Raw genomic sequence first — 115031 nt, 5'->3', positions numbered from 1 at the left:
GGCATCAATTTCGTGCTGGCTGCGTTCGGTGCAATCCTGTTCGGCCTCACACAAGCAGAACCACTCGTGTTCGGAGCCAATTCGTTTGGTGCGTCGATCCTTGAGAACGGAGACGGTGAGATGGCTGTGCTGTCGACAGCCATATTCTATTTCATCTTGCTCAACTTGTTCTTGGGCATGTTTAACCTGCTGCCAATTCCGCCCTTCGATGGGTCGCACATTGTCGGTGGGCTGCTTCCGGCCAAATTGCGCGTGCATTGGTTCAAGCTTCAACGGGTCGGCATGGCCTTGCTGCTGGGCTTGATCGCCGTCAGCTGGGTGTTCGGCACAGGCTGGATCGCTGCGGTGGTGATGCCGCCGGTCGCCTATGTGCTGGATTACTTCATGGCGTTGGCTGGCTTTTTTAGCGGCCTCTAGGCGCTCACAGCATCGATAAAGCGTGCTTGCGGGTGCTTGGCGAGCAAGTCGCCCAGCCATGTCTCGCGTGTGCCAGCCTCGATGCAGGCGACGATGCACCCGCCAAATCCGCCGCCAGTAAGCCGCGCACCCATCGCACCAAGCTCCACGGCGCTTTCAACCAAAGCGTCAATTTCCGGCAGAGACATTTCGAACCAATCGCGCATCGAGGCGTGGCTTTCATTCATCAGCGCGCCGACCGATTGCATATCGCCTGCCTGCATCGCGGCGAGCGTGTACTTCACGCGGGCATGCTCGGTCAGGCAATGCAACGTGCGGCGCTTTGGCATGACTTCGAGGTCCGCCGCCTCAACATGTGCTTGATCGAGCAGGCACAGATCTTCGGTGCCGAAAAAACGTTTGGCCGCGTCGCACTCTTCTTTGCGCGCGGCATAGCGCCCGTCGGTTAGCTTTCGGGTCAGCCCCGAATGCACCACCGCCATTTCGTATCCCGCAGGTAGGGCGACCAGATTGTATTCCAGCGCCTTGGTATCGAGGGCCATGGCCGTGCCTGGCGTCGCGAGCGCAACAGCCATCTGGTCCATGATCCCGCACGGCACTCCCATGTAATTGTTCTCGACGCGCCTAGCAGCCACAGCAAGCTCGACGTCGCTCTGCGTGCCACCGCCGGCCTCTCGTGCCGCCTTCAAGATAGCAACGATCAAAGCAGCTGAAGACGAGAGGCCCGAGCCTTCGGGAATGGTGGAGGTGACATCCAGTGAAGCCCCTCCATCCAGCAATCCCAGCGCATTCGCCTCCCGTATGGCGCCTACACAGGTGTCTGCCCATTCGCCCACGGCATCATCGGTCAGATCGCGGATCGCAGGTGCATCGTAGTTGTTCGACGTGACGGCCACGGTCGTGTCACCGCGCGGGGAGAGGGTAACCTCCAGCCCGACCGATAGTGCCGCCGGCAAAACCATACCGCCGTTGTAGTCGGTGTGTTCGCCAATCAGGTTGACGCGGCCCGGTGCGCGGGCAGTGAACTGACTAGACATCGGCGACCCCGCGCAGAGCGGTCACAGCGCTTTCAGGCATCACATCGACGGTGAAGACTCCGGTGTGTTGCTCGACCGAGGCAAGATACTTGACCCGCCCCGGCGCGCGAAGCAGCGGGTAGAACTGGACAGTAAAGTGGTAGTTTTCCGCGCCGCCACTCGGGGCGGCATGGAATGCCATCATCGTCGCCGCTGGTTGCTGGAAAAGGGCGTCATAACGGCGCGTCACTTCTCCCAGCCAATAGGCAAGGCCTTCAAGCTCTTCATCAGTGCAGTCCCATGGTCCTTCGCGGCGGATACGCGGGGCGATCCAGACTTCGTACGGGAAGCGGGCAAAGCGCGGGACGAAAGCTGCAACAGTGCCATGTTCGCCGAGGCCATAATCGGGGAGGGCGGCAGAGATTTCCGCGCCGAGATCATAGCCTTCCGCAAAAGCACCAATAGCGCGCTGCTGAACAAGTGGAGTGCGCGCGAATCCATAAATCTGGCCGTGCGGATGATGCAGGGTGACACCCACCTCGTCACCGCGATTTTCAAACGGCAAGACATATTCGCAGCCCTGCGCGAACAGTGTTTCGTACCGGTCGATCAGAGCGGACAAATAGACCAGACGGCGATCCTGTCCGATTGTGTCCAAGCTGCCCTGCGCATCGGGCGCATAAACAACCACATCGCAGGCGCCTTTGGCTGGTTCGCTGATGATGCCATTCAAGTCGACTGCGTTGCTGGCACTGGGGTGGAACGCGGCAAACTTGTTCTCGAACACCGCTAACTCGAAGTCTTCGAACGGCATCTCTGTCTCGGGACCATCAGGACGAGTGGGCGCAAGCGGATCTTCGGCGGCACTGGGCTTGAAAGTCCGGTTTTGACGATGCGCGGCGTAGACATTCCATTCGTCGCGCAAGGGATGGTAACGCAGCTCTCCGCCTTGCGCGATGTCGTCAGCCGTTTCCTTGACGACCGGTAGTGCATGGGCGCTCCGACCATAAAGGTGCAACATCCGCCCGTCGGCCTTGCGATGATCGCGGCGATAGACCTGTCCGCCAAGCGAACGGGGTAGGACAAGTGGATCGCTCACGCCGCGACCTTGAGGCTCGCGAACCAGCCTTCGATTTTGGCCTGTGCCTCAGAATCAAGATGCAGCTTCAGCTTGCTGCGTCGCCACAGCACATCATCGGCGGTTGTCGCGAATTCGTTATCGACGAGATACTCAAGTTCGCGCGCATAGATGCCGCCACCCATGTTCTCGCCTAGATCATTGAGCCCCTGCGCGTCCCCCATCATATCCAGCATCCGCGTGCCATAGGCGCGGGCCATGCGCAGCACCGTCTCGCCGTTGAGCCAAGGGAACATCGCCGCCATGTCCACCACAAAGCGGTCAAAATGGGCGGGGTCAATATCACCGCCGGGAAGCGGGGCATCAGCCGTCCAGCTTTTTCCTGAAATGCCAAGTTTCTCAATCGCATGCTCGGCGAGCTTGCGATAGGTTGTTATCTTCCCGCCGAAGATTGAAAGCAGTGCTGGCTCACCCTCGTTTGCGCCACGATCCAGCTCGAACACATAGTCTCGGGTCACAGTGGAATTGGAGGCCGAGCTGTCATCATAGAGCGGCCGCACGCCGGCGTAGCTCGATACGGCTTGTTCGGGCGCGATGTCCGTTTTCAGATATTCGTTTGCGGCATCGCAGATATAGCGCGCTTCCTCTTCCGAGATATCAATACCTGTCGGGTCGCCTTCAAAGCTCTGATCGGTGGTCCCAACCAGTGTGAAGTCACGCTCATAAGGTATTGCAAAGATGATACGATCATCCTTGTTCTGGAAGATATAGCAGTGATCGCCTTCGAACAGTTTCGGGAAGATCAGGTGGCTGCCTTTGACGAGCCTGAGGTTTTCGTGCGCCTCGCCCTGAATGGCGCGGCCCAGCACTTTATCGACCCATGGACCGGCAGCGTTGACCACCTGCTTGGCGGTGACTTTCGTTTCATTGCCATCGCTGCGTAAAGTCGCTGTCCAAACCTTTTGACCTCGCTCCAGGCCAATGCACTCTGTCCGTACACGGATGTCCGCTCCGCGCTCTTTCGCATCCAGGCAATTGAGGACAACGAGGCGGGAATCTTCGACCCAGCAATCCGAATATTCGAAGCCCTTAACCAGCCGGTCTTCCAGAATATCGCCGTGCGGCGCAGCGCGCAGATCAACGGTTTCGGTCCCAGGCAACAGCTTGCGGCCGCCCAGATTGTCATAGAGGAACAACCCCAAACGCAGCATCCATTTCGGGCGTAGTCCCTTGTCGTGCGGAAGAACAAAGCGCAGCGGCCAGATGATGTGCGGCGCGATGTTGAGCAGCCGTTCGCGTTCAATCAGGCTTTCGCGCACCAAGCGGAACTCGAGATGTTCGAGATAGCGCAGACCGCCATGCACCAGTTTGGTCGAGGCGCTCGAGGTCGCTTGCGCCAGATCATCCTTCTCGACCAGACACACTGACAGCCCGCGTCCCGCAGCATCGCGCGCAATGCCGGCGCCATTAATGCCGCCGCCGATAATCAGCAGATCGAATTTCTCGCTCATGATGAGGCGTTATTGCTCCGCTTTGCAGTGATAGAAAAGACAGGTGTCTGGGAACGTTAGAGGGGGCTGTATCCCATGTCCCAACAATGCGGCACCCGAAAACACTGCGCCATCACCCATAAGGCGTGCTTCATCCACGATTGAAGGCGTGCTGATGGACGGATTGTGGAGGGGCCAGACCATGCGCAGGCGGTATCTCTTTTGGGGATCAAGCCCACCGAGAATGATACGCGCAGGCTGCGTCGCCAGCTCACTGTCCAGTTTCGCAAATGAGAACAACGCTTCGTTTTTGTCATCAGCAACACAGCCAATCAGGCTCGTATCCTTTGATGACGCAAGACGGAGGAATCGGCCTGAGTGAATTAGATCACGATGCTCCTTGTGAAGAGCTATGCCCTGTCGCAGCACTTCGAGATCGGCGCTTTTTTCAGTCCGAAGATCGAGTTCCATCCCCATGTGGCCAAACACGGCGCTTGCGACGCGGAATGGCATCGAGAATTTCCGGCCGGTTATATGACACGTCTTTGGCCCGATATGATTGCCGAGCACGCGCAGCGGGAAGAAGTATGAAGCCCCGCGCATGATGTGATGCCTCTGCCTGGCATCGTTGTTGTCGCTGGTCCAAATACGGTCGGTGTGACGCAGGATCCCAAAGTCGGCACGCGCCCCACCTGAAGAGCAGCTTTCGATCTCGAGGTCGGGGTGTGCATTGCGAAGCTTTTCTAGCAATCGATAGACGGCCAGTGTCTGGCGATGCATTGCGCCGCGCCCGCTGCTTCCCGGGTGATTGGTGTCGCGGTTCATGTCCCACTTGATGTACGCAATGCCATACTCGGTCACGAGATCGGTGATCTTGCTAAACAAATAGTCGAAGACTTCGGATTTCGTCAGGTCGAGCGTAAGTTGGCCACGAAAAGGAACTGCCTCCACTCCCTCGGCCTGCAAAACCCAATCCGGATGCGCGCGATACAAATCGCTGTCTGGGTTCACCATCTCAGGTTCGAACCAAAGACCAAATTCCATGCCCAGAGATTTTACTCGATCGACAATTGGATGCAGACCATCGGGATAGACGTCTTTCGACACCCACCAATCGCCCAGACCGGCTCCATCGTGCCTGCGTCCGCCGAACCAGCCGTCGTCAAGGACGAAACGTTCAGCGCCAACCGATGCAGCGGCTTCGGCGAGCTCGATCAGCGCCTCTTCATTGTGGTTGAAGTAAACCGCTTCCCAAGTGTTGTAGTGCACGGGGCGAGGTTTCTTGAACGCGCGCCGATCAAGAACATCGTTGGCAAGATGATTGTGGAACTTGTCCGAGGCCCCATTCAGACCGTTTTCCGACCATACCGCAAGCAGGTCTGGGGTCTGGTAACTCTCTCCGTTTGCCAATCGAATTTCGCCGGGAAAGGTCATCTCACCCATCTGAACCTGGGAACGACCATCATTGTGCCGATCAATGCGCCAACGATGATTGCCACTCCAGGCCAGGTGGAAGCCCATGACCAAGCCGCTCGTTTCGTTCGTATCAGCGGTGACCGCAAATCCGCCAGGGAAGACATCGTGACTGGTCCGTCCAGCTTTGCTTTCGCGCACGATACTGCCTTGAAAACTGTCAACGCTTTCAACTTCAAATTCGCCAGACCAGCGCCCGGTAAAGCTGAGCACGCGATCCAGCCGGTGATCGAGAGGCAAGCAAAGTGAAGCGCACCAATCGACCTCTAGAGTTTCCTGCGCGAGGTTTTCGAGGCGCGTGCTGCATCGCACGACACCCGTGGTCGGGTCGATCGCTAAGCTGTGCTCACAGGCGATGGCCAGATTACGATCACGGCAGTGGATGGAGATCGCATTGTCACTGAGACGCTCGACCCGCTCAATTCTCAAGTCAACGGCCCAGTCCTGACCCGCGCGATGGGCTATCAGTCCTGATGGACCCGAGATACCTGTTCCGATCTCGTTCAGCATCGAACCGCGCAAAGGCACGGAGGCGCTGCCCGGAGCATGTTGCCGCGTTGCCAATAGGGCTAGTTCTCTTGAGGACGCGCCGGGCAGATCAGGTCCAGCGTAAAGAATGATGGGCCGGGTAGATGGGGTGGCCTCGATGGCGAGAAGCGTGCCGCCAGCTCTTAGCTCGATATAGGAATGCTCAATGCTGGAGCGGTCCGCGGGATCACGAACAGGTACAGGCCCATGTTGAGTGACAGATGCGTCATCAGCCCCCGATTGGCCATTGCTGGCAGTCTCCGTCGCGAAATCGCGCCCAGTTTCGGCGTTCTCAGCCATCCAACAAATCCATCCGCTCTCGCACCGCACCGATTCTGTGCGGTCTCTCCCGTCCGGTCCCCCGGATTCTGGTAGGTTTCACGCGAAAGTTTGCGCGTTGTGAAGAGACGTTTTGGTGCTGCATGAATATTTTGGTATCAATCTTCGATTGCGTTGAGAGGTTGGCAGAATGTGGGAAGAAAAAGTCTATAAGCAAAATCTTCACCTGTCTCCAATTGGCGGCATTAAGATTGCCTGTTTTCTGAACAAGGGTGTTGGGGTCCTGACGGCCAGGCGCACTCTCCCTCATTTTACGCTCGTCTACGTGACAAGAGGTTACGGGCGATATCGTGATGAACGTGGTGCCGATCTGCCTGTGAATGCCGGCGATGCTATTCTTGTCCATCCGGGCGTTGAGCACTGGTATGGCCCTCCTCGTGGAGAGAGCTGGGACGAGTTCTATCTGGTTTTTGAGGGGCCAGTCTTTGATCTATGGCGTTCCTCCGGTTGCCTTGATCATGATCGACCTGTCATTTCCTTGAGGCCGATGGATTTCTGGAGAGATCGAATTCTTGGCCTCATTGGCGGTCAAAAGGCGACCGGCGAAAGCGATCTGATGCGAGAGACGGTGCGGCTCCAGGAGCTGCTCGCGGATATTGTTCAGGCAGGCGATAAAGATCTGGGAGATGATATTGCGTGGTTAGAGCAAGCCAAGTCGGCCATCGCCAAGACCATGGATGTAAAAGCGGCTGCAAGCTTGATGGACCACTCTTACGAGGCATTTCGCAAGCGGTTTCGAAAGTTGTCTGGGCGTTCGCCGGGCAAGTACCGGACGAGCTTAGTTATGGAACGGGCTTGCGACATGCTGAGCGAACCGGGTGTCCTGTTGCGAGATATCTCCGACGAACTGGGGTTCTGTGATGAATACCATTTCAGCCGTCAATTCAGCAAAACAGTGGGATGGTCTCCGTCCGAGTACCGAAGCAGAATTGGGAGAGACCCAGCCCGATTTGATAATTTGGGTTAAGTCAAAGCTGCGTTCTTTGAGGTGGTATGACTCCAAGCGTTGCAAATTTCTGACAGTTGAGGCCTTAGCGGCCGTAGATTTCCCCAGATCATCCCAAAAAATACATGCGTGTCCAATCCGCCCATGGAATTGTGCAATTGTAACGGCACATTTCTTACCACGCCTCAACAAAAGGGGGCTCGGCACCATCCTGATCGTCTCGTGATCACAGCCGGATGGGCCTAACGGGAGAGAGCCATGAAGTTTTCCATGCGGGCCGCTTTGGCCCAAACGGCTGCGTTCGCAGCAATCGCTATTTCGGCACCTGCAGTTGCTCAAGATGCTGCAGACGAGCAACAGACGGTCGAAGGTGAAGAGAACACCATCGTCGTCACCGGTTTCCGCAAGAGCCTTCAGGATTCGATCAACTTGAAGCGCAACAGCCCGGCGGTTGTTGATGCCGTTTCCGCAGAAGATGTCGGCAAATTCCCGGATGCAAACGTCGCTGAATCGCTTCAGCGCATCACTGGTGTCGCGATCGACCGCTCGGGCGGTGAAGGACAGTTTATCACCGTCCGTGGCCTCGGCCCTGAGTTCAATGCCGTGCTGCTGAATGGTCGTACGCTCGCCACAGACAATGATGGACGTGAATTCTCGTTTGACGTTCTGTCGTCTGACATCATTCAGACTGCGGAAGTCTACAAATCAGCACAGCCAAGCCTGCAGTCGGGCGGCATCGGCGCTGTGGTCAATGTGACAACCGCCAAGCCGATTGATCGCCAAGGATTGAACGTATCGATCTCTGGTGCGGCCATTTACGAAGATTTGAGCCAGGATTTCGGTACCGATCTCAGCGGTGTCATTTCATGGTCGAATGGTCAGGTCGGTGCACTTTTCGGCGCTTCTTACAACAAGCGTAACGCACAGATTGATCGCAACATCACCAACGGTTTCGCTCTGCGCGAAGGGGATGCAGCGATCTTTGCTCCAGAAAGCTCTTCGGGTCTAACAGCAGGGGATATTGGAGCGCTTCCCACAGGCGCGCGCGTTCAACAGCAGGTCATTTTCAGTCGCGACATTCAAGATCGCGAACGCCTTACGTTGAATGGCGCCCTGCAGTTTCAGCCTTCGGATGGTGCGTTGATCACCATTGATGGCCTGTATTCGAAGTTCGAAATCGACTCGTTCGACACGCAGTTTTCGGGCTTCTTCAGCCCGCCATTCCTCGACCCGCAAATTGATGCCAACGGAACGGTGACGTCATTCAGCCGTCCCAGCATTGATTTCGCTAACCGGAACCCGGCGATCGCTAGTCAGGTAGGTCTGTCGCAGAACGACAACGTGCTTACGTCAAACAATCGCGAGGCGGAGACCTTCGCGATTGGCGGAAACATCGAACTCGACGTGACGGACACCTTCCAGCTTGTCGGTGATGTCTCATGGTCGCGCGCTACACGTGACGGGACAAACCCGTTTGTAGTGCTGGGTGCGCTCGCTCCGACATCGCCTTTGATTGAGTCGAACAGCACAACTGGCATCTCGACGATCACAAATATCAACACTGCTGACTTCGTCGATCCCACGATCCAGCGTCTCCACTTCGTCAACGTCAACCGCACCATGGTTGAAGACGAGGTGTTCGAAGCGCGAATGGATGCGGAATGGGACGTGGATGCAGGCCCGCTGGCAACTGTCAGTTTCGGTGGCATTTACACCGATCGCACCAAGTCACGCGATCTGTTCGATAACTTCGCTGATCCAGGTTTTGGTTCGCTTACTGCGGCGCAGATCTTCTGTGCCTATTGCGGCTATACCGTACCGTTCGACACCTCGATCCTCAGCACCTTCTCGTTCGATGGATTCCTGAACGGTGTTGACGGTGCTAACACGGTTCCGCCTGCCATTTTGAACTCCACATTCGCGCAAGCCTTTGCCGAGCTCAACAACCCGGCAAACATTAACGATCCAAATCGCACCGGTGGCAACACTGCCGATCTTCTCGCCTATCTGAACAGCGGGAATCTTGACCCCACGCTCGGTATCTACACGCCGTCCTTTAACCCGGGTGGCAGCTTTGCCGTGGATGAGCAGATCTACTCGTTGTATCTCAATACTGAGTGGGGCGGCGAGTTTGGCGGTGGCACGCCTTGGTCGGCCAATATTGGTTTCCGTGTTGCATGGACGGATGTCGTCTCCAGCGGCATCGATCAGCCGGTCATCGAATTCCGCGAAACACCCGGCGATACCCAGCTGGAAGTGGTATTCGGCAATGCGACCACGATCTCAGTGCCGAATGACTACGTAAACTTCCTGCCATCGGTTAACTTCATGGTTGAGCCGTCCGCAGACACTGTTCTGCGTCTCAGCTACGCCAAGACAGTGACTCGTCCGACGCTGACAGCGCTCGGTGTTGCTAACACTTTTGGTGGCCGTTCAAACGCTCCGTTGAGTGGTGGTGGCAACCCGCTGCTTGAGGCATTCGAAGCAGACAACTTCGACATTTCTTTCGAGTGGTACTTCGACACCCTCAGCTACTTCAGCATCGCTGGGTTCCATAAAGAGCTTGGCAACTTCATCGAGACGTCAACCCTGCCGGTGACCAACACGGTCATTTTCCCGGCGGGCAATGGTGGTCGTTTGGTAGATGAAGCAGTGCAGGTTACCTTCCAGGACACCCGTCAACGCAACGGCCTGTCGGGCTCAATCACCGGTCTTGAGGTTGCTCTCCAGAAGACGTTCGAGAACGGCTTCGGCGGCATCATCAACTACACTTATGTAAGCTCAACGCGTGACAACGCGCCTGCTGGTGATCTTGGCTTTAACGGTTTTACTCCGCACACGTTGAATATCACCGGCTTCTATGAGGACGGACCATTCGCGGCTCGTGTCTCTTACAACTACCGTGATGGCTTCCTCGTGCTCGGCCAGGCCGAGTTCAGCGAGCCTCGCCAGCGTGAAAGCTTCGGTCAGGTCGACTTTTCGACCAGCTATGAGTTTAACGACCAGTTCCAGATCTTTGCCGAAGGTCTGAACGTCCTGGGAGAGGACACGCGGGACTTCTCGCGCTTCCCGAACCGTCTGCTCACCTATGAGCGCACAGGTGCCCGGTACACGGTTGGCGTTCGCGCCAAGTTCTAAGTCAATCGGGCCGGGCCACTGAGCGGTGCCTGGTTTGATATGGGAAGGCGGGCATCTCTGGGGAGAGATGTCCGCCATTTCCTTTTAAACGGACTTGCTGTTCGCTTCTGACCTTGGAACAGTGGGATTGAGGCCGCGCCGATCGAGCGTGGCAGGAGAGGGATTTCAATGAACGCCATTCAGGTCGCGGTCTTCCTGGCCATCACCGCAGCGATTGCCTTTGCCACCTATTTGCATTGCCGGGGGCAGCGCAGCGGCAGCGATGAGGGACGGGACTACTTCCTCGCGAATGGCGGGTTGGCGTGGTATTTTGTGGCCGGCTCGATCACGCTCACAAACCTGTCGACCGATCAATTAGTCAGTATGAACGGCAATCAGATGCTGTTGATCGCTTGGTGGGAATTGGCCGCCGTCGTCGGCCTGTTCATTCTCGCCTTCGTGTTCCTACCCGTTTATTATCGGAACAACTGCACCACAACGACGGAATTGCTGCAAAAGAAGTACGGTGACAAGAACATTCGTGCGCTGATTTCATTGCTTTTTCTAGCCGGCAATCTCTTCATTTTCCTCCCGGCGATCCTGTATGGCGGGTCGCGCTTTTTCCTCTCCTTGCTGGAGCTCGATGGCGGTCTCCAGAATATCATGATGGTCTCGGTTGTCTTGGCCACAGTAGGTGCCGCCTACGCGATTTTTGGTGGTCTTCGCGCCGTTGCGGTGTCGGACACCTACTCGGGTTTTCTAATCCTTGGCCTTGCCATTTTGGTGGTGTTGTTGGCGCTCAATAAGATCGATTGGGATTTCAGCGGCATTCCTGCCGAACGATTGACGCTGATTGGAGACAATGACAGCGACATTCCGTGGCACACGCTGTTGACCGGTATGATCTTTATCCAGACATTCTACTGGTCAACCAATCAGACCATCACCCAGCGCGCGATGGCCTCGCCCACGATCAAGGAAGCCCAGAAAGGCGTTATGGCAGCTGCTGCGATCCGCTTGCTAATTGTTCCGATGATCGTGGTCGTGCCCGGTATTGTTGCGTTCAAGCTGTTCGGTGATGTGCCTCAGGATGGCGCCTACGGAGCTATCGTCGGTGCGGTTCTGCCGCCGTGGCTGTCCGGCGCATTTGCGGCGGCTTTGTTTGCAGCGGCTCTGACCACCTTCAACTCGATCCTGAACGCAAGCGCTGCATTGTATGTGTGCGACATGCATGAAGCTTATATCGGCAAGGCGAAGAGAGTCGGCCGGTTGGGTGCAATTGTCTCGATCATCATGAGCCTGCTTGCTCTGGCTCTGGTGCCATTCTTCGCCAGTCAGGAAAGCCTGATCAACACGGTGCAGCAACTCTATGGCCTGCTTTCTATGCCGATCCTTTCGGCATTTGCGGTGTGCTTGCTGTTCAAAAACGTGAAGGCAGGCGCGGCGATGATCGGCGTGGTCACGGGTGTGATTTTCTACGGAATGTGGTCGATGGTGTGGGAACCCGCACATTACATACACGGCATGTTTGTGACCTTGATCCTCTCGATTGCGACATCTTTGGTGATGAACAAGCTGGTGTTTGGCGAAACACCGGTCTTCTCGCTTGGCGGAGCCGAGTCTGAAGGCATGGAAGGTGAGGCCAGTGTGGCGCAATCCTTTACTTGAGGGCGGACGTGACTGCGTTTAGCGGGGGCGCATGAGCGACCTGAAACCCCCGCCACACGGCTGGATTATCCTCGACAAACCGCGCGGGCTTGGTTCGACGCAGGCTGTTGCGGCGGTGAAGCGAAATTTGCGCGAGGGAGGGTATACCAAGATCAAGGTCGGGCACGGCGGCACGCTCGATCCCTTGGCCGAAGGGGTTCTGCCAATTGCTTTGGGCGAAGCGACCAAGCTGGCGGGGCGTATGCTTGATGCCAGCAAGATCTACGATTTCACTATCCAGTTCGGGACCGAGACCGATACGCTTGATGCCGAAGGAGACGTGGTGAAACGCGTCAATCGTTACCCACCAATGGCGGCAATCGCCGCCGTGCTCGAGAACTTCACCGGAGAGATCGAGCAGGTGCCTCCGGCTTATTCCGCTCTAAAGGTTGATGGAAAGCGCGCTTATGATCGGGCGCGGGCTGGCGAAGAGGTAAAACTCAAATCGCGCCGAGTGACGATCCATTCGCTTGCTATGGGTTCGGGCTATGAAGGCCAGGGGGCAGGGCTGCGTTCCAGCTTCCAAACCACCGCCGGGCGGCCAGACCCCTATGACCCCTCCGCACCGCTCGAACTGGCGGATTGCGTGACCATCACCGCCCACGTTTCCAAAGGCACCTATATCCGCTCTCTGGCACGGGATATCGCGCACGCTCTTGGAACGGTTGGCCATGTTACCTATTTGCGTCGGACAAAGGCGGGACCGTTCACCGAAAGCCAAGCGATTTCGCTGGACAAGTTGAACGAAATCGCTAATGGCGCGCAATTATCTGACCTACTCCTGCCGTTAGAGGCAGGGCTGGACGACATCCCGGCCCTTTCCCTCTCTCAGACAGACGCGCAGGCGGTCCAACAGGGCCGGGTCTTGTCTGAACTGCCCCAACCATCCGGGCTCTATTGTGCGATGCTGGATGCACGTCCCATCGCGCTGGTAGAAATTCAGGATGGGACGGCGAAAGTCGTCAGGGGTTTTAACCTACCCGATGTCGCTGAGTAGAAAGAGAAAATACATGTCGGTAGCACCCGAGCGTAAAGCAGAAATCATCAAGGACAACGCAACTGTCAAAGGCGACACAGGTTCGCCGGAAGTCCAGGTCGCGATCCTTACCGAGCGTATCAAAAACCTGACCGAGCACTTCAAAGCCAACCACAAAGACAATCATTCGCGGCGTGGTCTGCTTATGATGGTCAACAAGCGTCGCAATCTGCTTGCATATCTCAAGAAGAAAGATGTGGAGCGCTACAACAGCCTGATCCAAAAACTGGGTCTGCGTAAGTAAGAGTTTTGGAGGCGGCCCCCTGCGGGCCGCTTCTTGCATATGGGACGCAGAAAATAGAGCGTCTCTCGAATAGGGGCAAAGGCTGCAATTCGGCGGCCTAGCCTTGGGGCTTGTAAACCACGCCCCACACCGGAGCGAGTCCGGTCTAACTCGCAAATGTAGGCCCCGTGCGCGCAATAAGGCCGTGCGGGTCATAAAGGAAAATCAATGTTCGACACGAAAACCGTATCGCTGGAGTGGGGCGGAAAGACCCTCACTCTGGAAACAGGTCGTATTGCCCGTCAGGCTGACGGTGCTGTTCTGGCCACCTATGGCGAAACCGTGGTGCTGTGCGCCGTGACCGCCGCAAAGAGCGTCAAGGAAGGACAAGACTTCTTCCCGCTGACCGTTCACTACCAAGAGAAATTCTCCGCAGCCGGCCGTATCCCGGGCGGCTTCTTCAAGCGCGAAGGCCGCGCCACGGAAAAAGAAACGCTGACTTCGCGTCTCATCGACCGTCCGTGCCGCCCGCTCTTCCCTGAAGGCTTCTACAACGAGATCAACGTTATCGCTCAGGTACTGAGCTATGATGGTGAGACTGAGCCAGACATCGTTGCGATGATCGCGGCATCGGCCGCTCTGACCATTTCAGGCGTTCCGTTTATGGGCCCGATCGGCGCAGCGCGCGTCGGCTTCACCAATGATGGCGAATATGTTCTTAACCCGACCGTCGCTGACGCGCTGGGCGAAGACGGCCGTCTCGACCTCGTCGTTGCCGCAACACAAGACGCGGTGATGATGGTTGAATCCGAAGCGAAAGAACTGACCGAGGAAGAAATGCTCGGCGCGGTAATGTTTGCTCACGAGGAAAGCCGCAAGGTTATCGGTGCAATCATTGATCTCGCTGAACAGGCCGCAAAGGATCCTTGGGCTCTCGACCCGGTTGAAGACAAAACCGAAAAGATGGACAAGCTGCGCGCTGCCATCGGCGCGGACCTCGAAGCCGCTTACAAGCTCACCAACAAGGCCGAGCGTCAGGATGCGGTCAACGCTGCCCGTGAAAAGGCGCGCGAAGCTTTCGCTGATCTGGCTGAAAGCGATCCGGCTGAATATCTCGGCACGCTCAAGCTGGTGAAGAAGCTCGAAAGCGACATCGTTCGCGGTTCCATCCTTAAAGACGGCACCCGCATTGACGGTCGTAAGCTCGATCAGGTTCGCCCGATCGAAGCCATGGTTGGCCTGCTGCCACGCACGCACGGTTCGGCGCTGTTCACCCGCGGTGAAACGCAGGCGATCTGCACCACCACGCTCGGCACCAAAGACGCTGAGCAGATGATCGATGGTCTCGAAGGTCTCAGCTACAGCAACTTCATGCTGCACTATAACTTCCCGCCCTACTCGGTCGGTGAAGTGGGCCGCTTTGGCTTTACCAGCCGCCGCGAAACTGGTCACGGCAAGCTCGCATTCCGCGCGCTGCGTCCGGTTCTGCCCACAGTTGAGGACTTCCCGTACACGATCCGTGTTCTGTCGGACATCACCGAGTCCAACGGTTCGTCCTCGATGGCGACCGTTTGTGGCGGCGCGCTGTCGATGATGGATGCGGGCGTTCCGCTCGCGCGTCCAGTTTCGGGCATCGCGATGGGCCTGATCCTTGAAGGCAAGGACTTCGCAGTTCTTTCCGACATTCTGGGTGATGAAGACCACCTCGGTGACATGGACTTTAAAGTGGCCGGTTCGGAAGAAGGCATCACCAGCCTTCAGATGGACATCAAGGTTGCCGGCATCACCAAGGACATCATGGAGAAAGCTCTCGAGCAGGCGAAAGCCGGCCGTGCGCACATCCTTGGTGAAATGGCCAAGGCACTTACCGGTGCCCGCACTGAAGTCAGCAAGCATGCTCCGCGTATCGAAACGATGCAGATCGACAAATCGAAGATCCGCGACGTTATCGGCACGGGCGGCAAGGTGATCCGCGAGATCGTTGCTGAAACCGGCGCCAAGGTCGATATCGACGACGAAGGCACGATCAAGATCAGCTCATCGAACGCCGATGAAATCGAAGCCGCGAAGAAGTGGATCGAAGGCATCGTCGAGGAAGCCGAAGTTGGCAAGATCTACAACGGCAAGGTCGTGAACATCGTCGATTTCGGCGCGTTCGTGAACTTCATGGGTGGCAAGGACGGTCTCGTCCACGTTTCCGAAATGAAGAACGAGCGGGTCGAGAAAGTCACCGACGTTGTCAGCGAAGGCGACGAAGTGAAGGTCAAGGTCCTCGAGATCGACAATCGCGGCAAAGTCCGCTTGTCGATGCGTGTTGTTGACCAGGAAACCGGCGAAGAGCTCGAAGACACCCGTCCGCCGCGCGAACCGCGCGGTGACAAGGGTGGTCGTGGCGGCCGTGGCGGTGATCGCCGTGGTGGCCGAGGCGGTCGCGGCCCGCGCCGTGATGGCGGCGGCGACAAGGGTGGTGATGGCCCGGCGTCGATGCCCGACTTCCTGAAGGACTAAGTCTTTCAATACTGCAATTTGAGAAGGGCCGCTCGACAGGGCGGCCCTTTTCGTTTCTAGGACCAGCTATGCTTCCTCGCGAAACCATTGCTACTGCGCAGATCCCGGACGGCGACACGCTTACGCTTGTCAGCCATGGGCGCGATTTCATCATTATGCTTGGGCGTGACGAACTGATGGGCACGCGCATGCAGTATTCCGAGGAGCAGCTGGCCGAGCTGACCCTAGCGCAGCTAAAGGCCAAGGCACCGCGGGTGCTTATTGGCGGCTATGGAATGGGTTTCACCTTCCGCAAGGCACTGCAAAAGGCGCCCGACCGCGGCAAGGTCGTGGTGGCCGAGATTGTACCGGAAATCCTTGAATGGGCGAAGGGGCCGCTGGCGCATCTGACCGGCGACACGCTCGGCGACCAGCGTGGCACGGTGGCTCTGCGCGATGTTGCCGAGCTGATCAACGAAGCAGGGAAGGGCGCGAAGTACGACGCGATCCTGCTCGACGTCGACAATGGCCCCGACGGGATCGTGCGCGGTCCCAATGATTTGCTCTACACGCCTACTGGCCTCGCCAAAGCACGCGATGCCTTGAACCAAGGGGGCATCCTCGCCGTTTGGTCGGCGGCGCCCGATCCAGCCTTCACCCGCCGCTTGAAAGATGCTGGCTTCGCGGTCGAGGCGCGGGAGGTGCGTGCGCGGCCCAATAACAAAGGGCCTCGTCACACAATCTGGTTTGGCACGAGACGCTGATTTAAAAGTCGTAGATCAGCGTGATCCGCGACAAGGTGTCCGTCTGCACAGCGCCCGAAGGTGGATTGCTGTCATACTCAATCGCGTAGGAAACGCGGGCGCTAATGCGGTCGCTGATCTTGGCGTTCAGGCCGGTGACGAAGTTGAGACTGGTGTTGCTTGAATCGATGATAGCTTGTGCGCTACCGCCCCCTTCGGCCACGGCATTGGTGTCATGCGTTAGCTTCAGCCGGTCTGAGATATCCCAGTCGAAATCCAGCCCAAGTAGCGCGGCGATGCGGCTTTCGCTGGTGCCGTCATTAAACTCTGTGATGCGATAGGCTGGGCCAGCTTTGACGGACAGCTTGATGTTGTCTTCGTCCAGCACGCGATAGCCGATCCCGCCCGAGACCGCATATCGACCGGAGAAGCCTTGAAACCGATCGCGCTCATATTGCGCCAGGGCATAGGCGAATAGGCGGTCACTGATCTGAAGGTTCGGCTCATATGCAGCGAAGTACTGCTCGCGCGTCACGACGCCGTTTGTCTCTTGGTAATCTGCACGCCCGGTCAGCTTGTGGCGCCAGTTGATCCCTTCTCGAGTAAGCGAGATACCTGCTGTCAGCCCGGTGTTGCTGGAGTTACCGGTGGCTCTGAATGCGCCCAATTCGCCCTTGCCGGTCCAGTTTTCGAAGATCCCGGCATTGCGGATTTCCTGTTCTTTGGCCTCTGCAGCTGCCGCCGCATTGGCAGCCATATCCGCCTCGAACCCAGACAGAATGCCGTCCAATTCCGCCACATCATCAGGATTGGTTTGCTTGGCCAGTTCAATCACGGTTTTGACCTTGGCCTCGTCACCGCTTTCAATCGCGGCGTCGATCATAGCACGCACCGGGGCAGGCACATCGGCGAGCGCCGCGCTTGGCAAGGCGAGAGCAACAACTGCTGAGAAGACAGAAAATGGCAGCGTTTTCATAGAGGTCCTAGTCTCCAAGTACGGGGACTGGCCCCATGTAATCCATCTTCGAAAGCGATACATTTTTTGACCGCAGGATGTCGTAAAAGGTTGTTGCGTGGAAAAAGAAGTTGGGTTGATTGAAGCCGAGCAAGAAGTTTTGCGCAGTCAGTTCCATCAGCCGCTTGCCGCCTAGAACGAAGCCGGTCGCGTTGTCAGCGATCGTCTCGAGCTTATCGGCTGACACCGCAGCCAGTTTCGCTTGAGCGTCATCGACCATGGCGCGCATGCTGTCCCAATCCTTGGGCACATCGGTGAAGTCGGGTGTGAACTCGCCCGTCTGCACCTGCTCGAGCGCGTATCCCGAGTGAACCCAGCAGGCACGCACATGCCACGGCAGCGTCCACATCCCTTCGACAAGACATGCCTCGATCAGCTCCGCGTCTTTGAGGCAGTTGTCTTTCACGTGGGCCTCGCCCTTGTCGATCAGGCCGCGCAGGCCGCCAAGGATCTGCTGGCATTGCGGGACGAAGGCTTGGTGAAGAGTAAACGCCATGGTGATTGTCTCCGGTCAAATGAAAAAAAGGCCCGGCAGCGCGAAGCAACCGGGCCCTGATTGTGTGGGTGATTAACGAACGCGCGGTCCGCCAAAGGGCAGCGGCGGTGGCGGTCTGCGTGCACCACGCGGCAGCTGTGCCTGATAGGCACGGCCGCAGTGCTCGACGCAATAGGGGAAGCCTGGGTTCACCGCTTCACCACAGAAGTGAAAGTCCGGCTCGCCCGGGTGGCCCATTGGCCAGCGGCACACTTTGTCCGAAAGATCGAGCAAACTGGTCTTGTCGGCAATTTCGGGACTTGGCTTGGCCGGAACAAGGCGGCGTGGCGGAGCGGGCGGGATTGGTGCCTGCTGGTCACCGGGCCCTTGACGCAGGAAGCCACCCGGACCGACCGAAACGATCTTGGGAAGATCAGGGGTCGGGTTAGGGATCGGCTGCGATGGCGTGGCGTTTGCGCTCGAGGATGGTGCCTTCGGCTCGGCCTTTGCCGTCGTTGCCGCAGTAGGCTTTGCCGCAGGCTTGGCTGTAGCTGGCTTCGCCTTGGGCGCGGCTTTCTTCGCCGGAGGCTTGGCCGGGGCCTTTTTGGCGGCCGCCTTTTTGGTCTGGTTGGCTTTCACCGGGGAGGGGCGCGACTTGAGACCAAGCCGGTGCGCTTTACCGATCACGGCATTACGGCTGACGCCGCCCAGTTCTTCCGCGATTTGGCTGGCGGTGCTTCCACCTTCCCACATCTTTTTGAGCGTTGCGATGCGCTCGTCAGTCCAACTCATAAATCGATGCTCTTTCGTTCTATCTCTAATCCAGCACCCGTCTTGCAAGCGGCGGATCGAAGCCGTAGGCGCCATGCCATGACTGATCCAGTTTACGCCACCGATAAAACGGACGCTGCTCCCGTTGAAAATCTGGCCGGGGGGAGCACCCGGTTCCCGCCACGTGGTCAGCCGATTATCACCGGGATCAACCGCATTGGCGTGTGGAGCCTCTATATGAAGGAGGTGCGCCGGTTTCTCAAGGTGCAGACGCAGACGATTTGGGCTCCAGCGGTCACAACCTTACTGTTTTTGGTCATTTTCACGGTCGCTTTAGGCCGTGAAGGGCGCGAGGTGTTGGGCGTTCCATTCGCGACCTTTGTTGCGCCGGGCCTGATTGTCATGGGCATGATGCAAAATGCCTTCGCCAATTCCAGCTTCTCGCTGCTCGGGGGCAAGATACAGGGCACGATCATCGACTACCTGATGCCGCCGCTGTCACCCGGCGAATTGATGGGCGCTATCGTTGGCGCGGCCGTCACGCGCGCCATTATGGTGGGTGGAGCGGTTTCGCTCGCCATGCTGCTTTGGCCCGGCGTTTCCTTGGGCATTGAGCACGTATGGGCGGTTGTCTGGTTTGGGCTAATGGGCAGCGTGATGCTGGGGCTGATTGGCCTTGCGACTTCTATCTGGGCCGAGAAATTCGATCACAACGCGGCGATCAGCAACTTCATCGTTGCGCCGCTCTCACTGCTTTCGGGCACATTCTACGTGATTGAAAACCTCGCCCCAGCGTTCCAAGCCATCAGCCGCGCCAACCCGTTCTTCTATGTGATCTCAGGCTTCCGCTATGGCTTCTTAGGCGAAAGCGATATCGGGACGAGCAGCGACGTCGTGGTTGCGGCTGTTGGGCTTGGTGCGTTCAATTTGGCGATTGCTGTGCTGGTTTATCTGGTTCTTCGCTCAGGCTGGAAGCTCAAAAACTAACCAGCTGCTCAATGCGTCAGCGAACGGCGCATCCGATAACGCCCGTCCTTAAACTGTTCGAACAGTTGCGGCAGTGTCGGGTGCTCCACAGGTCCGCCATCCGCATCGGCCAGCAGATTTCCCTGGCTGACATATGCGACGTAGCTTGAGTCTTCATTCTCGGCCAGCAGGTGGTAAAACGGCTGCTCGCGATCGGGGCGGATCTCTTCGGGGATAGACTCGTACCATTCTTCGCTGTTGGCGAAGACCGGATCGATATCGAAAACCACACCGCGGAAATCGAACAAGCGGTGGCGCACCACATCGCCTATGCCAAAGCGTGTGCGGGACTGGCGCGGCGCAACAATCGTGCGGCCTGCCTGATTAGAGAAGAACTCGGCGTGCTTCATGTGTCGAAATATGGACCTTCGCATCTGCAAAACAAGCGTGAAGAGCGCAGCGGACGGAGATATGCCCGAAATTTCCGTAACGCAGGGTCTTGGCAAGGCGCAGAGGCTGCGCTAACGGGCGCGCTTCCGATGACCATTAGCGATGTTATCGCACCGCGGAGAGATGCCGGAGTGGTCGAACGGGGCGGTCTCGAAAACCGTTGTGCTCTCACGAGTACCCAGGGTTCGAATCCCTGTCTCTCCGCCACAAAATCCCGCAGACCCTAAGGTTTTGGGCTCAGATCTGTCGAGATGTGCCTAAAGGTGTCCTAGACAATGCTTGGTTGCGGTCACAGCACGGCCTGGCCTAGCTAAAGATACAGCAGCATTGCTTGCGGCCTATGCCTGTCAGCGGCTCTTGCAAATTGAAGTAGAAAAGCAGCCAGTCCGCTCACGACCTACAAACAGACTAGATATAAACCGAGCTTCAGATTCATGAGCGGTCTATCAGAAACGTCAGATGCGTGGGGCCTCATTGGAGACTCAGAACTACCCTCGCCTACTTGATGTTCACGGCGTCGTTTCGCAGACTTGCCACACGATCGACAAACAGATCGGGGCGCTGATATGGAATCAGTTCACCAGCGCCCTCCACGACTTCCAGCGATACGAGCGGATTTAGCCCGCGAATGTAGTCGAGATCTGCGGCCACAATCGAACCGATTTGCCCGGGCACAAGCCAATGCAAAGGCATCTGTAGCTTCGGCACCCAACCAGTTACATCTTTCGTCGCGCACATCTCTTGTTCGCGCCTAAAAGCCATATGACCTTGGGCGAGGACATGGCGGATAGACCCGCGGAGTAAGGCTTTCACCTCAGGATCGGCAAGCGTCTCGATGTCGACACTGGAATCGGTGTAACCGCGCGAAAGATAGAAGTCGGGGCCCCGTTGTTTCACCATCCGATAGCCAATTCGACATACGATATCGAGCACGGCTGGCGCATCTTCCGCCAGCTTCACCATTGTGAGCTGATTGCGCGGCAGACTTGAAAGGCGGCTAGGCGCGATGTTCCATGGGAGGCTGATACACAATAGTGCCGATACTAGATCCGGTCTGCGCATAGCGAGATGGATCATATAGAACTGGCCGCCCCGGCTGGTCACGATCGGTATGCGTTGAATGCCCAGCGCTTCGCAGAGCTCCTCAACGGCGTCGCCCCCATCGACCATTTGGTCCTGTGTGGTCACAGGATCGCTGTTTCCGTGCCCGGGGAGCGAAGGAGCAATCAGCTTTATGCCGCGTTTCTCCAGATCTTTGCACATTGAGTCTGGAAGGAAGGAGAATGATGTCTGCCCGGCGACGAATAGTATCGGCTCGCCATCCTCCGCACCCATCCAGCTATAGGCGAGTTTCCGGCCATCTCTGCGTGTGATGAGCTTCTCGCGTCCCAGCGGATCGGACCAAGTCAGATCCACGCGCTCACGCTGAAATGCCGCACGAGCGCACAAGAGAGCTAAAACCCTGATCAGCTCGGCCTTTGAATGCACCTCAGCCTTACCCAATATGCTCTTCACTTGAGTGCGAACTGTTGCCAGAGACGCGCCTCTTTGGTCAGCCACAAGCTGGAAATCACGATATACAAACAGCAACCGGGCGATCTCAGTTTCAGCGTTCGTGAAACCGAACACTTTTTTGAGCGCGGTCGAAACAGCCGGAAGCCATTCGAGCTCTAGCGAACGAACGACCGTATACGGCTGCGGGACTCCGCCAGATTCAAGCTGATAGACCTCGGCCAAGGCGTCGTAGCCGTCCTTAGGAACGATGCGGACAATCGCGTAGTCTGTGTTCCCTTTTCCCAGCCCGCTTGACCGCACTGCTCGAAAATCGGCCAGAGAGTCATCGCGAACCCAATCGGTTCCGGCGCTGACTCCTTGTTGGACCCCGAAATACTCAGCCGCACCGTCATTCAGCGCGGCGACCAGCCCATTGGGTGTCAGTACCATGGCAGGCGCAGGAGTTTGCGAGACGGCTTCTTCCAGCGGGTCTTCGATCCGCACTGCATTGCGGTCTTCCAGAAGAAGCTCTTCGATCGAGGCCAATTGGCGCCGCAGCACGCTGTCAATCAAAGGGATACGCGGTTCACGATTAATCGCCGAAAACTTACGTTCCCACGCATTGAGCATGGCATCATAGGCTTCGCTATCGGTTAGCGATCGCCATGATGTGGAGACAATATCCAGGTCAATATCACGTCCGTTTTCGGTCATGCTCGACGACTATATCACGGCAATTTCAGGCGCATACCCTCTGTGAGGTATGACAGCCTGAACCGCCTTGAGCCAATCCTCCCGCACAGTTTTGAAGGAGGATGATTCATGGCAAAATCTCATACACTCAATCCAGTGCGCGCGGCTCTTTTGGCCGGCACCGGTGCACTCGCTTTCGCGGCATTGATCGCAGGCGCTCCGGCAAAGGCCGATGATTGCCTGCTGGACCGCGATGATGATGGCGATGTTGATCTTACAGACAATGATGGCGGAGCGGATTCGGAGGACGCCAACGGTCAGACCGCGTGCGGCGTGGGCGCTTCGGCAACAGGCGACTTTTCAACCGCCGTTGGTACGGCATCAACCGCATCCGGCAATCGCAGCATCGCCATTGGCAATAACCCGACCGCTTCAGGAGAAGGCGCCATCGCTGTCGGCAATGTTGCGACGGCTACGCTTGAAGATTCTATCGCCATTGGCTTTCAGTCCGATGCCACAAGAGTGGGCGCGGTTGCATTGGGCGGCAACGCACAAGCGGTTGGGCTTGGAGCCATTTCTATCGGCGTAAACAGCGATGCTACGGTCAATGGCGCTGTTGCGATTGGGGACACGGCACAGGCAACCCAGAACGGAGCGATTGCCATCGGTGACCTTGCCCAATCCAGCGCCATCGGCTCAGTCGCGTTGGGTGACAGCGCGGCGGCCAGTGTTTCAGGGGCGATTGCAATTGGCCAGCTGGCCCAGTCCGACGCAACAGGTGCAATCGCGTTGGGAGACAGCACACAAGCCACAGTAGATGGCGCAATTGCGATTGGGGACACGGCGCAAGCAATCGAGGACGGAGCAATTGCGGTCGGCGACAACGCTATCGCAAATGCGGACGGGGCTGTTTCGCTTGGTGACGGAGCTGATGCATTGGCTGATGGAGCCATAGCCATCGGTGATATAGCAGCGGCTAGGTTTGATGGTGCGATCGCAATCGGTGACCTTGCAAGAGGTAATGCCGAAGGCGCGATTGGCATCGGCGATTTCGCAGATGCCGATGGCGATTATGCTATCGCTCTTGGTGCTAAATCAGACGCGTCAGGCGTGGGATCTGTGGCGATCGGCGGCGGCGACGGCCTGACCACGTTTACGCAAGGCGCCCAAGCGACAGCAGACCAATCGATAGCGATTGGAGAAAGAACAGTTGCTGATGCAATCGCGGCCACAGCAATAGGTCTGAACGCAATTGCAAGCGGCGAGTCGGCTGTAGCCTTGGGCAGATTCTCTGACGCCAGCGGTGAGGACGCGATATCAATTGGCAGAAGCACCTCCGCCTCTGCTGAACGCGCGGTGGCCATTGGTGATAACGCGGACGCCTCAGCAATCGGAACGGTTGCTATTGGTGAAGGGGCTGAAGCCACTGGAGATCAAGCGATCGCCATAGGAGGCAGAAACGATGCCAATATCTTTGGAGCTCAGGCGATAGCGGCCAATGCAATTGCGCTCGGCGCTGACACCAACGCCAGCGATTTGAGGGCCATCGCGATTGGCCTTGAAGCAAATGCTGAGGCCGAGAACTCAATTGCGGTCGGATACCTTTCTGACGCATTTGGTTACCAAGCTTCCGCGTTTGGTGCCTTTGCGAATGCCGTGGGAGACGGATCGACAGCGCTGGGAAGAGGCGCGTTAGCCAGTGGCGATCAATCTATCGCTGTTGGCGCCGGTAATGCATACGGAACCGGAGCCATCGTAATCGGCGGTGACGGCGTGGACGATGATAGTTTGGGGACCAAGTTTAGTCGGGCAATCGGTGATGGAGCGATCGTTCTGGGTGCCGATTCGAACTCCGAAGGGGCTGGCGCCATCGCCATTGGAGAAGGCGTTTCCACGCTGGGCGATAGCGCAATTGCTATCGGGGCAGATGCAGGCGATGTCGATGATTTGGGCGCTCAAGCAACCGCTGAAAGCGCAGTCGCATTGGGCGCCGACACAAACGCCTCCGCCCTTCGCGCCGTTGCCATTGGTAGTGGCGCAACTGCAGAGGAACAGGACGCGGTCGCGTTCGGGGTTGATGCTTCTGCAACGGGGGCAAACGGCATGGCCATCGGACGCAACGCCAACGTGCAGGCTGGCAATGCCTTCGCCGCAGGGGTCAACGCCCGTGCTCTGGCGCAGAACGGTTCGTCATTTGGCTCAGCTGCGCGGGTGGAGGGCAATTCTGGCACCGCAGTCGGCGCTAACTCATTGGTAACCGGTACGCGCGGTACGTCTGTGGGAAGTCAGGCCGAAGCAGGTGCTTTTGCCACATCCGTAGGCAATTTCGCGCAAGCTGGTGGCACACAATCAACCGCCGTCGGCTTTGAAGCCGTGGCCGCGCAAACTGGCTCAACCGCGATTGGTGCAGGTGCAACGACCACAGCTGCCAACCAGGTCACCATCGGCGGTGCAGGTAGCGCGGTGCGGATTGGTGATGTTGCGGCTTCCACCGCGGCGCAGGTTGGCCCGGTTGAAGCCGTGACGGTAGATGGCAATGGCGTGCTTGGCACCACAGCTGTCGCAACAGCCGCTTCAGTCGCGAATATCCGTGTCTCGATGGATGCCATGTCAGCGATTACGGACGCGCAGTTTAACGCGCTGGAGAATAGCGTCTTCGCACTCGATAGCCGTGTGACGGGGCTGGAGTTCCAACTGCAAGACCTTGATGACCGTCTGACCGGCGGCATCGCGGCCAGCATGGCTCTTGGTGGTCAGATGGTGGTGCCCGACAGCACGGTCTCGTTCAGCCTCAACGCTTCGACCTATCAGGGCGAGCAAGGCTTTGCCGGCTCCATCTCGGCCCGCGTGGCAGAGAAGGTCTACATCTCGGCAGGCATTGCAGGCTCTACTGCACCGGAAAGCACAGGTGGCCGCGTCGGCGTCGCCTTCGGGTTCTAGAACACTGGTATGTGTGAAAGTGGGCATCAAGCGCGAAAGTGATGTCAGCTTTACTCACTGAGGTTTTCGCTATCTCATCCCTTTCGGCCCCAGCCGCAGCCGGAGCTTGAGCTCTTCCTCGACATCGGCATCTGTCATCTTGGCTGGGTCAATTATGGTTCGCTCGATTGCTGTTGCCGCAATCGGGGGCGCGCCCTCATCATCGCCAACTAGGGCCTGCTTGGGCTTTCCATAGGCGCGATCGAGGATGGCATTGGCGGCGCTCACCCTTGCGGTGGCCGGCTGATCTTTGTCCTGCATAACGGCTGCGAGCGTCTCAAGGACCTCAGCTGTGTATTCCCTTGCCGCTTCCTTGATGGGCGATTGCACCTTGTTGGGCGTGCCCTTTTGCGCCCGGGAAAGGGCATTAGGCGCTTTGGCAAAGGAAAAGCCAGCCGGGAGGAGGACCCGACTGGCTTCCCTTGGCCTAAGGCAGCCCAAGTTGGAGCTACTTAGAATTCAAGGCGGACATTCAAACCACCGGCGTGCGATTGGTAACCGCTGGCAAAGCGCCCGCGATATTCTGCGCCTAGGGAGAATTTGCCTTCCTTGATGAAGTCGATGCCAGCACCGATGTCGAACCGACCTTCCGATGCATCATCTGCGACCAGTACGAAACTGTCCGCGCCGCCGTTGAAAGAGCCGGCTACTGCAAACGGATCGTTGCTGAAGTCGTAGGCGTAGTCGACGCTAACAAATGGCACAGCACCGGATTTGCCTTTGCCCGCCACACGCAATCCGACACGCGCTTCAAGGAACTCCACGCTATCGCTATCGAGCGTCAGGCCCAGACCGCCAGTTTCGGTAAAGGTGTCACGCGAGAGTTCGGCATAGCGAAGACCGCCGCTTGGCGTGATTTTTACACCTCCGGTATCGATGTCGTAGCCGACATTGAAGCTCGCATAGACACCATCGACATCGCTTTCGCCTGAGACCGGAGCACCGATCGCTGTACGACGGTTATCAACCGAGGAGGTCGAATATCCAAGTTCACCATTGAGATAAGCAGAACCTAGATTGATACCAGCATAAGCACCGATTTGCAGAGCTTCGATTTCGCTGACAGCATTTGCACCGCCATTCGCATCAACATTGATATCCGAATAGTTGAACAGAACTCCAACGGTCGCCTCCTCGCCAACTTTCCCATCAAGACCGATGGTGAAGCCAGTTGCTTCGGCATCATAGCCAAGCGAACTGAGGCTGCTTGCATCTGCGTCGACGCCGCGGGCAAAAGCTGCTCCCCACAGTCCGACACCTCTTCCGCTCAAACGATCCTCAACCTGCGAACTGGCGAAACGTTGAGTTTCGTAGATCTCGCGGGTCACACCGTCATTGATTGCGGGAAGCAAAGCCAAAGCAGTGTCTTCGAAATCGGAAGCCGACGCCGAAGCGTTCAATGCTGAGAAGACGTTTACGGGCAGGCGGTTGTTCGACACTGCCGACGTAAGCGCGGCGCCAAAGTTGCCGATGTTTGCATCGGCGGACACATTGGTAAGGTCAGTCGCGCCTACCGTCACCGAAACCGATCCGAGATTGACAAAATAGTCGACCAGGAAGTCGCTGTCGGTCACGTTTACAGCCACACCATTGTTGGTGAATGTGCCTGTCTCGGTGATGACATCGATTGTCGAACCGATGTCGGCCGCTGTGATCTGGGACGTGGCGACATTCACTATGCTGCCGTTTTCAAGGACAACATCGCCGTCCACCGCCAAGCTATCGACACCCAGTTCGAAGCTCAGAGTGCCGGCGTTGATGAGGCTTCCGTTGATCGAACGCGCACCGACAAAAGCCGTTGTGCTTCCGGCATCGGTGCTGACCCCAACCGAGTTTAGAACATCGCCTTGGATCGAATTTCCCAGGCCTGTGATTGAAAGGGTGTCATCGAAAGCGGTCCCAACGAAGTTCCCAATCAGAGTTCCGCCATTGTTCACGACATTCACTGCAGAAAGAGCATTGCCAGCGAAGAATGCGTTGACGCCGCCCGACAGAGTTCCGGAATTTGTGATCACAGCTGCGGTGTGGTCACCTGCACCAAGATAAATGCCGTGATTACCACCTGAGATCGTGCCCGAGTTGGTCAAGGCGCCTTGGAAATCGATGCCGTTTACGACACGTACGCCAGCAACGGGACCTTGGACGCTTTCAGAGTTGATCAGGCCGGAGTTGGTGATCGTTCCATCAAAAACGCCTGTGTTGCCGACATTGCCGATGCGCACGCCGTCACCAGCTTGTGCATCCATGGGTGACGCCTGCCCGCGGCCTTGAATGGTGCCGGAGTTACTCAGGTCGAAGGTGTTTGCACCGTCAACTGCTCCGCCAATTTCTGCGCCAAAGCCAGAGCCTTGATTTCCAGAACCCGCGTCAACCACACCGGCATTGTTGAAGGCGAAGTTATCGGCCGTGCCGTCGGCGTAGACGGTGCCATTACGCTGGTTGCCTGTTCCAAGGATCTGGCCGCTGGCGAGATTGTTCACCGTTAGGCCAAAGCCATCGATGTTGAGAGCTCGGCTACCAGAGCTGATCACTCCCGAGTTGTTGACTGTGGCTTGCGAGAAATCACCGCCGCCAGCAGGGGTCGGATTGCCGAAATACAGGCCGTTCTGAACTCCCGAGATCGTACCTGAGTTATCGAGTACGCCTTGGAAGCTCACACCATTGACGAACCGGATACCAGCTGCGGTGCCATTGGCAGCTTCGCTGTCAATCGTACCGGTGTTGGTGATGTCGCCGACAAACAAACCGTCAGTGGTTGCATCCAGAACACCCATGTTGCGCGAACGCTCGAAGCGCAGGCCATCACCTGCAGTTGCGGCGCCGGCAGCAGCGTTGCCGCGGCCTTGGATCACGCCATCATTGTTGATGTCAAACGCGCTACCTCCAGAACCGGCAGATGCCAGCTCAACTGAGAAAGCGGCACCTTCATTGCCCATACCAGCATCGATTGTGCCAGTGTTGTTGAGCGTGAAGCCTTGCGCGGTGCTGTCTGCGTAGACGGTTCCATTGCGCTGGTTCCCAGTGCCAAGGATGGTGCCAGCGTTGTTAACCACAAGACCGCTTCCATCAATATTGAGCGCGCGACTGTCAGAACTAATCACGCCGCCGGCAAGGTTGTTTACGACGCCTCCGGTATGGTCTGCCCCGCCAGCGGGGACTGGGTTACCGAAATAGAGGCCGTTGTTCACACCAGAGATCGTGCCGGAGTTGTTTATGACGCCCTGGAACGACACACCGTTCACGAAGCGAATGCCCGCGGTGGTGCCGGCAATCGCTTCGGAGTCGATCGTACCGGAGTTGTTGATCGTTCCTGTAAAGAGGCCGGTTGTCGAACCCTCCAGAATGCCTCCAACACGCGTGCGTTCGAAACGAAGTCCGTCGCCAGCGGCGCCAGTCCCCGCCGATGCTTGCCCGCGACCTTGGATCACGCCCGAGTTGTCGATCGTGAACTCGTTGCCCGCGGCATCCAGCTCCACAGAGAAGCCAGCGCCTTCGTTGCTCATGCCAGCATCAATGGTACCGGTGTTGTTGAGTACGAAACCCTGGGCTGTGCTGTCCGCATAGACCGTGCCGTTGCGTTGGTTGCCAGTTCCCATGATGGACCCTGTGTTGTTTACGACCAAGCCAGTCCCATCGATGTTGAACGCGCGGCTGTTGGAGCTGATCGTGCCAGCATTGTTGACCACGCCGCCTGTAAGATCTGCGTTTCCAAAGTAGACGCCGTTCCACACGCCTGAAATGGTGCCAGATGCCTCGTTAGTCAGCGTTCCGCCGAATTCGATACGGTCCGAAAAGCGGATTCCAGCGACCGGACCAACTGCGCTTTCGGAAGCGATCGTGCCACGGTTGGTGATGTCGCCGTCATAGCGATAGGTCGGTGCAAGACCAGGACCGAAGAATCGGATACCATCGCCTGCCGTTCCGGCTGGAGCAGCGGCTTGGCCGCGTCCTTGAATAATGCCGTCATTGGTAATGGAGCCTGAGCGAGGTCCCATACCACCAACTTCGATAGAGATGGCTGCACCGTCATTGCCCATGCCCGCGTCGATGACGCCTGTTGCCGAGTTGTTGATAGTGATGTTGTTGGAAGAGCGGTTGCCGTAGATCGCGCCATTGCGCTGATCGCCTGTGCCAAGAATGACGCCGCTGTTGTTAATTGTCACGTCGCTTCCATCGACGTTGATCACGCGCGATTCACCTTCGAGACGTCCGGTCGCTGCATTGTTGATCTCAGCGCCAGTCGTGCCTTGGTTCACCTGGATAGTTTGTGTGATGCCGGTGGTTGCAAGTGTACCTGAATTGTCGACCGTAACATCGTTGTTGTCGACTACGACAACAGGAGCACCGGCAACGGTGCTTGTGACACCTGCTGCGGTGGAGATTGTTTCTCCATCCGCCGTCGAAGTGACAGTCATATTGTCGCCATCAACAATGACTTGCTGCGCGTGCGCTGCACCTGTTGAAAGCAATGCGATTGAAGATGAGGTGATGAGCAGGCGACCGATAGTGGGCGCTTTGCCTTGGGGGTTTGGAGTTTTCATTGTGCTGCCTTTCAGTCCATATTTGGGTGGAAGGCGGACCAAGGGGTCGTGAGTTTGTCCGCCTTCCGAGGCAGTCAGATATGAGCAGAATGTCGGGCCGTATAATACAAGGTTTCAATGGGTCTAATAGGCATAGCCTATTACCTAAAACACTGATTTTATTATTATAAAAGGAGAATGGGCATGACAAAGGAGCCAGTGCCATCCGCACTCGCTCCGCCCGATTTTCAGTTCGATATGCTTGCTATTCGAGGCTTAAGCTAACGCGGTTACACCCGCTGGTGGTTCATCGTGGATTTGGCTGCACAGTTTGCGCAAGATATTCTCGCGAGGGCAGCCAATTCGGGAGACGAAGCCGACATCCCGGCCATAGGATTCATTCTCGACATCGATGAAGGAAACTTGAGGGTTTGCACAGCCGATGATCCCGCAAGCCAGTTTCGGGACTAGGCAACAGCCAAGGTCAGGACGCAGATAATGCGACATGGTCAGAAAGTTGGTGGCATGCATGCCATCGGGCACGTCAATGCCGATATTCTTGTCCTCACAGAGTGTGATCGTCTCCGCCCTCAGGCAATGCTCTTGTGTCAGCAAGAACATTTCTTCTCGCGGAATTTCGTGCGCATTGATGGTGCTCAGGTTTGCCAATCGATGTCCTTTCGACACCATCAGAGATAGCGGCTCCCTAAATACGGGAGAGAACTTATAGCCTGGCAGTTCAACGGGGCCGCTAATCAGAGCAACATCTATTGTGCGCGTATCCAACTCGTTTAGTAGATTGTCGGTTGGAAGCTCGCGGAAGATCAGTTTCAGCTTGTCCGTAGTCTTAGAGACCGTTCCATGAAGAAATGGCAGCACAAATGGGGCGAGAGTCGGGATGATGCCGATGCGAAGAGGTGCGGCGAGAGGGTCATGATATTCTGCAGCGGTATCGGTGATACGTTGTGCTTGTCGTAAAACTTCTTTCGCAGTGGTCACAATCCGTGATCCAGCATCAGTGATGTGGACACCGGAATTTGAGCGCGCAAACAGTTCTACGCCCAGGCGCTCCTCTAGCTTCTTCACCTGTGCTGAAAGCGAAGGCTGACTGACATGGCATGCTTCGGCAGCGCGACCAAAGTTCCGATACCGGTCAATCGCGGTAACATATTCCAAATCGCGTAAGTTCACTTGCCATCTCCTCCTTGGTGAGTGTTCGGACGAGTTTCGCGATTGGTTACAAAAACTGCTTTGGTAGAAAAGTTGGATCCCGGAATGCTCGACAGCCTTTGCCGCGGTTCGAAGAATCTAGGCTGCGTATGGAGACAGGAGCTAGTTCTGATATCGACAAGCCCTTCCGCTAATTCTCCCAAGATGGGAAGGGGACGCCTGCCAGCTCGGCTATGAATTGGCGTGGGCTGACTCCCCTATAATCCATGGCTCATCGCGAAGCTTGAGAAGGACAGCTACACGGTTCTCCACTTCAAGCTTCTGCAAAATGGCCGAGACATGATGCTCGACCGTGCGCTGCGATCGTGACATTTCGTCGGCGATTTCAGCGTTGTTGAGACCTTGAGCAAGGTGCTCAAGAACGATCATTTCCTTTGCTGTCAGGCCGAATGGGTTTTCGCGGGCGGCGCGATATGGTCCTCTTGGAAGCGTTACGTCTTCGCGCTTGATGCCGCGGCTGTTCAGCAGCTCGGTTAGACGCGCGACAGGCGCCTTCGCGTCTTGGCGTTGCAGCGCTGCGAGGCCGGCGGAGATTGTTTGCGGATTCTCTGAAAGGCCGAAACACAGATTGGCCAGATAATCCGCGCCGGTGCGGGCGAATTGCAATCCTGATGCCGCGAAATCGCCGTGAATGGCTGGCCCGAAAGCAGTGTCACTGGCTCGATCGGCTGGCTTCGGTTGTTTACCCAGCAAGAGTTTCCAGAATACGACCTCAGCGCGAGTCCAAAGGCTAAAGCAATCAGGGTCGATGCGCTCCAAACCAGCGCATGCCTCTGCAGCCAGCATTTCGGACCCTGTCAGCCAGGCACGTTCCAGCATGCCGATCAGAACCGGAATGCGATACTGGACTTCGCCGGTTGCAAGAGCATCACTGTTCGCTTTAGCAAGTGTGTGGGCGGCTTTGTCATCGCCAAGGCGGACCTGCGTTCGGGCCAGCATGATCCGGGCGGGCAGCTTCATAAGCAGGGTTTGGCCGGACGTTGCGATAACCGAGCGGCAGATATCCTCCGCTTCTCTCAATCTTCCCTGTTCCAGTCGCAGCTGTGCTTCGCGCCCCAACAGATAGAACGTCCAGCTATCGAGGTCGTGATCAGTATCGAACGCGATACCACGTTTCAGGACATCTTCAGCAAGCGCCAGCTTTCGCATGTCGACAGCGTATTCGGATAGATTGGTGAACACCCGCGCCGCGTCTTCATGCAGGTTGTGCTCCAGAGCTATCTTAAGACTGCGCTCGAGATCGGCAATGCCGTCTGGATCGCCAAGGAACATCTTGGCTGTTCCGATATTGTTGCGCGCGTGCACCTCGACTTCAGGTGCGTTCGCTCCGGCCAATTGCTCAAGCGCGCGTTTGCCCCAGTCGATCGCATTTTCCATTCGGCTGGAAAGCATCTGCATTTGCGAGCGCATGGAGTAGGCGAATGCGAGGTGACTGGCGTCCTTGATCTGCTCGAGCAGGCTTATAGCATCGTCCAAGTATCGCCTGGCTTGCACGGCTTCTCCGCGATACCAATGCAGGCGAGACAGGTGCCTCAAATTTTCAGCGATCTTTTCCTCGCGTCCCAGCGCGCGCCACATGGTCAATGCGTGTCGCCTTGCTTCGATCACGCGGTCGTCAATCCGATGCGATATGGCCGCTTCATAAGCCCAGTTCTCGTATAGATGCGCAGCCTCCTCTGGCTCCGCCTCGTCGACATACTGAAGTGCCGCCTCAAGATAGTCGGCAGCTTCCTTGTGAGCACCCAACTGCGCGGCGTTGCTCGCAGCTATTGGGGCGAAGTGCAGCACTTGTGCGGCATCCCCGGCGCCTCGTGCATGGTGCAACAACTCCCCCGCGTCATAGCGTTCAGGATGTTCCAGCATGCTGCGAAGGTGCTCGTGATGCAGGTTGCGCTTGTCGATAGAGGAACAACGATTTGAGGTGGCCATTCTCGCTAGCTCATGGCGAAATCGCAGTTGGCCGCCTGCACTTTTGTGAAGGATCGACAAATCTATCAGATCCTGGATCAGCCGTTCATGATTCTCGATCCAGGAACAGTGCAGGTTAGGGTCAATTGGGACCGGTATGATGCTGAGCGCCTCGAGCAACCCAATCTGCTGAGGCGAAAGGCGTGAAAGACGGCTGTTCACCGCGTCCTGAACCGAAACCGGCACTTGCTTTTCAACGCCATTGCCAGCGAGAATTTCAGAGAGGAAGAATGGATTTCCTCCGGTGATTTCCAGCAGGTATTCGGCATCGCGGCCGCTTTCCTCGGCAAGCCGCGCAACGGCCGCGAGCGATAGTGGCGCAAGCTCGATCCGATCCATCTGTGCGCTGGGAATATCCCCAAACACCCTTAGCAAGGGATGCGTTCGACCGAGCTCGTCATTGCGATAACTGACAATCAGTAGGGTGCGACACATTGTGATGCGGCGACCAATGAACCGGATGAAATCAAGCGTGCCGTTATCTGCCCAATGCACATCCTCAAGGATTAGCACGATTGGCCTTTCACTCTCCGAAAGGTGAGCCAGTAAGCGCGAAAACAGCTCAAGACCGCCAGCGGTTTGCCAGTCTTCGCCAAGCCCTCCCAGCATTGCGACGATATCATGTACCGGGCCCAGCGGACGCGGAGTCAGAAGCGGATCGCACATTCCCCAGATGCACTGAAACTCGTTGGGAAGCCGGTCGGCAAATTCGCGGAGCATCGCGGTTTTGCCAATTCCCGCTTCTCCGCCCACAGCCGCGACATGGCCGCCTCTGTCCGCTACTTTGAGCAACTCAGTGAGCTTTGCGAGTTCGCTGTCCCTTTCCGCGAGCATGTCCGTAGTTTGCCGCAATATTCCCGGATCGAACAGGGTGAAGGCAAAAATTGGGTGACCCCGATCCGAAAATTGGGGGTGCGCACCGAAGCATTGTGAAATCGCGAAATTCACAAAGACGCTTCATAAATGGAGCGTCCAATGAACTTCACAAACGCCTACCGCACGTTGAGCGTGTTATCAGTGTCTGCATTTGCTCTTGTCGCGCCCCCGGCGCACGCGACGACAGTCATCGAAGCCTTCCAAGTGTTCCCTGACAGCGACAACGGCATCGGCCGAACCAGGATCGTCGTGGAGGGCAATCGGCAGCGCTACAAACGAGTAAAGACGCAAACCGTATCGATCTGGGTCCGGATGAAAGGCCATGCTCCAGCACGGTCACGAGGGCATCAGGGAAGCCAGATGAAGATCGGTTCCTTTGTCTACAATTTCAGCGAGCCGGATGACCCTCGCATATACCGTATTGATCTTCCTTATCAGCCACCGAGAAACGAGAGCTTTGATTCTGTGCTGTTTTGCAATGGAAAGCTGAATGCGCTTTCAGGCAGAGCGCGGATCGAGTTTCTTAGGAAAGGCGGCACTTACACCCTGCGGAACGCTTATGATGGCGAACTGAGTTCAAGCTGGCTGGTTGGTGATCGCCCGGGCATCGGTTTCGAAGATCCTCCGACGGTCCAGACCTGGGAAAACAGTGTTGAGATCATCGCTCAGGTCAAATGTGCGCCCCTGGATCGAAATGCCGGCAGAACGAGGACCAATCCAAACTCTTCTCCCGCTAGCGATCCGGCGCCACAACGCACCAACCCACCGCCCCGACGGACCAATCCAAAGCCAACGGTGAAGCCTCTGTCCCTGACGACGGCTCCGGCCAACGTCGAACAATTCGGCAGGTGGAAGTGCCCAAGAACAGTTCGTCTTCGCGGACGGGTCAATGTGCGGCGCGCCTTCGAGGGAAAAGCGATCTTCCTCGGCGCGCAATGGCTTTCGGCTTCGACTGATCTTTCCTTTGATGGAGAAGGGGGACGGTACATCGTCGCCAGCTATCCCTTGGATTGGTCAGTGGGCGGGCTGACAACTGCGACCAACTCCGCCCCGAGAAAGCAGCTCAGCTTCACTTTCAACGTCAGCGATGCCGACGGTGAACTGAAGCGCAGCGAGCGCAAGAACATCACGATCAAGTGCAAGAGAAACGGATAGAAGCAAAGCGAGGAGCCAGCCATGAAAACTGCAATCAGTATCTGTCTCGCCGCGATGATGGGTTTGTCGACTTTCGCCGCCGCGCAGGAGCTTCGATCGAGCTCCCCAGATCCTTCGCGCTACATCGCATCTTCGTTGCTCAAGGAAGCAGGTGGATCGTTGAGGCTGAAAACGAAGAGTGGCGCGTCGTACTCGGTGACGAGTATCAAAACCCCAAGGGGCTATCCGGGAAACTGTCTTATCGATCGCGCGTCGCTCGAAAAACAGGTCGAGCGGCTTGGTCTTGCTGGCAAGATCGGACCTAGTGGTGCTGTCATAAAGATGAAGGCAACCAGATCGGGCAATCAGACGATTTGCTCAGGCGAAGGCAGTGGCTGTCTCGTCATAACGTCGGACTGGGATCCCGATGATCCAGTGCTCCCGAAATGAGTGGTTGAGTAATTAATGAATCACTCATAGCGCTTTGCACGCAATAAATATAATATGAAACACCCATCCATACGCCATTAATGTCGCTCAATGCACAAGACCCTCGACCGGGCGATTGCGAAGCTGCAATCCGGTTATCGAACAGGGGGAAGTGAAATGGCGCATCTCAAATCCAATATGGCCATGATGGCGGCGGCCTTGGCGGCGCTGTCCTTTGCGGGGCCGATGGAGCCTGCGCAGGCCAACAAATCAAACAGCCCGGCCGCCAGCGCGAAAGGGCCCAAAACGTCAGCTCCCAAGAAGAGTGTGAAGCGTTCGAAGCGCAAAGCCAATCGCCCCTCTCGTCGTGCCAAGGCGCGGGCTGCACAGATTGAAGCAGGCAAGCAATTGCTCCACGCCCAATACAGAGGCGTTGTTGCCAAGCGCAGCCGTGACGCACTGAAAGCTCAGGTGGCTCAAGGGAAACCGGCTCGATCGGTTGCCAAGAAGTCGCGGCCCGGCGTTTTTGCTCGGATCGGTGCGTTCTTCTCCGGCCTCTTTGGCAGCAAGGCAAAAGCCGAAGCGCGTCGTGGAACGATTGTGAGCGTCCAGCTTGATCGGCTGGTTCGCAATCCGATCAACAACCGTGCCGAGCAGCGCAACGACACTTAGAAGAATTAGCCAAATTTTTCGAGGAAGCCGGTGGCGTACGTCGCCGGCTTTTTTGCGCCATCACCGTCTATTCGTCGGGATAGACCACGCTTTCTTTGTCGAATTCGCTGAGCACCGAGAGGTAGGGCAAGTCGGGGTGCAATGCTCCATCCACTGCGACATCGCGCATGGCATAGTTGGCGAGATCTTTTGGTGACACGGCAACGTCCCAAACTCGCAGCCCGCCGATGACACCACTGAAAGCGCTATCGCCTCCTCGCGCAGATCCGACGTAAAGGCCCTCACTGGGCAATGATGTGAAATCGATGTCGAGTTCTGCCACCGCTTCATTGTCGATCATGACGGTGGTGGTTTCGCCATAATCGATCAGTGCCACGTGATGCAGCTTGCCGTCCGTAAAGTCGAATGGAGCGACATCGACTTGCTCTCCAGAGACGACTGTCAAACCATCCCGCGCACGGTTCACCGCCACGAGATAGGACGCACCTTCAGACCCCGCGTTTGACACAACCACCGGATCAAATTTTGGAGAGTCTGACCAGTCTGGCTTGACCCAGAACTCTATGGTCATCTGGCTAGCCGGCTCCAGTTGCGGAGCCGGATCGAATGCCAGGCTGTCCATGCCATCAAGAGCAAGCGTGTCGAGCGTGTAGCCTTCTTCACCTTCGACGGAAGGTGCGGAAGGACCGCCGCACCCCGCCACCAAAAGTATGGCCAAGGGTAGCGCGCTCCAGCGAAGCTTCGACATTCCGATCAGTTTACGCGCCTTATGGGCGTTTCGTTCAATCATGCCCAAGCCCCCTTATCGCTTGCGATATATGCGTGCGCGGAAAAGCACATTCATCGGATGTTTGGGGTGCTTCTTGCTGTAGGTGCGATACATCACCTTATCGACGCCCAAATCATCGACGGGGATCGTGAAGCTGCCGACATTGCCATTGATAAGTGTGCTGTCACCCAAACCATCTTCAATTACATTTCCGCCCCAATTAAAGGTCAGACCCAAAAGCTCATCCTTGGTGCCGCGAACGACGATGGGCTCAACGGAATTGGCGAGGAAATACCGGTCAGGATTGTTCTTAGCGAGCTTACACTGCGCGCGCTTCCAGTCATTCCACCGGGGAAGCGAAGTGGTTTTGTTGCCAAGTCTCTTGGTGGGATCTGTCATGCCCAGACTGAGCTGACCCTTCATCGAAATCCGAGTTTCCAGATTCACTTGGCCCTGCTGCTTGTGGCAGCCAATGTCCCACGGCTCGATATGATACTCGCGCACCGCTTGCTGCCGCTTGTCAGACAAGAGCGACGCATTCTCTACCATGTAGCTTACGATAGCCTGACGCAGCTTGTCGCGCACTTCGCCATAGATTTCTTCCTCGCCCGGAAAGTTCAGCGGGTTCAGCAACAGGTGGAGCGGACGAAGATCGGCAAGGATCGGGTAGGGCGTGCCGGTGCCGCCCGATGCCTGAGAGCCTGTGCCGCCAACCATCTGGGCCTCTTTGACGGACGCTTGGGCCAGAAAGCTGTTGCTTTCGATGTTCTCTTGATAGCGCCCACCCTGTGCGGAAACCGTGATGCCTTTGATCGCGGCCTTGCCACCAGCATCGATGCTCTGGCTGTTCTGCGACCATTCTTCGAGCGTGTTCTCAGAGAATTCGGCCCACATACGAGCAGCCGAACCGTAGGTGACCGAATGCGGATAGTGCGTGCCGAACCGCTCGATCAATTCGTCATACCGGCCAAAACGGCGCGCATCCTCGACGGCGTCAATAAATGAGTCCGACAGCCGAACGAATGGCTCGTCAACGACAAGGGCGTATAGCTTGTGGCGTTGCCAGGCTGTGGAGATTGAGCGCGCTTCCGCGCTGCGCATACCGGCCGTATTTGATTGCGCGTAAGAAGCACCAACGGCTCCGCCGGCGGCATCACCCAGTCCAGCACCGACCTTTCCTCCGACATTCCATGCGACCGTTTCCTGATACTGGCGTTCGGTGCGGATCATGGTCGAACGTTCAATGCGACCCTCGGCGCCTTCTGGAACCAACTTAAAGCCCAGAGGGACAGTGCGCTTTTCTACGATCGCGTATTCGTTCGCATTGGCTGCTTCGAAGACTTCGGACTTTCCATTTAGGTTCAGCTCGAACATATCCTGAGACACGACATCGTATCCGCGCCGGCTGGCCCGCAAATTGTCGAGGTTGAACCCGATCATAAACGCGTCGACCGAACTCAGATCTGCAGCTTCGGTCACGTTCGGGACTGGACGGTAGAAGTTCTCACCATTGATCCGCAGACGGGTCCGGCCGCTGCGTGTTACGCTGACATAGACGGTTCCCTCATCGCCAGAGCCTGATGCGCCGTCGATGCGATAAGCGCGACGTTCACCGCCCGGTGTAAACACGTCCTCCATTGCGATATCGTCGCTGGCGCGAGCGGTCATTGGCGATTGATTGCCGGTTGCGTCGCGTATGGTGAGCGTTGCTGCATCATCGCTTGCTTCGACCAGAAGCTGCGACGGTGTGACATAGGTGCCGTGGGTCAGGTTTGGATTAAGCCCCGTGCCATCGGGACCATCAAACAGGTTTGGCCCTGCATCCCGGTCCAGTGCCAGCGGCAGGTCCTGCGTCCAGACGCCGTCCAAACGAAAGCGGCAGTCCCCTGCTTCAATCAGGGTCGCTGCTTCGTCATCAGACTGGATCAGGCGGCCCGCAACGACCCGAGCCCGCGTCGTCGATTGCGATGCTCCAGCGCTGGTGCTTGCTTGATCGGGATTGGTAAGGCCGCATTCCGTCGAAATCGCCTCGGCATCGATTTCCGCACCTTGCGCGACTTGCAACGCTGGTCCGTCTGAACCCAGCACCCCGGAATAATGGAGCCCGGCAAAGCTCGCCCCACCAACGACAGTCAAAGCTGCAATCGCAATTGCTGGCTTCTTCAATTCCATCTGACTTCCCCCACTCAAGCCATTAGTATAGTCAGCAACAAGAGCATGCACATTGTGAACTGCGTCTGTCCAGTAATGATAGTGAACTGTTCATACGGAGCGCCGAAGGCGATGTCCGCTTCGGATTGGGCTGGCTTCGGCGATGCCTACTTGAGATGAGAAATCTGCAATCGCCGCTTTCTCCCTTGAAATTTGCCTCTCACTCGGCTTGTTCAGTCCCTCATTGAAACTGACAGATTCCTAGCCCGGGAGAGCAATCCATGAATCTCGACTTCACCCCCGAAGAAAACGCGTTCCGCGATGAGGTTCGCGCATTCATTGAAGAGAACCACCCCAAGCATCTCGAAGGCATGGGCAACCGCGAAGACATGTCGCCTGAAGACATGACCGCGTGGCACAAGATCCTCGGTAAAAAAGGGTGGGCCGCACCTGCATGGCCGGTCGAATATGGCGGCACCGGCTGGACCCCGACGCAGCGCTATATCTGGTCAGAAGAGAACGCCCGCGTGGGCACCTTTATGCCTCTGCCGTTCGGCATTGCGATGGTTGGTCCGGTGATCTACACCTTCGGCAACGAAGCGCAGAAGCAGCAGCATCTGCCAGGCATTCTGTCGGGCGATGTGTGGTGGTGTCAGGGTTATTCGGAGCCGGGCGCCGGGTCTGACCTCGCCTCGCTCAAGACCACGGCCGTGCGCGATGGTGACCATTACGTGATCAACGGCCAGAAGACCTGGACCACGCTTGCGCAGCACGCCGATTGGGGCTTCTTCCTGTGCCGCACCGATCCTGATGCGGAAAAGCCGCAAGAAGGCATCAGCTTCATCCTTGTCGATATGAAATCGCCCGGTGTTGAAGTGAAGCCGATCAAGCTTCTCGATGGCGGTCACGAGGTCAACGAGACGTGGCTCACCGACGTGCGCGTTCCGGTCGAGAACCTCATTGGCGAAGAGAACAGGGGCTGGACTTATGCCAAGTTCCTGCTCGCGCACGAGCGCAGCGGGATTGCGGGCGTGGCCCGTTCGAAGCGTGGTGTTGAGAAACTGCGCGAAATCGCGGGCAAGGAATTGCTCGACGGTGCGCCGCTGATCAACGACTTCGACTTTGCGCGCAAAGTGAGCCAGCTTGAGATTGACCTCGCCGCACTGGAGATCACCGAGCTGCGCACACTGGCTGGTGAGCAGGCGGGCAAGGGGCCTGGGCCGGAAAGCTCGATCCTGAAGATCAAAGGCACCGAAATTCAGCAGCGTCTGACCGAACTGACACTGGAAGCGGTCGGCAGCTATGGCACGCCATACTACGGCAGCATCGCGGACAAGGTCATGGGATCAAACGAATACCCCATCGGCCCCGACTATGCGCACCCATCGGCTGCGACCTATTTCAATATGCGCAAAACCTCGATCTATGGCGGATCGAACGAAATCCAGCGCAACATCATCACGAAAATGATCCTGGGCCTCTAAGGCACCGAAAAGGACACCGAGGGGAACAGAAATGGATTTCAACTTCACTGAAGAACAGGACATGGTGCGTGACGGGCTGTCGCGCATGGTCCGTGAGCAATATGACTGGGAAACGCGCCGCAAGGCGATCGAAAGCGAAGCAGGATGGCGCCCCGAAGTGTGGGCGCAACTGGCTGAGCTGGGCATTCTCGGCATGCCGTTTGGCGAGGCCGATGGCGGCTTTGGCGGCGGCGCGATCGACTCCATGGTTATCATGCAAGAGTTTGGCCAAGGCCTCGTGGTTGAACCTTTTGTGCCAACCGTAGTTTGCGCTGGCGGCTTTCTGAAGCATGCCGGTACGGATGCACAGAAAGAAGATCACCTTGCTGCGATCATCGGCGGTGAACGGGTCTTCGCTTTTGCCTATGCCGAGCCGCAGGGTCGCTATGACTATGCCGATCTCACCACCACCGCGAAAAAGGACGGCGACGGTTATGTGCTCAACGGGCACAAGTCAGTCGTCATCGCCGCACCGTGGGCGAGCCACCTGATTGTCACGGCACGAACGTCAGGAAGCCAGCGCGATAGCGACGGTGTAAGCGTCTTTGTTGTCGACAAATCGACCGATGGTGTCGTCACGCGCGACTATGAAACGGTCGACGGTCGCCGCGCTTCGGAAGTCTATTTCGAGAACGTCTCGGTGCCCGCTGCTGCTCTGATCGGAGAGGAGGGCGCTGCTCTTCCGCTGATCGAGAAGGTCACCGACGAAGCCATCGCTGCGCAGTGCGCCGAGGCCTGCGGCGCGATGAAGGTCGCGCACGCACAGACACTCGAATATTCGAAACAGCGCAAGCAGTTCGGCGTTCCGATTGGTAAGTTTCAGGTTCTGCAACACCGCATGGTCGATATGTACACCGCCTATGAAACTTCCGTCTCTCTGACCTATCTTGCGACCTTGAAGCTGGGCGAGGCGGACACTGTGCGCAAGCGCCATGTCTCGGCAGCCAAAGTCGGCGTCGGCCAGTCGGCCCGTCTAATCGGTCAGGAAGCGGTTCAGATCCACGGCGGCAACGGCGTGACTGATGAATATGCCATCGGCCACTACTTCAAACGACTAACGATCTTCGAACACGAATTCGGCAATGTCGATCACCACATGAAGCGCCACGTCGCGCTTTCGTGAATGCGAGGCGGGCGCTTATTGCGATTGGCAAGGGCGCCCGCGCTTGCTTCCCAAAATCGAACTACCTAGGCTTTCACCGATTGAGGATGAGAGGGTTTTTGTAATGCGTAATCTGACTTTGGCACTGGCTGTGAGTGCAGCAGCGATAAGCACTGGCCTGCAAGCCCAAGAGTCGGAGACGACCTACGACGCGGAGATCACCCGCACCACATTCAACATCCCGCACATCAAGTCCGATAGTTGGCAGGGCGTGGGCTACGGCGTTGCCTATGCTTATGCGCAGGACAATATCTGCATGATCGCCGAGGAATTCGCGACGGTTGCAGGAGAACGCTCGCTGCATTTCGGGCCGGAGAACAAGGTTGTCCTGGGCTTTCGCGAGACGGACAATGTCACTTCGGACGTCTTCTATCGCAGTCAGATCGATTTGCCCGCCTTGCGCGCAGGTCTGGCCAAGACCAGTCTGACTTCCCAGCAACTGATCGACGGATACGTTGCGGGCTACAATCGCTTCTTGCGCGATCATGGCGGTGAGAAGCTGCCGGATGAATGTCGCGGTAAGGGTTATGTCCGCGCAATCACCAGCGACGACATGCTGCGCCTGAATGAAAAGCAAATGCTACTGGCCAGTTCGCTGGCGGTCGCGCCGGGCATCGCAGGCGCAACACCTCCGGGTGGAGAGGCTCCGACAGACACGGCAGCGGTCATCATTCCGGGCCCCGATGATGCGCGGTATGGCAGCAACGGCTGGGCTTTCGGCAGCGAGACGACGGCGGATGGTCGCGGCCTTGTAATCGGCAATCCGCACTTCCCATGGGAAGGCCCCGCGCGTTTCTGGCAGTTGCATATCACCGGGCCCGAGGGCTTTGATGTCATGGGCGTTGGCATTGCCGGTACGCCGTTCCCAACGCTTGGCTTTAACCAGGATGTGGCGTGGACTCACACCGTCACGGCTGCGCGCCACTTTACGATCTACTCGCTTACGCTCGCCGAGGGTGATCCGACCAGCTACATGGTCGATGGCGAAGCGGTGAAGATGGACGCTCGCGAGATCACCGTGCCGATGCCGCGCGGAACCGAGCCGGTAACACGGATTCTCTATTCGACGCAGTTCGGCCCCGTTGTCGCGCTTCCCGGTACGCCGCTGGGCTGGAGCGAGGGCACGGCCTACGCGATCCGCGATGCCAACACCGGCAACCAGCGTGCGATTGATACATGGCTCCGGATCGGACAGGCCAAGGACGTTGGTGAGATCGAAACGGCGATTTCCGAGACGCTGGGTATCCCGTGGGTCAACACCATTGCCGCCGACCGTGATGGCAACGCGCTGCACGCAGACATCACCGCAGTGCCGAACACGCCGACCGAGTTTATCACTGCCTGTTCGACACCAGTTTCCGGCCTTGTCGCGAACCTCGTGACGCTACTCGATGGTACACGGGCGGAGTGCGATTGGCGCGCCAATGGCGATGGCCTGCTCCCCGCCGATCAACAGGCGAGCCGCACCCGTCAGGACTATGTCACCAACTCCAACGACAGCTACTGGATCAGCAATCCTCGCAAGCCGTACGAGCAACTCTCGCCCATTCTCGGGAAGTTCGAACAGGCGCTCACGCTTCGTTCGCGTTCCAATTTCATCGAGACCGAGGCACTGATCAAGAGAACCAAAGTTGATCACGCTGCGGCGAAAGAACTGACTTTCGGAAATAAGAGCCTCGCTGCCGACATGGTGGTTGATGGCGTGCTCGAGGAATGTGGGACCAAAGCTGGTCTTGCCGAGGCTTGTGAGGCTCTTTCCAAGTGGGACAAGCGGTTCGACGCGGAAAGCCAAGCCGCCTATCTCTTCGTCGCGTTCTGGAATAAGGTGCGCAACCGTAGGGACCTGTGGGACACGCCTTTTAATCCTGCGGAGCCGGTCTCCACGCCCGCGGGCTTCACCACCGACAGCAAGGTTCGCTCGGAACTCTACGACGCTTTGGTTGAAGCAGGTGCCGAACTGGAAGAGGCAGGCATTGCTCTCGATGCGCCGTGGGGTGAAGTTCAGGTGCGGATGGATGGCAAGGAAGCCATCGCCATCCACGGCGGACCGGGAACCGCTGGTGTTCTGAACATGCAGCGCAGCCGCCCCATCGAAGGTGCGATTACGCCGGTGCACGGGTCAAGCTACATCCAGATTGTTGGCTTTGATGATGAAGGTCCGGTCGCTGAAGCGATCCTGAGCTATTCACAATCGACCAATCCTTCTTCGCCGCACTATGCAGACCAAACGCGGATCTATGCCGAGAAGGAATGGCATAAGCTTCCGTTCACTCCCGAAGAGATCGAAGCGCAGAAGACCGGCGAGACCATCCGCATTTCCGAATAGGTCTGGTTGAAACCCATCGTCGCGGTGATCGTATCTACAGTATGAGCAACGCGGCATCTCCTTCGGTCAAAGTCTGGTTTGACGGCGCGTGCCCGCTTTGCAGCCGGGAGATCGCTGTGATGCGCCGCATCGACAAAACCGGAGCCATCGACTTCATTGATGTCTCGGAAGGCGGTGATCCGTCCTGCCCGATTGACCAATCGCAGCTGCTCGCTCGTTTTCATGCCGAGGAAGATGGGACGGTTCTGAGCGGAGCCGCAGCCTTCGCCGCGATGTGGCGTGCGATCCCGCGTTTGCGCTGGCTCGGGCTGCTTGCACGTAACCGCTTTGTCCTGCGCGTGCTGGAGCGGCTGTATCTTGTGTTCCTCAAAGTTAGGCCGGCGCTGCAACGCTTTTTCCAATAGAAAATGCGGCGCATCGTTTGACACCTCGGCTTGTGCGGCTTTCCTTCCGTCAAGGTCTGCACGGCAGAATTCGCCGTTTGACCCCGTCATCCACGAGGTTTCGTTACAAAAATTGAGTTTCTACGGTAATTTTAGACTCAGTTTTCCACAGGGTATCTGTTAATTAACCACCAGAAACGAATCGCGAATCGGGGACGCGACAAATGGAAAAACCAACCATCGTATCGAGTGGTCCGGACTCAATGGGCCGAACCGTTTGTTTTGGCGACGAAATGTCTCGCCGCGCGCGCTACGGCCGAATTCAACCTATGAACCAACGCAATTCGATCGGCCGCACCATCTCTCGCTTTATCTCGGGCCGCTAAGTCAGCCGCCCGATTTTGCCACGGTGACCAGCTTCGTCTCGGTGTAGCCGAGATAGCCTTCGACGCCGCTTTCCGAACCAAAACCGCTGTCACCCGTTCCGCCAAACGGCGTTTCAGGTGAGCCGACACCAAAGTGGTTGATTGCAACCATGCCTGCGCGCAGTGCGCTCCCCAGATAGTGGCTTTCATCCAGATCAGCCGTGAAGGCGTAAGCTGCCAATCCGTAGCGCAGCGAGTTGGCGATGCTGACCGCTTCCTCGATATCGTCGTAAGGCACGATCCCTGCGACCGGGCCGAACGGCTCGTCGTTCATCAGCTTGCTGTCGCGTGACGGCGCAGCGATCACGGTCGGTTCAAAGAAGTGGCCCGGGCGCTGGATCACCGATCCGCCAGCAACAATCTCGCCCTTCTCTCCGCCCAGCGCGCCCACCAATTCGGTCATCGCGGTCACGCGGCCTGCATGGGCAAGGGGCCCCATCGTGACGCTGTCATCGACGCTGGCATCGCCTACTTCGATTTCCTTGGTGCGCGCGGCAAACTCGGCGACGAAGCGGTCATACATGCCGCGCGCCACCAAAAAGCGTGTGGGCGAGACGCAGACCTGACCCGCATTGCGGAACTTGGTGCCGACGCAAGCGGCGATGGTGCGTTCGAAATCCGCGCTTTCACCGATCACAACCGGTGCATGGCCGCCCAATTCGGCGGTGAAACGTTTCAGGTCTTTCGCTGCGAGCTGACCAAGATGCTTGCCCACTGCAGTGGAGCCAGTGAAGCTGACCTTGCGCGTAACAGGCGAGGCGATGAGGTGTTCGGAGATCATGGCCGGATCGCCGTAAACCAGATTGATCACGCCATCGGGCATCCCGGCATCGGTGAAGCATTCGACCAGAAGCTGCGCCGAAGCGGGTGTGGTCTCGGCAGGTTTGAGCACGCACGAACAACCCGCGGCCAAGGCTCCCGCGAGTTTCTTTGCCGGCAGGTTGATCGGAAAGTTCCATGGGGTGAACAGCATGGCTGGACCGATGGGCACTTGCATCACGCGCTGTTCGAGCAGGCTGGCGCTGCGGGTCGGGACCAGACGGCCACCTTGGCGCTTTGCTTCCTCTGCCAAGAAGTCGATCAAGTCAGCTGCGCCGACTGTCTCACCCAGAGCCTGCGCATGGGGTTTGCCCATCTCCAGCGTTATGACGCGGGCGATGCCTTCGGCGCGCTCGCGCAGCAATTCGGCGGCGCGGCCGATGATGCGGTAGCGTTCAATCGCGGGCGTCGCGGCCCACTTCGGAAATGCGTCTCCGGCGGCAGCAAGCGCAGCGTCGAGTTGTTCTTTCGAAGCTTTGGGGCATTGCCCGATCACTTCCTCACTCGCAGGGTTGGCGACCGGCATGGCGCCTTCGCCGCCATCCGCGATCCATTCGCCACCGATCAGCATTTTTACGGTTGGATAAGTCGTCATGGGGTCTCTCCAAACTGGGATTTCGGTGCTCGTGGCGGCGTTTGATCGCAAGGTGGCTGATAATTCCATTCGTTTCAATTGAAACTTTATTGCGCATCTTGTATTGCGACGCTGTTCGACATCCCCAGGAGAGAATTATGCTCGTCGGCGTTCCCAAGGAAATCAAAAACCACGAATATCGCGTCGGTCTGACGCCCGAATCGGTGCGCGAATATGTCGCGCGCGGGCATCAGGTCATCGTCGAAACCAATGCCGGAATGGGTATCACCAAGACCGATGACGATTATCGCGCAGTGGGTGCTGACATCGTCGATAGCGCCGAAGAGGTTTTCGCCCGCGCCGATATGGTGGTGAAGGTCAAAGAGCCGCAGCCCAACGAGTGGGTGCAGCTGCGCGAAGGGCAGATACTGTTCACCTATCTCCACCTTGCGCCCGACCCCGATCAGGCGCGAGGATTGATGGAAAGCGGTGTTTCCGCTGTTGCCTATGAGACCGTTACTGACCGTGATGGCGGCCTGCCGCTGCTTGCGCCGATGAGCGAGGTTGCGGGGCGTCTCGCTGTCGAAGCCAGCGCGCATTCGAGCCACGCCAACAATGGCGGTCGAGGCATCCTGATGGGCGGCGTGCCGGGCGTGCTTCCGGCGAAAGTCGTGGTGATTGGCGGCGGTGTCGTCGGCACGCATGCCGCGCGCATGGCGGTGGGCCTTGGCGCGAATGTCGAGATCCTAGACCGTTCGCTGCCGCGCATCCGCGAGCTGGACGAGCTGTTCGAAGGTCGTGCGCGCACCCGATATTCCAATGCCGGCACGATCGAGAACGCGATCACTGATGCTGACGTGGTGATTGGCGCCGTGTTGGTTCCGGGCAAGAGCGCGCCACGTCTGGTCACCCGCGACATGCTGGGCCTGATGAAGTCACGCGCGGTGTTGGTCGATGTGGCGATTGACCAAGGTGGTTGTTTCGAGACTTCGAAACCGACCACGCATGAAAACCCGACCTATCTGGTTGATGACATCATCCACTACTGCGTCGCGAACATGCCAGGCGCGGTGCCACACACATCCAGCTATGCGCTGAACCATGCGACATTACCGTTTGGTCTGGCGCTGGCGAGTAAGGGGCTGCAGGCCTGCGAAGATGATCCGCATCTGGCGCCGGGTCTGAACGTTCACGCGGGCAAGATTGTCAACGCGGACGTGCAGGAAAGCCTGGGCTTCTAGGCGCTTTTACTCAGCCGGCTCAGGTTCCCAGAACTTGGTCTTGGCTGGCGGGGGCGAGGGTTTGAACTCGCTCTCGTCCAGCGCGTCCAACGCGCGTGCACGGTCAGCATCAGAGAACTCGCCTGAAGTCAGGCAGAATTCGACCGCATTGCCGCTGGGGTCGGTTGTGTAGATCGAGTGACACCAATTGTGGTCAATCTCGAACACTTTCAGACCTGCTTTCTGCCACTTCTCCCGCCACGCATTCAGCTCTTCGACGGTGTCGACGCTGAAGGAGTAGTGGTTGGTCATCGGCGGTAGCTTGGCGGCCTTGTTCAGATCGAAGATATAGTCCTCGGCATTGGGCGTGTCGTGCAGTTCCCAGAACGCGATGAAGGTGCTGTCATCGCCGTCCATTCGGTAAAAGAAGTGCTTGCCCCATCCGCCGGTGATGACGGGCGCAACTTCGACTTTGACCAGCTCGAAGCCCATGATGCCTTCGTAAAATGCGTGGGTGGCCTTCATGTCTTTCGCGGCGAGAGCGAGGTGGTGGTAAGGCATCAGTCGGTCTCCTTTTCATCGACCATCGACATAACGTCGGCGCTGTCGCCGGTGGGTGCGGGTACTTCGACCACGCGCTCGTCCACATCATCATATTCAAGGCGCAACGCGCGGCTCATCACGGCGTGCATCATGTAAGTGCAGGTAACGTAGGTGAGCTCAAGTATCTCCTCATCGGAGAGGCTGTTCTTGAGCGCTTCGATTACCGCATCGGGCACACGGCCCCGCTGGAGAACCAACGCATCAGTGTAGGCGAGGACAGCACGTTCAAGGGGTGAGAAGCAGCTGGCAACTGACCAAGCTGGGATCGCCTCGATCTGTTCTTCGGTCAGCCCGACATCGCGCGATGCTTTGCAGTGCTGCGAGAAGACGAACTGCGAACCCACTGTGAAACCCGCGCGGGTCTGTCCCAGCTCGCGCAGTTTGGGATCGAGTTTGCGCTCCGGTGAGCGGTAAAACTGAAAGCCTTCGGTCGTGTGTTTGAAGGCATCGGGCACGATGTTGAACACTGTCCACCAATTGCCGGGCGTGCCGGTCGCTGTGCCGGGTTGCTCGACCGGATCACGATCTCCGAATAGCAGATCGAAAATGCGGTTGGCGTAGGGGTTTTCGGCCTCGCGGCCCGCTTGCTTCAATCGCGGCATAGCTTTCCTCTCACTCTCTCGAACCATTGGGTGACTGATAAGTTTCGGCATCTCAAGGCGATTGTTGGAGGTCAGAGCGCTCGCGCCAAAATTGACTTGCATCAATTCGAACAAATGGTGCGCCGATCTCGCGGGAGTTGCGCAAAGCGAAACATTATATTGGCTTTGCCGACAAAGACTCGCTCAGGGCGCCCGGTGCGAGGCCGGGTAGAAGGGGACGAGCCACTCGAGAAAGACCCATGAAGCACATCGATCCCGCTCCCCTCGTCCGTCAGGTCAATTGGGACGCTGACCTCGAAACCCGTGTCGCGCCGGTGACCCGCAGCGACAAGATCGCGTTTGGCTTCGTGAAGCTGCTGCGCTTCTTCGCCGACACCTTCTTCGCCAAACGCTATGGCCACCGCGCCGTGGTGCTGGAAACCGTCGCGGCTGTGCCAGGCATGGTCGGCGGGCTGTGGCAGCACCTCAACGCGCTGCGAAAGATGCGCAATGATGAAGGCTGGATCCGCACCCTTCTGGAAGAAGCAGAGAACGAGCGGATGCACCTGATGACTTTCATCGAGATCGCGCAGCCCAACCGGTTCGAGCGGCTGCTGATCGCAATGACCCAGCTGGTGTTCTACAACCTCTATTTCTTCCTCTACCTCTTCGCCCCGCGCACTGCGCACCGCGTGGTTGGGTATTTCGAAGAAGAGGCGGTGATCAGCTACACCGCCTATCTCGCCGAGGTGGACGCCGGCCGTCATGAGAATGTGCCCGCACCGCAGATCGCTATCGATTACTGGCAGCTGCCCTCTGACGCGCGCCTGCGCGATGTCATTATCGCCGTGCGCGCCGACGAGGCCGAGCACCGCGATGTGAACCACAGCTTCGTTGATCGCATTGACGAGCGCCGCGCCGCTTGACGTGAGGCAACGCACATGCTCCCAATCCTCGCACACCAGAGGAGTGGGGACACATGAAGACCAGAGCCGCCGTCGCATTCGAAGCCAAGCAACCGCTTGAAATTGTCGAGCTGGATCTGGAAGGCCCCAAAGCGGGCGAGGTGCTGGTCGAGATCATGGCAACGGGCATCTGCCACACAGACGCCTACACGCTCGACGGATTCGACAGCGAAGGGATATTTCCCTCGATCCTAGGCCATGAAGGCGCTGGTGTGGTGCGCGAAGTCGGGCCGGGTGTGACCTCGGTCGCGCCGGGCGATCACGTGATCCCGCTCTACACGCCCGAGTGCCGCCAGTGTAAGATGTGCCTATCCGGCAAGACCAATCTGTGCAGCGCCATCCGCGCCACACAGGGTCAGGGTTTGATGCCTGATGGCACCTCGCGCTTTTCGTACAAAGGCGAGACGATCTACCACTATATGGGTTGCTCGACCTTCTCGAACTTCACGGTGCTGCCTGAGATCGCGGTCGCCAAAATCCGCACCGATGCGCCGTTTGAGAGCGCTTGCTATGTCGGCTGCGGCGTGACGACGGGCGTGGGTGCAGTGGTCAACACGGCCAAAGTTGAGCCGGGCGACAATATCGTGGTGTTCGGGCTGGGCGGGATCGGCCTCAACGTCATTCAGGGCGCGAAGATGGCGGGGGCGGACCGCATTGTCGGCGTCGATATCAATCCTTCCAAGCGTGAATGGGGCGAGAAGTTCGGCATGACCGACTTCGTCAATCCGAAAGAGACTTCGAACGTGGTCGAGCATTTAGTCGAGCTGCTCGATGGCGGCGCGGACTACTCGTTCGATTGCACCGGCAACACCGATGTGATGCGCGATGCGCTGGAGTGCTGCCACAAAGGGTGGGGCACTTCGATCATCATTGGCGTTGCCGAAGCGGGCAAGGAAATCGCAACGCGTCCGTTCCAGCTGGTCACAGGCCGCAACTGGCGCGGTACGGCATTCGGCGGGGCTAAGGGCCGCACCGATGTGCCCAAGATCGTCGACTGGTACATGAACGGCAAAATCGCTATCGACCCGATGATCACCCACACACTTTCGCTCGACGAGATCAACAACGGCTTCGACCTGATGCACGCAGGCGAAAGCATCCGCAGCGTGGTGGTGTATTGATGGCGCACAAGGTCACTCTGTCCGACAAATTCGCGCTGTTCGACGAGCATTGGGCGCCGCGCCTTGCCGCGCGTTACAACGGTAACGAAGTGCGCCTCGCCAAGGTTGAGGGTGAGTTTCATTGGCACCAGCACGAAGACACGGACGAGCTGTTCCTCGTGATCGAAGGCCAGCTCGACATGGAATTCCGCGACCGGACCGAAGTCATGGTGGCGGGCGATCTGATCGTGGTCCCGAAAGGCACCGAGCATCGCCCCTGCGCGCGCAAAGGCGAGGTCAAGCTGCTAGTGATGGACGCCGATGGCACGCCGAACACTGGCGATGCAGAAACGGCTTTCGTACCGATTGAAGTCTGAAACCATGCGCGGTGAAGCGGGTTTGATGGCCGATCTTGGCGTGCTCCAGATCCCGAATACATTGCATGAGCATCAGGCGGTCTTCACCGTCGAAGAAAGCCGCGACATCAAGGATCATATTGCGTGCCACCACACCAAGAACCTGTTTCTGAAGGACGCCAAGGGCGCGTTCTTCCTGATCACAGTGCCGGGTGAAGCACGGGTTGATCTGAAAACCGTGCCACAAGTGATTGGCAGCAAACGGCTAAGCTTTGGCAAGCCGGATGCGATGGAGCGCTTGATCGGTGTCACGCCCGGCTCCGTGACCCCGCTGGGAATGATCAACGCCGAGCCGGGCAGCATCCAGCTGATCTTGGATGCACCTTTGGCCGTGCCTGATGATGTGGGTGTTCACCCGCTGAGAAACACCGCGACGCTAACCGTGGCCGGGACCGACATTCTAAAGCTGGCCGAGCATTGGGGACACCAGCCGATCGTAGCCGATATCCCGAAAGTTGCTGACTAAGCCTGCACCACCGTCTGCTCGATTGCGCCGAAGATCGAGTGGTTGTCCTTGTCGCGCATCTCGACCTTCACCGTGTCACCGGGAGCCATAAAGCGCGTTTTCGCTTCACCCTCGGCGATAGTTTCGATCATGCGAATCTCCGCGATGCAGGAATAGCCGAGGCCACCTTCGCTGACCGGCTTGCCCGGACCGCCATCCGCGCCCTTGTTAGAGATGGTGCCGGAGCCGATGATTGTGCCCGCGCTCAAGGTGCGGGTTTTGGCCGCGTGCGCGACCAGATCGGCGAGGTTGAACGTCGCATCCACGCCCACTTCAGCGCGGCCGAATGCTTCACCGTTATAATCGACCATCAGCGGTAGATGGATCAGCGAATCCTTCCACGCATCGCCCAATTCGTCCGGCGTCACGCAGACAGGGGAGAAGGCGCTCGCGGGTTTGGACTGGAAGAAGCCAAAGCCTTTGGCGAGTTCACCGGGGATCAGACCGCGCAGGGACACATCGTTGACCAGCATCACCAGCTTGATGTGCTTCGCCGCGTCCTCGGCAGAGGTGCCCATTGGCACATCGTCGGTGATGCAGGCGATCTCGCCTTCCATGTCGCAGCCCCACGCCGTGTCACCCAGCGGGATGTCGGCGCGCGGGGGCAGGAAAGCATCGCTGCCGCCCTGATACATCAGCGGATCGTGGTAAAAGCTCTCCGGCACTTCCGCGCCGCGCGCTTTGCGCACCAACTCAACGTGGTTGATATAGGCCGAGCCGTCCGCCCATTGGTAGGCGCGAGGCAGCGGCGAATGCGCCTCACGCTCGTGAAAGCGCTCGCACGGCACCGCCTCGTGCTCGACATCGGTGTAGAGCATTTCGAGCTTGGGCGAGACATGCGCCCAATCGTCCAGAGCCGCCTGAAGCGTCGGCGCGATATTGTCGGCAGCGCAGTAGCGCGTGAGGTCTTTCGAGACGACAACCAGTTTCCCGTCGCGCGATCCGTCATTGAGTGTGGCTAGCTTCATTTCTGGTACTCCGGGCTGTCGGGCTGATTGTCTGGATAGGCGCGCTGGAATCCGGGGAGAGCAAGGCATGCCTCCTCGATCCGCGTCATGTGGGGGTAGGGCGCAAGGTCGAACTCAAGCTTGCGCGCGTTGAAGAGCTGCGGGAGCAGGACCACTTCGAACAGGCCGGGCGTACCGGTCAGGAAATCGCCGCTGCCGATTTGCGCCAATCGCGCCTCAACCGGGTCGAGCGTGCGCGCCAGCCAGTGGTGGTACCATGTGTTCACTGCCTCATCATCGTGCCCCAGCGGATCGCGTAAATACTTGAGCACCTGCAGATTGTTGAGCGCGTGAATCTCGGTCGCGATGGCATAGGCCAGCTCGCGCACGGTATAGCGGTCCTCTTTATCCTCGGGCAGCAGAGCGGGGGTGGGATAGGCTTCTTCGAGCCATTCCAGCATCGCCATGGATTGCGCACGATCACGGCCATCGGCTTCCAGCATCGGCACGGTGCCGAACGGGTTGCGCGACGTGAACGCCTCGCCCGATTGCTCGGATGTGCGCAGATCAACCGGAATGACTTCGTAGCTCAACCCCTTCAGTTCCAGCGCGATGCGCACGCGGTAGGAAGTCGAGCTGCGGAAGTATGCAAACAGGCGCATCAAAACGCGGCGATCCCCGTGATGCCGCGGCCCAGGATCAGCGCGTGGACATCGTGCGTGCCTTCATAGGTGTTCACTGTTTCGAGGTTCACCGCGTGGCGGATGACCTGATATTCTTCGCTGATGCCGTTGCCGCCGTGCATGTCGCGCGCCTGACGGGCGATGTCCAAAGCCTTGCCGACATTGTTGCGCTTGACGACGGAGATCATGTCCGGCGCGAACCGGCCTTCATCCATCAGACGACCGACGCGAAGGCTCGCTTGCAGGCCCAGCGCGATGTCGGTGAGCATATCGGCTAGCTTCTTTTGATAAAGCTGCGTTCCGGCGAGCGGACGGCCGAATTGCTTGCGATCAAGACCATATTGCCGCGCGGCGTGCATGCAGAATTCCGCCGCACCCATCGCGCCCCAGCTGATGCCGTAGCGTGCGCGGTTGAGGCAGCCGAACGGACCTTTTAAGCCCTGCACATTGGGCAGCAGAGCATCTGCGGGCAGCTTCACCTCGTCCATCATGATCATGCCCGTGGTGCTGGCACGCAGCGAGATCTTGCCTTCGATCTTTGGTGCCGAAAGGCCTTCCATCCCCTTTTCAAGGATAAATCCGCGAATGCCGCCACCGTGTTCCTCTGACTTCGCCCAAACAACGAACACATCGGCGAAAGGCGAGTTTGAGATCCACGTCTTAGAGCCGGAGATGACATAGCCATCGCCGTCTTTCCTGGCGTAAGTCTTCATGCCCGCTGGATCAGAACCGGCATCGGGCTCCGTCAGGCCAAAGCAGCCAATCAGCTCACCCGAGGCAAGGCCCGGCAAGTACTTCTTGCGCTGCTCTTCCGATCCGTAGGCGTAGATCGGATGCATCACGAGGCTCGACTGTACCGACGCCATCGAGCGGTAACCGGAGTCCACCCGCTCAATCTCGCGCGCGATCAGGCCGTATGCGACGTAGGAAGCATCCGCGCCCCCATATTCTTCAGGGATAGTCGCGCCGAGCAGACCGGCCTGACCCATCAACGGGAACAGTTCGGGTGCGCTCGTCTCGTTGCGATAGGCTTCGATCACGCGCGGCTGCAGTTCGCTCTGCGCAAAGCCATTCGCGGCTTCGCGGATCATCCGCTCGTCTTCGGTCAGCTGGCCATCAAGGTCGAACGGGTCCTCCCAATTGAACGGTACAAGACCGGCATTGGCGAGGTCGGGCGATGCGGGGGCGTGCACTTGGTTGCTCCTGAAACTTGTTTCAGAAGTGCTTTCGCAGGCTTGGGATTGAGTCGCAAGGATAGCGTGCGACTGTTCCGGATTAAGCGGGTTCGAAAACCTTGCTGATCATCTTCAACACCTCGGCAGGCGGGCATGGCTTTTCCAGCATCAATGCACTGGGAAATTGCGCCTGCACTTCGTCGGGTGAGTGTCGTCCGGAATGGAAGATAATCGGCACCTTTTCATCGGCCAGCGTTCTTGCAAGCTGGAATACACTGCCATCGACCAACGAGATATCGAGTATCGCGAGGTCCGGTTTGTCCATCTGGAATGCCAGCATCGCGCTGGACACGCCGGTGTGTGGGCCCTCTATCTCAAAACCGGCTTCGGCTATTGTGTTGCATAGGTCCATCGCGACGACCAATTCGTCTTCTGCGACAAGAACGCGCTGCGCCATGTCTCCCTCCCCTTTTTGCCGATCCCACCTTTCTCAATGCAATTTGGACACCTCTGTTCCCTGAGGCTTATCCATTCTGGCCGAATTTCTCCGCGAAGCCTGATTCCTCGCCAGCGGCCAGCAGCTTGGCCTGTGCGACCCACTGATCGCGGGTGATGCGCCCGGCGAAGCGCCCCAAAGAGGCATCGACGCGTTCGACATCGGCGTCGCTCCATGCGGCGATCTGCGCAAATGAGGTTACCCCTTGCTCCCCAAGCATAGTGGCAATTTTCGGACCAAGCCCCTTGATGCGCGTTAGGTCGTCGGCAGCTGCACCTGAAGTGCTGGCGGTTGCTGCAGGCGTCTTCTCGGGTTCAGGTGCAGTTTTATCGGCGGAAGGCGTTGAATCGATAAAGGCCTGATTGCGCGCTGCCGGTGCTGCGCCTTCGTCCAGCACATCCTTGGGCGCGCCCTCATCACGGATCACCCGCGCGCGGCGGTTCAAGCGCATGACGACAAAGATGGCGACCAATGCGCCAATGATGCCGCCAATGATCATCGGCATATATTCGGTAAGTTCCGGTGACATAATCTGCGCCTTTTCGGATGTTCTTTAAACGCAGCGTTGCCTTAGCGCAGGGCCTAGCGTCAAGGCGTCTGTGGACTGCGCAAAAGAAAGGCCAGCATGGAGGTAAAACCATGCCGGCCTTCATTTGAAATTGGGCTGCTTGCCTCAGCCACCCTTCATACTTGCCGCCAGAGCGTTAAGTTGGATGAACTCCTGACGCCAGTAATTGTCCTGATTGCCAGCGAGTGCGCCGATATCCTCGTGGGTAAATCCGTTCATAAGGTTGTCCCCGCGCAGCACCTGACCAAAGGCCGCAACTGCAGTCGCGAAGGCGAAGTCGCCGCGCGGTGCCTTGGCTCGATCCAGCGCATCGGCGTTGACGATGGTGTCGATCAGCTGCGAAGTCGTGCCATTTGGCATTTTGTAACGCAGCTTCACATGCGCGACCTCGGGCAGGCTCTTGACCAGCGGCTTCTCTTCATACCTGCGCGGCGTGATCCAGCCTTTGGTTCCGGCGGGCACGATTTCGTAAATCGCGGTCACCTGATGCCCGGCACCGATATCGCCTGCATCGACACGGTCATTGTTGAAGTCTTCTTCACGCAGGATGCGGTTCTCGTATCCGACCAGACGATATTGGCTGACGCGATTGGGGTTGAACTCAACCTGGATTTTCACATCCTTGGCGATGGTGAAAAGGGTTGAGGACATTTCCTCGCCCAGCACCTTTTTCGCTTCCAGCGCGCTGTCGATGTATGCGTAATTGCCGTTCCCGTGATTGGCGATCTGCTCCATCATCGCTTCGTTGTAATTGCCCGTACCAAAGCCAAGCGTGGTCAGCGTGATGCCGGTGTCGCGTTTCTTCTCGATCAGCTCGACCAGAGCATCGCGGTTGCTCACCCCGACATTGAAATCGCCATCAGTGGCGAGGATCACGCGGTTGACGCCGCCCTTGATGAAGTTGTCCTCGGCAATGTTGTAAGCAAGTTGAAGACCTGCGCCGCCAGCGGTTGATCCACCTGCGTTGAGTTCATCGAGCGCACGACGAATGGCTTTGGTGTCGTTGGTCGGCTCAAGCACAAGGCCCGCCGCACCGGCATAAACAACGATCGAAACCTTGTCGTTCTTGCCCAGCTCTCCGGCAAGGCCTGACAGCGCAGTTTTGACCAATGGCAGCTTCTCCGGACGGCCCATCGATCCTGACACATCGAGCAAGAAGACGAGGTTTGAGGCAGGACGCTCGGCATGGTCAATGTCATAACCGCGCAGGCCAATACGCATCAGATATGTGTCGTCATTCCACGGTGTCTTGGCGACATCGGTGGTGACCGAAAATGGCTGCGAACGATCTTTGGGCCGGTCATAGTCATAGCGGAAGTAATTGATCATTTCCTCGGTCCGCACCGATGCCTTGGGCGGCATGCGGCCTTGGGAGAGGAAACGGCGCGTGTTGGCATAGGCGCCCGTGTCGACATCGACACTGAAAGTGCTGACCGGCTCGGCTTGGGTCAGTTTAACTGGCGAGACTTCCTTACCGTCATACTGCTCGCGGCCCGGATCGGTCGGGATAACGACGGGAGGAACGGCAATACGCTTTTGAATGCCACCGACAGCTTGTGCCTCGGCCATCCGATTGCCGGTAGCCATGACAGGCGCAGGTTGCGGGGGTGGTGCGGATACAGAAGGTGGCGTTGGCGGGGGCGGCGGTGCCTGCGCCAATTCACCGTTTGGCATCCCTTCGCAACTGGCGATCAGAACACCCAGAACCAGAACACTTGAAAGCTTCACCGCACGCATCAGCACGACTCCCCTAATAACCCTGCACACAAAGTCTGGGCTCAGCCAGTGAATGCGGACTGAATGGTCTGTCAGGGTTTAGTCAGGTAGGCGTTCAGGCAGCGGGAGCGGGCGCTTTACGGCCGAAAAGCGCGCGGTCTTCTTCTTTGAAAACCCGCTTCCAGATCACGAACAGATAGGTGCCAAGGATCGCCCAGACGCCGAATGCCAGCTCTACCCATTCGGGGAAGGTCGGCAGTGCATCGTATCCGATCATGGCGTTGAGCGATTCAGGCAGCATAGTGAAGCAGAAGCCGACCAGCACTGCGGGTCCCGTCGCCCAGACAAGCCCCCAGTTCCAACTGCTCACGGGCGCTTTCAAAAGCCGTGAAAGTAGGCCCGCTTTGATCAAACTCGAAAGGCCCAGCGCGATAAACAACGCTACGGCGGCCCCGCCTGCTTTGAACCCCTCATCCAGCCCACGCTCCTCTGCCATGGAAATGAAGAGAATGGTAAGCGCGGCTTGCAGGGTGATGATCCCGGTGCTGATCGTCAAATTGCGCTTCTTGGCCATATAGACCAACACGCTTTCGGACACGACAGCGGGGGAGGCGACCACCTCTGCGGCAAGCAGGATCACAAACGCGCCGGTGCCGCCGACGATCGCAGGCCCGGCGAGTCCCATGATCGCCTCGCCCGGAATGGCAAGGGCTATTGCAATGCCCAATTGCAGCGTCATGATCCAAAAACCGACCTGGCGCACCTGCGCGGCGATGGCTTCCTTATTGCCGCTTTTGAGGTTCTTGGTCACCACCGGCCCAAGGATCGGCTCGAACGCGGTTTTGAGCTTTTGCGGCAGTGTCACCACTTCCTTGGCGAAGAAGTAAATGCCCACCGCAGCAGGCGACGCCGCTTGGCCCAACAGGAAGACATCGAGCAGCCGGGTCCCGCGCTCGATCACGTCAGCGCCGACCAGCGGTAGTGAACGGGAGCACATCGAAGCGATGTATTTCGGTCGCGGGGCCCATCCGGTTGGCAGACCATAGGTGCGTAGGAACGAAAAGAGGGCGACGGCCAGCGCGGCATACACCGATGTGAGGAAGGCCAGCGCCAATCCGCCATCCGATATCACTGGTATGAAGAAAAAAACGAGCACTGCAATGGACTTGGTCCAAGGCTCGACAATGGCGCGGGCGCGCACGGTGGTGGCGATGTCGTATTTATAGGCCTGCGCGGCGAGCAGGATCTCGGTCAGTGCAATCGCGGGGATGGCGGCGATCATCCACATATCGAAATCGGAGTTGGTGCCGCTCGGGAAGATCACTGTCGGGAACAGCAACAAGATCAGGCAGGCGACGAGCGAGAACGTCAGTGAGGCGAGCATTCCGTCGAATACCAGGTTCGATTGCGGGATATGATCATGCTCGCTGCCATCGGTCAGCCGTTTGGCAAGCCCGCGCTTCTCACCCAGCGCGCAGATCAGCGCGAATATTTCGATAATCACATAAGCAGCGGCAAAGCGGCCCATCTCGTCGACGCCATAGAGGCGGTATCCGATGAAGAGGAACGGGATGCCACCAAGCGCACGGATGATAAAACCGAGGGCATTGGTGCGGCCACCCTTGGCAAGCGCCTGCATGTCCTCACCGTTCTTGTCGGGTCCAGTGTCGGCGGGCTTCTGGCTCACGCAGCGCCCCTTGCTCGGCCTTGAGCGGACGAGCGAGCAGGGCTGCGACCACAGAACGCGGATCTTCACCGCCGAGCATCGCGCTGACCGCTGTGACTATGGGCATGGCGATACCGCGTTCTTCGGCCAGTTTGGCCAGTACCGGTGCGGTGTGCGCGCCTTCGGCAACGGTTGTCCGGTCCGCCATCAACTCGGCAGCAGACTCGCCTTCGCCCAGCGCTTTCCCAAGGGAGAAATTGCGGCTGGAGGTCGAGGAGCATGTCAGAACCAGATCACCCAGACCGCAGAGGCCTGCAAGCGTCTCGGCGCGTGCGCCAAGGTTCTCGCCAAAGCGTAGCATTTCGGCATAGCCACGCGCGATCAGTGCCGCGCGGGCGTTTTGGCCAAGCCGCAATCCATCGACCAGACCGCAGGCGATGGCGAGCACATTCTTGATCGCTCCGCCAATCTCCGCACCAGTCACGTCGTCCGAATAATATGGCCGGAATGCTGGTCGCGCGATAGCAGGTTTCAGCCGCTCCCACTGCGCCTCGCCACCGCCACATGCGAGGGTTACAGCGGTGGGCAGGCCAGAGGCAACCTCATGCGCGAATGTTGGGCCGGAAAGGACGGCAATCTCGCTGTCAGGGCAGGCCGTGCGGGCTACATCATTCATCAGCCTTCCGGTGCCCGCTTCGATACCTTTGGAGCACAGCACCAGATCGCGTGGAGCTTTGGGTAGCTGGCTCAAGACGGTGCCGAGCACCTGCGCCGGGGTTACGCCAAGGACAATGTCGATATCGGCAAAATCGGCGAGATCACCTGTGGCGCGGATGTTCTCGGAAAGCTCGGCACTCGCCAGATAAGTCGGGTTGCGATGGGCGGAGTTGATCGCCTCGACCACATCGCTCTCATAGGCCCAGAGCAAGACGTCGCGTCCGTCGCTGGCGAGCATTTGCGCAAGGGCAGTGCCCCATGCGCCCGCGCCGATCACGCCAACACGGTTCACGCCTTCACCCCCGCGCCGCGCACTTTCTCGGCATCGGGGTCAAGCGGCCATCGCGGGCGCGCTTTCAGATCGAGCGGATCGGACACGAAATCGGCTCCTTCGGCCAGCAGCCGTTCGGCGCCTGCCCAGGCGATCATCGCCGCATTGTCTGTGCAAAGACCCATTGGCGGCGCAACAAATCGCATAGAGTGCTGAATGGCAAGGGCTTCGAGGGCGCCGCGCACAGTCTGGTTTGCTGCCACCCCGCCAGCCACCACAAGCGCGGGCATCGGCCCGGTCTGCGCGAGCGCAAATTCGAGCCGATCGATCAGGCAATCAACCGCTGCTTGCTGGAAACTCGCGGCGATGTCCTTCGGTTTATGCTCCTCGCTTTCAACGGTGCGAAGCACCGCGCTTTTGAGGCCAGCAAAGGAAAAATGCGGTTCCTTCGATCCTTTGAGTGGGCGGGGCAGCGGCACTGCTGTCGCATCGCCCTCCAAAGCCAGCTTCTCAACCGCAGGCCCGCCGGGATAACCGAGGCCCAAAATCTTCGCGGTCTTGTCAAACGCCTCGCCCAACGCGTCATCAATCGTGGTGGCAAGGCGGCGATACCAGCCTACGCCCTCGACTGCGAGGATTTGGCAATGCCCGCCGGAAACAAGCAAAAGCAGATACGGGAACGCTAAATCGGCATCGGCGAGACGCGGGCTTAGGGCATGGCCTTCAAGGTGATTGACTGCGATCAGAGGCTTGTCCGCAGCCATCGCAAGCGCTTTGCCGCTGACCAATCCGACCATCACGCCGCCAATTAGTCCGGGGCCAGCAGTGGCAGCGATGGCATCCACATCGGCAAGCGCAATCCCTGCATCATCCAAAACGCCTTTCAGCATCGGAGCAAGCCGTTCGGCATGGGCGCGCGCGGCGATTTCGGGGACCACGCCGCCGTAAGGCGCGTGCTCTTTTTCCTGACTGGCAATGCGTTGCGCCACGATGGAGCGGTCGCCTTTCACGAGCGCGACAGCCGTCTCGTCGCAGCTCGATTCTATCCCGAGCACGAGCAATTTGCCGTTCAAACTGTGCGACACTGATCCCATGAAGCTTCCACTTAGAGACTGTGCGGGCTAGGGCAAGCGTGCCTATGAGCCAGACACCAGACAATCCCGCCGGCGCGGACGTAAAAATGCGCCTTGGAACCCGGAACTCGCCGCTCGCCATGGCGCAGGCGGTGGAGACCCGCAAGCGACTTTGCGAAGCGCATGGCTGGAGCGAGGATCAGGTCGAACTGGTCGAGGTGCTGGCCAGCGGGGACAAGGTGCTCGACCGCCCGCTGGCCGAGATCGGCGGCAAAGCGCTATGGACCAAGGAACTGGATGTTTGGCTCGCCGAAGGGCGCATCGATGCCTCGGTCCATTCGGCCAAGGATGTTGAGACCATCCGTCCGAGCGAATTCACCTTTGGTGCGATGCTGCCGCGTGCGGACAAGCGAGACAGTCTGGTCGGAGCCAAGAGCATAGCCGATATTCCGCAAGGTGCAGTGGTCGGCACAAGCGCTCCACGCCGAGCGGCTCAGCTTCTGAATTTGCGTCCTGACTGCGCCGTTGTGACCTTCCGCGGCAATGTGGCGACGCGGCTAGGCAAGCTTGAGGCGGGCGAGGCCGATGTGACATTCCTTGCGGCAGCTGGATTGGAGCGGCTGGGCCAGTCCGAAGTTGGCGCGCCGCTCGACGAAAGCGAGTGGATTCCCGCCGCTGCACAAGGCGTGATCGTGATTGAGTGCCGCACCGATGACGATGCGGCAAAAGCGGCGCTGGCAGTAATCGGTGACGATACCGCGCGAGCCGAACTCGAGGCTGAGCGCGCACTGCTCGAAGCGCTAGGCGGCACATGCCACAGCCCCGTCGCGGCTTTGTGCAGCACAAAAGGCGAGACAATGACCATGCGAGCCGCGATCTTCAGCCCCGATGGCAAAGAACGCGTCGAAGGCACCGCCAGCTTCACCGCCAGTGATTTCGCACCTGTCACGGCGCTGGCGAAAGACATGCTCGACCGTGCCACCGCGGCGGTGACCGACCATTTCACCGGAAACGCATGACGCGTATTCTTGCCATCCGGCCCGAGCCGGGGCTGACCGCCACGCTGAAGCTGGGCGCGGAAATGGGTCTAGAAATCCACGGAGAAGCGCTGTTCGAGATACACCCTGTCGCATGGCAGGCCCCCGATCCCGCAAACATCGATGGCCTTCTGATCGGCAGTGCAAACGCGATCCTGCATGGTGGTGAGCAGCTTACGGCGTTCATAGACAAACCCGTTTATGCGGTGGGCGAGACGACAGCGGCGGCGGCCCGTGCGGCCGGTTTCACCGTCGAGAAAGTGGGCTCGGGCGGCTTGCAATCGGTTTTGGATGAGCTCCCCGAGCCCTTGCACCTCTTACGCGTATCGGGCGCCGAGCATGTGCCTTTGGACGCACCCACTGGGATTACGATCGACACGGTTGTCGCCTATGAAAGCGTGGTTCTGGCTCTGCCGGAAGATACCGTATCGCTGCTGCAGGAACCGTGCATCGTTCTGCTCCACTCCGCCGCTGCGGCGCGCCATTTTTCCGAAGAATGCGCCCGTCTTGGCTTAGATACCTCCTCGGTCTCTTTCGCAGCTCTGGGCCCTCGTATTGTCGAAGGATTAACCGGTGATTGGCATTCCATCCACATCTCACCGCGCCCCAAGGACACAGACTTGCTGGAAATGATCCGCAACCTGTGCATATAAGAATGTAACTTGAAGACGCGGCAGGAGCCGCGCACGGGGTCGCAGAACGGGAAACGATGGCATCGAAGTACGGTAGTCGCCGCAAACCATCCTCTAACCGAGGTCTTTTATTGGCCACGGTCGCATCCTTTGTCGCTGGCGGAATGCTCGTTGGCTATGCTGTCTGGTACAATGTGAACCCGGACGCAGGCGAAGGCGTGTCCTCCAGACCGGCAGTCGAAGCCAGCCCCAGCGCGGCGGCAACGGATAATGGCGGCATACTGACGTCCCCGCCAACGCCCTTGGCTGAGGCCCTAGAAGAGCTCGAAGATCTCGACCCTGACAACCCTGAAGAAGCGGTGGAAGCTGTTCGGACGGTGGCAGAGCAGACCGGCGGCATCGGCCAGCGTCTTGCTGCGGCGGAACAACGCCTGGGTGAACTCTCGCTTCAAACAGAGCGCGCGTCAGAGAATGCGGCGCAGCTTGAAAGCCTGCTGATTGCTTTTGCCGTTCGCCGTCTAATTGAACGCGGGGACGAGCTTGGCCTGTTGGCCGATCAGCTGCGTCTTCGCTTTGGCGACGATCGCCCCAATGCTGTCAGCACAGTAATTAATTTCTCACGCCGCGATACACCGCTGAGAATTGACCTTCTTTCCGCACGTCTGGAGGGGCTGGCGCCCGAGCTCACTCAGAGCGAGTCTGGGTTCTCGTGGGGACGGTTCACCAGCGAGTTGAGCTCTTTGTTCATTGTGCGCAGGCAAAGCACGCCTTCGCCACAATCCGATCAACGCATCACACGCGCACGCCGCGCTTTGGAACAGGGGCGGATCGAAAACGCGATTCAGGAGATCAAAGGCCTTCCCGGTGCGCCCGCTGCGCAAGAGTGGATCGCCGATGCCGAGGAATATGCCCGCGTGATGGATGCGCTGGACAATATCGAGCTCGCGGCGGTTCTCGCCCAACGCGGTTCGCAGGAAACGTCCGAAAACGACTGATTGGCGCGGCTCAGGCGCGCAGCAGCTCCGGCAGATCACCCGAGACCCCGCGGGCTTCGTCCATGAAGAACGTCTTAAGCACGCCGGCTCGCTGTACGCCTGCCATGCCGAGACGACGGATGGCCGATGCGGTTTTGCCCGGAGCGCCGAACAGGCGCGTAAGCCCATCGGTTGCAAGCGCGACCATAAAACTGTCGAGCCCGCGCCAGTTTTCATAGCGCTTGAGCAATTGCGCATCACCCGGATCAAGCCCGATGCGCGCGCCATCTGCCAGCACTTCGACTAGGGCTGCGGCGTCGCGCAGACCGAGATTGAGGCCTTGGCCCGCGATCGGGTGAATGCCGTGCGCGGCATCGCCCACCAGCGCGAGACGAGTGTCGGTGATCTTGGCGGTGTGGTGGAAGCCCAGCGGCCATGACGATCGATGCCCGACTGTTTGAACTTTGCCCAAAATATCGCCGGTGCGCTTCTCAACCTCGGCAATGAAGGCGCGGTCGGAGAGTTTGGTGACGGCATTCCCGTCTTCCTCCGATACGGTCCATACCAGCGAGCAGCGATGGGTGCCGTCCGCGTCATCATTGAGCGGCAGCAGCGCAAAAGGACCGGCAGGGTAGAAAATTTCCCAAGCTACGTGATCATGCGGCTTTTCATGGGTGAGGCCGGCGATGATGGCGCGGTGTTTGTAATCCCACTTGGCGATAGTGATTCCGGCGCTTTCGCGGGTGGGAGAGCCGCGACCTTCCGCGGCGATCATCAGGCGGCCTTTGAGCTTGCGTTTATCCGCAAGCACCGCTGCAACGCCAAATTCGCTGCGCTGGCGCTCGATGATTTCCGCCTTGGAAAGCCAGTTGATGAGAGGTTCGTCCGCAGCTGCCTCGAACAGGGCGAGGCGCAGATTGCGGTTAGGGAACATGCGTCCCAGCGTGCCTTCATCCTCGCCCGGCACAAAGTCGATACGCCCCGGCTTGTTCTGATCGGTCACTGCGATGCTGCTGATCGGCGCACCAATTGGCTCCAGCCCATCGGCAATGCCGATATTGCGGAACAAGTGCCAGCTGGCGGTCGAAATGGCGGTGGCGCGGTCGTCGAAGCCTTCGGCGGTCAGTTCCGCCGGATCAGCGCGGTCGATCACATGGCTGGACAGGCCCTTCTTCGCCGCTGCGAGGGCAAGCGTCATGCCGACCAATCCTCCACCGAGGATCAGGAGGTCGCGGGTTTCTGTATCTGGATTAGCCATGTGTCACCTTGTTCGCTTTGATTGCGAATACGATATGACCGCCCTAGAGGTTCCGCCGTGCCACACGCAAGAATGTTCCCACGCCTGAAAGCCCTGTTGTTCGCATGGGCCATTGCGTTCGCCGCATTGGCGGGCGGAGTGGCGCATGCGCAAGGAGCCGATGAGCCGCGCACGGCTCGCTATGGCGACGGCAATATTGCGGTGCGCCTGATGGCCGATGGCCTGCCCAGACCGGGTGAGGAATGGATGCTCGCCCTTCGGTTCACCCCGCGCAGCGAGGAATGGCACGGATATTGGTCCAATCCTGGTGACGCAGGGAAGGGCCTGGAGCTTGAGCTCGACCTGCCCGAAGGCTGGAGGATGGGCGAGGCGCTGTATCCGGTGCCAGAGACGCTGGTTCAACAGCTGCAGACCGGCCCGTTGATGAACCATATTTACAAGGGTGATTATTCTGTTCTGATCCCCGTGCAGGTGCCTGCTGATGCGGCTGTCGAGGGCGTTCCTGACGTCGACGGCTTCGTCGAATACCTTGCCTGCACGGACACTGTGTGCGTGCCGCAGGACGCTGTGTTGAATGTAGGCGTCGGCGGTGATTTCGCGCGGTGGCAGGCCGAAGTCGCTCCGCTAATCGACGCGCAGAGCCGGTTTGCAGTCACGGACAATTTCGTTAGGCTGGCGGTCCCGTTGCCCGCTTCGGTGAACCTCAACGGCCCGCATGCCTTCATCGCGAACGAACGGCTGGTGGAGTACGCCGGGACGCAGACCTTTTACCGCGACGGTGACATGTTGGTGGTCGAAATTCCGCGCGATGGCGATAATCCGGCGCCGGACACGGTCGAGGGTATTCTCTCCTTTGGCGGCGACACCGGCGTGCGCTTTGTTGCCGAGGCGGGCGAAGTGCCTGTTGGTGTGACCAAGATCGCCGGTCCGGTCGGAATGACGGGTACACCGCCGCTTTGGACGCTCATCCTAGGCGCGTTGGTGGGTGGTTTGATCCTGAACATCATGCCCTGCGTTTTCCCGATCCTGAGCCTTAAAGCGATTGCGCTGGTGCGTTCAGGTGGCAGCGAAGCGGAGGCCAAGCGCGAGGGGTTGGCTTACACGGCGGGTGTCGTGGTCGCATGTGTTGGCCTTGGTGCGCTGATGCTGGCCTTGCGCGCAGCGGGCGAACAGGTTGGTTGGGCGTTCCAACTGCAAAGCCCCGGCGTGGTTATTGTGCTGCTGGTGCTTGCTGCGATGATCACCGCGAACTTTGCTGGAATTTTCGAACTTCCCTCTCTCAGTTTCACCCAAAGTGGCCAGCCCGCCGGAGCCTTCGCGACCGGCCTTTTGGCGGCCTTCGCAGCCACACCATGCACCGGACCATTTATGGCGGCGGCCTTGGGCGCGGCATTGTTGCTGCCAGCACCGCAGGCCTTGCTGCTCTTCGCCATGCTGGGGCTAGGTCTGGCGCTTCCGTTCCTTCTCATTGGCTTCATCCCAGCGCTGCGCCGAATGCTGCCCAAGCCCGGCGCGTGGATGGAGCGGTTCCGGCGCGTCATGGCGATCCCGATGGGGCTGACGACGCTCGCGTTGATCTGGCTGACAGTGCAGCTGGGCGGGCGCGGCTTTGCGCTGTTTGCGCTGGTGATGCTCTTCGGGATTATCCTTGGCCTGTTTGTGGTCGGACGGCTTCAGCGCGCTGGCAAGATGGCATGGCCCGCTTTTGGCCTTGTTGCCGCGCCGTTCCTGATCTTCGGAGCGTTCGCGCTGCCCCATGCCTATTCCGCGCAGGCCAGCGATGCATTCGAGTCCATCCTCGCCCCTCGTGAGTTCAGCCGCGAAGCGTTGGCCGAAGCGCGGGCATCGGGACAGCCGGCTTTCGTCTGGTTTACCGCCGATTGGTGTGTGACCTGCAAGGTGAACGAGAGCATCGCCATCGAGCGCGAGAGCACACGCGCGGCGTTTGAGAAAGCGGGCGTGATCGCGATGGTGGGAGACTGGACCAGCGGCGATGAAGACATCACCGCCTTCCTGAGCGAGCAGGGCGCGGCGGGTGTGCCGCTCTATCTATGGTATCCGGCGGGTGGCGGCGAGCCGGAGCAACTGCCGCAAGTGCTCACCGCCGATATGCTCAGCGAGCGGGCGCAGAATTCTCAGGCGGCGTCTCGGAAGTAGTCTCTTCGTCGGACCCCTCATCGGCTTCATCTTCGAGCACAATTCCGCGACATTTCGCCAGCAATTCGGTCGGTAAAGCGCTGGCGTTGAGTGTGACCATGCCGCCGCCTGGCACCGTCGCGGTCAGCTCTTCCTCGCCGATAAACGGTTCCAGCCGCACATCATCCGCCGCAACTTCTCCCTGCCACAGGAACCGTCCGCCAATCTCGGTCGCGTCCACCTCGATCCGGCCAATGCGCTCGTTTCCGATCAAGGCCATCATCGCGCCCGCGCCTTCGTCAGCCACGCTTATGCGGGTTAGTCGGATGCGGTTGTCAGCGATGCTCGCGCCTTCGACGCATTCCAGTGCCATCATCGCCGGTTCGCCGGGCAGGCCATAGACCATGCGCGTGTCGCTCGTGCCAACCCAGCGTGCACCCTCGCTTTCGGGGGAAGGCAGCGGGTCTGACGCGAAAGTCGGCGCGGCTTCAGGCATATCGCGGTTCATCCCCGCATCGGTAGGCGGAGGCTTGCAGGCGGCGATCATCGTCACCGCGCACACCGCCGCACACAAGCGTATCATGCCCTTTGCATCCATGCGCCACCCATATTCATGTGGTTACGCATCGCGCAATGCGAATTATCCTTCGCCTGTTTAAATGGGAGGGATAACTCGTGGCCAACACTTATATTGCGCATCGTTCGGCCAAGCGGATGGGAGTTCTTCTGGCGTTCCTTGCTATGATGGGCACGCTGATGCTGACCATTGACCTCTCGTTCCTGTTGCCGGACCCATCGGAGAGCTTTCGCGCGGGGAGACGTGCCAGCAGGCTTGAGACGTTGTTGGCTGTGCTGCCGTGGGTAGGTGGAGTGGCGCTGGTTGTGGCTCTGGCACTCTTGCCAACCTTGCTCCGTAAACGGGTGGAAATTGAAATTTCAGGAGCGGGCATTGCCTACCCGCCAGCATCGAATGACACATTGCCGTGGGACCGTATCGAGAGGGTTGCGGTGCGCAAAATGGCTATGGCTCGCGTGCTGGCCGTAACAATCCGCGACGCCGAGAGCTTCCCTATCAAACCCATGGCCCGCAAAGTCGCCGAGCTAAACAAGACGACCGGCGACTATGGCGATATCAACATCGAAACGATGCGCTCAGACGGTGACTTCGACGAGCTGGTTGCAGCGGTGGAGGGTTATGTGACGGTCGAGCCGATGAGCTAAGGCTTTCCGCCCATCCTTTTGTACCGGGTCTTCCCGTATCGCGTTTTCCGCGTGCCCGGCTTGCCTTCATTGCTGCGCCCCACAATAGGCGCTTTCTTCTCGCCATCGGGCAGGCCGAGCTCGTCGTTCTCCAACCGGCGGATCTCGTCGCGCAGGCGACCTGCTTCTTCGAATTCGAGGTTTGCGGCGGCGTCCCGCATCCTCTTCTCAAGATCTTCGATGTAGCTGCGCAGATTATGACCGACGAGGTTGTTGACCTCTTCATCGCCCGTATCGACGGTAGCACTGTCCTTCGATGCTGTGTCGGCGACGATATCGGCAATCGCGCGTTTGATCGTGGCCGGCGTGATCCCGTTCTCTTCGTTGAACGCCTCTTGCTTCTCGCGGCGGCGGTCGGTTTCCGCCATCGCGCGCTCCATGCTGCCGGTGATGCGGTCGGCGTAAAGGATCACACGGCCATCCACGTTGCGCGCTGCGCGGCCAATGGTTTGGACGAGCGAAGTTTCGGAGCGCAGGAAGCCTTCCTTGTCCGCGTCCAAGATACACACGAGGCCGCATTCGGGAATGTCGAGCCCCTCGCGCAGCAGGTTGATCCCGATCAGCACGTCGTAAACACCCAGCCGCAAGTCACGGATCAGTTCGATGCGTTCCAGCGTTTCAACGTCGGAGTGCATATAGCGGACCTTTACACCCGCTTCGTGCATGAACTCGGTAAGGTCCTCGGCCATCCTTTTGGTGAGCGTGGTGACGAGCGTGCGGTAGCCCTTCTTCGCGGTGGCGAGGCATTCCTGAATGCAGTCCTGCACCTGATCCTCGACAGGGCGCACATCGACGGGTGGGTCGATCAGGCCGGTTGGCCGGATTACCTGTTCGGCGAAGACACCGCCGGTCTGCTCCATTTCCCAATTGCCGGGCGTGGCCGAGACGCAGAATGTCTGAGGGCGCATCGCGTCCCATTCGTTGAAGCGAAGAGGGCGGTTGTCGATGCACGAGGGCAGGCGGAAGCCATACTCCGCCAGCGTCAGTTTGCGCCGATGGTCCCCGCGTGCCATCGCGCCGATCTGCGGCACCGTCTGGTGACTTTCGTCGACGAACAGCAGCGCATTTTCGGGCAGATATTCGAACAGAGTGGGCGGCGGCTCGCCGGGTAAGCGGCCTGTGAGGAAGCGCGAATAGTTCTCGATCCCGTTGCAGCTGCCCGTCGCGGCGATCATCTCGAGATCGAAATTGGTGCGCTGTTCGAGCCGTTGGCGCTCGAGCAGTTGGCCCTCTTCCTCAAGTTCCTGAAGCCGGTGGGATAGCTCGAATTTGATCGCTTCGGTCGCCTGCTTCATCGTCGGGCCGGGCGTCACGTAGTGCGAGTTGGCATAGACGCGCACCGTTTCCAGCTTAGCGCCAGTCTTGCCCGTCAGCGGATCAAATTCGGCAATTTCTTCAATCTCGTCGCCGAAGAAGCTGATGCGCCATGCCATGTCTTCGTAGTGGCTGGGGAAGATCTCCAGATTGTCCCCGCGCACGCGGAAGCAGCCGCGAGTAAAGGCGGCGTCATTCCGCTTGTATTGCAGCGCGACCAGCTTGCGGATTAGCTCCCGCTGATCAACAGTGTCGTCTTTCTTGATGTCGAAGATCATCGCCGAATAGGTTTCGACTGAGCCAATACCGTAGAGGCAGGAAACCGAGGCAACGATCAGCACATCGTCGCGTTCGAGCAGCGCGCGGGTGGCCGAGTGGCGCATCCGGTCGATCGCTTCGTTCACGCTCGATTCTTTCTCGATGTAGGTGTCGGAGCGGGGCACATAGGCTTCGGGCTGATAATAGTCGTAATAGCTGACGAAGTACTCGACCGCGTTTTCAGGGAAGAAGCTTTTGAACTCGCCATAAAGCTGCGCGGCGAGGATCTTGTTCGGCGCGAGCACGAGGGCGGGCCGCTGCAAGGTTTCGACCACCTTGGCCATGGTGAATGTCTTGCCCGATCCGGTTACGCCCAACAGCGTCTGCGTTTGGTCACCGGCCAAAGCGCCTTCAACCAGTTCCTTGATAGCCGTCGGCTGGTCGCCCGCCGGCTCATAGTCAGAGACCAGCTTGAATGGCTTGCCCGGCATCGACTTTTCCGGGCGGGTGGGGCGATGCGGGGTGAAGTCCTCCCCGGTTTCAGGCTCTTCTAAGCCGCGACGAATGACGAGTTCGGACATGCGTGAACATATGGGGCACAAAGTGGCATGTGTGAAGAGTGTGAAAGAATGTCGCTATTCGCCAAGTGTTTTTCGCCAAAGACCTGCTAAGCCTGACGCCAATCTTTTGAGGAGGAATAGATGAAGTACGCATTTGGAACCGCTGCATTGGCGCTCGCACTCGCTGGCTGTAGCGGAGGCTCTGGCACAGATGCTGATACGGATGGAGACGGCAAAATCAGCGGTGAGGAAATGGCCGCAGAAACGCGCAAAGATGGCGGCGAGATAAAGCCAGAACCGGGCAAATACAAAGTCGATATGACATTCATATCAGTCGAAGGGATGCCCAAAGAAATGGCAGATATGATGGGCTCCCGCATGAGCACGTCGACCGAGTTCTGCATGACAGAAGAGATGGCCAAGGACGGCTTTGGCCGGAATCAGAACGACTTCGATGAAGACGATGATTGCACCGTCGGCAAGTACGATATCGAAGGTAATGACTTCGAGATGCAGATGACGTGCAAGTCAGGCGAAACGGTCGAAATGGAAATGTCCATGAAGGGCACTGTCAGTGCCACCAGCTCTGATCTTGAGATGACTTCGAAAGGCATGATGCCCGGCATGGAAAATGCCGAAGTCAAAATGCAGATCAAGCAAGAACGCATCGGTGACTGCGACGCCTGATGCGTATGAACTAACGCAGGGAGAACCGTTTCTTCATCGAGTATTCACCGCGCTTCGGTAGTCCTCGGCAACTATGGCGAAACGGTTCACCCTTTCCAGTCTCCGCGACATCGCAATGAGCGAGGGTGAATTCGCGCGCCGATTGGCTTTGGCGCGTGAAGGGATATCTCCGGATCAGGAAGCCGGCAAACCTGATCTGAAACGCATTCTGGGTGAGCTGGATATCCTTGCCGAGCCTGCGCGCCGCATTGTGCGGCGGTTGGAAATCAAGCCAAGCGATAATCCGCGCACAGTCCTCGTGCTGCCCGGTTTCGCGGCGCACCCGCGCAAGATGCGGTATCTTGCAGAGCAGATTGAGCGCGCCGGCCACACCGCCAAACGCTGGGGACAGGGCCGCAATTGGGGACCGACGCCCGAACGCTTTCAGCAGATCGAGGAGCGTTTGCTCGAAGTCCACCGCGACGCCGGTGAACCAGTAGTCTTGCTGGGATGGAGCCTTGGCGGCGTTTATGCCCGCGAGCTGGCACATCGTCATCCAGAAGCCATTGCCAAAGTGATCACCATGGGCTCCCCTTTTTCGGGCAGCCCGCGTGCGAACAATGTGTGGCGGGTCTATCAGTTCATCACCGGCCATCAGGTCGACGCGCCACCGGTTGAGGCCGATTTTTCTGCCAAGCCACCGGTCGAAACCGTTGCACTGTGGAGCCCAAGCGATGCGGTCATTGCCCCGCGATGCGCAGCAGGCACGCAAGACGAGCGCGACCGCGCGGTGGCGGTGCGGTGCAGTCATCTGGGCTTTACCTATTCTCCTGATGTCATCAAGGCCGTTCTGAAAGAGCTAGAACGCGGCTGAGTTCTCGCGCGATTTCCGCTTTAACTTTCGCGCGCTATCGGTAAGTATCCTTAGCAGCTGCAGCACACAGGGGATGGGCTGCCTTGCATCAGGGAACGCATGGTCGACCGCATCGACGGACAGCCTGACAATTTTGACGAGATGTTCGACAGTGCCGGACAGACTCGCCCTGCCTACACCGATTATTGCGACTGGCTCGATGATCAGGAAGACGGCTTCCTGCGCCGCAAAGCGACTGAGGCGGATGACAGTTTCCGCCGCACCGGAATCACTTTCAATGTCTATGGCGAGGATGATGCCGAAGAACGGCTGATCCCGTTTGACATGGTGCCCCGAGTGATCACCGCAAGCGAATGGCGCAAGCTGTCGCGTGGGATCGAGCAACGTGTGCGCGCGCTAAACGCCTTTCTCTATGACCTCTATCACCGGCAGGAGATTATTCGCGCGGGCCGCGTGCCGGATCGTTTGTTCAAAGGGAACGATGCTTGGTTGCCGCACATGGTCGGCTTCACCCCGCCAGGCGGAATCTACACCCATATTGTCGGCATTGATCTGGTGCGCACGGGGCCGAACGAATTCTACGTGCTCGAGGACAATGCCCGTACGCCATCTGGTGTCTCCTATATGCTGGAGAACCGCGAGACGATGATGTCTATGTTCCCGGACCTGTTCAGCAAGGTGCCGGTGGAGCCTGTGTCGAATTATCCGCGCAAGCTTGCCCGTTCGCTCGCCGCCTGCGCGCCGCCGGCGACCACAGGCAAACCGACAGTCGCGGTGCTAACGCCGGGAATCTACAACTCCGCCTATTATGAGCACGCCTTTCTGGCCGACCAGATGGGCGCCGAACTTGTCGAGGGCGGTGATCTGCGCGTGGTCGATGGCCGCGTCCAGATGCGCACCACGCGCGGCTACAAACCGATCGACGTGCTCTATCGCCGCGTCGACGACGAATATCTCGACCCGCTGACATTCGAGCCGAGTTCTATGTTGGGCGTACCAGGCATCATGGATGTGTACCGTTCCGGCGGGATCACCATCGCCAACGCACCGGGCACGGGCGTGTCGGACGACAAAGCAATTTACAGCTTCATGCCGGAGATCGTTGAATTCTACACCGGCGAGAAACCGCTGCTGCCGAATGTCCAAACTTGGCGCTGCGCCGATCCGGACAGCCTCGCTTACGTGCTCGACAATCTGGAAGAAGTCGTCGTCAAGGAAGTGCACGGTTCGGGCGGATACGGCATGCTGATCGGTCCGACGGCAAGTAAAAAAGAGATCGAGGCGTTCCGCGCGAAGCTGCAGGCCAATCCCGAAAACTACATCGCGCAGCCGACACTTTCGCTTTCAACCTGCCCTATCTTTACCAAGAAGGGCCTTGCCCCGCGCCATGTGGACTTGCGTCCGTTTGTGCTGTGCTCACCCAACGGGATCGAGATTACACCGGGCGGGCTGACGCGTGTGGCTCTGAAGAAAGGGTCATTGGTGGTGAACTCGTCTCAAGGCGGCGGCACCAAAGATACGTGGGTGCTGAAAGACTGATGTTAGGCCGGACCGCCAATGGAATGTTCTGGATGTCCCGCTATCTTGAGCGGGCCGAGAATACCGCGCGCCTGCTCGAAGCGGCGCTGCGCATGGCGATCACGCGCGACATCGAAACGGCCGAGGCAGAATGGCGCTCCGTCATCGCCACAATCGGCCAACGCTCCGCATACGAAGCGGTCAACGGCGCCTATGATGGCCACTCGGTCTGGAACTTCGTGCTGCGGGATAAGGCCAATCCGGGCAACATCCGCGAGATGTTCGGTCTGGTCAGGCAGAACGCGCGCACGGCCCGCACCAACATTTCCAGCGAGGTGTGGGAAGCGGTCAATGAAAGCTGGATGCAGCTCGACAAGAAGCTCTCGCGGCCCGTCAGCCAAGGGCAGGTTGGCGATGTGCTCACCACGATCCGGCAGGCGGGCACACGCTTTCACGGAGCCTTTGACGGTTCGATGCTCCGAAACGAAGGCTATCACTTCGCGCGCTCCGCGACGTTTGTAGAGCGCGCTGAAAGCACCGCTCGTATTCTCGACCTCAAATATTTCCTATTGCTGCCTTCGGTTTCCTATGTCGGTTCAAGTTTGGACACCGGCCAATGGGATCAGGTGCTCCGTTCGGTTGCGGGTGCGCGCGCCTATAGCTGGCTCAATGCTGGCCAAATCGATGCGCGCGGGATTGTTGAGTTCCTCGTTCTGGATAGCCGTTTCCCGCGCAGTCTGGCCTTTTGTCGCAGCGAGCTGCGCGATGAATTGGCCGCGCTCGCCCGCCTACATGGAAGCGACGGTCGCGCGAACGAGCTGATGCGGGAGGCCGATATCCTCATCAACGATCTCAGTGTTGACGACATCTTCGATCAGGGCCTGCATGAATTCCTGATTGATTTCATGTCGCGCAACGCCGCCATCTCCAGCGCCATCGCCGAAGACTATAGGTTCCACGCCTGATGCGCCTCTCGATCCGCCATAGAACCCGTTACACTTTTGATGATCCAGTGGTGCACGCGCTGCAGCGCTTGCGTCTGACGCCGAAGGAAACGCAGGGGCAGAAAATCATCAGCTGGGAAATGGGATACGAAAACGCCCACGCCGAGCTGGAATATGACGATCAGCACTTCAACACTTGCACATTGATCACGGTCGAGCCTGACACATGCGAAGTGACAGTGACGTGCAATGGCGTGGTCGAAACCACCGATAATGCTGGCATGATCGGCCGGCACTCGGGCCATCTGCCGCTTTGGAGCTTCCTTGGCCAGACCAAGCTGACTAAGCCGGGACAAAGAATGCGCGCGCTGATCCGCGAAGTGCCGGGGCCGGAAGAAGGTGCGAAACTCGATTATCTTCACGCTCTATCGGCCAAGATTCTCACCGATGTCGCCTATTCCAAAGGGACTACGCAGGCGGGCACCACGGCTGAGGAAGCTGTAGCCGCTGGCCATGGTGTGTGTCAGGATCACGCGCATATCTTCATCGGTGCTGCGCGCGCGGCGGATGTTCCGGCGCGCTACGTGAGCGGATATCTGATGATGAACGACCGAGTGGATCAGGAGGCGATGCACGCCTGGGCCGAAGCGCATATCGACGGGTTAGGCTGGGTCGGCTTTGACGTATCCAACGGGATCAGTCCGGACACCCGCTATGTCCGCGTTGCGACAGGCCGCGATTATGTCGACGCTGCGCCGGTCAATGTCATCAGCTATGGCACCAGCCAGCTAACGGTAGATGTCTCGGTCGAACAGCAACGCGAAGAACAGTGATGATAGTCGTTTCCAACGCGCGGCTTTTCGACTAATCGCGCGCCTCGACTTTCGGAGACTCAGATGACGTATTGTGTTGGCATGGTGCTCGAAAAAGGCCTTGTCCTGATGAGCGACACGCGCACCAATTCGGGCGTCGATAACATTTCCACCTTCCGTAAGATGTTCCATTGGCAGGTGCCGGGCGAGCGGATGATTGCAGTGATGACAGCTGGTAATCTCGCGACCACGCAGGCTGTGATCAGCAAGCTGGAAGAGCGCACCAAAGAGCCTGATCAGCGCGAGACGACGCTGCTCAACGGCCCAACCATGTTCAACGTCGCCACGGAGATTGGGCGGTTGCTCCGGAGCACTATCGCCGAAGCGCAAGCGTCCAACGGTGATCGCGGTAAGGGACGGTTCACCGCATCCATCATCGTCGCAGGCCAGATTGCAGGGATGCAGCCGCGCCTGTTCATGATCTATCCCGAAGGCAACTTTATCGAAGCGAGCTGGGACACGCCGTTCTTCCAGATTGGCGAGACCAAGTATGGCCGTCCGATCCTGATCCGTGGTTATGATCGTGACATGAGTTTTGAAGAAGCGGTAAAGCTGCTGATGGTCTCGTTTGACTCTACGCTCAAAGCCAACCTGTCGGTCGGCTTGCCGCTCGATTTGCTGGTGATCGAAAAGGATCAGTTCGCGCCGCTTCACGAACACCGAGTGACGCATGATGACCCGTATTTTGAGTCCGTCTCATCGGGTTGGGGCGATGCGCTTCGTCAAGCATTTCAGTCGCTTCCTGACTACTCGCTGGACGCTGAGTAAGGCCCATTTGCTGGCCTGGTTTGCGGTTTCTTCTTAACCACAACTCAGATTCCCGTTCAAAACGGACCTCAATTACACTAACATAATCAGTTGCTTGTAAAATTTGAGACGCGGCATTGCTCCAGATTGGTGGAGGTCTCGCGTGATACTACTCAGGCTTTCTGCGTACCCACTAAGCATGACACGCAGAGCCACACTCCATTTCATCGACTCCTCAAGCCGTCATCGCGCTGAATTAGCCCGGACCGGATTTGCCCTAGGCCATCATTCGGAAGTGTATGGCGATCTTTCAGAGTTATCGGTTCATCCCCCGCGAGAGGGCATCATCGTCGCTCGCGATAACCCCGAGGACGGCGGGGTCGCGAGCGTCCTCGAGCGCCTCGGGCGATTGGGAGTATGGTTGCCTTTGATCGCAGTCGGTGTTCAGCCGAACGCGACGCGGATTGTCGATGCGATCAAGGCCGGGGCGCTGGACTATCTCCCTCTACCGCTTGACCCTGAACGGTTTGGCACTTGCCTTGCGAGGATTGAGGAAGAGGCCGAAGCGTTCACACAGTCACGCCGCCGCATGATTGAGGCTCGGGACCGAATTTCCAATCTGTCTGGCCGCGAACGCGAAGTGCTCGATTGGTTGGCCGAGGGTAGCAGCAACAAGGTCATCGCGCGCGAGCTGGAGATCAGTCCACGCACGGTGGAAATCCATCGGGCCAACATGATGAACAAGTTGGGCGCGCGGCACGCTGCCGAAGCCGTCCGATTGAAGCTTGAGGCCCAATTGGAGGCGAGGCTGTCCGCTTGAGTGGAGAGGCTCAGCGGGGGCAATACCGCTGCCCCTGACGGCTCCGTTGTTCGGCTGCCCCAACTGCCGGACAGCGGGGCCGTAATTCTTTTAAGCGAGCTACCCGATCAGCGGCAGAATTTCCCGCCACCTTGTTCAAGGTGGAAATGATCCTCGTGATCCTTGTTGTAGTTCGGACCAAGCACCGTACCGAAGCGTTTGCAGGCGCTCTTATGCACCACGCGCAGGAATTCGCGTTCGGCTGCGCTGCCGCCATTCCAGTCCTGCTTGAGCATGATCGTGCGGCCATCCTCCAGCACAAAGCCCGACACGTCGATCGCCTCGGCACGGGCGTGGGCAGAGCGACGCTCTGTGCCCGCGACATTGCGGCAGGCATAGCTGCCCATGGTCACGACACGCTCCAACCCGCTGCCCAAGATCTGCTTTGCCGCGCGGTCCACTCCGTAGCGGACCCAGCCGCTGAACGCGTTGGCGGCAGTGCATTTGAGCGCGCCGATATTGGCCACCCCGAATTGCCCGCCATCACCCGACAACGCCATCAGTTGCACCGTGCCCAGCTTGTTACAGCCTGGCGCGGCATAGGTATCGGGCAGCGCCTCGAACCGCGCACCCGCAGCGCTCAGCTCGCTGATGCAGTTCATATCCTCAGGCTGCACCGCCACGCTTTGCGGCGCGCTGGCCATGCGGTTTTGAGCCGGACGCACAATCGGCGGAGGCAGGCGTCGGCCGGTGTTCGCCGCTGTGCTGACCGGGCCTGACATGCGGGCCGGTGTGCTGACCGAAGCCGATGCCGTGCTGGCCGCGCCGGTGGTGGGCGCCTTGCCCTGAGGGATGATCCCACCGCACGCGCCAAGCATGGTTGCACAGGCAAGCAGCGGGAAAGTCGATACAGATTTGAGTCGATGCGTCATGGCTAAGGACTATTGCCCAAACACCATGAACCAACTCGCAAGAGTTAGCGTTAACGCCGGTTTACCATAGACCTTTCAGCCACATGAACAGGCACATAGAGCTTATGGCAGTGCCTCCTCCTCCTGCTCCCACAACTCAATCTTAACCCCGTTGGGATCGAGCAGCCACGCAAACTTCCCATAACCCTCATCCACGGAGTCGAGCACATCGACCCCCTTGGCCTTCAGCGCGGCGACAAAGCCATCAAGGTCATGCACGCGCAGATTGATCATAAAGCCGCCCGTGCCCGGCTTGATGTACTCATCATCCTTGAAATGGCTGATCAGCGAGTAGGGATTGGGCTTTGGCTCCTCTGACCACGCCATCTGCGGCCCATATTCGCCATCCACGCCCAATACGTCGCGATACCAAACCCGCGTCGCCTCCGGATCCGCCGCGACGTAGAACACCCCTCCCAGGCCCGTAACTCTTGGTTCGTCAGTCATGTCGCACCCTCCCTTATCGACTCGCTGTGTAATCCCGGCCGCAAGTGTGGCGGCAGTTTGCCAGCGAGGGAAGGGGGCGCGCCAATGCCCTCGTTTCGCCGCGCATGGAGAACGCCTGAAACAGCTGACACAGTGTCCTGAATCAAAAACGACTGCCCGCGCGCGAGCGTGCGTCGGGTGTCGTTGTGCGTCCGGCGTGACGTGAGCTGTAACGGTAAGAAGAGAAAACCATATCGCCACACAGTACAGCGGCGCGGGCGGGTAGGAAAATTTGTTCTTACGATGTTATCCCGGCCAAAAGACCGGGATAACATGCGTAATCCGCAGTTTCTGGTTGCCGCCTGTCAGGCGCAAACCTCTTTCTTCACGCGGTCACCGACAACGATAATCACGCCGACGACTGCTTTTGCCCAACCGGGGAGAAACTGCTTAAGGAATTCAAGCGCACTCTTAGCGTAGTCCCAATTGTCACAAAATACCTCTTTGACGTCCGCGACAGACGCAAGTTCCGCACGCTCGGAATCGATGCGCGAGAATTCCTCTTCGACGATAGCTCTGATCTGCTCTGACATTTATTTCTCCTGTGCCCCTAAGGCATCCGCAGACGATGCCATTCTGCCCTGCAGAGAGGGAACGCATTCACGGCGTCTCCGCCAGGCAAGGCGCGAGCGTTAGAACATGTGCCAGTTGCGTCCCCGCGTGACGCAGGTCACGGTCTGATCACTTGCGGGCAGAGGTGCAATCATCGCTCGGAATGAACAGGATAGGTTAGGTGGGTAAAACCAATATTTGCCAGCAGCTTGTATTTGGCTTTCCCAAGGGCAACAAAGGTGATCAGCTGGAGACTTTGCTTTGATCACAAGACGTTCCATAATCGGCGGATTCCTGGCCAGCCTTGTTGGCAAGCTTGGTTTTGCGCGTGAACAAGAGACGCCAGTCTACACGACCTATGGCCGCGAAGGTGAGCCAATCGACATCGAAGGTCTCAAGGCTTCGCTTGGATTTCCGATAGAGGAAGTTGAGGGCAGCAAGGCCTATTCGCGATGGCAGCAATTGCGTGCAAAGGGAGAGGGCTATCCGGTAATTGTTGGCGATGCCGAGCAGCTTGCTCAGTTGGTCGAACAGGCCAGTTTCCGAAACGATGAAGATCCTGAAACGATTATAGCCAAGGCCGCAGAGTATAATTTTCCGGATGATCTGATCGCGGCACGGCAAAAGAACCTTGAAGAATATCTGAAGAGCTATCCCAACAGCGGCACTCTCGAAGAGTTCCAGCCGTTTGTCGGTGAATGGCCCGCCGTGGCTCCAGCGAGCCCCGGACTGACGGTTCACGCGGATGTTTTGAGCCAAAAGCCCTATGCGCGCTGTTTCATTGTCATCTTCCCGACGGACAAAGGTTACGAAGTTCCGGCATACGCTAAATGGGGCGGATGGAATGCCAATCCCATGCCGGAAGTGCATGTTGCTGCGCTCAGGTCATGGGAGCAGCGATACGGCGCGCAGCTCGTCGGTATGGATTCCGCAGTCTTCAACCTGAAGCTCGAACGTCGCCCAACTTCTCGCGAAGAGGCGATGGCGCTGGCGCGTGAGCAATACGCATACTGCGAGGACATCGTACTTCAAGGCGTCAACTCGCTCTCTAATCTTGCCGCATCCAACTTAGAATCCGATTGGTGGTATTTCTGGTGGGATTGAGCCAGAAGTGACAGCGACGCCAATTATCCCAAACCAAGGACACCCACACCATGACCAACCTCTCCCGCTTCACTGGCAAGACCATCATTGTCACCGGCTCCTCAACCGGCATTGGTGAAGGGATTGCGCGGCGGTTCTATGATGAGGGGGCGAATGTCATCATCAACGCGCGCAATGCGGAGAAGTGTGCGGAGACGGCGGCGACAATGGACGCCGAGCGCGTGCTGGTGGTCGCGGGCGATGTCTCCGATCCTGAGTTCGCCAATGAAATCGTTGCCAAGACGGTAGAGCGGTTCGGCGCGCTCGATCACCTCGTCAACAATGCCGGTGTCGCCGATCAGGGCCTGCTGCACAAAATGAGTGATGCGCAAATTGACCGGGTGATCGACATCAACGTGAAGGGCGTCATCTATATGACGCGCGCGGCCTTGCCCGAACTGATGAAGACGCAAGGCAGCGTCATCAACATCTCCAGCGTCTCTGGCATTGGCGGGGATTCCATGCTGCCGCTTTACAACGCGTCAAAGGGTGCGGTGACGAACCTGACGCGCGGTCTTGCGCTGCAAGTGGGTGCGATGGGCGTGCGGGTGAACACGATCAACCCCTCGGTCACGCGCAGCGACATGGTCGAAGACATTCTCAACAACGATGGCGCGATGAAGATGATGATGAACCGCATGGCGATCAAACGGGTGGGAGAGCCCGAGGATATCGCCGCCGCGGCCGCTTTCCTTGCCAGCGAGGACGCAAGCTTTATCACAGGGGTGAACCTGCCGGTCGATGGCGGCGTGAGCGCGTCCAACGGTCAGGCGAACTTTATGGGGTGATCGTGCGGATGGCGAACTGGAAGACAGGAGCAGCGCTGGCAGCCCTGCCATTGCTCGCGGGGTGCGGTCTCAACGCGCTCAACCTGCATTCCAGTCCGTTTGGCCACAAGGTCGATATTCGCAATCAGAAGACGCACGAATTTCTCGCCACCAGCGGGCCGGAGGAGCTTGGGTCTCTTGGCCTGTCTATTCCTTTGCGCGATGCGACAGCGGATGGCGAGGTGGTGGGCCTAACTGTGTCGGGCGGAGGCATGCGCGCGGCGGCGTTCACTCTCGGCGTGATGGAGGGTCTGGAAGAGTTTGGCGGTCGCGGCCCGCACAAGACCGCGCTGGACCGCGTGGACTTTATCAGCTCGATTTCGGGCGGATCATGGGCGGTGGCGGCGTTTCTGGCGGACCGGTCTCAACATCCTACAGCGCGGCTGGTAGACAGGCGCGAGGACATTGCGCAATCCTTCGCGGAAACGCGCAAGACGAAAGTGCGGTGCTGGGCGAATACGATGGTCGCCGATGTGACGCGCCGGCTGACATATGACGACGTCTATGGTGGACCGAATGGAGCAACCTTGCCGGTCGCATTCTTCGGGGCGGCGCTTTACCCCTCACAATCCTCTTTCGTGTTCACCGCGCCCTATCTGAAGAAATACGCGGTTCGCGATCTGGGCGATTATTGCAACGAGGCGCGGATTACGGATGTCGGCGCGGATCTGGGGAAGGTGCCGCTGGGTTATGCCGCCTCGGCCAGCGGGACGGTGCCGGGCTACACATCGGCCTTTGCCGCAACCGATCTGTGCAGGGGCAAGGCCTACTCTTTCTGCCCTGAAAAGCCGAAAAAGCGCCGCAACACGCTGCAATTCGTCGATGGCGCGTTTTACGACAATATGGGCAATAAAACGGCGTTCGAGCATATGCTGAGCCTGCGCCGCGCGGCTGGCGGTGTGTTGCCCCAATCAACTATCATAATGATCGATTCCAACCCTGACGAGCTCGATCAATCGGTACGCCGCAGCAAGCGCAACAGCAGCAATTTCCTCGGTTACGCCTTTGCCTCGAGCCTGCCCAATCAGGACGCGAGCTTTTCAAGACTGGCCAAGCGGAAGTTTGAAGCGCTTGGAGTAGGGCAGCAGAATATCGTCCTGATCGATTTCGACACGCTTGCCGGATTTGATCCGGTGAGTGATCGGGCGCACCTCAAAGGGCTTGAAGTGCTCGCCGACTTTGCCGCGCGCGGCGTCACGTGCCTTGATGACACAGGTGAGCAGATCAAGCGGAAGAAGTTGAAAGAGGCGCCCGAGACAGTGCCTTCGATAGATGCGAGCCTGAAGGCACTGGCCCAGAAAGGTGGCGACTGTGCAGCGATGAATTTCCTGCGCGCCGGGTACATGCACAAGACGACATACCGGTACGACAAATACGAATTTCAGCTGCGCTATGAGCTGGGCGTTTTGGCCGCTCGCAAGAACCGCAAAGAACTAGACACCGCTCTCGGCGGCTGATCAGACTTACGCCGCGTCTTTCTTACGCTTGGCCTTCTTGCGCTCGTGCGGGCACAATTCGGTTTTGCGCAGACGGATGCTCTGCGGCGTTACTTCGACCATCTCGTCATCATCGATATAGGCAATCGACTGCTCCAGCGTCATGCGGCGCGGCGGGGTCAGACGGATGGAATCGTCCTTACCCGATGAACGGATGTTGGTCAGCTGCTTGGCCTTCATCGGGTTGACCTCAAGGTCGTCCGGTTTGGCATTCTCGCCGATCACCATGCCTTCATACAGCTTCATCTGCGGGGCAACGAACAGCTCGCCGCGCTCTTCGAGCATGTTGAGCGCGTAGGCGTTGGCTTCGCCGTCGCCGTTGGAAATGAGGACGCCGTTGATGCGGCCTTCGATGGCGCCTTTGTAAGGGCCATACTTTTCGAACAGGCGGTTCATAATGCCCGTGCCGCGCGTGTCGGACAGGAATTCACCGTGATAACCGATCAGGCCGCGCGATGGGGCGGAGAAGGTGATGCGGGTCTTGCCCTGACCAGACGGACGCATCTCGGTGAGGTCGGCCTTGCGGCGCTGCATCTTCTCAACGACGGTGCCCGAGTGCTCATCATCCACGTCGATGACGACGGTCTCGTATGGCTCCATGCGCTGGCCGTCTTCTTCGCGGAAGAGAACCTTCGGACGGCTGATGCCGAGCTCAAAGCCTTCACGGCGCATTGTCTCGATCAGCACGCCGAGCTGCAATTCGCCGCGCCCGGCAACTTCGAAGCTGTCCTTGTCATCGCTTTCGGTGATGCGGATGGCGACATTGGTTTCCGCCTCGCGCAGCAATCGATCGCGGATCATACGGCTGGTGACTTTGTCGCCTTCGCGGCCCGCAAGCGGCGAGTTGTTGACGCTGAAACGCATGGCGAGCGTGGGCGGATCAATTGGTTGCGCTTCAATCGGAGCGGAAACGCCGGGATCGCAAATTGTGTTGGCAACGGTCGCCTTTTCCAGGCCTGCGAGCGCGATGATGTCGCCGGCTTTCGCGCTTTCGACCGGAACCCGCTCAAGGCCGTCAAAGCTCATCAGCTTGGTTGCGCGGCCTGTTTCGACAACATTGCCATCCATATCAATCGCGTGGATCGGATCATTGACCTTAAGAGTGCCCGACTGGACACGGCCCGTCAGAACGCGGCCCATGAAGTTGTCACGGTCAAGCAGCGTCGCAAGGAAGCTGAACGGCGCATCGATTTCGAGCTGCGGGGAGGGTACGTGGTCGACGATCAGCTTGAACAGCGGATCGAGCGTTCCATCGCGCGCAGTTTCATCGTCGCTGGCATATCCATCGCGGCCCGATGCCCATAGCGACGGGAAGTCGAGCTGCTCATCATTGGCGTCGAGCGATGCGAACAAGTCGAACACTTCGTCGAGAACTTCTTGCGGACGGCCATCGGGACGGTCGATCTTGTTGACGACGACGATGGGACGAAGACCAAGTGCCAGCGCCTTGCCGGTCACAAACTTGGTCTGCGGCATCGCGCCTTCGGCGCTGTCGACCAGCAGGATGACGCCATCGACCATGCTCAGAATACGCTCCACCTCAGCGCCAAAGTCGGCGTGGCCTGGCGTGTCGACGATGTTGATGCGCGTGGTTTCGCCATCAGGGCCTTCCCACTCAACGCTGGTGCACTTTGCCAGAATGGTGATCCCGCGCTCTTTTTCGAGATCGCCACTGTCCATCGCACGTTCTTCCACGCGCTGGTTGTCGCGGAATGTGCCCGACTGGCGGAACAGCTGATCGACCAAAGTCGTCTTGCCGTGGTCAACGTGGGCAATGATCGCGACATTGCGAAGCGAGGAGGGGATGACATCGATTTGCTTTCGGTTTGGCGGTCGCAAGAGCCTTGCAACCGACTAATAGAGCGCCTTTCAGCGCGATTTATTTGTTTGAATTGTGCTGGCGCGACAAATGCTGCGCTGCACAATATGCATGTTTCACGCCGCGCGTAGCCCAGACATATCGCTACGGCAAGCACTGTTGCAGCGAAGTCCGTGCATTGCGGCAGTGCAACATTGCAGATTGCAACTGTTACGGACGCGCAACATCCCACCTCTAAGGCGCGGAATTGCGCGGGTTTGCGGCTTGTCGCACGGGCAACACTCGCCTAATGAAGTGGTCTACCAGTCGAGATGTGTGCGCATTTGGGGTGTGCAGGATCGTCATTTCGGTTGGAGGGATTTTAGGAGAGGAACTTACATGCGTTCTATTTCAACCGGCTCAGCCGGCACTTATCGCGTCGCTCTGCTCGCAGGCGCTGCGGCATTTGCATTGACTTCACCTTCGGTCGCTTTTGCGCAAGACGCTGAGACGGACGAAGACGAGGTTGCAGCACCCGATTTCAGCCAGGGTATCATTGTTACCGCATCTAAGCGTGAGCAGACCCTGCAAGAAACGCCAATTTCGGTCTCTGTGACCACCGGCGAAACGCTCGAAGACGCGCAGATCCGCGACGTTCTCGACCTTCAGACAGTTACCCCGTCGCTGCGTGTTAGCCAGCTGCAAACCGCATCGGCATCGACCTTCATCATTCGTGGCTTCGGTAACGGCGATAACAACTTCGGCATCGAGCCTTCGGTTGGTGTCTTCATCGACGGCGTGTTCCGTTCACGTTCGGCCGGCGCTCTGTCCGACCTTCCGAATGTTCAGCGCATCGAAGTTCTGAACGGCCCGCAATCGACGCTGTTCGGTAAGAACGCATCCGCAGGCGTCATCTCGGTTGTGACCCGTGAACCGCAGTTTGATTTCACCGGTTCGCTTGAAGCCACCTACGGCAACTTCAACGCCTTCACGATCAAGGGCGACGTGACCGGCCCGATCAGCGAGAACATCGCTGTCGCGTTCGATGGCAGCTACAACCGCCGCGATGGCTTCGGTGAGATCGTAAACCTTGGCGAAGACATCAACGACCGTAACCGTTGGAACGTTCGTGGCCAGATCCTCATTGAGCCGAGCCCCGACTTTAAAATCCGCGCGATCGCCGATTATTCGGAAATTGACGAAGTTTGCTGCACCGTCGGCAACGTCGTGTCCGGCCCAACCGCTGCTGGCATCGTTGCCGTTGGCGGTCAGCTTCCGGACTCGAACGACTTCTTCGGCCGTGAAGTGTTCCTGAACTTTGTTCCGAGCAACACGGTGAAGAGCTGGGGTGGTTCGGTCCAGATGGACTGGAATCCAACCGACACTCTGACGTTGACCTCGATCACGTCGTATCGTGAGCTGGAGAACTTCTTCCTCACCGACATCGACTTCACCAGCGCGGACATTGCAACCGAAACCCGTGCGCAGCAGCTTGAAACCTTCACGCAGGAATTCCGTCTTGCTTCGGACTTTGATGGTCCGATCAACTTCCTGCTTGGCGGTTACTACTTCGACGAGAAGATTGATCAGCAAAGCGCCATCCAGAACGGCAGCCAGATCCGGAACTTCTTCGAAATTCTGGCGGGCGAAGACCCGGTTGCTGTTCTCACCAACCAGCCGACGCTGTTCAATGCCCTCGAAGCGCCAGTTGCTCTTGGTGGCTTTGGCTTCGGTCAGGAAACGATCTTCAACACGCCGCTGCTGACTGATGAAGTGTACTCCATGGAGAACACTGCTTGGTCAATCTTCGGCACGATCGATTTCGAGCCAGTAGACGGCCTGATCTTTACTTTCGGCGGTAACTACACCGACGACAGCAAAGACTTCGCACTGTCGCAGACCAGCTTCGATCCGCTGGCTCAGGTCAACTTCGTTGATGCCTTCATCACTGGCGCAACTGGCGGCACGGTAACCAACCGCGCGGCGTTCCAGGCTCTGCCTGCGGCGAACCAGGCGGCGTTGCTGGCAGCGGCGACCGATCCGAACATCAACCCGCTTCTGGGTCTGGCTGCGTTCCAGTTCCAGCCGCCGTTCGTTAACATTCCGAACGCTGTTGAAGATGGCCGGACCCGTGACGACAAGTTCACTTACCTGCTGCGTGCATCGTATCAGATCTCGCCAGAAGTGAACGTCTACGCAAGTTACGCAACCGGCTTCAAAGCAAGCTCGGTCAACCTATCGCGTGACAGCCGTCCGCTGGGCACCGACTTCGTTGCTGGCCCGGGTGGTTCGACCTTCGCGGCACCGGATTCGCCGATCCTCAACGCTGGGCTCGCTGTGCCGAACCTTGTATCGGGTACGCGTTTCGCTGGTCCTGAAGAAACCGAAGTCTATGAAGTCGGTATCAAGGCTGCCTTTGACGGTGTGGTTATCAACCTTGCCGCATTCGATCAGACGATTGACGGTTTCCAAAGCTTCGCCTTCACCGGCACCGGTTTTGCCCTTCGTAACGCGGGTAGCCAGTCGGTCACCGGTTTCGAGCTCGACAGCTCGATCTTCCCGGCTGACGGCCTCGTGCTGACCTTCGCGATGACCTACCTCGATCCGCTGTTTGACAGCTTCCCGGGTAGTGTTCTGGGCGATCTGACCGGTGAAGTACCGGCCGGCATCCCAGAAATCGCGATCTCGACCTCGGCGACATACACGCATGAATTCGGTGACTCGGGCAACACCCTCGTGACCCGCATTGACTACAGCCACGAAAGCAACACGGCCATCAACAACGGTCTGCCGACCTTTGGCCCGAACAACTTCCGTCGCGAAGTCAATCTGGTGAACGCATCGACCACGCTGAAGCTCGACAATGGCGTCGAAGTCGGCGTGTGGGCGCGTAACCTGTTTGATGATGAGTTCATCACCACCGTGTTCGACGGTGTGGCACAGGCAGGCACGGTTTCGGGTTACCCGAACGCACCGCGCACCTATGGCGGTGTGGTTCGCTTCCGCTTCTGATCTGACATAAAGTCAGTTCAATAAGGGGCTCCGCCAGCAATGGCGGGGCCCTTTTTTGTTTGAGCTCTAGGTAGGAGAAGCCAACTAAACTTGGGATGCTCTGCGTTTCTGAGATTGCGCTTTGACTGAAGATATGCAGACTTCAGGTAATCGGGGAGGCCGTGTGTAGGACGTGCTTTTCTCAATGATCAGGGGGCACATATGACATTTGAAATCGGCAAGGTCTTCTCAAATACCGTCGCCATGATGAAAGAGCGTTGGCTTTCGCTGCTTGGTCTATGGGCAATCTTCTTCGGCATGCTTGCCTTGATGATGCTGGTCATTGGCGGGGTGTTCAGTGGTGTTGTCGCCTCCCTTGCGGGTGGTGTCACGGGCGGAGCGCCTTTGGAGGACTTCTCTTCGTTGGGCTTGGGCCTCGGAATGATGCTCCTGTTCATCGTGATCTACTTTGCGTTTCTGTTGATCTTCTTTGCTCAGCAAGGCGCGATGGTTGCCAAGGCATCTCCCCTCCTCACAATTCCATTTGGCGAAGCAGTGAGGCGCGGGTTCAAGGGGTCTCTTACCTATGTCGGAATCCTGTTGCTGTATCTCGTCGCCAGCCTCGTGCTTGGACTGATCCTGACACTGGTTTCACTGATCATGTCTTTCCTAGGCAGTCTTGGTGAGATCATTGTTCAAGTCGCCCTGTTCGTTGGTTATGTATATCTCGCCTGCCGTTTTTGCGTGATTGTTCCGGTGATCACGGTCGACAAGGTGTTCAACCCGATCACCGCAATCAATGAAAGCTGGCGGATAACCTCGGGCCATGTGCTGAAGATCCTTGCTGTGCTCGCGATCACGGCTTTGATTTCGCTGATCATCTTTGTTCTGCCATTCGCCGCTTTGTTCGCCGCGTTGGGAGCCAGCCTTGGAGATGTGGGGCTGGGCGGGGCGATAACGGGGCTCTTCACGGGGTTCTTACTGTTTGGCGTGCTTTACCTATTCTTCTCGATTTTCAGCGCAGCCTTAATCTCATCGCTTCACGCTGAAGTGAGCGACAATCAAGCGGCGGCGCTTGGAGAGACTTTCGAGTAATTCAGGCCGTATCAGACCCCCGCCGTGAACCATGTTTATGGTATTCACGGCGGGGGTCTGACGCGTGATGGGTGACCGCAACGATCGGCCGGAACTCGGGCCGATCCAACCGAGGTCATGCCATGCTCAAACACATGTTTTTGCCGTATCGCCGGTACTTCGATTTTCGCGGCCGTTCGAGCCGCGCGGAGTATTGGAGCTTCTTCCTACTAATGGCGGGTATCATCGCCTTGACCGCTTTGCTCTACGCGCAAGCGGGCGCGTTCGAGCCGGGATTTGATCCCGAGACCAGCGATCCGGGCTTTGGCTGGACGCTTGGCACCGCAATCTTCGGCATCTTCTTCTTGGTCAGCGGAATTCCGGCTTTAGCGGTCGAGGTTCGCCGGTGGCACGATATCGGCAAAAGCGGGTGGTATTGGTGGATCCGCTTCATCCCCTTTGTCGGCACGATCATCGTGCTCGTGTTTATGGCGATGAAGGGCAATGCCGGTGGCAACCGTTATGGGCCCGACCCGTTGCCGGGCGGAGACGCGCACACTTTCGAGTGAGCTGCGAAGGGCGGGCTATAGCTCGCGCAGCGCCTGCGCTGGTTTGGCCCGCAGCAGCGGCAGCGAGCCACCCAATGCAAAGGCCAGCACCATACCGAGGCCAAGACCAAGCACCGCGAGCACCTGACCCCAATCGGGCAGCCAGTCGAACTCGAACAGCTGAGTGATAATCACCCAGGCGAGCGTCGACCCAAGCCCCAACGCGACCAGCGCCAAAGCTGCGGCAATAAGTCCGTATTCGGCGAGCTGCATCGACAGGATTTGCCTCCGGCTAGCACCCAGAACACGCAGGACGACGGTGTCATAGGTCCGTGCCGCACGAGCTGCCGCAATGGCTCCCATCAGGACGGCTAGGCCTGCCAACACCGCAACAGCAGCGGCGGCGAGAGTGGCAAGACCAACCTGCTCAAGGATCGTGCGAGCCTCGGTCAGCACGTCACCGGTTTCAATCACAGAGCTGGAAGGGAATTCCTGCACCAGTTCGCGCAGCAAATCGCCGCGCGCGACTTCATCGCCATCCTCGGCAAGCTCGATGGTCGCGGCAAGGTTGTGCGGAGCATCGGCCAAGGCGTTGCGGGAGAAGACAAGGGTGAAGTTGAAGCCCATGCTCTCCCAGTCGATCTCGCGCAGATTGGCGATACGTGCGGTGCGCTCGGTGCCGAGAACAGCGATAGTCAGGTAATCGCCCACTTCCAGATCGACCGCGTCGGCAAATTCGCGGTTGATAGAGACCTGCGGTTCGCCGGTGTGATCTTCATCCCACCATTCACCATCCATGATGCGGTTGCCGACTGGCAGTGTGTCTGAATAAGTCAAACCACGTTCGCCATTCAGCACCCACGCGCCCTCTGGGATCTCCTCGAGATCGGCCACGCGCTGCATATTGTCCTTGGGGCCATAGGCCAGCACCGCGCCCCGCAAGGTTGGGACAGCACGGATGCCTGCATCGGGGAAGCGATCTGTGACGAGCGTTTCGAAGCGCTCCTCTTCCTCTACCGGCACATCAAGCACAAAGTAGTCTGGGGCCTCCTGAGGCACGCTGCTTTCGATGTTGCCATCGATGGCTGTTTGGACACCGGCCAGCAGGACAAAGGCGGCCAAACCAAAGCCCAGCGCGGTCACCAGCGAACCGGTCGGTGCACCCGGACGATGGATATTGGCCAATGCGCTGCGCAGGATCGGGTTGGACGGGCGCGGCAGCTTGCGCGCGATAAATTTGATGCCAAAACCAAGCAGCGCGAGAAGACCGAGAGCGATAGCAGCGCCGCCAAGGAAGCCGGTCGAGAGCAGCGGCTGATCGGTCGTTCCAATCGCCAGTGCGCAGATTGCTGCGATGCCGAGTACCGTCGCACCGATCGCGCGCCAATCACGGGCGAGGGGGACGATGGAGCTGCGCATTAATGCCATCGCGGGGAAACTGCGCGCGCGAAGGAGCGGCGCAGCGGCAAAAGCGAAGGCGACGAGCAGACCATAGCTGGCTGCGAGGATGAGTGGGGCGGGCTCGATCACAAACCCACCTTCAACCGGCAGCAGACCTTGCAGCGCCATGCCGAACAGAGGGGTGATAAGGATGCCGACAATCAAGCCCAGCACGGTCCCGACAAAGGCGGCAACGGCGATCTGCAGCGCGTAAATGCGCACGATGTCGCGCGAGGTAGCGCCGAGGACCTTCAGCGTCGCTATGCCATTGCGCCGCGCGTCGAGATAGGACGAAACACCACCTGCAATGCCGATGCCGGCGATCACCAATGCCGCGAGGCCGACCAGTGTCAGAAAGTCGCTCATCTGCTGCACAAAGCGGTCAGCGCCCGGCGATGCGCGGTCGCGGTTGCGGAAGTCAAAGCCACCCTGCGGGTAGGCATCGGTCAGGACCTCCTCGACCTCTGTCGGGTCCTGACCTTCATCAGCGAAGGCGATCCGGTGCTTGCTTTGGTAAAGCGAACCGGGCGCGATGAGACCAGCGTTAAGCGGGATTTGCTTCGCCACTAGAACCGTCGGGCCGAGCTGAAACCCTTCGGACAAGCGGTCCGGCTCGTTGTCGATCACTCCTGCGGCGCGCAGGTCCATGGTGCCGACGCGGAATGTCTCGCCAAGCTTGATGTCGAGCCGATCGAGCGCACCCTGCGCCAAGTAGGCATCGGTCCCGACAGGCGCGCCGGTTTCGGTGCCGTCCATCAAAGTCAGAGTACCGAACAGCGGCCATTTGTTGTCGACCGCCTTCAGCTCGATAGGAGCGGTGTTCTCGCCCGCGCTGGCCATGGCTTGCAGGCGGAAACCGCCCGACACTTCGCCATATTCTTCAAGCGAGCCGAGTTCTTCATCCGATAGGTCGCGTTGCCAGACTTCAACCTCAAGGTCTCCGCCGAGCAATTCCTGTCCGCTGGACGCCAACTCGCGCTCAATGGCTGCTGTCAACGTACCGATAGCGGCAAGGGCAGCCGTGCCGAGGAAGATGCACACCAGCAGCAGGCGCAGACCCTTGAAGCGCGCATTGAGGTCACGCCGCGCGATCTTCCACGCTGCGCCCCATGACAGGCCCGAGGAATTGCTCACTCGGCGGCCTCTTTGGCCGGAGCGTCTGCTTTTGTGTCAGACACAATCACACCGTCCGCCATGGTCAACACGCGCTCGCACTGTTCGGCGAGTTTGCGGTCGTGCGTAATAATCAGCAGCGTCGCGCCGGTCTCATTGCGGCGGGCAAAGAGCAGCTCAACGATCTCAGCGCCCGTGCCGACATCAAGGTTGCCAGTCGGCTCGTCAGCGAAAATCAGTCCTGGCCGCGGGGCAATGGCGCGTGCAATGGCAACGCGTTGCTGCTCACCGCCGGAAAGTTGCGTGGGGTAGTGGCCGATCCGGTGGCCAAGGCCGACCGCTTCCAGTTCCGCTTTTGCACGCGGCGTCGCGTCGGCGCTGCCTGCCAGCTCCATGGGTGTCGCCACGTTCTCAGCAGCGGTCATGGTCGGGAGCAGGTGGAACGCCTGAAGCACGATGCCGATGCGACCGCGCCGTGCGGCGGCCAGACCGTCTTCGTCCAGACTGGTGAAGTTCTGTCCAGCGACCATCAGATCGCCGCCTGTTGCCCGCTCCAACCCGGAAAGCACCGCCATTAGCGAGCTTTTGCCCGAACCGGATGGCCCGAGCAGGGCGACAACCTCGCCATGTTCGATATCGAGGTCGATCCCTTTAAGGATGTCGACGGGCGCGTCTGCACTGCCGAGGGTCAGCGTCAGATTGCGGGCGGAAATGGCTAGGGGACTTGTCACAGGCTCCAGATGGCATAGGGGTGGGTTGCAAACAAGATACTCAACTTGGAGCCCATAGATGCAGGATCACCGCTGGTCGAAACGATTTGCCGGAACGTTGAGCGTGGTAGCCGCGCTTGCTCTGGCTGCGTGTAGTGAAAATGCCGAGGAGGCCGCTGCGGTTCCCGATGATGCGGAAGCGGGCGCGGTTGATGATGGGGCAATCATCCCTGTTATGGGGCCGGAACGTCGGATTGTGGCGTTCGGAGACAGTCTGTTTGCGGGCTATGGCCTGAAGGACGCCGAGGGCGACAGCTACCCTACTAAGCTGGAAGCGGCTCTTCGCGCAAAGGGCATCAACGCCAAAATTGCCAATGCCGGCCTGTCTGGAGACACGACAGCAGGCGGGAAGAAGCGTCTGCCCTTCGTGCTCAACGCTCAAGAGGAAAAGCCCGATCTCTTCATTCTGGAGCTGGGCGGCAATGACATGCTGCGCGGGATTGCTCCCGATGAAGCGCGCGGGAACCTGACGGCGATGCTCGATGAGCTTAAAGAGCGCGAAATCCCCGTGCTGATGATGGGCATGCGCGCACCGCCGAATTACGGGCCTGAATATCAGCAAACGTTTGACGCGATGTATGGCGAGCTCGCGAAAGAATACAATGCGGCGCTGATCCCGTTCTGGCTCGAGGACATTTACGAAGATCCGACGCTGTTCCAGAAAGATCGTATCCATCCCACGGTTGAGGGGATTGAGAAACTGGTGGAATCGACGCTGGATGCTGTGGCTGACGCTATCCCCGAGTCAGAAGAGGGCTAAAGCCGCTCCAGCGCACCCCCCACAACGCGCCAGACCGCTGCTTCGGCCTCGATATCAGCGAAGGGCGCCAGTTCGGTGCCGGTCATCCAGATTTGCGCTTTGCCATTGCGCAGGCGCTTAAACAGCTCGCTGCGGCGTACGGGATCAAGGTGTGCGGCGACTTCATCAAGCAACAGCACGCTCGGCCTTCCTGATGACGCCAAGACGCCATGCGCGAGCGTGATTGCGATCAGCATCGCCTTTTGCTCCCCTGTCGAGCAGGAAGCTGCTGGCTGACCGGAAGAAGCCATCACCACTTCCAACTCGTCGCGATGCGGGCCTGTGAGCGCTCGGCCAGCGGCGCGGTCTCTGGGGCGCTCCCGGGCAAAGCTGGCAAGAAGCTCGGCGACTTCGGTTGGACCGCCGGCGCGATAGGTCAGGATTGGGCGGGCGAAAGGCTCAGGGGGCAGGGCAGACAACTCATCCGCCAACATGGAGATAAGCCGCGCACGGTTCGCGGCGACCACCGCACCATGCTGTGCCGCCTGTGCCTCGATAGCGTCGAGCCACCGTGCATCGCCATTGTCCTCGAGCAGCCGGTTGCGCTCGCGCAGCGCGTTTTCCAGCGCGGTGACGCTTTTGGCATGGGCAGGCTCCACTGCGAGAGCCATGCGGTCGACGAAGCGCCGTCTTGCGCCTGCGCTATCGGTGAACAGGCCGTCCATCGCCGGAGTGAGCCAAGAGACAGCATGCCACTCTGACAGAGCATTGGCGCTGCTGTCTGCACCGTTGATGCGGACCAGGCGGCGCGTGGGGCGCTCCAACTCAGTATAAGTGCCAATGCGTGCAGAGACCTGCCCTTGCTCGATCAGGCTCGCGCCTATGGCAAAGGCACCCGGTTCATCGCTGCCCGGCTCGCTTCGAGCAAGATCCGCCAGGTTGGCGCGGCGCAAGCCGCGACCGGGGCTAAGCAGAGACAGTGCCTCGAGCACATTGGTTTTGCCGGCGCCATTTTCCCCCACCAGCAGATTGAAATGCGCCGTCTCCGCCAGCTCGCTAGCGGCGTGATTGCGGAAGTTCTGCAAGGTGATCTTGGTCAGCGCCATCGGAGATTAGGCGTTAGCATGCAGGTGGATTTTGACCAGCGGGCCGAATAGCGAAATCACCGATCCCAACATATGGGAAAAATTCCCAACCTTTCGGTTTCATTAACGAAACGCGATTTTACATTTTGATACAAAACCGCAGAAATCCGCCATTTTCTGAGTTTGGCACGGCTCCTGCAAAGTGTTTGGCATCCAAGGGAAACACCCAAGGCACTACGAAACAAACCTAACAGGAGACTAACAATGACCAACACTGATTTCTCAAACCGCTTCGCCGCCGCCGCTTTCTCGGTGATCTTCACGGCCGCAGCATTCGCATACGCCATCATCCCGGCAAGCCCCACGCTGGTTGCATAACAACCCGCAATACCCCGCAAGAAAGGAATACCCCCATGTTGAACAGTGAAACCGGAACCCGCCTCTTCGCAGCTGCTTTTGCAGTGATCGTAACGGCCTCCACCTTCGCTTACGCAATCATCCCGGCAAGCCCGACGCTGGTTGCTTGATCACTCACCACTAGACACACGAAAGGAAACGTTGGAATGATTACCCCCGCTGATTTTGGTTCAAGACTGCTCACCGCAGCCGCTGCCATTATCGTCACTGTCGCAGCCATGGCCGTTGCCGTGGTCCCCGCAACCCCGAACGCTAACCTCATTATCGGAGCCGTCGCATGAACAAAGTAACTAAGTCGAACAGCACGCCGCCAAGCCGGAACTTCCGCTTGGACAAGCATAACGGCAAGCTGATGGGCGTTTGCAGCGGCATCGCCAATTACAGCAACATCGATCCGATGATGGTTCGCCTCGGCTTTGTAGTTGGCGCTCTGGTTAGCTTCGGCACAGCAGCTCTGGTCTATCTCGCAATCGGTCTGATTGCGGACTAAGTGCAGCGTAACGACTAAGCGGTTCCCGGTTTTTCGGACCGCTGCACACCGATCTGATCAAACCGGGAGGGGCCCATCGTGGCCCCTCTTTCGATTCTTACATCGCCGAGATACCGCCATCGAGCTTGATCTCAGCGCCGGTCATGAAGCGGCTTTCATCGCTGGCGAGATAGACCACGGCATTGGCGATATCGTTCGGCTCACCCACAAACTTCAACGGGATCTGCCGCGCGAGCTTGTCCAGCAACACTTGCTTGTCGAGCTGATGGTGCTTGGCTGTGCCATCCAGAATGGGCGTGTCGACAAAGGTCGGGTGAACGGAGTTGCACCGGATTTGCATGTTCATCTTCGCGCAGTGAAGCGCGATCGACTTGGACAGCATCCAAACGCTCGCCTTCGATGCATTGTAAGCTGGCATTGTGTCGCTCGCGATCAGGCCCGCAATCGAGCTGATATTGACGATCGAGCCAGGCGCATGGTCTCGCATCAAGGGCAGGGCGGCCTGACAGCCGTGGAAGATCGAATTCACGTTGATATCGAAACAGCGCTGCCAGTCTTCGAACTTGCAGGTCTCAATATTGCCCGCGACGCCGATCCCGGCATTGTTGACCAGAACGTTGAGCCCGCCCAGATGCTGACGCGCTGCGTCCACGGCGTCGTCCCAGTCTTTCACATCAGTGACGTCGTGCCCAATGCTGAAGGCGGTGCCTTCACCCATCTCTGCGTTCACGATTGCGGCGGTTTCCGCTGCGCCTTCGGCGTTGATATCGGTGGCAAGGACCCGCGCGCCTTCTTGCGCCAGCCGGATGCAGTGTGCGCGGCCAAGCCCCTGCGCGCCGCCAGTGACCAGTGCCAGTTTGCCTTCGCAGCGTTTCGTCATCTCAATTCTCTCCCAAATATTCTGGTGTCAGCAGCATCGCGATGCGCACATCGACGCCGTGGCCCGCCTCGCGCCATTTGGCGACAAAGTCGGATAGGCCCGCAAGCGGCACGCGGTGCACGTTTATATTTTCGTCGGAAACTCCGCCGCCTTCGCTGACTTTGGTCAGGTCAGTCGCACGCAGCAGAGTGAATGCTTCGGAGACCATGCCGGGCGAGGAGTAGAACTCTCCCAACACCTCGAGCGTGTCGGCGCGGTAGCCTGTCTCTTCCTCAAGCTCGCGCGCGGCAGCGCTTTCAGCGCCTTCGCCCTCAACATCGGCGTGATCGCCGACCAGTCCTGCGGGGATTTCGAGGCAGAAACGGCCCAATGGCACGCGGTATTGGCTGACAAGGATCACGTGGCGTGTGCCGTCCGCATCCTCATCTAGCGCGATGATCGCAGCCGCACGAATACCGCGCGCCCGGCCAACATATTCCCAGCGGCCACGGGTTTTGGCGGTGATGAACTTGCCTTCCCACTGCACCTCTTCGGGCAGGTCGGCGTCACGGTCTCGGATTAGCTCGATATCGTCCATGGGCGAACAGCCCTAGACTTCGATCAGCCTGTCGGGAAGCTCGTTTTCGTCGTCTTCTTCAATCGGGAAGTGTTGTGCGAGCACAAAGCCGACATCGCGTACGCCCACGGCCATGCCCTCAGCGATCCGGCCTTCGCGGATTTCGTCGAGCATTTCGGCCATCGCTTCACCCCAAACCTCGGCAGGGACTTTCTCGGCGATGGAATCATCGGCGACGATCTCAGCGCGGTGTTCGCGCATGGAAAGGTAGATCATCACGCCGGTCTTGCCCTTGGTTCGGGCCTCTGCGCCAACCTTGAAGTGCTTGATCGCCTGTGCGTGCACCCGCGCAGTCTTGGTTGGGCCCGGGATCAGCGCGAAACGCACCGCGTCTGACAGGAAAATCGCCGTGCTGGCGAGATAGGCGAGCAGACCCAGAGCAATGGTCATGCTGGCCAATTCACCAATCGACCATTCGTGGCCCCAGCCACCGATCAAGGCGTCCCAAAGGTCCATGAAGGGTGCCGGGATGAATGCGAACACGCTCATCGCGGTGAAGGCGATGGCGGCGCAATACAGTTGGATAATGTCGGAATAGCCATCGCTGCGGTCGGCCAGAACGGTGACGATCTCACCCGATGTGCTCAGCTCCGCCTGTTTGACCGCGTCGGATACGATCTTGTGCTGGTCTTGGTTCAGATAGGACATTGCTCACCATCCCCCTGAGGCGCCACCGCCTCCGAATGAACCGCCGCCGCCGGAGAAGCCGCCGCCAAAGCCGCCGCCTCCGCCGCCCCAGCCGCCGCTGCTGCGGCCGCCCGAGACTGCGCCGCGCACAATCGCGCTGCCGACTTCCCAAAGGATGATGTCGCGCGCCGTGCGGCCCCAGCCATCGTCGTCGTCATCCCAATCGTCATCATCATCGTCGCGTTTGCCCCAGGGACCCTTGCGACGCTTGCGATATCTGCGGCGACGTTTGCCTGCACCCAAGATGGGCAGAACGAAAAAGAAGAAGATGAAGCCGAGCCAGATGATCGCGCCGATCGGAATGCCGCCGCTTTCGCTGTTGGCCTGCTGCTGCTGTGCGGCTTCCTGAGCCACGCGCGCGGCGTCTTCGGGCGACAACTGCAGCTGGGCTATGATCGCATCGGCGCCCGCGGCAATGCCGCCGGGGTAATTGTCATTACGGAATTGTGGGACGATATCGTTCTGGATGATCTGCGAGGATATCGCGTCGGTCAGATACCCTTCCAGGCCATAGCCAACTTCGATCCGCACGCGCCGTTCATTGGGGGCGACCAGCAGGATCGCACCGTCATTACGCTCCGCGTCACCGATGCCCCATGCACGGCCAAGCTGGTACCCGTAATCGGCAATGTCATAGTCTTGGAGACTGGGAACCGTCGCGATCACTAACTGGCGCTCGGACTGGGTCTCCAGCGCTTCAAGTTTCGCGGTCAGCTCGGCTTCGAGGTCGGCAGGAATAATCTCCGCACTATCGACCACGCGGCCCGACAGCTCGGGAAATTCCGGCTGCGCAAGGGCAGGGGCGGCGATAAGCGCGAACAATGCCGCGAGCAGGATGCCGATCTGTCTCATGCCGCTCCCATTGGGTGAAAGTGTGGAAGCGCTTACCCGTCAGAATTGGGCGCGCGCGGTTGATTGGTGGGGCAAGAAGCGCCCCACCTTTGCGATCTCCGTCGCTTAGTCGAGGTTCATTTTCGGTGCGACTTCGGCGCCTTCGGTTGCCGCTTTGTATGGCACCATCGGCTCTGCACCGTGGATGATGTTGGCGCCGATTGTGTCGGGGAAGGTGCGGATGGTGGTGTTATAATCCTGCACCGCCGCGTTGTAATCGCGGATGGCGACGCGGATGCGGTTCTCTGCCCCTTCGACCTGCGATTGCGCGGTCTGGATGTTCTGTGTGAATTTGGGATCAGGGTTTGATTCCACCGTGGCGAACAGGCGTGAAAGGCCGCTGCCTAGTGCGTTCTGCGCCTCGGCATATTGCGCCATTTTGTCCGCGTCGTTCAGATCGTCTCCGGTGACTTTCAACTGACCAGCTTGCGAGCGCGCTTCTGCCACGCCGACGAAGATATCGGTTTCACCATCGCGGGCTGCCTTTACCAGCGATTCAATGTTCGGCAGCAGGTTAGCGCGCGATTGAAACGCGGCTTCTACATCACCCCATTTGGCTTTGGCAGCTTCTTCAGCGGTCGGGACCGAGTTGATGCCGCAAGCGGCGAGCGTGAGCGATGCTGCTGCGGCGAGAACGCCGCGACCGAAAGTCTTGAAATTCATACTGGTCCCTCCTGAAGGCGCGATATGTGCTGTCACACAGCGCCAAGTGAATGCGTATTACATATATAGCACACCAAAGGCCCGTTTCAAGCTGTTGGAGTTTACATCGCGCCGCTTGGCAATCACACTGTGACCTGTAAAAACACCGCCAATTCACCATTGCAGGAAGGGATCGCAATGCTTCAGGAATTCAAGGAATTTATCGCCAAGGGCAACGTGATGGAGCTGGCCGTTGCGGTTATCATCGCAGGCGCATTCGGCACGATTGTCGCTTCGCTGACGGATGACATCATTATGCCGGTTGTCGGTTACGTTTTCGGCGGCGCAGACTTCTCGTCCAAGTTTATCCTGCTTTCGGCTCCCGAAGGCTATGAAGGATCGATGACCGACTACGCCGCACTCAAGGAAGCGGGTGCCGCGATGATCGGTTACGGCGCGCTGATCACGACGATCATCAACTTCATCATCCTCGCTTTCATCATCTTCCTGCTGGTCCGCTACGCCAACAAGGTGAAAGCATCGATGGAGGAGCCTGCCGAGGAGGAAGCCCCCGCAGGCCCGACCGAGATCGAGTTGCTTACGGAAATCCGCGACGCACTCAAAAAATAGCTTTGCGTCCCGCAACAGCGCGGGGCAGCAATACACTTCACATTAAGCGGGCAGGGTCTATATAGGTCCTGCCCGTTTTTTGCGGGCTATGGCGATAAATTGCTGCGTGCAATAGGCACAACGGACCCGGGGGCAGTACCCGGCGGCTCCACCATAAAGCTCTGTTTTGCAGGGCGTTTTGACGGGGCCGAACTAGGATCGACGTGGGCTGAAAAGCGTAGTTTTTGCCCGGGCTGAAAACCCCGTAAAACTGTTCATTTTTATAAGTGCAAACGATAACGAAGCACTCGCAGTTGCAGCGTAATGTGACGGCTTAACGGCCTGAATTTACAAAGCTAAAGCGCGGTTGGACCCACCGGGCAACAGAAGCGGATTCCGGGGCTCCGGGGGTAGCTAGCAACAGAAACCCCCACCTATCCCCTTCTTGCGTGCACTCACGGTCTGCCATTCATCTTGGCTTCATAGCTAGAATGCATCTATATCTCTGTATTCAGGTGGATTTCAGGAGAGTTCGATGCGAATTCTGTCTTTTGCGATTGGTGGCTTGGCATCTTTGGCTGCGCTCTCGACAGCGCCCGTTTCCGCCGAGACACGCGAGGAATACCTCGCACGCTTGCAAGACATTTGCGAAGTCGAATGCCTTCAGCCGCGCCAGTTCCAGCGCACCGCGCGCAAGCTGGGCACCAAGAATAAAGACGACATGGCGTTGATCATGGACGTGAAGTCCATTCGCCGTGTGGGCGACAAGATCCAGCTCAACAATATCAGCATCGAGCTTTCGCATTTCGAGATTATCGAGGCGCTTGGTTCTGCGGGGATCGATACGACACAACGGTCAGGCATCGGAGGTCTGCCGAGTGGTGCGATTGAGCGCGTAAACCCTAACATCGTCGCAATCGAGATTGATCAGGAAACGCTGTTCAATCTGCTCAATCCGGTCTTGCCCGAGGATGTCCGTGCGGCTGCACAGTCGGAGATGGGTGAGATTGTCGTGGATGGAAAGCGCGACCGGAAGCTTAAGGCGCCCACCATGGCTGCTTTGGAAGCGGCCATCCTGAACCGCCGGATCGTGGTGCGTGGTACGCCGCGCTTGGAAGTCGGCCTGATCGGCGCGCGCCGGGATTTCCGCCGCAAGCAAGCCATCCTGGAGGTGGACAATGCGGACGAAATGATCCTGCTTCCGCGTTACGACAAAGATGGCAAAGCGATTTATGGCGGTGAGTTTAAGCTTACCGATGCTGGCTAGAATAGAGTTCTATGCGCTTCAGCCGAAAGCCGGCGATACGTTTTGTGATTAGATATAGTTCGTGACTCTCTTCACAAAACCATGAAATTGCTGTATCAATTCAAAAAAGCAATCGATCAAGATATTGAATTGGATTGCGCTACTTAGTTAGTCTTTTGCTTTACATGAGTTAACTTTTTTGACGCGGCGGGCAATCGTATTGTGATGATGAGCGAGGCCTATGGGAGTGATGTGTCGCCCCAGACTAAAGTGACTAACGCGCAAGCAGGTTTGAGTTATGATCGAACAGCAGAAGTCCCGGTGTAAACAGGCCTATCAACCGCCGCGTTTGACTCGCTATGGGTCTCTTGCGAAACTCACGGCGTCGGGCAGTGGTTTTCGGACCGAAAACAATATGGGCATGGGACAGATGATGCGTCGCCCGTGACCAAAGAAGTCAATTCTCAGGTGAGTGCGATTTATGAGTGAAGAACAGAAGGCCCAGAGCAAACGAGCCTATCATCCGCCTCGTTTGAGCCGCTACGGGTCTCTTGCGGAACTCACCGCCTCAGGCAGCGGCCCCATGGTCGAAAACCTTGTCGGTATGGGTATGGGAATGATGCGTCGCCCGTAACGGCGTTTTTCAGTCTTTCGACTTGAGCTCTTCCAGCTCTTGTTTCGCTTTCAACCCGTCAAGAATGGCCGCGCCAGCCAGCATCACGGCTGCACACGCCGCAAGGAAAAGCGCTTCACCCCAATATGGCGGATATTCTTGAAGGTAACCTAGGCCGCGCGTGGTTGCGCCAAGAGCCAACGCGTAGATGATCACAAAGGCTTCAAACCTGTTTTTGATTACAAACAGCCTTCCGATCTTGCGCAGCATTGCTTCCCCTTCTTCGTTAACACTTTTCTGAGCAAACACCGTGCCAACAACGGCTGGCTGCGGGATGCGCTGGTTAACGTATGACGGAGTGTAAACGCGCCCGACGGCAATGCAATCGCGTTAACCCAGTTCCTGGAGTTTTAACGACGCCAGCAAGGCTGCACGCGCGGCAATCACGGTCTTTGCAAGCGTTTCGGAGCCGATATCGGCGGGGTCAATCTGCTCTGGCCAGTAGTGGCGGATGATGCCTTCGATCATCTCGGCCTTGGCTTCATCAAGCATGAAACGCGGGTCAACTGTCACCGGATCGCACACGACGCGCAGGCGCAAGCAAGCTGGTCCGCCGCCATTGGCCATGCTTTGGCGCACATCGACGGGTATGACTTCGCGGATAGGGCCGTTCGACGCCATCATCTTCTCGCAATAGCCCCAGACCGATGCGCTCTCTCGGCATTCCTCGGGCACGATCAGCACCATGCCGCCATCGGGAAGAGTGATCAGTTGTGCGTTAAAGAGGTAGGTCTTGATCGCTTCTTCGAGAGTGACCTCGCTGGTGGGCACTTCAACCACCTCGAGCGCAGGGAAGGCCGCGCGGATCGCGTCATAAGCGCCTTGCTGATCGGCGAAGGCCTGCTCGTGGGTGAACAACACGCGTTCATTGGCGACCGACACGACATCATTGTGAAAAGCGCCGGTTTCGATGGCGACGGGGTTCTGTTTAATGAACACTGCCCGCGCCGGATCGAGCCCATGGGCGCGCGCGACGAGGCGGCTGGATTGTTCGTGCTGGCGTGCGGGAAACTTGCCGCCGGGGAGACCATAGACAAACACCTCGACGCCTGGCGCGCCGTGCCCTTCGCAAAAGCGCATATGGTTGGCCGCGCCTTCATCGCCAAAGGTGGGCGGTGCGGCGTCATGGACAGTGAAGTGTTTGGTGTCGCCAAACGCGATCTTTAGCTGTGCCTGCGTGTCGCGCCATTCCTGCGCGCGGTGGAGCATCGTGATCAGGTTCGCAGGCGTCAGATGGCATTTGCCATCCTTTGTGTCTGGCGCAGGGCTGACCGTGGCGGCGTTGGCGGTCCACATGCTCGATGCAGACCAAGGCGCAGCGCGCAAAGCCGGGTTCTCGGTCCCGTCATAGGTGAGCGATTTGGCCAGCGCGTTGTTTGGGCGGGGCAGAGGCAGCAGGAAGCCCTGCACACCGATCCGCGCCAGATTGCCGCGCATCTTTTCCACGCCCTGTAGCGCTGCCGCACGCGGGTACGAGGGGTCACCCTTGTGGCTCGCGCTGGCGATATTGCCGAGGCTGAGGCCTGCGTAATTGTGTGAAGGTCCGACGATGCCATCGAAGTTGATCTCTGTCAGATTGCTCATCGCCCGACGCTCCAGATGGTGTCGCCTACGCCGACATCCAGTGCATCGGCAGCAGCGGCATCTATCGCAATACCGCCTTCGCCGTCCATCTGGCGCGCGCCGTAGCATGCGCGGAATGAATCAAGCTTGCCGGTCGCCAGGATCGCGCGCTCGCCTTCTTGCAAGTCGACATTGGTAATTGTGGCTTCGACGCTGTTCTTCACGCTCGTGACATCGTCGGTGTGCGCGACCATGGTCGGCCCGCCGTCGAAAATGTCGACATAGCCATCGTAGCGGAAGCCCTCATTCTCCAGCATGCGCATCGCCGCGCGGCCCGAAAGGTGCGGGACGCCGATAACCTTGCGTGCCTCGGCATCAAGCATCGCAACATAGACCGGATGCTTGGGCATCAGATCGGCGATAAACTGGTTGCCATTGATTGCGTTGAAATAGTCGGCTTCGTTGAAGCTCATGCCGAAGAAACGGCCCGCGACATTGTCCCAGAACGGGCTGTCGCCGCGCTCATCGATAATACCGCGCAGTTCGGCAATGATCTTGTCGGCAAAGCGCGTGCGGTGCATCGCAATGAAGAGATAACGCGAACGGGCGAGCAGCAGGCCAAGACCTCCGGCGCGCTCATTCGGATGCAGGAACAGTCCGCCAACCTCGCTGGTGCCCTCCAGATCGGTAACGAGATTGAGCATCTCGGTACGGACCGTACGGTCAAGCTCTGCCGAATACTGGGTCAGCGTGTTGAGCCGATAAGAGTAGAACGGCCATTGCTGCCCGACCTGACTCATCAACTGACAGGTGCCGATGACTTTCTTGGTTTGGACGTTTTCGAGCACCAGAACGAACTGTTCATCCGCGACCTCGTCCTCGGTGTTGGCGAAGGCCTCGGATGCGCGTTCTAGTTTCGCCGACAGCGCGTTGCGATCGGCTGGCAGGTTGGTGAACCCGCCACCGGTCAGCTTGGCCATCTCATAGAGGTGCTCAAGATCGGAAGTGCGCGCTGCGCGCAGACGAAAGGTCAATTCAGTGCTCCCTGAGCAAGGCGTTCGATCACTCGTGTAGAGAGCGCGGCGCGTTCGGCAAGGCTGGAGACGATCAGGAATTCGTCGGAAGAGTGGATAGACCCGCCGCGCACGCCCATTGTGTCGACTACGGGCACTCCGCAGGCGGCGATGTTGTTGCCATCGCACACGCCGCCGGTGGATTTCCACGCGATGTGCTGGCCCAACTCCTCGCCACATTCTTTGACCAGATCGAACAGACGCTGCGCCTTTTCATCAACCGGTTTGGGCGGACGGGTGACGCCGCCATGGCGATGCGCAGTGATTTCGTGTTCGCTCTCAATGCTGCGCAGCAAGGTTTTGAGATCACTGTCAAACCCCTCCATCGCCTCGGTCGATTTGGGCCGGATGTTGAAGCGCAGTACCGCGTGATCGGGCACGACATTGTTCGGGCCGCCACCTTCCAGCTTGGCCGGGTTGATGGTGATATCCTCGCGCTCCATGGCTTTCAGCCTCAGGATCAGATCCGCCGCCGCGACCAGAGCATTCCGGCCATCATGCGGGTTGCGACCGGCATGGGCGGACTTGCCCTTTAAGGTGATCGAGTAATTCCCCGTGCCGCCGCGCGCATGGGCTAGCGTACCATCAGGCAGAGCGGCGGGTTCATAAGTCAGCGCCGCCAGTTTGCCCTGCGCCATCTGCGCAATCAGGTCTGAACTGGCGAGCGATCCTGTTTCCTCGTCAGAGTTGATCAGCACATCATAACCGAGCGATCCGGCGTTGGCGGTCTCCTCAAACGCTTTGAGAGCGTGGAGAATGACCGCGATCCCGCCCTTCATATCGGCCACGCCCGGCCCGTTAAGCACATCGTCTTCAAGCCACGTCTGCGACTGGAACAGGTGATCGACGGGGAACACGGTATCCATATGGCCGGTAAGCAGAATGCGGCGGTTGGCTGTGGACCGCACACGCAGAACCATATGCTGGCCATGCGCTTTCTCGAACTCACTGCCATCGGCGGCAATCGCGGTTACAGGCGCCGGGTCGATCAGCTCGATCTCTCCTGGCAACGCTGAGAACGCTTTGGCCAGCGCGCTCGCTTGCTTTTCCAGCCCCTCAAGGTTGCTGGTCCCGGTGTTGATGGCACACCACGATTGTACCGTTTCCAGCATTGCCGCAGCGTCAAAATCTTGGGGAGTTGCTTGTTTCATCTGAAACTACCCCTAGCGGGCGAAACCGCCGCTTGCCAAGGCGTTGCAATCCGCTTTTCCATCCGCCATAGGCTCACCCGTCCTCCTCCCCAGGACCCAAGCAATTGGAGCCATGAGGACCCCACATGACCATGACGACCCGCGCCGGCCTGCAAATCGATGAACAGCTGGCCAATTTTCTCGAAACGCAAGTGCTCGCGCCACTAGGACGCAATGCCGATGCATTCTGGCGTGGATTTGCCGGACTCCTTGCCGATTTTGTCCCTCGAAACAGGACACTGATAGGCGCTCGTCTTGATCTACAGAAGCAGATCGACGACTGGCACATTGAGCGTCGCGGCAAAACGCATGATGCCGCCGAGTATCGCTCGTTTCTGGAAAGTATAGGCTACCTCGTCCCCGAACCGGGCGACTTCACCATCGGTACGCAGGATGTCGATGCAGAAATCGCCACAATGGCGGGTCCACAGCTGGTGGTGCCGATCCTCAATGCTCGCTTCCTCCTGAATGCGGCTAACGCGCGCTGGGGTAGCCTGTATGACGCATTTTACGGCACCGACGCGCTCGACGCGCCGGCTGCAAAGCCCGGTGGCTATGACAAGGCACGCGGCGATGCGGTGATTGCGCGTGGCCGCGAGTTTCTGGATCAGGCGCTTCCGCTAATTGATCAAAGCTGGGCCGATCTCAAAGACGAGCATGACGGAAAGCTTCGGGACGAGAGCCAGTGGGTCGGACACACTGAAAAGGGCCTGCTGTTCCAGAACAATGGCCTGCATATCGAAGTGGTGTTCGACCGCGGCACTCCTGTGGGCGCAGACGACAAGGCGGGTATTGCTGACATCAATGTCGAAGCCGCACTCACCACGATTGCCGATTGCGAAGACTCGGTCGCAGCGGTCGATGCTGAGGACAAGCTGCTAGCCTACACCAACTGGCTGGGCATCATCCGCGGCGATTTGGAAGAGAGCTTCGAGAAGGGCGGGAAGACACTGACCCGTACGCTCAACGGCGACAAAACGTACAAAGACAATGCGGGCAACGAGCACACGCTTTCAGGTCGCAGCCTTATGTTTGTGCGCAATGTCGGCCATTTGATGACCAATCCGGCGATCCGCTTGGCCAATGGCAGCGAGATACCCGAAGGCATTATGGATGCGGTGTTCACGTCCGCGATCAGCACTTTGGATGTCGAGGGCCATGCTAAATACGGCAACTCGAAGCCCAAGAGCGGTCAGGGCAGCATCTACATCGTGAAGCCCAAGATGCACGGGCCCGAAGAATGCGCCTTCACAAACGACCTGTTCGATGCAGTCGAGGACCTGCTCGGCCTGCCGCGCCACACGATCAAGGTTGGCGTGATGGACGAAGAGCGCCGCACCTCGGCCAATCTCGCTGCCTGCATCCACGCGGTGAAAGACCGGATCGTCTTCATCAACACCGGCTTCCTCGATCGCACGGGTGATGAAATTCACACCTCAATGCAGGCTGGCCCGATGATGCGCAAAGGCGCGATGAAGGGCAGTGACTGGCTGCAGTCTTACGAAGCGCGCAATGTCGCGATTGGCCTACAACACGGCCTGTCGGGCAAAGCGCAGATCGGCAAGGGCATGTGGGCCGCGCCCGACCTGATGGGGCAGATGATGGTCGAGAAGATCGGCCATTTGCGTGCTGGCGCGAACACCGCATGGGTGCCATCCCCCACCGCCGCGACTTTGCACGCACTGCACTATCATCAGGAAAACGTGTTCGACATTCAGAAAAACCTGCCCGAACCCATGGGTCTTGATGCTCTGCTGACCATTCCGCTTGCCGAGAACACCAACTGGCCCGAAGACGAACTGCGCGACGAGCTCGACAACAATTGTCAGGGCTTGCTCGGATACGTGGTCCGTTGGGTCGATGCGGGCGTGGGTTGTTCCAAGGTGCCAGACATCAACGATGTCGGTCTTATGGAAGATCGTGCCACCCTGCGCATTTCGTCACAGCATATCGCCAACTGGCTGCACCACGGCGTGGTGAGCGAGGACATGGTGATGGACAGCCTCACGCGCATGGCGGCCAAGGTTGACGCGCAGAACGCGGACGACCCGTCCTACGTGCCGCTGACCGGCAACGAAAACGCACCGGCATTCAGCGCCGCGCGCGACTTGATCTTCAAAGGCGTTGAACAGCCATCGGGCTACACCGAGCCGCTGCTGCATCAGTGGCGGCAAGTCCACAAGGCAGGCTAAAGCCGGTTCCCTAAAGATCTCTGCATGCTAACTGTCATTCGCGGTCAGTTGGTGTTCACACGACTCATCGCACTCAGAGCTCAGCTCAGCGCAGGTGCTGGGCCCAAACGGGGGAATCCAAATGACAAATCTTACGACGAAAGCGGCGATGAGAGCATCAGCAGCCGCGGCACTTTCGCTTGCCATGTTGGCAGGCCCTTCCTCAATTGCGAAGGAGCCAGCACCGCAAGAAGAAACTCCGGGTCTCACTTTCACGGTTACCGAATATGCGGTCGGCCCAGTCTACCTGGGCGCATCGGTGGGCGAAGCGAAAGCCAATTCTCCCGGATTGAAGTTTGTGCGTGGCGGTGGACCGGAAAACAGCATCGTCGTTGATGTGATGCAGGGTGAAAAGCTTCTGATGCAGCTCTTTACCCAAGAAGAAATCGAATATGATGATGAAGGCAATGCTCCGCCGATCGATGACGCCGCGCTGATCACAGGCATCGATATCGTCGATCCGCGTTTCAAAACGCTGCAAGGCCTAAGCATCGGCGCAGATGCAAACCGTGCGACGCGGGCATTTGGCAAGATCACGGAGATGTACAATTATCCTCACAGCGGCGAGACTCCGACTTACGTATCCAAGCCGGATTATCTCGGGCTGACACTGGGTATGCCAGAGGGTGCTAAGGACCATCTGGCAGGCGTCTACACGCAGTCGGAAGCATGCGATGATGGCAATCCGAATAGATGCCAGGTTGCCGTCAGCACACGGCCCGGCGCGATCATTGCCAGCATGGGCATTGGACTTGGCACGAGCCAACCGCAGACCATCACCGAAATCACAGGTTTGCCGGAGAATATGCGAGTACTGGTGAAGGGACCGACGAGCGAAAGTTGTGAAGCCGGAGACAACACTTCTACTTTCGTGATCTGGACTAACTATCCGGAGACCAACTTTGAAACCTTGGTCGAAGTGAAAGGCGGCGGAGCTTGTACTGACGAGTATCAGTCAATCAAACGTGTCGCGAGCGACAGCCAGCACCTTGTCAAAGTGGGCGATTTCAACTTTGACGGGGTAACCGATCTTGCCCTCTATAATGGCAACAATGGCGGCTACGGCTCGATGTCGTACAACGTCTACTTCTTCGATGAGTCATCCGCTTCCTATTACGAGGTCCCACAGTTCAGTGAGCTGACGATGAGCCTCGGCATGTTCGAAGTCGATGAGATTGAGCGGATGCTTTATGTGAACGCCAAATCGGGCGCGGCGTATTCTTCGCGCAGTGGCTACACCGTGGTCGATGATGAACCGCTGATGGTTTACCAGCGCGAAGTCGAGTACCTGCCCAGCGGCGAGAAGCAGGTCACCGTGAAGAAGATGGTCGACGGGAAATGGCAGACCACGACCGGGATTGATACCAGCGAAGACTGAGCAAAAACTGCTCGATCTTCCGTGGGTTCGGGCTATGCGGTATGCCTCTATCGCACGAGGTAAACACAAGGCATGGCCCGTTCCCGCCGGCGCAAAATCCGGTCTTCACGCAATTCGCCAGGTAGCGCATTAAGAGCGATTGCATGGGTAGCGCTGTTGGCGGGCCTGCTGTTTGTCGGATGGCAGGCGGAGCTATTTCGCTATCTTGGAGGGCAAACTGATCCGACATCACAGGGCGCGTTCGACCAGTGGATTGATCAAGTAGAAGACCGCGGTAGCCAATATGCTGCGTTTCAGTCTTTTCTCGCTGATCAGGGGGTCGGCGATGTGGTTCCGCCGTGGCAATTGGCGCGGGTGGACCGGGAATATGCCGAGCGATGCGATCTTGATATCTGGCGCCTGCCACCTGAGGAATTGTGGCCCAACATCGTGCCAGCACTGCGATTGGTGCGCGACCACGTCGAGCCGACTGTCGGCGAGGTGGAGGTGCAAAGCTCCTATCACTCGCCCGAGCTCAATGTCTGCGCTGGCGGCGCAGAGCGATCGCGTCATATCTCCTTCGAGGCTCTGGACCTGTTGCTGGTGAACCGGCGCAGCGACCTTGAGGCATTCTATCAGGAACTGTGCGTGATGCAGGATGAGGCCGGGCCGGAGAGCCGAATGGGCTTGGGGGCGTATTACGACGGCTCCGATCCGCTCTATAACCGCAAAGGGCGGTTCCATATCGACGCGGCAGGCTATCGAAGCTGGGGCCGCAGCTACACCCGTGCGACGAGCATCTGCCCGCGCGGTTAGCTTAATGCGCGGGCTAGGGCTGTGAACTCGGCGACGCTGACCGTTTCGGCGCGGCGGGTCAGGTCTATGCCCACGGTTTCAAGCGCCTCCAGCGCGCCGGGCACGCCTTTGAGGCTTTGCCGCAGCATCTTGCGGCGTTGACCAAAGGCAGCCTCGGTCAGGCGTTCGAGCGTTCGGGCATTGACGCCTTCGGGAGCCTCGGTTGGGGTGACATGAACCACCGCGCTCATCACCTTGGGCGGCGGGGTAAAGGCGCTGCGGTGAACCTTCATCGCAAGGCTTGCCTGACTTCGCCACTGCGCCAAGACCGCGAGGCGTCCGTAGGCTCCCGAGCCTTCTTTGGCGACAATACGCTCGGCGACCTCGCGCTGGAACATCAGGGTGAGCGATTGCCATTGCGGCGGCCAGTCCGCTCCGCTGAGCCATCCCACAAACAGAGCAGTGCCGACATTGTAGGGCAGATTGGAAAGCACGTGGAACGGCTGGCCACCCATCAATTCACTGTGATCGAGCTTCATCGCATCGCCTTGAACGATGGTGAGCTGATCCGGAAAGGCGTCGCTCAGTTCTTCAAGCGCAGGTATGCAGCGCGTGTCCATTTCAATCACAGTGACCTTCGCACCAGCCCGCAACAAAGCGCGGGTCAGGCCGCCGGGGCCGGGGCCGACTTCGAGCACATTCGCTCCGCTTAGATCACCTGGAATGGCGGCAATGCGCGCCAGCAATTGTTCGTCTAGAAGGAAGTTCTGCCCCAGCGCTTTGGACGCGGAAAGGCCGTGCCGCGCGATTGTCTCGCGAATGGGGGAGGTCAGACACCAGCGCGGGCCGCTGCCATGGCGCCGGCCATGCGGATGGCGGCCATCATGGCGCCGGGGTCAGCCACGCCCTTACCCGCGATGTCGAACGCGGTGCCGTGATCGGGCGAGGTGCGGATAATCGGGAGACCCAGCGTGACGTTGACGCCTTCATCCACTTCAAGCGCCTTCAACGGGATCAGCGCCTGATCGTGATACATGCACAGGGCCGCATCATAGGTGCTGCGTTTGCGTGGCATGAACAGCGCATCACCGGGTACGGGGCCGACAACGTCCATCCCCTCTGCTCGAAGTGTCGCGATGGCTGGTTCGATGATCTGCGCCTCTTCGGCCCCGAACTTGCCGCCTTCGCTGGCATGCGGATTGAGCGCTGCGATGGCGATGCGTGGCTGTTCGATGCCGAAATCGCGTTGCAACGCCTTGGCCGTGATCCGCGCCTTATGGATGATCAATTCGGGGCTGAGCAGGGCGGGCACATCGGCGAGCGCGACATGAACCGTCAGCGGCACTGTCCGCAAAGATGGCCCCGCCAGCATCATGACCGCATCGTCTGACATCATCCGGCAGGCTGCGGCGAGAAATTCGGTTTGGCCGGGAAAGATAAAGCCCTGCGCGGCAAGGCCAGCCTTCTCAACCGGAGCGGTGACCATCCCGACGGCTTCTCCTTCCACCGTCAGCTTGGTCGCCCATTGCAACGATGTCAGTGCCAGCTTTGCGCCGTGTTCAGTCGGCTCGCCGGGTGTGAAGGGCACGTCGAAGCCAGCCAGAACTGGCAGACCCGCATGGAAGGCATACTCTGCCTCATGCACCTGCGCGATGGGAACGATAGGACAATCCAGCCCGCGAGTCTCAGCCGCCGAACGCAGCGTTTCCATGCCACCGACGACAAAGAATGGATGCGGCCGCCTGCCATCCACCGAAAGCTCAGTGCGCCGGACCCAGCATTCCGCAATCAGCTCAGGGCCGATCCCAGCGGGATCACCCAAAGAAACTGCCAACGGGAACTGAGGCGCGCCCTCGGTCACTTATCCTCGAGAGTGCTCAGTTGTACTCGACATAAGCGTCGTTGCGCAGGTCACGCAGATAACGCTGTGCGCGCTTACTGATACGTTCCTCGCGGATCTGGTTCTCGATTTCCTCGGCAGATGGAAGACCCTGTTCTTCAGGATCATCGCGACCGCACAGCATCAGGACACGCACGCCATCTTGCGGGGAGCCGAATGGCGGTGTGGATTTGCCCACTTCGAGGCCAAGGACGAGGTTTTGCAGCTGTTCTGGCAACTGACGTGCTTTGATAGCATCGTTGGTAACCACTCTCGCGCCAACACTTGCGCCGCGCGCTTCCGCGTCCGAACAGCTGGTCAGGCTTTGCACAAAGGTCGTGAATTCGGTTAAACGCTTCTCAGCCGTGGCCTGATCAACGTCTTGCGGGAAGTCGATCGAAATCTGCTTTAGCGACAGTGTGGCATCACGCGGGTCGGCAGACAGAACCTTCCGCTTGTCGATCAGATAGAGGATCGAGAAGCCGCCCGGAATCTCGATCGGCCCGACCAATTGGCCGTTCTGCATTTGACGTGCAGCGTTGGCCAGAGCGGGGGCAGCGTTTCCAAACGCAAGAACCCGGTGTCACCGCCCACAGCTGCAGTCGAAGCTTCGGAAAACTGGCGAGCATAACCTTGGAAGCTGCCACCACCCTGCAACTGCTGAATGATCTGCTGCGCATTCTGGAGAACGGTTTCGCGGTTTTCCCGCGTGGCCGAGAGATAGATCTCACCAAGGCGATATTCCTCGGTGCCCTTCGATTCCTGCAGACGACGCAGGCGTTCCTGCACTTCCTCTTCGGCAACATTGACGAAAGAAGTCACGTTGCGACGCAGGAGGTTTTCCCATGCCAGCTCGCCTTCGATCTGGCGCTTCAGTGCGTCAGGCGAGGAGCCGATCGAGAGCAGGTATTCGTCCATCTTGTTCGGTTCTTGACCGAAGTTCTGAGCCGCAAGCTGGGCATAAGTCTGCTCAACTTCTGCTCTGGAGGCCGGAATTTCCTGCGCTGCGGCTGCCTGAATCTTGATGGTTTCATCCACCAGATTGCGCAAAACCTGCATTTGAAGGCGTTTCTTTTCGTCTTCGGTCACCTGATTCTGGGATGCAGAGGTAACCAAGGCAACGCGCTGGTTGATGTCAGTGCCGGTGATGACATAGCCGTTGACCAGCGCAGTTGCGCCGCGCTCATTGGGGTTATCGCCCTTGATGATGCTGATATCGGTCGGCACGCCAAGCGGGTTTGCGGCAGTCGGCTGCGCTGTGTTTTGTGCGGTCGCCGCGCTCATTACGCCTGTCGTTGCCAGAGCGCCTGCGATCGCCAATGCGGCGCACGATTTTGAAAGAACCTGCAATTTCACGGTATTCCAATCCCGGTTTTAAATCTCAAAAAGCGCATTTGCCCAAAACGCGCAAAAACCCCCTGCTGATAGTCCCTTTGTCAGACCAAGGATTAACCCTCGCTGAGCCGGATCTATGCCGTCACCGCGCGCCTTAGCCGCTTTTGCAGAGCGTGCCAATTCACCACAGAGAGTTTTGTCCAAGCTGCTGTTGGCTATCTCTATTGGAAGCCCAAATTGCGCAGCGCGAAGAACAGCTGGAACGTGTTTCCGCGCTCCGCATCACCCGCGGTGATAAAGTCGCGGCGCCATGTCAGGCCGAATTCGATGCAATCATCTTGATATGCGACGCCCAAACGGGTTCGGATCGGTTCGAAACCGTCGGGGTTGAAAACCGGATCTTCAGCCGCATCGGTAAGGTTGAAGACGCCCGATCCAAACACAGACCAGTTGTTGGCAAAGGCAACGCGAGCAGCGGCGCGGAATTCTTCGCGGTCCTGCAAATCCTCAACCGTGGTAATATCGCGATCTAGCCGCAGATAGCCCACTTCGAGATAGGTCTTACGGCTGCCGACTGTCGCGTCGATCTCGTTCCGGCGGATCGCCAGATTGTCCTTGTCCAACCGGAACCGGTGGGTGAATTTCACGAAATCTTGAAAAGCGATTTCGGTGCGTCCCACGAAGTCGGAGACGCGCTCGGATAGGCCGGTGCCGTCAGGGAAGATCTCACGATCTGCATCAACGCGGTAGGATTGACCGATATTGGTGCGGACACTCCACCCCGGCTTTGTCAGTTCCCAATCCACACCCCATGTCAGGCGCACACCATCTTCGACGCGGTCATAGCCGGGGAAGCGGTTGAGCGCGAAAAGGTTGGAGTCTTCCAGATCGATCGCACGGGCATCCTCATTAGGCACGGCTAGGTTGCGGATCTTGGGACTGGCAACCAGCTGCACGCGCGGAGTGATCACTTGCGTTCCGCCAAATGCTTCGCCTGCAAATGGCCACTCCAGATCAACCGCCGCGATGGCAACACCGCGCGCGGTCCAGCCTTCATTGCCGCGATAGACTTCGGTCAGGGTCGAGAGCGTATCGCTGGTGTGATAGACGTCCCCGCGAACCAAGCCGGTGACGGTGATGACCTGACCAAGGCCGGTGAGCCGCCGCATATCCCATTTCGCCCCGGCAAAGGCGCGCTGAGTGTCCTGCCCATCGGTCCGCAGCAATGCGAGGGTGTTCGCCTGTAGCTCGATCTCCCCGCCCAGAACCGGCTCATCAATAATCCGTCGATAATCGATGGCGGGAAGAGCGACGGGAATTTGCCCCTGGTCGGCGTTGATACGCAGAGTTTGCGTGGCCCACCCGGCAATGGAGAAATACGAGCTTTCGTCTATCCGCTCGACATTGAAGGTGGAGCGCAAGCGGTCATCACGGCTGATGTCATACCGGCGCAGGAAGGTGCGGTCGCTCGCAACGCGCAATGACCCAGTGACGCTCCACTCCGGATCAAACTGGAACCGGCCATTGGCCGCGATGTAGCCGCGCGGATCGCTTTGTGTGGTGGGCACGCCGGTGAAGTCAGCTATGCGGCTGCTGACCGTTGCGTAACCGGTGATCTGGTAAGCGCCTTTGTCCGTGAGATGGCGCCACTGCGCCGTCGCCATGGGGGCTACGCTGGAATAAACACGCGCGCCCAGTGTCAGATCTTTGTTGGGTGCGAGGCGATGATAGTAAGAACCCGACAGCTCGAGGCCGTTCACGTTCGTCACGCGAATGTCAGGCACGAGAAAGCCCGATTCCGCCCGTCCGTCAGTGCGAAGGGAAAGGCCGGGAAGCGGCAGAATGCGAGCCCCGAACAGCTCCAGCATCGCGCCTTTGAAACGAACGCGTGACTCATCAGGCGAGTAAGTCACGCGGTCGGCGGTGATCCGCCAGCTCGGATTTTTGTCGCACCCGCCTTCGCCTGTGACGGCGCAGGCGGTGTATGCCGCATCGGTCAGCAGAATGGTGCCGTCTTCGCCGCGCTCACCTGATCGAGCTGCCAACCTGCCGCCCGCGCGCAGAGCCACAAGCAGGTCAGACATCGCACCGGCTTCGAACTTGTCGGTTAGGTTCAGGCTTTCGGTGTAGAGCTGATTGCCTGCATCATCGACGGCCCGGATATTGCCGGTGGCGGTTATCTGGCCTGACTTGCGGTCCCAAACGACTTCGTCGGCGCGAACGGACTGATCTTCACTGCGCAGGATCACATTGCCGCGCGCGGTGACGATATCTTCTTCGTTCTCGTATTGGAGCTGATCGGCTTCGAAATCGATTGAGTCGTATTCGCGCTTTTCAGGTTGAGCTTCGAAAGTCGGTTCTTCGTCTTGCTGGGTCGCGCGCTCGAACGCTTCAATCTCTTCGGTATCGAGCGGTTGTCCACTTGCCTGGTCCTGCGCGCTGGCCGATTCTGCTGCGAACAGCGAAAAG

At 58.6% G+C, this 115031-nt stretch carries 103 protein-coding genes, 1 tRNA gene and 1 other RNA gene (2 of these 105 running past the window's edge); 54 read left to right on the top strand and 51 right to left on the bottom strand.

What is annotated here, in order from left to right:
- Nucleotides 1–417 carry the 3' portion of a site-2 protease family protein gene (locus AC0V6K_RS02570; protein ID WP_472624490.1) on the top strand. Its footprint begins 300 nt before the window's first position, so only the last 417 of its 717 coding nucleotides appear in the window; its start codon lies beyond the left edge, outside the window; the stop codon is at nucleotides 415–417.
- On the opposite strand, the gene galK is transcribed toward AC0V6K_RS02570, so the two are convergent.
- The 4 genes from galK to AC0V6K_RS02550 are packed head-to-tail and all read right to left on the bottom strand — an operon-like array spanning nucleotide 414 to nucleotide 6302.
- Nucleotides 414–1454, bottom strand: a complete 1041-nt coding sequence (galK, locus tag AC0V6K_RS02565; RefSeq protein WP_472624488.1) for a galactokinase — start codon at nucleotides 1452–1454, stop codon at nucleotides 414–416. The genes AC0V6K_RS02570 and galK overlap by 4 nt on opposite strands.
- On the bottom strand, nucleotides 1447–2532 hold the full coding sequence (locus AC0V6K_RS02560) for a galactose-1-phosphate uridylyltransferase (protein WP_472624486.1): 1086 nt from the start codon (nucleotides 2530–2532) through the stop codon (nucleotides 1447–1449). Before AC0V6K_RS02560 ends, galK begins: the two co-directional genes overlap by 8 nt.
- Entirely contained in the window at nucleotides 2529–4022 is a 1494-nt protein-coding gene (gene glpD / locus AC0V6K_RS02555; RefSeq protein WP_472624484.1) for a glycerol-3-phosphate dehydrogenase, read from the bottom strand. Before glpD ends, AC0V6K_RS02560 begins: the two co-directional genes overlap by 4 nt.
- A 9-nt stretch (nucleotides 4023–4031) precedes the next feature.
- Nucleotides 4032–6302: an alpha-galactosidase gene (locus AC0V6K_RS02550; protein ID WP_472624482.1), complete on the bottom strand. Its 2271-nt coding sequence runs from the start codon at nucleotides 6300–6302 to the stop codon at nucleotides 4032–4034.
- A 169-nt stretch (nucleotides 6303–6471) separates the two neighbouring features.
- Here AC0V6K_RS02550 and AC0V6K_RS02545 point away from each other — a divergent pair, with 169 nt between their 5' ends.
- From AC0V6K_RS02545 to AC0V6K_RS02515, 7 genes are all read left to right on the top strand, one after another.
- Nucleotides 6472–7308, top strand: a complete 837-nt coding sequence (locus AC0V6K_RS02545) for a helix-turn-helix domain-containing protein (protein WP_472624480.1) — start codon at nucleotides 6472–6474, stop codon at nucleotides 7306–7308.
- 237 nt (nucleotides 7309–7545) lie between these two features.
- Nucleotides 7546–10425, top strand: coding sequence for a TonB-dependent receptor (locus AC0V6K_RS02540; RefSeq protein WP_472624478.1), 2880 nt, complete (start codon nucleotides 7546–7548; stop codon nucleotides 10423–10425).
- 168 nt (nucleotides 10426–10593) lie between these two features.
- Nucleotides 10594–12072, top strand: a complete 1479-nt coding sequence (locus AC0V6K_RS02535; protein WP_472624476.1) for a sodium:solute symporter family transporter — start codon at nucleotides 10594–10596, stop codon at nucleotides 12070–12072.
- 31 nt (nucleotides 12073–12103) lie between these two features.
- On the top strand, nucleotides 12104–13108 hold the full coding sequence (gene truB / locus AC0V6K_RS02530) for a tRNA pseudouridine(55) synthase TruB (protein WP_472624474.1): 1005 nt from the start codon (nucleotides 12104–12106) through the stop codon (nucleotides 13106–13108).
- Between the two features lie 13 nt (nucleotides 13109–13121).
- A complete protein-coding gene (gene rpsO / locus AC0V6K_RS02525; RefSeq protein WP_472624472.1) occupies nucleotides 13122–13391 on the top strand; it encodes a 30S ribosomal protein S15 in 270 nt (89 codons plus the stop codon).
- 207 nt (nucleotides 13392–13598) lie between these two features.
- Nucleotides 13599–15878, top strand: coding sequence for a polyribonucleotide nucleotidyltransferase (gene pnp, locus AC0V6K_RS02520; RefSeq protein WP_472624470.1), 2280 nt, complete (start codon nucleotides 13599–13601; stop codon nucleotides 15876–15878).
- 68 nt (nucleotides 15879–15946) lie between these two features.
- Nucleotides 15947–16621: a polyamine aminopropyltransferase gene (locus tag AC0V6K_RS02515; protein WP_472624468.1), complete on the top strand. Its 675-nt coding sequence runs from the start codon at nucleotides 15947–15949 to the stop codon at nucleotides 16619–16621.
- 1 nt (nucleotide 16622) lies between these two features.
- Here AC0V6K_RS02515 and AC0V6K_RS02510 read toward each other — a convergent pair whose 3' ends face one another.
- From AC0V6K_RS02510 to AC0V6K_RS02500, 3 genes are all read right to left on the bottom strand, one after another.
- A complete protein-coding gene (locus AC0V6K_RS02510; RefSeq protein ID WP_472624466.1) occupies nucleotides 16623–17576 on the bottom strand; it encodes a DUF481 domain-containing protein in 954 nt (317 codons plus the stop codon).
- A gap of 7 nt (nucleotides 17577–17583) precedes the next feature.
- Nucleotides 17584–18111, bottom strand: coding sequence for a DUF1993 family protein (locus tag AC0V6K_RS02505; RefSeq protein WP_472624464.1), 528 nt, complete (start codon nucleotides 18109–18111; stop codon nucleotides 17584–17586).
- Nucleotides 18112–18183: 72 nt separating this feature from the next.
- A complete protein-coding gene (locus AC0V6K_RS02500; protein WP_472624462.1) occupies nucleotides 18184–18882 on the bottom strand; it encodes a GcrA family cell cycle regulator in 699 nt (232 codons plus the stop codon).
- Nucleotides 18883–18960: 78 nt separating this feature from the next.
- Between AC0V6K_RS02500 and AC0V6K_RS02495 the strand changes: the two genes are divergently transcribed.
- Nucleotides 18961–19848, top strand: a complete 888-nt coding sequence (locus AC0V6K_RS02495; protein ID WP_472624460.1) for an ABC transporter permease — start codon at nucleotides 18961–18963, stop codon at nucleotides 19846–19848.
- 8 nt (nucleotides 19849–19856) lie between these two features.
- On the opposite strand, the gene hspQ is transcribed toward AC0V6K_RS02495, so the two are convergent.
- Entirely contained in the window at nucleotides 19857–20237 is a 381-nt protein-coding gene (hspQ, locus tag AC0V6K_RS02490; protein WP_472624458.1) for a heat shock protein HspQ, read from the bottom strand.
- A 157-nt stretch (nucleotides 20238–20394) separates the two neighbouring features.
- Here hspQ and AC0V6K_RS02485 point away from each other — a divergent pair.
- Nucleotides 20395–20484, top strand: a tRNA-Ser gene (locus AC0V6K_RS02485).
- Nucleotides 20485–20775: 291 nt separating this feature from the next.
- On the opposite strand, the gene AC0V6K_RS02480 is transcribed toward AC0V6K_RS02485, so the two are convergent.
- Entirely contained in the window at nucleotides 20776–22485 is a 1710-nt protein-coding gene (locus AC0V6K_RS02480; RefSeq protein WP_472624456.1) for a bifunctional helix-turn-helix transcriptional regulator/alpha/beta hydrolase, read from the bottom strand.
- 108 nt (nucleotides 22486–22593) lie between these two features.
- On the opposite strand from AC0V6K_RS02480, the gene AC0V6K_RS02475 reads away from it, so the two are divergent.
- A complete protein-coding gene (locus AC0V6K_RS02475) occupies nucleotides 22594–25404 on the top strand; it encodes a YadA-like family protein (RefSeq protein WP_472624454.1) in 2811 nt (936 codons plus the stop codon).
- 69 nt (nucleotides 25405–25473) lie between these two features.
- On the opposite strand, the gene AC0V6K_RS02470 is transcribed toward AC0V6K_RS02475, so the two are convergent.
- From AC0V6K_RS02470 to AC0V6K_RS02455, 4 genes are all read right to left on the bottom strand, one after another.
- Nucleotides 25474–25773 carry a hypothetical protein gene (locus AC0V6K_RS02470; RefSeq protein WP_472624452.1) on the bottom strand — a complete coding sequence of 100 codons (300 nt, stop codon included), beginning with the start codon at nucleotides 25771–25773 and terminating at the stop codon, nucleotides 25474–25476.
- A gap of 122 nt (nucleotides 25774–25895) precedes the next feature.
- Complete coding sequence (locus AC0V6K_RS02465) at nucleotides 25896–29984, bottom strand: autotransporter domain-containing protein (RefSeq protein ID WP_472624450.1); 4089 nt, start codon at nucleotides 29982–29984, stop codon at nucleotides 25896–25898.
- A 255-nt stretch (nucleotides 29985–30239) separates the two neighbouring features.
- Nucleotides 30240–31154 carry a LysR substrate-binding domain-containing protein gene (locus tag AC0V6K_RS02460; RefSeq protein WP_472624448.1) on the bottom strand — a complete coding sequence of 305 codons (915 nt, stop codon included), beginning with the start codon at nucleotides 31152–31154 and terminating at the stop codon, nucleotides 30240–30242.
- Nucleotides 31155–31364: 210 nt separating this feature from the next.
- The gene (locus tag AC0V6K_RS02455) at nucleotides 31365–33995 is read right to left on the bottom strand and encodes an ATP-binding protein (protein WP_472624446.1); all 2631 of its coding nucleotides are present in this window, start codon (nucleotides 33993–33995) and stop codon (nucleotides 31365–31367) included.
- A gap of 141 nt (nucleotides 33996–34136) precedes the next feature.
- Here AC0V6K_RS02455 and AC0V6K_RS02450 point away from each other — a divergent pair, with 141 nt between their 5' ends.
- The 3 genes from AC0V6K_RS02450 to AC0V6K_RS02440 all read left to right on the top strand — a co-directional run bounded on the left by AC0V6K_RS02450 (nucleotide 34137) and on the right by AC0V6K_RS02440 (nucleotide 36272).
- Nucleotides 34137–35192 (top strand): hypothetical protein, encoded by a 1056-nt coding sequence (locus AC0V6K_RS02450; RefSeq protein ID WP_472624444.1) that lies wholly within the window; start codon nucleotides 34137–34139, stop codon nucleotides 35190–35192.
- Between the two features lie 21 nt (nucleotides 35193–35213).
- Nucleotides 35214–35621, top strand: coding sequence for a hypothetical protein (locus tag AC0V6K_RS02445; protein ID WP_472624442.1), 408 nt, complete (start codon nucleotides 35214–35216; stop codon nucleotides 35619–35621).
- A 90-nt stretch (nucleotides 35622–35711) separates the two neighbouring features.
- On the top strand, nucleotides 35712–36272 hold the full coding sequence (locus AC0V6K_RS02440) for a hypothetical protein (RefSeq protein WP_486172540.1): 561 nt from the start codon (nucleotides 35712–35714) through the stop codon (nucleotides 36270–36272).
- Nucleotides 36273–36339: 67 nt separating this feature from the next.
- Here AC0V6K_RS02440 and AC0V6K_RS02435 read toward each other — a convergent pair whose 3' ends face one another.
- Both AC0V6K_RS02435 and AC0V6K_RS02430 read right to left on the bottom strand, forming a co-directional pair.
- Nucleotides 36340–37062: a LamG domain-containing protein gene (locus AC0V6K_RS02435; protein ID WP_472624438.1), complete on the bottom strand. Its 723-nt coding sequence runs from the start codon at nucleotides 37060–37062 to the stop codon at nucleotides 36340–36342.
- A gap of 12 nt (nucleotides 37063–37074) precedes the next feature.
- A complete protein-coding gene (locus AC0V6K_RS02430; RefSeq protein ID WP_472624436.1) occupies nucleotides 37075–39213 on the bottom strand; it encodes an MAC/perforin domain-containing protein in 2139 nt (712 codons plus the stop codon).
- Nucleotides 39214–39473: 260 nt separating this feature from the next.
- Here AC0V6K_RS02430 and AC0V6K_RS02425 point away from each other — a divergent pair, with 260 nt between their 5' ends.
- The 4 genes from AC0V6K_RS02425 to AC0V6K_RS02410 all read left to right on the top strand — a co-directional run bounded on the left by AC0V6K_RS02425 (nucleotide 39474) and on the right by AC0V6K_RS02410 (nucleotide 44607).
- A complete protein-coding gene (locus AC0V6K_RS02425) occupies nucleotides 39474–40676 on the top strand; it encodes an acyl-CoA dehydrogenase family protein (protein WP_472624434.1) in 1203 nt (400 codons plus the stop codon).
- A 31-nt stretch (nucleotides 40677–40707) separates the two neighbouring features.
- Nucleotides 40708–41838 carry an acyl-CoA dehydrogenase family protein gene (locus tag AC0V6K_RS02420; RefSeq protein WP_472624432.1) on the top strand — a complete coding sequence of 377 codons (1131 nt, stop codon included), beginning with the start codon at nucleotides 40708–40710 and terminating at the stop codon, nucleotides 41836–41838.
- 103 nt (nucleotides 41839–41941) lie between these two features.
- Nucleotides 41942–44203 (top strand): penicillin acylase family protein, encoded by a 2262-nt coding sequence (locus AC0V6K_RS02415; protein WP_472624430.1) that lies wholly within the window; start codon nucleotides 41942–41944, stop codon nucleotides 44201–44203.
- A gap of 41 nt (nucleotides 44204–44244) precedes the next feature.
- Nucleotides 44245–44607, top strand: a complete 363-nt coding sequence (locus AC0V6K_RS02410; protein WP_472624428.1) for a thiol-disulfide oxidoreductase DCC family protein — start codon at nucleotides 44245–44247, stop codon at nucleotides 44605–44607.
- Between the two features lie 366 nt (nucleotides 44608–44973).
- Here the strand turns inward: AC0V6K_RS02410 and AC0V6K_RS02405 are convergent, their stop codons facing one another.
- Complete coding sequence (locus AC0V6K_RS02405; protein WP_472624426.1) at nucleotides 44974–46425, bottom strand: NAD-dependent succinate-semialdehyde dehydrogenase; 1452 nt, start codon at nucleotides 46423–46425, stop codon at nucleotides 44974–44976.
- A gap of 137 nt (nucleotides 46426–46562) precedes the next feature.
- Between AC0V6K_RS02405 and ald the strand changes: the two genes are divergently transcribed.
- A complete protein-coding gene (gene ald / locus AC0V6K_RS02400; protein ID WP_472624424.1) occupies nucleotides 46563–47645 on the top strand; it encodes an alanine dehydrogenase in 1083 nt (360 codons plus the stop codon).
- A 6-nt stretch (nucleotides 47646–47651) separates the two neighbouring features.
- Here ald and AC0V6K_RS02395 read toward each other — a convergent pair whose 3' ends face one another.
- Entirely contained in the window at nucleotides 47652–48185 is a 534-nt protein-coding gene (locus AC0V6K_RS02395; RefSeq protein WP_472624422.1) for a VOC family protein, read from the bottom strand.
- Nucleotides 48185–48880, bottom strand: a complete 696-nt coding sequence (locus AC0V6K_RS02390; RefSeq protein WP_486172539.1) for a carboxymuconolactone decarboxylase family protein — start codon at nucleotides 48878–48880, stop codon at nucleotides 48185–48187. The genes AC0V6K_RS02395 and AC0V6K_RS02390 overlap by 1 nt, the downstream gene beginning before the upstream one ends.
- Before the next feature lie 188 nt (nucleotides 48881–49068).
- On the opposite strand from AC0V6K_RS02390, the gene AC0V6K_RS02385 reads away from it, so the two are divergent.
- From AC0V6K_RS02385 to AC0V6K_RS02370, 4 genes are read left to right on the top strand one after another with little or no spacing between them, the layout of a single operon-like run.
- Complete coding sequence (locus AC0V6K_RS02385) at nucleotides 49069–49734, top strand: alternative oxidase (RefSeq protein ID WP_472624418.1); 666 nt, start codon at nucleotides 49069–49071, stop codon at nucleotides 49732–49734.
- Between the two features lie 53 nt (nucleotides 49735–49787).
- On the top strand, nucleotides 49788–50894 hold the full coding sequence (locus AC0V6K_RS02380; RefSeq protein WP_472624416.1) for an S-(hydroxymethyl)glutathione dehydrogenase/class III alcohol dehydrogenase: 1107 nt from the start codon (nucleotides 49788–49790) through the stop codon (nucleotides 50892–50894).
- Nucleotides 50894–51250: a cupin domain-containing protein gene (locus AC0V6K_RS02375; RefSeq protein ID WP_472624414.1), complete on the top strand. Its 357-nt coding sequence runs from the start codon at nucleotides 50894–50896 to the stop codon at nucleotides 51248–51250. Before AC0V6K_RS02380 ends, AC0V6K_RS02375 begins: the two co-directional genes overlap by 1 nt.
- Nucleotides 51195–51755 (top strand): prolyl-tRNA synthetase associated domain-containing protein, encoded by a 561-nt coding sequence (locus AC0V6K_RS02370; protein WP_472624412.1) that lies wholly within the window; start codon nucleotides 51195–51197, stop codon nucleotides 51753–51755. The genes AC0V6K_RS02375 and AC0V6K_RS02370 overlap by 56 nt, the downstream gene beginning before the upstream one ends.
- On the opposite strand, the gene AC0V6K_RS02365 is transcribed toward AC0V6K_RS02370, so the two are convergent.
- The 9 genes from AC0V6K_RS02365 to tsaD form a co-directional block, all read right to left on the bottom strand.
- Entirely contained in the window at nucleotides 51752–52762 is a 1011-nt protein-coding gene (locus tag AC0V6K_RS02365; protein ID WP_472624410.1) for a fumarylacetoacetate hydrolase family protein, read from the bottom strand. The genes AC0V6K_RS02370 and AC0V6K_RS02365 overlap by 4 nt on opposite strands.
- On the bottom strand, nucleotides 52759–53403 hold the full coding sequence (maiA, locus tag AC0V6K_RS02360; RefSeq protein WP_472624408.1) for a maleylacetoacetate isomerase: 645 nt from the start codon (nucleotides 53401–53403) through the stop codon (nucleotides 52759–52761). Before maiA ends, AC0V6K_RS02365 begins: the two co-directional genes overlap by 4 nt.
- Entirely contained in the window at nucleotides 53403–54617 is a 1215-nt protein-coding gene (locus AC0V6K_RS02355) for an acyl-CoA dehydrogenase (protein ID WP_472624406.1), read from the bottom strand. Before AC0V6K_RS02355 ends, maiA begins: the two co-directional genes overlap by 1 nt.
- Nucleotides 54618–54699: 82 nt before the next feature.
- On the bottom strand, nucleotides 54700–55056 hold the full coding sequence (locus AC0V6K_RS02350; protein WP_472624404.1) for a response regulator: 357 nt from the start codon (nucleotides 55054–55056) through the stop codon (nucleotides 54700–54702).
- Nucleotides 55057–55123: 67 nt separating this feature from the next.
- Entirely contained in the window at nucleotides 55124–55624 is a 501-nt protein-coding gene (locus AC0V6K_RS02345; protein ID WP_472624402.1) for a helix-hairpin-helix domain-containing protein, read from the bottom strand.
- 144 nt (nucleotides 55625–55768) lie between these two features.
- Nucleotides 55769–57400 (bottom strand): vWA domain-containing protein, encoded by a 1632-nt coding sequence (locus AC0V6K_RS02340; protein ID WP_472624400.1) that lies wholly within the window; start codon nucleotides 57398–57400, stop codon nucleotides 55769–55771.
- A gap of 94 nt (nucleotides 57401–57494) precedes the next feature.
- On the bottom strand, nucleotides 57495–59066 hold the full coding sequence (locus tag AC0V6K_RS02335) for a lipopolysaccharide biosynthesis protein (RefSeq protein WP_472624398.1): 1572 nt from the start codon (nucleotides 59064–59066) through the stop codon (nucleotides 57495–57497).
- Nucleotides 59023–60054: an NAD(P)H-dependent glycerol-3-phosphate dehydrogenase gene (locus AC0V6K_RS02330; RefSeq protein ID WP_486172538.1), complete on the bottom strand. Its 1032-nt coding sequence runs from the start codon at nucleotides 60052–60054 to the stop codon at nucleotides 59023–59025. The genes AC0V6K_RS02335 and AC0V6K_RS02330 overlap by 44 nt, the downstream gene beginning before the upstream one ends.
- Entirely contained in the window at nucleotides 60051–61127 is a 1077-nt protein-coding gene (tsaD, locus tag AC0V6K_RS02325; RefSeq protein WP_472624396.1) for a tRNA (adenosine(37)-N6)-threonylcarbamoyltransferase complex transferase subunit TsaD, read from the bottom strand. Before tsaD ends, AC0V6K_RS02330 begins: the two co-directional genes overlap by 4 nt.
- 86 nt (nucleotides 61128–61213) lie before the next feature.
- Between tsaD and hemC the strand changes: the two genes are divergently transcribed.
- The 3 genes from hemC to AC0V6K_RS02310 all read left to right on the top strand — a co-directional run bounded on the left by hemC (nucleotide 61214) and on the right by AC0V6K_RS02310 (nucleotide 63770).
- Nucleotides 61214–62125: a hydroxymethylbilane synthase gene (hemC, locus tag AC0V6K_RS02320; protein WP_486172684.1), complete on the top strand. Its 912-nt coding sequence runs from the start codon at nucleotides 61214–61216 to the stop codon at nucleotides 62123–62125.
- Nucleotides 62122–62796, top strand: a complete 675-nt coding sequence (locus AC0V6K_RS02315) for a uroporphyrinogen-III synthase (RefSeq protein ID WP_472624394.1) — start codon at nucleotides 62122–62124, stop codon at nucleotides 62794–62796. The genes hemC and AC0V6K_RS02315 overlap by 4 nt, the downstream gene beginning before the upstream one ends.
- Nucleotides 62797–62906: 110 nt before the next feature.
- Complete coding sequence (locus tag AC0V6K_RS02310) at nucleotides 62907–63770, top strand: hypothetical protein (RefSeq protein ID WP_472624392.1); 864 nt, start codon at nucleotides 62907–62909, stop codon at nucleotides 63768–63770.
- 10 nt (nucleotides 63771–63780) lie between these two features.
- Here AC0V6K_RS02310 and AC0V6K_RS02305 read toward each other — a convergent pair whose 3' ends face one another.
- A complete protein-coding gene (locus AC0V6K_RS02305) occupies nucleotides 63781–65007 on the bottom strand; it encodes an FAD-dependent monooxygenase (RefSeq protein ID WP_472624390.1) in 1227 nt (408 codons plus the stop codon).
- Between the two features lie 57 nt (nucleotides 65008–65064).
- Here AC0V6K_RS02305 and AC0V6K_RS02300 point away from each other — a divergent pair, with 57 nt between their 5' ends.
- Nucleotides 65065–67164: a protein-disulfide reductase DsbD family protein gene (locus AC0V6K_RS02300; protein WP_472624388.1), complete on the top strand. Its 2100-nt coding sequence runs from the start codon at nucleotides 65065–65067 to the stop codon at nucleotides 67162–67164.
- Here the strand turns inward: AC0V6K_RS02300 and AC0V6K_RS02295 are convergent.
- Nucleotides 67121–67741, bottom strand: coding sequence for a hypothetical protein (locus tag AC0V6K_RS02295; RefSeq protein WP_472624386.1), 621 nt, complete (start codon nucleotides 67739–67741; stop codon nucleotides 67121–67123). The genes AC0V6K_RS02300 and AC0V6K_RS02295 overlap by 44 nt on opposite strands.
- A gap of 77 nt (nucleotides 67742–67818) precedes the next feature.
- Here AC0V6K_RS02295 and AC0V6K_RS02290 point away from each other — a divergent pair, with 77 nt between their 5' ends.
- Complete coding sequence (locus AC0V6K_RS02290; RefSeq protein ID WP_472624384.1) at nucleotides 67819–68364, top strand: hypothetical protein; 546 nt, start codon at nucleotides 67819–67821, stop codon at nucleotides 68362–68364.
- Here AC0V6K_RS02290 and uvrB read toward each other — a convergent pair.
- Nucleotides 68361–70556, bottom strand: a complete 2196-nt coding sequence (gene uvrB / locus AC0V6K_RS02285) for an excinuclease ABC subunit UvrB (protein ID WP_472624382.1) — start codon at nucleotides 70554–70556, stop codon at nucleotides 68361–68363. The two genes, AC0V6K_RS02290 and uvrB, sit on opposite strands and share 4 nt — an antisense overlap.
- 120 nt (nucleotides 70557–70676) lie before the next feature.
- Between uvrB and AC0V6K_RS02280 the strand changes: the two genes are divergently transcribed.
- From AC0V6K_RS02280 to AC0V6K_RS02250, 7 genes are all read left to right on the top strand, one after another.
- Nucleotides 70677–71222: a DUF3617 domain-containing protein gene (locus AC0V6K_RS02280; RefSeq protein WP_472624380.1), complete on the top strand. Its 546-nt coding sequence runs from the start codon at nucleotides 70677–70679 to the stop codon at nucleotides 71220–71222.
- Between the two features lie 73 nt (nucleotides 71223–71295).
- Complete coding sequence (locus AC0V6K_RS02275; RefSeq protein WP_472624378.1) at nucleotides 71296–72075, top strand: esterase/lipase family protein; 780 nt, start codon at nucleotides 71296–71298, stop codon at nucleotides 72073–72075.
- 99 nt (nucleotides 72076–72174) lie between these two features.
- A complete protein-coding gene (locus AC0V6K_RS02270; protein WP_472624376.1) occupies nucleotides 72175–73614 on the top strand; it encodes a circularly permuted type 2 ATP-grasp protein in 1440 nt (479 codons plus the stop codon).
- On the top strand, nucleotides 73614–74558 hold the full coding sequence (locus tag AC0V6K_RS02265; protein ID WP_472624374.1) for an alpha-E domain-containing protein: 945 nt from the start codon (nucleotides 73614–73616) through the stop codon (nucleotides 74556–74558). The genes AC0V6K_RS02270 and AC0V6K_RS02265 overlap by 1 nt, the downstream gene beginning before the upstream one ends.
- Complete coding sequence (locus AC0V6K_RS02260) at nucleotides 74558–75370, top strand: transglutaminase family protein (protein ID WP_472624372.1); 813 nt, start codon at nucleotides 74558–74560, stop codon at nucleotides 75368–75370. Before AC0V6K_RS02265 ends, AC0V6K_RS02260 begins: the two co-directional genes overlap by 1 nt.
- Before the next feature lie 63 nt (nucleotides 75371–75433).
- On the top strand, nucleotides 75434–76177 hold the full coding sequence (locus AC0V6K_RS02255; RefSeq protein WP_472624370.1) for a proteasome-type protease: 744 nt from the start codon (nucleotides 75434–75436) through the stop codon (nucleotides 76175–76177).
- Between the two features lie 178 nt (nucleotides 76178–76355).
- Nucleotides 76356–76976 (top strand): response regulator transcription factor, encoded by a 621-nt coding sequence (locus tag AC0V6K_RS02250; RefSeq protein ID WP_472624368.1) that lies wholly within the window; start codon nucleotides 76356–76358, stop codon nucleotides 76974–76976.
- A 107-nt stretch (nucleotides 76977–77083) separates the two neighbouring features.
- Here the strand turns inward: AC0V6K_RS02250 and AC0V6K_RS02245 are convergent, their stop codons facing one another.
- The 3 genes from AC0V6K_RS02245 to AC0V6K_RS02235 all read right to left on the bottom strand — a co-directional run bounded on the left by AC0V6K_RS02245 (nucleotide 77084) and on the right by AC0V6K_RS02235 (nucleotide 78945).
- Complete coding sequence (locus tag AC0V6K_RS02245) at nucleotides 77084–77887, bottom strand: extensin family protein (RefSeq protein WP_472624366.1); 804 nt, start codon at nucleotides 77885–77887, stop codon at nucleotides 77084–77086.
- A gap of 102 nt (nucleotides 77888–77989) precedes the next feature.
- Nucleotides 77990–78373, bottom strand: coding sequence for a VOC family protein (locus AC0V6K_RS02240; protein ID WP_472624364.1), 384 nt, complete (start codon nucleotides 78371–78373; stop codon nucleotides 77990–77992).
- A gap of 344 nt (nucleotides 78374–78717) precedes the next feature.
- Nucleotides 78718–78945, bottom strand: a complete 228-nt coding sequence (locus tag AC0V6K_RS02235; protein WP_472624362.1) for a hypothetical protein — start codon at nucleotides 78943–78945, stop codon at nucleotides 78718–78720.
- A 280-nt stretch (nucleotides 78946–79225) separates the two neighbouring features.
- Between AC0V6K_RS02235 and AC0V6K_RS02230 the strand changes: the two genes are divergently transcribed.
- The 3 genes from AC0V6K_RS02230 to AC0V6K_RS02220 are packed head-to-tail and all read left to right on the top strand — an operon-like array spanning nucleotide 79226 to nucleotide 82391.
- The gene (locus tag AC0V6K_RS02230) at nucleotides 79226–80068 is read left to right on the top strand and encodes a DUF4253 domain-containing protein (protein ID WP_472624360.1); all 843 of its coding nucleotides are present in this window, start codon (nucleotides 79226–79228) and stop codon (nucleotides 80066–80068) included.
- 50 nt (nucleotides 80069–80118) lie between these two features.
- On the top strand, nucleotides 80119–80895 hold the full coding sequence (gene budC, locus AC0V6K_RS02225) for a meso-2,3-butanediol dehydrogenase (protein WP_472624358.1): 777 nt from the start codon (nucleotides 80119–80121) through the stop codon (nucleotides 80893–80895).
- 8 nt (nucleotides 80896–80903) lie between these two features.
- On the top strand, nucleotides 80904–82391 hold the full coding sequence (locus AC0V6K_RS02220; RefSeq protein WP_472624356.1) for a patatin-like phospholipase family protein: 1488 nt from the start codon (nucleotides 80904–80906) through the stop codon (nucleotides 82389–82391).
- Nucleotides 82392–82397: 6 nt separating this feature from the next.
- Here the strand turns inward: AC0V6K_RS02220 and typA are convergent, their stop codons facing one another.
- A complete protein-coding gene (typA, locus tag AC0V6K_RS02215; RefSeq protein ID WP_472625992.1) occupies nucleotides 82398–84236 on the bottom strand; it encodes a translational GTPase TypA in 1839 nt (612 codons plus the stop codon).
- Between the two features lie 391 nt (nucleotides 84237–84627).
- Between typA and AC0V6K_RS02210 the strand changes: the two genes are divergently transcribed.
- From AC0V6K_RS02210 to AC0V6K_RS02200, 3 genes are all read left to right on the top strand, one after another.
- Nucleotides 84628–87240, top strand: a complete 2613-nt coding sequence (locus AC0V6K_RS02210; protein ID WP_472624354.1) for a TonB-dependent receptor — start codon at nucleotides 84628–84630, stop codon at nucleotides 87238–87240.
- A gap of 201 nt (nucleotides 87241–87441) precedes the next feature.
- Nucleotides 87442–88314, top strand: coding sequence for a hypothetical protein (locus AC0V6K_RS02205; protein ID WP_472624352.1), 873 nt, complete (start codon nucleotides 87442–87444; stop codon nucleotides 88312–88314).
- Between the two features lie 122 nt (nucleotides 88315–88436).
- Nucleotides 88437–88862: a DUF805 domain-containing protein gene (locus AC0V6K_RS02200; RefSeq protein ID WP_472624350.1), complete on the top strand. Its 426-nt coding sequence runs from the start codon at nucleotides 88437–88439 to the stop codon at nucleotides 88860–88862.
- 15 nt (nucleotides 88863–88877) lie between these two features.
- Here AC0V6K_RS02200 and AC0V6K_RS02195 read toward each other — a convergent pair whose 3' ends face one another.
- Together AC0V6K_RS02195 and AC0V6K_RS02190 are read right to left on the bottom strand one after the other, a co-directional pair.
- Nucleotides 88878–91415, bottom strand: coding sequence for an ABC transporter permease (locus tag AC0V6K_RS02195; protein ID WP_472624348.1), 2538 nt, complete (start codon nucleotides 91413–91415; stop codon nucleotides 88878–88880).
- Nucleotides 91412–92125, bottom strand: coding sequence for an ABC transporter ATP-binding protein (locus AC0V6K_RS02190; protein ID WP_472624346.1), 714 nt, complete (start codon nucleotides 92123–92125; stop codon nucleotides 91412–91414). The genes AC0V6K_RS02195 and AC0V6K_RS02190 overlap by 4 nt, the downstream gene beginning before the upstream one ends.
- A gap of 58 nt (nucleotides 92126–92183) precedes the next feature.
- Between AC0V6K_RS02190 and AC0V6K_RS02185 the strand changes: the two genes are divergently transcribed.
- Entirely contained in the window at nucleotides 92184–92924 is a 741-nt protein-coding gene (locus AC0V6K_RS02185) for an arylesterase (protein ID WP_472624344.1), read from the top strand.
- Here AC0V6K_RS02185 and recF read toward each other — a convergent pair.
- Entirely contained in the window at nucleotides 92921–94009 is a 1089-nt protein-coding gene (recF, locus tag AC0V6K_RS02180) for a DNA replication/repair protein RecF (protein WP_472624342.1), read from the bottom strand. The two genes, AC0V6K_RS02185 and recF, sit on opposite strands and share 4 nt — an antisense overlap.
- A gap of 243 nt (nucleotides 94010–94252) precedes the next feature.
- Here recF and AC0V6K_RS02175 point away from each other — a divergent pair, with 243 nt between their 5' ends.
- Genes AC0V6K_RS02175 through AC0V6K_RS02160 form a run of 4 tightly spaced genes read left to right on the top strand, consistent with a single transcriptional unit; the run spans nucleotide 94253 to nucleotide 94895 of the window.
- The gene (locus AC0V6K_RS02175; protein WP_472624340.1) at nucleotides 94253–94366 is read left to right on the top strand and encodes an enoyl-CoA hydratase; all 114 of its coding nucleotides are present in this window, start codon (nucleotides 94253–94255) and stop codon (nucleotides 94364–94366) included.
- Between the two features lie 35 nt (nucleotides 94367–94401).
- A complete protein-coding gene (locus AC0V6K_RS02170; protein WP_472624338.1) occupies nucleotides 94402–94515 on the top strand; it encodes an enoyl-CoA hydratase in 114 nt (37 codons plus the stop codon).
- A gap of 36 nt (nucleotides 94516–94551) precedes the next feature.
- Nucleotides 94552–94686: a hypothetical protein gene (locus tag AC0V6K_RS02165; protein ID WP_472624336.1), complete on the top strand. Its 135-nt coding sequence runs from the start codon at nucleotides 94552–94554 to the stop codon at nucleotides 94684–94686.
- Entirely contained in the window at nucleotides 94683–94895 is a 213-nt protein-coding gene (locus AC0V6K_RS02160; protein WP_472624334.1) for a PspC domain-containing protein, read from the top strand. The genes AC0V6K_RS02165 and AC0V6K_RS02160 overlap by 4 nt, the downstream gene beginning before the upstream one ends.
- 97 nt (nucleotides 94896–94992) lie before the next feature.
- Here AC0V6K_RS02160 and AC0V6K_RS02155 read toward each other — a convergent pair whose 3' ends face one another.
- The 5 genes from AC0V6K_RS02155 to AC0V6K_RS02135 form a co-directional block, all read right to left on the bottom strand.
- The gene (locus AC0V6K_RS02155; RefSeq protein WP_472624332.1) at nucleotides 94993–95775 is read right to left on the bottom strand and encodes an SDR family oxidoreductase; all 783 of its coding nucleotides are present in this window, start codon (nucleotides 95773–95775) and stop codon (nucleotides 94993–94995) included.
- Between the two features lies 1 nt (nucleotide 95776).
- On the bottom strand, nucleotides 95777–96334 hold the full coding sequence (locus AC0V6K_RS02150) for an NUDIX hydrolase (protein WP_472625990.1): 558 nt from the start codon (nucleotides 96332–96334) through the stop codon (nucleotides 95777–95779).
- Nucleotides 96335–96364: 30 nt separating this feature from the next.
- Nucleotides 96365–97039 (bottom strand): TPM domain-containing protein, encoded by a 675-nt coding sequence (locus tag AC0V6K_RS02145; protein ID WP_472624330.1) that lies wholly within the window; start codon nucleotides 97037–97039, stop codon nucleotides 96365–96367.
- A gap of 3 nt (nucleotides 97040–97042) precedes the next feature.
- On the bottom strand, nucleotides 97043–97930 hold the full coding sequence (locus AC0V6K_RS02140; protein ID WP_472624328.1) for a TPM domain-containing protein: 888 nt from the start codon (nucleotides 97928–97930) through the stop codon (nucleotides 97043–97045).
- 105 nt (nucleotides 97931–98035) lie between these two features.
- Nucleotides 98036–98632: a LemA family protein gene (locus AC0V6K_RS02135; protein WP_472624326.1), complete on the bottom strand. Its 597-nt coding sequence runs from the start codon at nucleotides 98630–98632 to the stop codon at nucleotides 98036–98038.
- Nucleotides 98633–98809: 177 nt separating this feature from the next.
- Here AC0V6K_RS02135 and mscL point away from each other — a divergent pair, with 177 nt between their 5' ends.
- The 5 genes from mscL (at nucleotide 98810) to AC0V6K_RS02110 (ending at nucleotide 101100) form a co-directional block, all read left to right on the top strand.
- On the top strand, nucleotides 98810–99241 hold the full coding sequence (gene mscL, locus AC0V6K_RS02130; RefSeq protein ID WP_472624324.1) for a large conductance mechanosensitive channel protein MscL: 432 nt from the start codon (nucleotides 98810–98812) through the stop codon (nucleotides 99239–99241).
- 32 nt (nucleotides 99242–99273) lie between these two features.
- Nucleotides 99274–99618: a transfer-messenger RNA gene (gene ssrA, locus AC0V6K_RS02125) on the top strand.
- A gap of 137 nt (nucleotides 99619–99755) precedes the next feature.
- A complete protein-coding gene (locus tag AC0V6K_RS02120; RefSeq protein WP_472624322.1) occupies nucleotides 99756–100487 on the top strand; it encodes a hypothetical protein in 732 nt (243 codons plus the stop codon).
- 277 nt (nucleotides 100488–100764) lie between these two features.
- Nucleotides 100765–100914 (top strand): lasso RiPP family leader peptide-containing protein, encoded by a 150-nt coding sequence (locus AC0V6K_RS02115; protein WP_472624320.1) that lies wholly within the window; start codon nucleotides 100765–100767, stop codon nucleotides 100912–100914.
- Between the two features lie 33 nt (nucleotides 100915–100947).
- Nucleotides 100948–101100 (top strand): lasso RiPP family leader peptide-containing protein, encoded by a 153-nt coding sequence (locus AC0V6K_RS02110; RefSeq protein ID WP_472624318.1) that lies wholly within the window; start codon nucleotides 100948–100950, stop codon nucleotides 101098–101100.
- A gap of 9 nt (nucleotides 101101–101109) precedes the next feature.
- On the opposite strand, the gene AC0V6K_RS02105 is transcribed toward AC0V6K_RS02110, so the two are convergent.
- From AC0V6K_RS02105 to AC0V6K_RS02090, 4 genes are all read right to left on the bottom strand, one after another.
- Nucleotides 101110–101349, bottom strand: coding sequence for a hypothetical protein (locus tag AC0V6K_RS02105; protein ID WP_472624316.1), 240 nt, complete (start codon nucleotides 101347–101349; stop codon nucleotides 101110–101112).
- A 120-nt stretch (nucleotides 101350–101469) separates the two neighbouring features.
- The gene (locus AC0V6K_RS02100) at nucleotides 101470–102723 is read right to left on the bottom strand and encodes an N-succinylarginine dihydrolase (RefSeq protein ID WP_472624314.1); all 1254 of its coding nucleotides are present in this window, start codon (nucleotides 102721–102723) and stop codon (nucleotides 101470–101472) included.
- Complete coding sequence (locus AC0V6K_RS02095; protein ID WP_472624312.1) at nucleotides 102720–103736, bottom strand: arginine N-succinyltransferase; 1017 nt, start codon at nucleotides 103734–103736, stop codon at nucleotides 102720–102722. Before AC0V6K_RS02095 ends, AC0V6K_RS02100 begins: the two co-directional genes overlap by 4 nt.
- Nucleotides 103733–104926 carry a hydrolase gene (locus tag AC0V6K_RS02090; protein ID WP_472624310.1) on the bottom strand — a complete coding sequence of 398 codons (1194 nt, stop codon included), beginning with the start codon at nucleotides 104924–104926 and terminating at the stop codon, nucleotides 103733–103735. The genes AC0V6K_RS02095 and AC0V6K_RS02090 overlap by 4 nt, the downstream gene beginning before the upstream one ends.
- Nucleotides 104927–105057: 131 nt before the next feature.
- Here AC0V6K_RS02090 and AC0V6K_RS02085 point away from each other — a divergent pair, with 131 nt between their 5' ends.
- From AC0V6K_RS02085 to AC0V6K_RS02075, 3 genes are all read left to right on the top strand, one after another.
- On the top strand, nucleotides 105058–107157 hold the full coding sequence (locus AC0V6K_RS02085) for a malate synthase G (RefSeq protein ID WP_472626207.1): 2100 nt from the start codon (nucleotides 105058–105060) through the stop codon (nucleotides 107155–107157).
- Nucleotides 107158–107278: 121 nt separating this feature from the next.
- Nucleotides 107279–108574 (top strand): XAC2610-related protein, encoded by a 1296-nt coding sequence (locus AC0V6K_RS02080; RefSeq protein WP_472624308.1) that lies wholly within the window; start codon nucleotides 107279–107281, stop codon nucleotides 108572–108574.
- A gap of 72 nt (nucleotides 108575–108646) precedes the next feature.
- Nucleotides 108647–109369, top strand: a complete 723-nt coding sequence (locus AC0V6K_RS02075; RefSeq protein WP_472624306.1) for a D-Ala-D-Ala carboxypeptidase family metallohydrolase — start codon at nucleotides 108647–108649, stop codon at nucleotides 109367–109369.
- On the opposite strand, the gene rsmA is transcribed toward AC0V6K_RS02075, so the two are convergent.
- The 5 genes from rsmA to AC0V6K_RS02050 form a co-directional block, all read right to left on the bottom strand.
- Nucleotides 109366–110181, bottom strand: coding sequence for a 16S rRNA (adenine(1518)-N(6)/adenine(1519)-N(6))-dimethyltransferase RsmA (rsmA, locus tag AC0V6K_RS02070; RefSeq protein ID WP_472626205.1), 816 nt, complete (start codon nucleotides 110179–110181; stop codon nucleotides 109366–109368). The two genes, AC0V6K_RS02075 and rsmA, sit on opposite strands and share 4 nt — an antisense overlap.
- On the bottom strand, nucleotides 110178–111209 hold the full coding sequence (gene pdxA / locus AC0V6K_RS02065) for a 4-hydroxythreonine-4-phosphate dehydrogenase PdxA (RefSeq protein WP_486172537.1): 1032 nt from the start codon (nucleotides 111207–111209) through the stop codon (nucleotides 110178–110180). The genes rsmA and pdxA overlap by 4 nt, the downstream gene beginning before the upstream one ends.
- Before the next feature lie 16 nt (nucleotides 111210–111225).
- Nucleotides 111226–111753 carry a peptidylprolyl isomerase gene (locus AC0V6K_RS02060; RefSeq protein ID WP_472624302.1) on the bottom strand — a complete coding sequence of 176 codons (528 nt, stop codon included), beginning with the start codon at nucleotides 111751–111753 and terminating at the stop codon, nucleotides 111226–111228.
- Nucleotides 111690–112511 carry a SurA N-terminal domain-containing protein gene (locus AC0V6K_RS02055; RefSeq protein WP_472624300.1) on the bottom strand — a complete coding sequence of 274 codons (822 nt, stop codon included), beginning with the start codon at nucleotides 112509–112511 and terminating at the stop codon, nucleotides 111690–111692. The genes AC0V6K_RS02060 and AC0V6K_RS02055 overlap by 64 nt, the downstream gene beginning before the upstream one ends.
- Before the next feature lie 272 nt (nucleotides 112512–112783).
- On the bottom strand, nucleotides 112784–115031 hold the 3' portion of the coding sequence (locus AC0V6K_RS02050) for an LPS-assembly protein LptD (protein ID WP_472624298.1). The gene runs 107 nt beyond the window's last position; the window shows 2248 of its 2355 coding nt (coding positions 108–2355); its start codon lies off the right edge, out of view; its stop codon occupies nucleotides 112784–112786.

This window comes from Erythrobacter sp. S43 (genome assembly GCF_057364955.1).
Note: the sequence above shows the minus strand (reverse complement) of the source record. Positions and strands in the feature narration are given on the sequence as shown.

Excerpts from the sequence above, each read along its gene's own strand:
- galK (WP_472624488.1), bottom strand. The coding sequence starts at position 1,454 with ATGTCTAGTCAGTTCACTGCCCGCGCACCGGGCCGCGTCAACCTGATT.
- glpD (WP_472624484.1), bottom strand. The coding sequence starts at position 4,022 with ATGAGCGAGAAATTCGATCTGCTGATTATCGGCGGCGGCATTAATGGC.
- AC0V6K_RS02550 (WP_472624482.1), bottom strand. The coding sequence starts at position 6,302 with ATGGCTGAGAACGCCGAAACTGGGCGCGATTTCGCGACGGAGACTGCC.
- AC0V6K_RS02545 (WP_472624480.1), top strand. The coding sequence starts at position 6,472 with ATGTGGGAAGAAAAAGTCTATAAGCAAAATCTTCACCTGTCTCCAATT.
- AC0V6K_RS02540 (WP_472624478.1), top strand. The coding sequence starts at position 7,546 with ATGAAGTTTTCCATGCGGGCCGCTTTGGCCCAAACGGCTGCGTTCGCA.
- AC0V6K_RS02535 (WP_472624476.1), top strand. The coding sequence starts at position 10,594 with ATGAACGCCATTCAGGTCGCGGTCTTCCTGGCCATCACCGCAGCGATT.
- truB (WP_472624474.1), top strand. The coding sequence starts at position 12,104 with ATGAGCGACCTGAAACCCCCGCCACACGGCTGGATTATCCTCGACAAA.
- rpsO (WP_472624472.1), top strand. The coding sequence starts at position 13,122 with ATGTCGGTAGCACCCGAGCGTAAAGCAGAAATCATCAAGGACAACGCA.
- pnp (WP_472624470.1), top strand. The coding sequence starts at position 13,599 with ATGTTCGACACGAAAACCGTATCGCTGGAGTGGGGCGGAAAGACCCTC.
- AC0V6K_RS02515 (WP_472624468.1), top strand. The coding sequence starts at position 15,947 with ATGCTTCCTCGCGAAACCATTGCTACTGCGCAGATCCCGGACGGCGAC.
- AC0V6K_RS02510 (WP_472624466.1), bottom strand. The coding sequence starts at position 17,576 with ATGAAAACGCTGCCATTTTCTGTCTTCTCAGCAGTTGTTGCTCTCGCC.
- AC0V6K_RS02505 (WP_472624464.1), bottom strand. The coding sequence starts at position 18,111 with ATGGCGTTTACTCTTCACCAAGCCTTCGTCCCGCAATGCCAGCAGATC.
- AC0V6K_RS02500 (WP_472624462.1), bottom strand. The coding sequence starts at position 18,882 with ATGAGTTGGACTGACGAGCGCATCGCAACGCTCAAAAAGATGTGGGAA.
- AC0V6K_RS02495 (WP_472624460.1), top strand. The coding sequence starts at position 18,961 with ATGACTGATCCAGTTTACGCCACCGATAAAACGGACGCTGCTCCCGTT.
- hspQ (WP_472624458.1), bottom strand. The coding sequence starts at position 20,237 with ATGAAGCACGCCGAGTTCTTCTCTAATCAGGCAGGCCGCACGATTGTT.
- AC0V6K_RS02480 (WP_472624456.1), bottom strand. The coding sequence starts at position 22,485 with ATGACCGAAAACGGACGTGATATTGACCTGGATATTGTCTCCACATCA.
- AC0V6K_RS02475 (WP_472624454.1), top strand. The coding sequence starts at position 22,594 with ATGGCAAAATCTCATACACTCAATCCAGTGCGCGCGGCTCTTTTGGCC.
- AC0V6K_RS02465 (WP_472624450.1), bottom strand. The coding sequence starts at position 29,984 with ATGAAAACTCCAAACCCCCAAGGCAAAGCGCCCACTATCGGTCGCCTG.
- AC0V6K_RS02455 (WP_472624446.1), bottom strand. The coding sequence starts at position 33,995 with ATGCTCGCGGAAAGGGACAGCGAACTCGCAAAGCTCACTGAGTTGCTC.
- AC0V6K_RS02450 (WP_472624444.1), top strand. The coding sequence starts at position 34,137 with ATGAACTTCACAAACGCCTACCGCACGTTGAGCGTGTTATCAGTGTCT.
- AC0V6K_RS02445 (WP_472624442.1), top strand. The coding sequence starts at position 35,214 with ATGAAAACTGCAATCAGTATCTGTCTCGCCGCGATGATGGGTTTGTCG.
- AC0V6K_RS02440 (WP_486172540.1), top strand. The coding sequence starts at position 35,712 with ATGCACAAGACCCTCGACCGGGCGATTGCGAAGCTGCAATCCGGTTAT.
- AC0V6K_RS02435 (WP_472624438.1), bottom strand. The coding sequence starts at position 37,062 with ATGATTGAACGAAACGCCCATAAGGCGCGTAAACTGATCGGAATGTCG.
- AC0V6K_RS02430 (WP_472624436.1), bottom strand. The coding sequence starts at position 39,213 with ATGGAATTGAAGAAGCCAGCAATTGCGATTGCAGCTTTGACTGTCGTT.
- AC0V6K_RS02425 (WP_472624434.1), top strand. The coding sequence starts at position 39,474 with ATGAATCTCGACTTCACCCCCGAAGAAAACGCGTTCCGCGATGAGGTT.
- AC0V6K_RS02420 (WP_472624432.1), top strand. The coding sequence starts at position 40,708 with ATGGATTTCAACTTCACTGAAGAACAGGACATGGTGCGTGACGGGCTG.
- AC0V6K_RS02415 (WP_472624430.1), top strand. The coding sequence starts at position 41,942 with ATGCGTAATCTGACTTTGGCACTGGCTGTGAGTGCAGCAGCGATAAGC.
- AC0V6K_RS02410 (WP_472624428.1), top strand. The coding sequence starts at position 44,245 with ATGAGCAACGCGGCATCTCCTTCGGTCAAAGTCTGGTTTGACGGCGCG.
- AC0V6K_RS02405 (WP_472624426.1), bottom strand. The coding sequence starts at position 46,425 with ATGACGACTTATCCAACCGTAAAAATGCTGATCGGTGGCGAATGGATC.
- ald (WP_472624424.1), top strand. The coding sequence starts at position 46,563 with ATGCTCGTCGGCGTTCCCAAGGAAATCAAAAACCACGAATATCGCGTC.
- AC0V6K_RS02395 (WP_472624422.1), bottom strand. The coding sequence starts at position 48,185 with ATGCCTTACCACCACCTCGCTCTCGCCGCGAAAGACATGAAGGCCACC.
- AC0V6K_RS02390 (WP_486172539.1), bottom strand. The coding sequence starts at position 48,880 with ATGCCGAAACTTATCAGTCACCCAATGGTTCGAGAGAGTGAGAGGAAA.
- AC0V6K_RS02385 (WP_472624418.1), top strand. The coding sequence starts at position 49,069 with ATGAAGCACATCGATCCCGCTCCCCTCGTCCGTCAGGTCAATTGGGAC.
- AC0V6K_RS02380 (WP_472624416.1), top strand. The coding sequence starts at position 49,788 with ATGAAGACCAGAGCCGCCGTCGCATTCGAAGCCAAGCAACCGCTTGAA.
- AC0V6K_RS02375 (WP_472624414.1), top strand. The coding sequence starts at position 50,894 with ATGGCGCACAAGGTCACTCTGTCCGACAAATTCGCGCTGTTCGACGAG.
- AC0V6K_RS02370 (WP_472624412.1), top strand. The coding sequence starts at position 51,195 with ATGGCACGCCGAACACTGGCGATGCAGAAACGGCTTTCGTACCGATTG.
- AC0V6K_RS02365 (WP_472624410.1), bottom strand. The coding sequence starts at position 52,762 with ATGAAGCTAGCCACACTCAATGACGGATCGCGCGACGGGAAACTGGTT.
- maiA (WP_472624408.1), bottom strand. The coding sequence starts at position 53,403 with ATGCGCCTGTTTGCATACTTCCGCAGCTCGACTTCCTACCGCGTGCGC.
- AC0V6K_RS02350 (WP_472624404.1), bottom strand. The coding sequence starts at position 55,056 with ATGGCGCAGCGCGTTCTTGTCGCAGAAGACGAATTGGTCGTCGCGATG.
- AC0V6K_RS02345 (WP_472624402.1), bottom strand. The coding sequence starts at position 55,624 with ATGTCACCGGAACTTACCGAATATATGCCGATGATCATTGGCGGCATC.
- AC0V6K_RS02340 (WP_472624400.1), bottom strand. The coding sequence starts at position 57,400 with ATGCGTGCGGTGAAGCTTTCAAGTGTTCTGGTTCTGGGTGTTCTGATC.
- tsaD (WP_472624396.1), bottom strand. The coding sequence starts at position 61,127 with ATGGGATCAGTGTCGCACAGTTTGAACGGCAAATTGCTCGTGCTCGGG.
- hemC (WP_486172684.1), top strand. The coding sequence starts at position 61,214 with ATGCGCCTTGGAACCCGGAACTCGCCGCTCGCCATGGCGCAGGCGGTG.
- AC0V6K_RS02315 (WP_472624394.1), top strand. The coding sequence starts at position 62,122 with ATGACGCGTATTCTTGCCATCCGGCCCGAGCCGGGGCTGACCGCCACG.
- AC0V6K_RS02305 (WP_472624390.1), bottom strand. The coding sequence starts at position 65,007 with ATGGCTAATCCAGATACAGAAACCCGCGACCTCCTGATCCTCGGTGGA.
- AC0V6K_RS02295 (WP_472624386.1), bottom strand. The coding sequence starts at position 67,741 with ATGGATGCAAAGGGCATGATACGCTTGTGTGCGGCGGTGTGCGCGGTG.
- uvrB (WP_472624382.1), bottom strand. The coding sequence starts at position 70,556 with ATGTCCGAACTCGTCATTCGTCGCGGCTTAGAAGAGCCTGAAACCGGG.
- AC0V6K_RS02280 (WP_472624380.1), top strand. The coding sequence starts at position 70,677 with ATGAAGTACGCATTTGGAACCGCTGCATTGGCGCTCGCACTCGCTGGC.
- AC0V6K_RS02275 (WP_472624378.1), top strand. The coding sequence starts at position 71,296 with ATGGCGAAACGGTTCACCCTTTCCAGTCTCCGCGACATCGCAATGAGC.
- AC0V6K_RS02270 (WP_472624376.1), top strand. The coding sequence starts at position 72,175 with ATGGTCGACCGCATCGACGGACAGCCTGACAATTTTGACGAGATGTTC.
- AC0V6K_RS02265 (WP_472624374.1), top strand. The coding sequence starts at position 73,614 with ATGTTAGGCCGGACCGCCAATGGAATGTTCTGGATGTCCCGCTATCTT.
- AC0V6K_RS02260 (WP_472624372.1), top strand. The coding sequence starts at position 74,558 with ATGCGCCTCTCGATCCGCCATAGAACCCGTTACACTTTTGATGATCCA.
- AC0V6K_RS02255 (WP_472624370.1), top strand. The coding sequence starts at position 75,434 with ATGACGTATTGTGTTGGCATGGTGCTCGAAAAAGGCCTTGTCCTGATG.
- AC0V6K_RS02250 (WP_472624368.1), top strand. The coding sequence starts at position 76,356 with ATGACACGCAGAGCCACACTCCATTTCATCGACTCCTCAAGCCGTCAT.
- AC0V6K_RS02245 (WP_472624366.1), bottom strand. The coding sequence starts at position 77,887 with ATGACGCATCGACTCAAATCTGTATCGACTTTCCCGCTGCTTGCCTGT.
- AC0V6K_RS02240 (WP_472624364.1), bottom strand. The coding sequence starts at position 78,373 with ATGACTGACGAACCAAGAGTTACGGGCCTGGGAGGGGTGTTCTACGTC.
- AC0V6K_RS02235 (WP_472624362.1), bottom strand. The coding sequence starts at position 78,945 with ATGTCAGAGCAGATCAGAGCTATCGTCGAAGAGGAATTCTCGCGCATC.
- budC (WP_472624358.1), top strand. The coding sequence starts at position 80,119 with ATGACCAACCTCTCCCGCTTCACTGGCAAGACCATCATTGTCACCGGC.
- AC0V6K_RS02220 (WP_472624356.1), top strand. The coding sequence starts at position 80,904 with ATGGCGAACTGGAAGACAGGAGCAGCGCTGGCAGCCCTGCCATTGCTC.
- AC0V6K_RS02210 (WP_472624354.1), top strand. The coding sequence starts at position 84,628 with ATGCGTTCTATTTCAACCGGCTCAGCCGGCACTTATCGCGTCGCTCTG.
- AC0V6K_RS02205 (WP_472624352.1), top strand. The coding sequence starts at position 87,442 with ATGACATTTGAAATCGGCAAGGTCTTCTCAAATACCGTCGCCATGATG.
- AC0V6K_RS02200 (WP_472624350.1), top strand. The coding sequence starts at position 88,437 with ATGCTCAAACACATGTTTTTGCCGTATCGCCGGTACTTCGATTTTCGC.
- AC0V6K_RS02185 (WP_472624344.1), top strand. The coding sequence starts at position 92,184 with ATGCAGGATCACCGCTGGTCGAAACGATTTGCCGGAACGTTGAGCGTG.
- recF (WP_472624342.1), bottom strand. The coding sequence starts at position 94,009 with ATGGCGCTGACCAAGATCACCTTGCAGAACTTCCGCAATCACGCCGCT.
- AC0V6K_RS02175 (WP_472624340.1), top strand. The coding sequence starts at position 94,253 with ATGACCAACACTGATTTCTCAAACCGCTTCGCCGCCGCCGCTTTCTCG.
- AC0V6K_RS02170 (WP_472624338.1), top strand. The coding sequence starts at position 94,402 with ATGTTGAACAGTGAAACCGGAACCCGCCTCTTCGCAGCTGCTTTTGCA.
- AC0V6K_RS02165 (WP_472624336.1), top strand. The coding sequence starts at position 94,552 with ATGATTACCCCCGCTGATTTTGGTTCAAGACTGCTCACCGCAGCCGCT.
- AC0V6K_RS02160 (WP_472624334.1), top strand. The coding sequence starts at position 94,683 with ATGAACAAAGTAACTAAGTCGAACAGCACGCCGCCAAGCCGGAACTTC.
- AC0V6K_RS02155 (WP_472624332.1), bottom strand. The coding sequence starts at position 95,775 with ATGACGAAACGCTGCGAAGGCAAACTGGCACTGGTCACTGGCGGCGCG.
- AC0V6K_RS02145 (WP_472624330.1), bottom strand. The coding sequence starts at position 97,039 with ATGTCCTATCTGAACCAAGACCAGCACAAGATCGTATCCGACGCGGTC.
- AC0V6K_RS02140 (WP_472624328.1), bottom strand. The coding sequence starts at position 97,930 with ATGAGACAGATCGGCATCCTGCTCGCGGCATTGTTCGCGCTTATCGCC.
- AC0V6K_RS02135 (WP_472624326.1), bottom strand. The coding sequence starts at position 98,632 with ATGAATTTCAAGACTTTCGGTCGCGGCGTTCTCGCCGCAGCAGCATCG.
- mscL (WP_472624324.1), top strand. The coding sequence starts at position 98,810 with ATGCTTCAGGAATTCAAGGAATTTATCGCCAAGGGCAACGTGATGGAG.
- AC0V6K_RS02120 (WP_472624322.1), top strand. The coding sequence starts at position 99,756 with ATGCGAATTCTGTCTTTTGCGATTGGTGGCTTGGCATCTTTGGCTGCG.
- AC0V6K_RS02115 (WP_472624320.1), top strand. The coding sequence starts at position 100,765 with ATGATCGAACAGCAGAAGTCCCGGTGTAAACAGGCCTATCAACCGCCG.
- AC0V6K_RS02110 (WP_472624318.1), top strand. The coding sequence starts at position 100,948 with ATGAGTGAAGAACAGAAGGCCCAGAGCAAACGAGCCTATCATCCGCCT.
- AC0V6K_RS02105 (WP_472624316.1), bottom strand. The coding sequence starts at position 101,349 with ATGCTGCGCAAGATCGGAAGGCTGTTTGTAATCAAAAACAGGTTTGAA.
- AC0V6K_RS02100 (WP_472624314.1), bottom strand. The coding sequence starts at position 102,723 with ATGAGCAATCTGACAGAGATCAACTTCGATGGCATCGTCGGACCTTCA.
- AC0V6K_RS02090 (WP_472624310.1), bottom strand. The coding sequence starts at position 104,926 with ATGAAACAAGCAACTCCCCAAGATTTTGACGCTGCGGCAATGCTGGAA.
- AC0V6K_RS02085 (WP_472626207.1), top strand. The coding sequence starts at position 105,058 with ATGACGACCCGCGCCGGCCTGCAAATCGATGAACAGCTGGCCAATTTT.
- AC0V6K_RS02080 (WP_472624308.1), top strand. The coding sequence starts at position 107,279 with ATGACAAATCTTACGACGAAAGCGGCGATGAGAGCATCAGCAGCCGCG.
- AC0V6K_RS02075 (WP_472624306.1), top strand. The coding sequence starts at position 108,647 with ATGGCCCGTTCCCGCCGGCGCAAAATCCGGTCTTCACGCAATTCGCCA.
- AC0V6K_RS02060 (WP_472624302.1), bottom strand. The coding sequence starts at position 111,753 with ATGCAGAACGGCCAATTGGTCGGGCCGATCGAGATTCCGGGCGGCTTC.
- AC0V6K_RS02055 (WP_472624300.1), bottom strand. The coding sequence starts at position 112,511 with ATGAGCGCGGCGACCGCACAAAACACAGCGCAGCCGACTGCCGCAAAC.